This is a genomic window from Amycolatopsis sp. NBC_00438 (genome assembly GCF_036026695.1).
GTDB lineage: Bacteria > Actinomycetota > Actinomycetes > Mycobacteriales > Pseudonocardiaceae > Amycolatopsis.
On record NZ_CP107923.1, the window covers coordinates 3,241,618 to 3,356,960 of the forward strand.

Sequence of the window (115,343 nt, forward strand, 5' to 3'; positions counted from 1 at the left end):
CGGCGCCCCGGCCCAGCAGGCCGGCGAGGTCCACCGGTTCGGAGGCGGCCAGCTGGCCCACGGTGACGATGCCCCGGGCCCGCAGCTTCTCCTCGGTCACCTTCCCGACGCCCCACAGCGCGCCGACCGGGAGCGGGTGCAGGAACTCCATCTCCGCGTCGTGCGGCACGACGAGCAGGCCGTCCGGCTTCGCCACCCGGCTGGCGACCTTGGCGAGGAACTTCGTCCGCGCGACGCCGACGGTGATCGGCAGCCCGGCCCGCTCGGCGACCGCCTGCCGCAGCCGCTGGGCGACGGCGCTCGGCCGTCCGGCGATCCTGGCCAATCCGCCGACGTCGAGGAAGGCTTCGTCGATCGAAATCCCTTCCACCAGCGGCGTGGTGTCGCGGAAGACCTCGAACACCGCTTTGCTGGCGGCGGAGTAGGCGGACATCCGCGGCGGCACGACGACCGCGTGCGGGCACAGCCGCCGGGCCTGCGCGCCGCCCATCGCGGTACGCACGCCGTAGGCCTTGGCCTCGTAACTCGCGGCCAGCACCACCCCGCCGCCGACGATGACCGGGCGCCCCTTCAGCCCCGGGTCGTCGCGCTGCTCGACCGACGCGTAGAAGGAGTCGAGGTCGGCGTGGAGGATGGGGCCCTCGGCGGTCATAGAACATATGTTCGCATACCCGCGCGCCGAAATCCGCCCGTCCGTCCGCCGCCACCGTTGTGCCGCTGGCCGAAACCGGGCGTTTTCCCGGTTGTCCGCGGCGCGTGACCGCGCCCACACTCGAAGGCGTCGACCTACCGGAGCTTGGGAGCGAAATGACCGAGAAGTGCCGCTGCGGCGACCACCACGCGTGGGCCGGGCCGAGCCCGCAGGACCGGCCGGCCGCGCCGCGGCAGCCGCTGCTGGCGTCGACGCTGGCCCGCGAGGACCGGGTGGAGGACGCCGGCGGGCTCGACCCGACCGACCGGGTCACCTGCCGGACGCACCGCCGCTGGCTGCACGAATGCGTCTCGTCCCCGGTGCACGCCAACTCCGCGATCGGCTACCGCTGGTGCCGCCGGTGTGACCACCAGGCCCTGGTCGCGGTGGACGAGCTCACCGGCGAGGTCACCATCAGCTGCGGGCTCTGCGGCCACAGCCCGCGCAGCCGCGCGAACGACGAGCTGGTCGCGCTGTGCCGCCGCAGCCTCGCACTGGCCCGCGCGAGCCGGTTCCCGGAAAGCGCCGCGGCCTGACCGAGTCCCGTTCCGAGGTACCCCGCTGGTCCGCGCGCCTGTTCTGCCGCGGACGGCGGCCGGACCCGTCGCACTGCCATGATGCGAGGGTGCCCCGACCCGGAACCACCGCGCTGGTGATCCTGCTGCCCGCCGCCGAGCCCGTCCTGGCCGCGGCCCGGCGCACCGCCCCCGAACTGGTCCGCCCCGGCCTGCCCGCGCACGTCACGGCGCTGTATCCGTTCCTGCCCGCGGGCGAGGTGACCGACGAGGTCCTCGACGCCGTGCGCGACCTCGCCGCCGCCGTCGCGCCGATCGGCGTGCCGCTCACCGAACTGGTCACCGCACCGGGCTTCTCGGCGGTCCCGGTGCCCTCGCTGCAACCGATCGCCGACGCCGTCTGCGCGCGCTGGCCGGACGTCCGGCCCTACGGCGGCCGGTTCGGCCCGACACCCGCCGCTCACCTGACCGTCGCGATGGGCGGCGGCGACGCCGACCTCGAGCGGGTCGCGGCCGCGGTCCGGCCGCTGCTCCCGCTGGACGCCCGCGCGGAGGCCCTGCACCTGGTCGCCCTCGACGACGACGGCTGGGAAACGCGGCTCACCGCGCCGTTCGGCGCCTGACTCAGCCGGCGGTGCCGCTCCGGAAGGCCCGGGCGATCGCCCGCAACCGCGCGACGTCCGCGGCGAACGGTTCCGTTTCGGCGACCGGCGGCACGGTCTCCCCCGGCTCGTCCGGCAGGGCACGCACCAGCCGCGCCGCCGCCGGGGCCGCCAGCTCCGGCGTCACCCCGGCGAGGATCAGGCCGTCGTTGGTCTCGCTCATCGCCGTCAGCAGCCGCTCGCGGCGCGACGGGCCGCCCGGGTCGATGCGGACGATCTCCGGGAACCGGCGGGTGAGGTGCGCGCGCAGCGGCCGGAGCAGGCGCAGGGTCCGCGCGTCACGGCGGCCGGCCACCAGCCCCGGAACGGCCGGGATCGTCAGCCCCAGCACGATCAGCAGTACCGACACCGCCGGGAAACCGACGTCGAGCGCGCACGGCAGGGTCGAGAACGGCCCACCGCACAACGCCTTCGCCGGGTGGTCCGACTGCAGCGCCTTGATCGTCGCGACGACCTTCCCGCCGAGGTAGGCGACGGCGAACGCGGACGCCAGCAGCAGCAACGTGAGCCCGGCGCGCAGCGCGCCGCCGCTCGCGCGGATCGTCACGGCCGACACGATCCCGATGTCGATCACCGCGAACCCGAGGTAGACGGTGTAGGCGAAGACGTAGACGACCAGCGTCGGGTGGGTCCGGTACAACTCGTCGAACAGGCCGACGCCGCGCGGCAGGTCCGAGGTGCTGAAGAACGTCACCACCAGCACGGTCAGCGCCGCGGCCAGGGCGACGAGCCGGGTGCGCCGGCCGCGGTCCCGGGTGCCGCTGATCTCCGCGACGGTCAGCCCGATCCCGTACGCGGCCACCATCGTCGCGAGGTTCGAGAGCAGCCGCCCGAGGCTCGGGTACAGCTCGCTCTCCACCACCTGGGCGCGGTTGGACAGGAAGCAGAACGCCGCGCCGAGCGCGATGAGCGAAACGGCCAGCCCGGTGCCCGCGCCGGTCCGCCGCGCCCGCACGGCGCGCCAGATCCCGGCCACCAGTGCGAAGAACCCGACCCCGAGGAACAGAATGTCGATCACGGGACAGGACTATCCCAGCAACGCCGCCAGCCGCCGGGCCTGGTCCGCCGCACGGCCGGACGCACCCGGCTGCACGGCGGGTGGTTCGCTCGTCGCGGCGCTCATCAGCAGCACGGCGATCAGCTCGGCCTCGTACTCGTCCCGGCCGTTCGTCACGCGCGTGAGCAGGTGCGACAACGCCTGGGGCGCCAGATCCGGGGCGAGCTCGGCCGCCTCGGACTCCGCCAGCAGGCAGCTGCCGGTGTGCGCGCACAGCATGTGGGCGAGCTCGTGGGCGATGATGTGGTCCTGGTGCAGCGCCGAGGTGTGCTCGGAGTAGGCGATCAGGTCGTAGTCCGGGCGGGCCTGCCAGGCGCCGGACGGCTGGCCGGGGCGGTAGGCCACCGGTACGAGGTCGATCTCCCGGCCGCGCCACGCTTCGAGGCCGTCGACCCAGCGGTTCATCGACCACGGCCGCGGCAGCGGGACGGCGGTGAGCACCGCCCGCACCCGGGCGCGGGCCCCGGCTCGGAGCGGCGTCAGGCCGTGCGCGTCGATGGGCCCTCCCCGCTGAGCGGGCGCCAGCCGGGTGCACCGGGGCGCGATCACGGACGACGTCATCGTAGCCGACCGGTCACCGCGCGCACGTCACTCCGGCTTCCGGCGCCGGCCCTCGCGGCGGCGGGTCTCGTCGTAGCTGCCGAGCTGGTCGATCAGGGCGGTCACGGTCTCGCGGTCCCGCGGCGAAAGCTGCATCGCCCGCTGCGCCATCTTCCGGGCCTCGCCGTCGCGCCACGCCACGACGTCCTCGACCTGCCGGTCGACCTGGCCGGCGACCTCGTCGTCGAAGAAGTAGGTCACCGGCACGCCGAAGAACTGGGCCAGCGCCTGGATGTGGGACCGCTTGGGGTCCTTGCGCGCGCCGACGGCGAGCTGCTGCACGTGGGTCGCCGACATCGTGACGCCGGTCTGCTCCGCGACGCCGTGCGCGATCTCCCGGTAGGAGTACGGCTTGCGATCCGGCGGGTGCACGGTCGCGATCAAGTGCGCCAGCCGTTCGGCGAAACTGCGCTCCTCGCTCACCGCACACCACCCTCGACCATGAAACGTGACACCACCCAGCCTAGCTGTCCCGAAAACTTGACACAGCATGTACCGGGAAGACTACGATACCGACGGTAGGTGTTTCGGAAACGGAACACCAGCCCGGGCCGGTCCGGCGGCCGCGAGGTGACTCACGTGGCCGCTGGGGGTGGCCACGCGCCGAACCCGCGGCCCCGTACCGGCCCTTCTCCGTTCAGCACCCGGGCGAGGTTCGTGAGGTCTTCCCGCGGCCGCGGCAGCCCGTCGAGATCTCCACGTACAGCCCGCGATCCGCGGGGATGTCGCCGTCGTCCGGGCCGATCCGGGTGATGTGGTCGCAGGCGTCCGTCCCGGCCGCCTGACGCAGCCGCACTTCGACGGCGCCGGCCTCCCGCAGGTCCTCGCGGATCAGTTGCGGGCGAAGGTCGGTCGCGCCCGGATCCCCGGTGATGTTGGCGTGGGGCGGGCGGGTCCGGTCGAGACTGAGCACGTCCGGCTCGAACCGCGCTTCGGGCGGCCTGGCCCGGCCGAAGAACCAGGCGACGAAGCCAACGAGGCCGCCGATCCGGAAGAAGGGGCACGGCGGCGCGTGGGGACGGCGGCACAAGTGCCGCCGTCCCCACGGATCCGGGGCGGTGGTCCCCGCCGGATCGGAGGGACCACCGCAGGTCGTCAGCTCCGGTAGACGCCGAACTCGTACAGCGAATACCCGTACGCCGTGCCGCGCTGGGTGGCGTTCACCCGCACGTACCGGGCCGTGGCCGAGACCGCGAGGTCGTCGGCCCCGCCGTCCCCGGTCGTGGTGCCGTAGACCGAGCGCCAGTTCGCCGCGTCGTCACTGACCTGGATCTCGTACGCCTTGCCGAACGCCGACTCCCAGACCAGCTGGACGTGGTTGAACGCCTGCCGGCTGCCCAGGTCGACCTGCAGCCACTGCGGGTCCGCCCACGCGCTCGCCCAGCGCGTCGCCGAGTTGCCGTCCGTCGCGGCCTGCGGCGGGTAGGGCGCGCCGGGGCCGTCGGCCTGGTAGGTCGACGCCGTCGTCGCCGCGCCGCGGGCCAGGTTGGTGCCCGGCACCGGCGGCGCGACCACGCGCAGCGAGCGCGTCTCGATGCCGACGTTGCCGTGCCCGTCGCGGGCGTAGAGGTAGATCTTCCAGACGCCCAGGTCCTGCGGCGCGGTGACGGTGAACGTGCCGGTGCCGGTGAACTGCGCCGGGATCAGGCCCCCGGCGTTGTTGATGTACTTGCTGTTGTAGCCCATGGTGTAGGTGATCGGGTCACCGTCCGGATCGGACACGTTCGCCGTCACGGTGAAGGTGCCGCCGGCCGGGACGTCGGTGGTGCGGCTGAGGTTCATCGACGAGATCACCGGGGGCGTGTTGCCGCCGGTCTGTCCACTGTAGATCTTGCGGACGGCGTACCACGAAAGCCGTTTCTCGTTGCCCGTGGTGATGTTGAACCAGACGCCGCCGAAGTCGCCTTCGCTGCCGTAGTGGAACAGCGTCGCGCCGAGCGCCACGCCGCGGTGGGCCAGCACGCAGTTCCAGGCGTTGGTGTAACCGTCGCGCTTCTGCTGGTCGGTGGGCTCGGTGGGGACGCCGTTGACGTCGTTCGGGACCTCCCACTCGCCGGCCGGGCCGGTCTCGGTGATGATGTAGGGCTTCGTGTAACCGCCGTTGATCCAGTCCTGCTTGACCTGGCAGACCTGGGCGTAGGAGTTCACCGAGTACAGGTCGAGATTCGGGGTGTAGGCCTTGTAGTACGGCCACGCGCCGGTCCAGGCGTCGGTCGAGGTCACCGGGTGGTTGGTGTCGATCGCGTGGATCGCCTGCGCGGCCTGGTCGACGAACCGGGCGTAGGCGATGCGGTTCTGCTCCAGGAGCGTGCCGGAGTAGCAGTTCTGCATGCCGAGGATCGACTCGTTGCCGACGTTCCACATGAGCACGCCGGCGTTGCCCTTGTAGGCGTTGACCCACTTCTGGATTTCGCCGAGCATCGTGTTCTTGTAGGTCGTGTCGGTGGTGTAGTCCACGCAGCCGCCGCTGCCCGGACCGCCGCCCGGCTGCAGCCAGAAGCCGGCGACGACCTTGATGCCGTTGGCCGCGGCGGCGTCCAGCAGCGCCTGGCTGCTGCCGTCGGTGCCCCAGGTGCGGACGGTGTTGACGCCGATCGAGTGCAGCTCCGGCATCCGCGCCGATGCTTCGCTCACCGGTGGGCCCCAGGTGAGGCCCTTGACGGTCCACGGCTGGCCGTCGACGCTCAGCTGCCAGTTGCCCTGGCTGCCGGTCACCTTGGTGACGCCGGGGCCGCCCGGCGTCGTCGTGCCCGGGGTGCCGCTGACCTGGAACTCCCAGAGCGAGTAGCCGTAACCGCCGACGCGGTGGGTGCCGTAGAAGCGCACGTACCGGCCGTGGCCGGTGACGGCGAGGTTCTGGACGCCGCCGGTCGCGGTGGTCGTGCTGTACACGGTCTGCCAGGACGCGGCGTTGTCGGAAACCTGGATCTCGTACGCCGTCGCGTAGGCCGATTCCCAGTTCAGGGTCACCTGACTGATGTCGGCGGCGGTGCCGAGGTCGACCTGCAGCCACTGCGGGTCGCTCCAGGCGCTGGCCCAGCGGGTGCCCGCGTTGCCGTCGACCGCGGCGGACGCCGGCGTCGAGGCGCCCTCGCTGCTGGAGGCGGTCACGGGTCTGCCTTGGGATAGCAACGTCGCGGCGTGTGCCGGGGTCGGGCCGGCTAGCAGGCCCAGCACCAGCAGGACCACGAGTGCCGGGACGGCACGAAGGGGCAACGGTCGGTCCACGATGACTCCCGCGCGAAAGGGGACGGAGGTTGGAGAGCGCTCTCCGGCACGGCCGATGGTTCGTCACGGCGGCCCGCGTTGTCAAGCTTCTCGTCCCGAACCGGACAATCGCTTCCCGGCGTCGAATGCGGGGGTGCTCCTTGACAGGGTGGCAACGCGGTGCGCATGCTCTTGGAGAGCGCTCTCCCATTCCTCAGGCACCCTCACCGTGGAGGACCCTTGGTATCAAAAGCCGCGCTCCTCGCCTGCACCGCCGCCACCGTGCTGGCAGGCGCCTTCCTGACCGCGGCGACGTCGTCGCCGGCCGTAGCCGACAACCTGGTGACCCACCACGAGTTCCAGGTCAACTGCTCCCCCAGCCACCACCAGCCGGACGACCCGATCGTCTTCCCCGGGCTGCCCGGCGCGTCGCACGACCACACGTTCATCGGCAACAAGACCACCAACGCGAACACGACGCTGGCGTCGTTGCAGCAGTCGGGCGTGGGCAACACGACCTGCCTGGCGCCGGACGACCTGTCGGCGTACTGGTTCCCGACGGTCTACAACGGCAACCAGGTGATCCTGCCGAACTTCGCGCAGGTCGTGTACTACAAGTCCGGCATCCTCGACTACACCAGGGTCGTGCCGTTCCCGCCCGGCCTGCGTTACGTGGCCGGGACGGTCACGGCCACGCAGGACCAGTTCCAGAACGCGCCCGGCGCGATCGAGGGCTGGGAGTGCGGGGACAGCTTCCACAACTGGGACATCCCGGTGCAGTGCACGCCGGGCAGCCAGCTGAACATCCGGTACCAGGCCCCGAGCTGCTGGGACGGCGTCCACCTGGATTCCGCCGATCACAAGAGCCACATGGCGTACCCGGACAAGACGACGCTGACGTGCCCCGCCGACCACCCGGTCGCGGTGCCGATGCTGGAGTTCAAGATCGCGTTCCCGGTCAGCGGTGACATGTCCGGCGTCCACCTGGCCAGCGGGCGCGGGTATTCGTGGCACTACGACTTCTTCAACGCGTGGGACCCGCCCACCCTCGCCGCGCTGGTCACGCACTGCATCAACGGCGGGCTCCAGTGCGACCCGCGCGGGTTCGACGTCTACAAGCCGGACCGCGGGGGCGTCCTCGGTCCGAACTACCGGCTGCCCGGCCGGCCGTGAGGCGGACGGCGCCGGTGCTCGCGGCGGTGGTGGTGGCGATGTCCATGGGCGGGTGTGCCACCACCGCCGTGCCGGCGGCCCCGGCGCCGCCGCCCGGCCCCGGGTCGGGTTCCGGGTCCGGGGCGTTCAACCCGACCGACATCGCGTGGTTGCAGCTGACCGTGCCGATGACGGAGAACGCCGTCACCGCGGCCCACCTCGCGGTGGACCACGCGGCGAGCACCGCCGTGCGGTCCGCCGCGTCGGCCCTCGAGCCGTCCCAGGACGGGTTCCTCACCCGCCTGCGGGCGGCTCGCGACCGGGCGGGGTTGCCCGCCGGGAACGTCCACAGCGGACACCGGATGCCAGGGATGATCACCGACGCCGACCTGGTCGCGCTCCGGACCAGCCACGGCGGCGACTTCGACCAGCGGCTCGTCGCGTTGCTGCGGGCCCACTCGAAGCAGATCGTGGTGCTGGCGAAGGGCGAACAGACGTCCGGCACCGACCCGGCGACCCGGGCGCTGGCCGGGGAACTCGCCGCCGCCGCGACCCGGGAAGGGGAAGTCCTGGATCGGACGAGCTGACCGGAGACCACCGCCCGGCCCCACTGCCGGGCCCCGGCCGGCCACGGGAGCGGCCCGGCCGGGCGAGCGGATTCCGGTGCAGGTACTCGGCGACGAGTGGCGGCAACCCGCCACTCGTCGCCGAGTTGCCGCCACACCAAAGTTCCCCCGCCGACCCGACCGGCCGACCCGCGTACCCAGAGGGTCGGCTCGCGTACCCAGGGAGTCGGCTCGCGTACCTGGACGGTCGGTTCACGTGCCTGGAGAGTCGGCTCGCGTGTTCGGGGAGTCGACACCTGTGATTAGAGGGACGACACGGCAAGGCGAACTCGGGCAGCGTGTCGTCCGGCTGGGTACGCGAACCGACTCTCTGGGTACGTGAGCCGACTGGCTAGGTACGCGAGCCGACCCTCTGGGTACGTGTGTCGTCCGTCTGAGTACGCGTGTCGTCCGGCGGGGTGCGCGGGGCGACTGGCTGGGTACGGGTCGGCGGGTCAGGCGGAGTCTCGGACTACCAGTTCCGGGTCGAAGATCACCGATTCCGCGCGCAGCGCGGGGTTCGCCATGCGGTCCAGGACCATCCGCGCCATCGCCGCGCCCATGGCCTCGACCGGCTGGCGGATCGTGGTGAGGCGGGGGCGGCAGCTCAGGGCCACCTGGCTGTCGTCGAAGCCGATGACCGCGATGTCGTCCGGGACCCGGCGCCCCGCTTCGGCAAGCACCGACAACGCGCCGTACGCCATCAGATCATTGGCCACGAACACGCCGTCCAGGTCCGGCTCGGTCGCCAGCAGCCGCTCCATCGCGAGTTCGCCGCCGTGCTGGGTGAAGTCGCCCTCGGCGACCGCCACATACGCGTGGCCGTGGCGGGCCATCGCGTCGCGGAAGCCCGCCAGGCGGTCGTGGCCCGCCGGGGTGCCGCCCGGGCCGGCGATCGTCGCGACCCGGTGGCAGCCGCGGGAAACGAGCCGGTCCGCCGCGATCCGGGCGCCGTCCTGGTGGGCGACGTCGACGTAGCACACCGGTGCCGGGCGGGCGGGCCGCGCGAACAGCGCCGTCGGGACGCCCGCCTCGGTCAGCACCAGCGGCAACGGGTCCTGGTCGGGCGCCAGCGAAATCAGCAGCACCCCGCTCACCTGTTCCTGCCGCAGCTTCGCCACGAGCGAGGCGCGTTCGTCCTCGCTGTCGACGAGCATCAGCAGCGGGTGCCGGCCGTGCGGGCGCAGGTGCGCGACGACGCCCTCGACGACCCGGCCGAAGAACGGGTCGCCGAACACCCCGCCGGTGAAGGCCTCGGCGTCCACGTGCCGCTCGGGTTCGGACACCACCAGCGCGATCCCGCCGGTGTGCCGCGTGACCAGGGACCGCGCGGCCCGGTTCGGCACGTACCCGGTGTCGGCGATCGCGCGTTCGACGGTTTCGCGCAGCTTCGGGTCGACGTTGCGCACGCTGTTGACCACGCGCGACACCGTGGCGCGCGAGACACCGGCGACCCTCGCGACGTCTTCGAGGGTCGGTGGCGCCGGAGGCGGATGCGTCGTCACCCGTTCTTTGTAGCACGCTGTGAGAGCGCTCTCCCAGTCTTCGGCCGACAACACGATGACAAATGTCATGAGCGCCCGGTGCGGGACGGCACTGCCCTCCCGGAGCCCGCGCGACGAGCATTTCCGGGGCAAGCACTCCGATCCGCACCGGGGAGATCCCATGACCGTCCAGACCGCCGCGCCGGCCTTCCGCCGCGTGCTCGCCCTCATCGGCACCTACCTCGCCGTCAGCGTCCTCACGCTCGGCGTGATCGTCCTGTTCCGCGACAACCCCACGATGGTGACCGACGCCGTCTGGGTGCGCGCCACGATCGTCGTCGGCAGCGCGCTCCTGACCCTCTCGTTCGCCCGACGGGCGGCGCGCGGCTCGACGAAGGCGTTCCTGCGGCTGCGGATCGTCTCGGCCGTGATGCTGGTGGCGGTCGCCGTCATCGTCGCGCTGCCGGGCGCGTTCCCGGTGTGGCTGCGGATCGAGCAGGCGGTCTGCGGGCTGCTGCTGCTCGGCGTCGCCGTGCTGGTGAACGGCCGCGAGCTGCGGTCGCGGTTCGCGGCCCGGTGAGGCCGGGCGCGGTAGCGTGCCGCTGATGAACGACTCGACGGCGCCCGCCGACGCGCAGCGGTGGGTGCGCGGCTGGCGGCGGCTGGTCCTCGACGCGGGCCTGCTGGCCTTCCCGATCGTCACCGTTCCCGGCGTGCTGGAGCACTCGAGCGGCGCGGCCGCGGTGGCCGGCTGCGCGATCGTGGCCGCCTTCGCCGTCGCCTACGTCGTGGGCGCGGTCGCGGCCGCCCGCCGCACGTGGCGGCGGTACTGGATCTCCCTCGGGATCTGCACGGTGCTGTTCGCCGCGGCGCTCCCCTTCGCCCACGGAGAAGCCTTCTTCCTCGCCGCGGTCGTCGTTTCGCTGGTCGCGCCGCGCATCGGCCGCTACGCCCCGGCGCTGGGCGCCGTCGTCGCCCTGGCCGCCGTCCTGGTCCCGTGGGCCGTGCCGTCGTGGCGGGCCGAACCGGGCTGGCCGCAGGCGATCGCCCTCTTCTTCACCGTGCTCGTGGTCTACGCCTTCGCCGAAGCCATCCACGCCAACATCGCCCTCGTCGAGGCCCGCGCCGAGGTCGCGCGGCTGGCGTCGGAGGCCGAGCGCACCCGGATCGCGCGCGACCTGCACGACCTGCTGGGCCACTCGCTCACCGCGATCACCGTCAAGAGCACCCTGGCGCGCCGGCTCATCGCCACCGAGACCGAGCGCGCGAGCGAGGAGATGTCCGCCGTCGAGACGCTCGCCCGTCAGGCGCTGACCGACGTCCGGGCCGCCGTCTCGGGCTACCGGGACGTCACCCTCGCCGGGGAGCTGGCTCGCGGCCGCGAGCTGCTGCGCGCGTGCGGGGTCACCGCGGACCTGCCTACCGCCGTCGACGTCGTCGGCCCGGACCACCAGGTCCTGTTCGGCTGGGTCGTGCGCGAAGGCCTCACCAACGTGGCCCGCCACGCCCGCGCGACCCGCTGCACCGTCACGCTTTCCGCGTCGTCGGTCGAAGTGCTCGACGACGGCGTCGGCGGCCGGAGCACCGAAGGCAGCGGGCTCGCGGGGCTCCGCGAACGGGTCGCCGACGCAGGCGGGCGCGTCGAGGCGGGGCCGGCGAACCCACGGGGCTGGCGGCTGGCCGTGTCCCTGACCCCGGCGGAGGTGCCGTGACCGTCCGCTTGCTGCTCGCCGACGACCAGGAGATGGTCCGCCAGGCGCTCGGCACCCTCCTGGACCTGGAGGACGACTTCGAAGTCGTCGCGTCCGTCGGGCGGGGTGACGAGATCGTCGCGGCGGCGCGCGAACACCGGCCCGACGTCGCGCTGCTCGACATCGAGATGCCGGGCCTCGACGGGCTCGCCGCCGCGGCCGTGCTGGCCGCCCAGGTGCCGGACTGCCGCGTCGTCATGCTCACGACCTTCGGCCGCGCCGGCTACCTGCGCCGCGCGATGGAGGCGGGCGCCGTCGGGTTCGTGGTCAAGGACGCCCCGGCCGACGCCCTCGCCGACGCGATCCGCCGGGTGGTCAAGGGTGAGCGCGTGGTCGACCCGGCGCTCGCGGTGGCGACCCTCGCCGCGGGCGAATCCCCGTTGACCGCCAGGGAACGCGACGTCCTCATCACCGCCCGGACGGGCGCGACGATCGCCGAGATCGCGTCGCGGCTCTACCTGTCCGAAGGCACCGTCCGGAACTATGTGTCCGCGGCGATCACCAAGACCGGCGGGCGCAACCGTGTCGACGCCGTCCGGATCGCCGACGACCGCGGCTGGCTCTGATTGGCCCGGTCCGGCGGCCCCGAATTGGATCTTCTGCCGGGCCGGTGGCCGGGCCTAGCGTGCGGGGCGTGAATGAAGTGAAGACCGTCGACCTGTGGTTCGACCCCGTGTGCCCGTGGGCCTGGATCGGCTCGCGGTGGCTGCTGGAAGTGGAGCAGGTGCGCGAAGTCCGGACGCGGTTCCACGTGTTCAGCCTGGCCGTGCACAACGAAGGCCGCGAAGTGGACGCCTGGTACCGGACCTGGCTCGACGAGCGCTGGGGCCCGGCCCGCGTCGCGCTGGCCGCCGAGCGGGCGCACGGGAACGAGGTGCTGCGGGACTTCTACACCGCGTTCGGCACCCGCGTGCACCGCGACCAGGCGCCGGTCGACCGCACGACTCTCGAAGCCGCCCTCACCGAAGCCGGGCTGCCCGCCGCGCTCGCGGACGCGGCCGGCAGCACCGAGTTCGACGCGGATCTCCTGAAGAGCAACCGCGCGGCCCTCGACCCGATCGGCGAGGACCTCGGCGTTCCGGCCCTCCACCTGCCCGGCGAAGACGGCTCGGTGAACGCGTTCTTCGGCCCGGTCGTCAGCCCGGTCCCCCGCGGGGAAGCCGCCGGGCGGCTGTGGGACGGCGTCGTGCTCGTGACCGGCACGGAGGGCTTCTTCGAGCTGAAGCGCGGCCGCGGCCGGCCGGTCACGAGCTGAGCGTCAGGCGTTCTCGTCGAACGGGATGCCGGCCGGCTTCGCTTTGCCGAGGTTGCCGGTGAACTGGCCGTCCTTGATGCCGAAGGTCGCGCTGCCGAAGTTCGCCGCGACGAGCTTGTCGCGGATGCCTGCCGGGTAGCCGTCCCAGCCGACCAGGGCCGGGTACTGCCAGACGCCCTTGTGGTTCTCCGGCGGGTCGTCGTTGCCGTTGGCGGAGCGGAAGCAGTGCGTCGAGCCGCCGTCCTTGTGGTAGACGACCTTCGCGTGCGTGCCTTCGAAGCGCATGCTCGCGCGGTCGTGCACCGCGAAGCCGCCGTGCTGCGACGTCGCGACGTACTCGACCTGGTTGTCCTTGACCCACACGACGATGTGTTCCCAGTCGTGGCGGTGGCCGGCGCTGCCGGGGCCGAGGGACGCCTGGTCCTTCTCGAAGTAGAGCGTGTACATCACGGCGCACCAGCCGTTGTTGCACTTCTGGCGCGAGTAGGAGTTGGTGTTGTCGAGGTCCCAGGAGTCGCGGCAGTGGCCGTTGGTGTCGCCGCCGAGGGACAGGCCGGGCGCGATGGTCCCGTCCGGGCCGATCGCCGGGGTCGGGTAACAGCCGTCCTTGTCGTAGTCGAAGGCGGGCTGGAAGGTCTTCTCGAAGTCGCTCGCGGTGGCGGGCAGGGCGCCGGGCGGGTCGGCGAACGCCGTCGCCGGAAACGCCACCGCGAGCCCCACTACGGCGGCCGCCACGGTGGCCAGGGTGCGGGATCGGTGCGCCATAACGTACTCCCTCGGTCGCGGTCGGCACTGTTCCGACGTCAGCGTCACCAGGTCACCCGGGGTCCGCAACGGTACCCACGGGGAGTCTGCCCGCCCGGGACCGTCGCAAGGGACGAACGCGCAATCCTGCCCGGTCAGCGGCACGTCACGCCGGGGTCGTGAGTGTTTAGGGCGGTTAGAACCGCCCTAAACACTCACGACTCTCAGCCGAGCCGGGACTCTGCGGCGGCCCAGTCGGCGTGGCTCGTGGGGTCGTAGCGGCGGATCTCCTGGGTTTCGCGGACCAGGGCTCGCATTGACGGCAGGTCCGGGAGGTCCTCGCCGAGGGCGCGGGCCTGGACCAGGACGTTGCCCAGCGCGGCTGCTTCGACCGGGCCGGCGAGAACCGGGACGCCGCAGGCGTCCGCCGTCAGCTGGCAGAGGAGTTCGTTGCGCGCGCCGCCGCCGACGATGTGGACGACGTCGAACGAGCGGCCGGACACCTCGGCCGCCGTGCGGAGAGTGCGGCGGTGGGCCAGGGCCAGACTGTCCACAATGCACCTGACCACCTCGGCCGGCGTTGACGGCGGGCGCTGGCCGGTGGCGCGGCAGGCCGCCGCGATGCGGGCCGGCATGTCGCCCGGCGCGAGGAACTCCGGCGCGTCGATGTCGACCACAGCCGCCAGGGCCGGGGCCGAGGCGGCCGCCGCGAGCAGGTCCGGCAGGTCCGTGCGCGACCACGTCCGCAGGGTCTCCGACAGCACCCACAGGCCCATCACGTTGCGCAGGAACCGGATCGTGCCGTCGACGCCGCCCTCGTTGGTGAAGTTCGCGGCCAGCGCCGCGTCACCCAGCTCCGGCTCCGGCAGCTCCAGACCCGCAAGCGACCAGGTACCGCAGGAGATGTACGCGAAGGTGGTCCCGGGCGACGCCGGCACCGCGACCACCGCCGACGCCGTGTCGTGCGAGCCGACCGCGATCACCGGCACCCCGGACAGCTCGCGCGCCGAGCCCACCACCGTGCCGGGGTCGCGCAGCGGCGGCAGCAACCGCGGCGGGATGCCCACCCGCGTCGCCAGGTCCGTGGCCCAGGTCCGCGCGCGGACGTCGTAGAGCTGGGTCGTCGACGCGTTGGTGCGCTCGGCGCCGATCACGCCCGTAAGCCAGTAGTTCAGCAGGTCCGGCACGAGCAGCATGGTGCGGGCCGCGGTCAGCCGGTCCTGTTCGGCCACCAGCTGGTACAGCGTGTTGAACGGCAGCTGCTGCAGCCCGGTGACGTCGTACAGCTCCCGGGCGGAGATCGACGCGGCCACCTTCTCCGGCACCCCGTCGGTGCGGGAGTCGCGGTGGTGCACGGGGTTGCCGAGCAGCGCGCCCGACTCGTCGAGGAGCCCGTAGTCGACGGCCCAGGAGTCGATGCCGACGCCGTCCAAGGCGCCGGCGTCGCGGATCCCGGCGAGGGTCTCCCGGTACAGCCCGAGGACGTCCCAGTACAGGACCGGCCCCGCCTGGACGCCGCCGTTCGGGAACCGCCTGACCTCTTCCAGGCTCAGCTGCCCCGGTCCCACGGTCCCGGCCATCACGCGCCCGCTGGACGCGCCGAGGTCGACGGCCGCGACCCGCGTCACGCCCGCACCACGGTCAGTTCCAGCCCGAGCAGGTCCGCCACCGCCGTCAGCTCGGCGACGCGGTGGCCGGTGCCCAGCGCCCAGTGGTGCGCGATGCCGCTGGCCGACCACGCGTCGGTCCACTCCCCCGGGTCGCACCCGAAGTCGACGCGCGAGGTCGTGTTGCCGATCCGCAGCAGCGGCCCCGGCACGACCGTGCCCTCGGACGCGACGATCGAGAACGTGCCGTCGAGGCCCTGAGCCAGGCCGCACAACGTCACCGGGCCCTGTTTGACGTCGAACTCCACCGACACGCCCCAGCCGCGCTTGCCGTGGTAGACGCCGAGGCCGCGCAGCAGCGGCTTGCGGGCGCTGATGCCGAGGTGCGCCGGGCCGTCGTGGCCCATCTCGACCACGTTGTCGTGGAAGTTCAGCGCCTGCAGCTCGGTGAACGAGCCGCCCGCGCCGAGCCGGTCCATCAGCAGCATGGCCAGCGACGTCCGCAGCTCGTACTCGCCGACCGCCGGGATGCCGCGGGCGGTGAGCAGCGACGCGCCGAGGATGAACCCGGCGCCGACGCGTTCGTGGGTTTCGCCGTCGAGTCCGCGGTGGTAATAGGCCAGCGAGTCGAGTGAGAAGTCCTCGACGAGCCGATCCAGCGCGACCGACACGCGAGCACCCCAGGCGAAATCTTCGTCCACAACGGACTCGTCCACGGTGAACACATCGCAGGCCAGGGCGACCCGGTCGGCCGTCTCGCTGTCGGTCACCTTCTCGACGCGCACGCGCAGGTCGTCGATCTCCAGGATCTCGACGTGTCCGCCGAGCTGGGCGGACACGAGCGTCGGGTCGGTCGAGACGTCCATCATGCCCGGGTAGAGGTGCCCGAGCAGGCCGTGGCGGCCGGTCCGGAACGCCGCCCGCACGCCGGCCGCCTTGATCCAGCGCTCGATCCGCGTCCAGGCGCGCGCGTCCTCCAGGTACCCGGACACCGAGCGGAACTCGACGCCGAGGCGGCGGAACGTGTTGGCCATCTCGGGCAGCGGGCAGGCGCCGCAGTAGGCCAGCCACGCGCCGGTGTCGAAGGACTCGTGGTCCATCGCCTCGGTGGGCTGCAGGTTCAGCAGCAGCACCGGCGCCCCCGAGCGCTGGGCGACCGGCGCCAGCATGCTGGAGGTCAGGTACGTCGTGAGGAAGCCGATGATCAGGTCGCAGCCGGCGACCCGCAGCTTCTCCGCGGCGGCCGCGCCCTCCTGGGCGTCGGACACGAACCCGACGTCGACGACCTCGCAGTCCATTCCGGACAGTCGTTCGGCGACCCGCCGGGCCGACGCCTGCAGCTGCGGCAGCAGCTTCGGGAACTGCGGCCAGTACGCGCCGAGCCCGCCCGCGACGAGCCCGACGCGGGTCTTGCGCGGCGTGATGCGGTCGAGGGACATCGATTCTCCTTAACGCAGGAACGCCGCGGCCACCCCGGCGTCCACCGGCACGTGCAGGCCGGTGGTGTGGGTCAGGTCGCCGCCGGTGAGGGCGAACACCGCGGCCGCGACGTGCTCGGGCAGCACTTCGCGCTTGAGGATGGTGCGCTGGGCGTAGAACTCGCCGAGCTTCGCCTCCTCGACGCCGTACACCGCGGCGCGTTGGGCGCCCCAGCCGCCGGCGAAGATGCCGGAGCCCTGGACGACGCCGTCCGGGTTGACGCCGTTGACGCGGATGCCGTACGCGCCGAGTTCGGCGGCCAGCAGCCGGACCTGGTGGGCCTGGTCGGCCTTGGCCGCGCCGTAGGCGACGTTGTTGGGGCCCGCGAACACGGCGTTCTTCGACGAGATGTAGACGATGTCGCCGCCGTTGTCCTGGTCGATCATGGCCTTCGCCGCGGCCCGCGCGACCAGGAACGAGCCCTTGGCCATGACGTCGTGCTGCAGGTCCCAGTCGCGCTCGGTGGTCTCCAGCAGCGGCTTCGAGATGGACAGGCCGGCGTTGTTGACCACCAGGTCGATGCCGCCGAAGGCCAGCACGGTCGCGTCCACCGCGGCCTGCACGGCGTCGGCGTCGGTGACGTCGGCGGTGACCGCGAGACCGCCGATCTCCGACGCCACCTCTTCGGCCGCGGCAGTGTTCAGGTCGGCGATCGTGACACAGGCGCCTTCCGCGGCGAGCCGCAGCGCGATGGCCTTGCCGATGCCCGAACCCGCGCCGGTCACCAGGGCGATCCGCCCGGCAAGCGGCTTGGGCTTCGGCATCCGCTGCAGCTTGGCTTCTTCGAGAGCCCAGTACTCGATCCGGAACTTCTCGCTCTCGGCGATCGGGGCGTACGTCGAGACGGACTCGGCGCCACGCATGACGTTGATCGCGTTGACGTAGAACTCCCCCGCCACGCGCGCCGTCTGCTTGTCCTTGCCGAAGGAGAACATCCCGACACCGGGCACCAGCACGATGGCCGGGTCCGCGCCGCGCATCGCGGGCGAGTCCGGGGTCGCGTGCCGCTCGTAGTAGGCGCGGTATTCGTCGCGGTACTCGGCGTGCAGTTCCTTCAGCCGCGCGACGACGTCGTCCAGGGGCGCCGAGCTGGGCAGGTCGACGACGAGCGGCCGGACCTTGGTGCGCAGGAAGTGGTCCGGGCAGGACGTCCCGAGCGCGGCCAGCGGCGCGAGCTTCTCACGGGCCAGGAATTCGAGGACGACGTCGCTGTCGGTGTAGTGCCCGACGACGCGCTGGTCGGTCGACGCCAGCCCGCGGACCACCGGGGCCAACGCGGCAGCCCGAGCCCGGCGTTCGACCGACGGCAGCGCTTCGAAACCGGGGACGACGGGACCGAACGGCTCGGCGGAACCCCGTGAGGCCAGGAACTCCTCGGCCGTGCGGATGATCTCCAGGGAGTTGCGCTGGCACTCTTCCGAGGTCGCGCCCCACGCCGTGATGCCGTGGCCACCGAGGATGACGCCGATCGCCTGCGGGTTGGCTTCCTTGACCGCGGCGATGTCGAGCCCCAGCTGGAACCCGGGACGCCGCCAGTCGACCCACGCGACGCGGTCGCCGAAGCACTCCTTGGTCAGGGCGGCGCCGTCGGCCGCCGTGGCCAGGGCGATGCCGGAGTCCGGGTGCAGGTGGTCGACGTGCGGGGCTTCGACGAGCCCGTGCATCGCGGTGTCGATCGAGGGTGCGGCGCCGCCCCGGCCGTGCAGGCAGTAGTCGAACGCGGCGACCATCTCGTCCTCGCGCTCGACACCCGGGTAGACGTCCACCAGGGAACGCAGCCGGTCGAGCCGCAGGACCGCGAGCCCGGACTCCTTGAGCGTGCCGAGGTCGCCGCCGGAGCCCTTGACCCACAGCACCTCCGTCGGCGCGCCGGTCACCGGGTCGGTGACGTCGCCCTTGGCCGAGGTGTTGCCGCCGGCGTAGTTGGTGTTGCGCGGGTCGGCTCCGAGCGCGTTGCTGCGCGCGATGAGCTGTTCCGACACCGTCATGCTCATGCTCCCCATCCGGCCTGCGTGCCGCCGGCGCGCTCGGCCACGATCTTCTCCTGGTACCCGCTGCGGTGGTAGGCCGCGACGGGGTCCGGGTCGAGCCCGGCTTCCTCGCGGAGTTCGGCCAGCAGCGGCCGGACGTCGGTGTTGTAGGCGTCCATCAGGACGGCGTTGGCTTCGAGGACGTTGCCCGCCAGCTGGGCGACGCGCAGCTCGTCCCGGTCGACGAGCAGCGCCTTGGCCGTCGCCTCCTGGACGTTGAGCACCGAGCGGATGATCGCCGGGATCTTCGCCTCGATGTTGTGGCACTGGTCGAGCATGAACGCGATGCCGTAGGACGGGTCGAGCGCGTCGCCCCGGACGATCTCGTACATGATCCGGAACAGCTGGAACGGGTCGGCCGCGCCGGCCATCAGGTCGTCGTCGGCGTAGAAGCGCGAATTGAAGTCGAACGCGCCGAGCTTCCCCGCCCGCAGCAGGAACGCCACGATGAACTCGATGTTCGTGCCGGGCGCGTGGTGGCCGGTGTCGATGCAGACCGTGGCCTTCTCGCCCAGCTCCATGCAGTGCGCGTACGACGTGCCCCAGTCGGGGACATCCGTGGCGTAGAAGGCGGGCTCGAACAGCTTGTACTCCAGCAGGATCCGCTGGTCGTCGCCAAGCCGGTCGTAGGTCTCCTTCAGCGCCGCGGCGAGCCGGTCCTGGCGGTCGCGGATGTCGTCCTGGCCCGGGTAGTTGATGCCGTCGGAGAACCACAGCTTCAGGTCGCGGGAGCCCGTGGCGTCCATGATGGAGATCGCCTCGAGCAGGTGGTCGGTCGCCTTGCGGCGGATCCCGGCCTCGGGGTTGGTCACCGAGCCGAGCTTGTAGTCCTCGTCCTGGAAGACGTTGGTGTTGATGGCGCCGATCCCGACGCCGAGGTCGCGCGCGTACGCGGTGAGGGCGCCGTAGTCCTCGACGCGGTCCCACGGGATGTGCAGCGCCACGGTCGGCGCGATCCCGGTGAAGCGGTGCACGGTCGCGGCGTCGGCGATCTTCTCCTCGGCCGTGCGCGGGACGCCGGGCTGCGGGAACACCTTGAAGCGGGTGCCCGAGTTGGCGTACGCCCACGACGGCGTCTCGATGCGCTGCGCCCGCAGGGCCTGTTTCACGGCCGTCATGTCGCGCAAGACGATCACTGTCCTTCCCGGACGGAGGTGGTTTCGAGGTGGAAGACCTCTTGCAGCAGCCGGAACCCTTCGTCGGGTGGGCCGCCGTCGAGGCCGGTGAAGAACTCCGCCATCTCCGCCTGCCAGCGGGTGTTGACCTCGGTGCGGGCCATCGCGGCCTGCGCGGCGGCGAGGTCGTCGGCTTCGACGTAGCCGATGAGCAGGCCGTCCTCGCGCAGGAAGAGCGAGTAGTTGTGCCAGCCGCTGTCGCGCAGGGCCTGCCGCATCTCCGGCCACACCGCGCGGTGCCGCTCGGCGTACTCGGCGGCACGCTCGGGCTTCACCTGGAGGCAGAAGCAGTATCGGGGCATCTTCCTTAGTCCTTTGTGGACCCCGCGGCCGGACCGGGGCGGCGATCCGGTCCGGCCGCGGGAGCTGATCAGAAGTTGAACTTGTCGATGTTGTTCGCGTCGAAGGTCGTCGGCGGGCCGAGGACGATCTCACCGCTCGCGCCGATGGTGTACTCACCGAGCTTGCCGGCCTTGAACTTCTCGCCTTCCTTGCCGCTGATCTGGCCGGAGCTGAGCGCGACGCCGGCGTAGGCGGCGAGGTAGCCGATGTCGGCCGGGTTCCAGAGCGCGAACTGCTTCACGGTGCCGTCCTTGACGAACGCGCGCATCTGGTTCGGCGTGCCGAGCCCGGTCACCGCGACCTTGCCCTTGTAGCTCGACGAGCTGACGTAGCGCGCGGCGGCCGCGATGCCCACGGTGGTCGGCGAGACGATCACCTTGAGGTTCGGGAACGACTGCAGCAGGCCCTGGGCCTCCTGGAACGACTTCTGGTCGTCGTCGTTGCCGTAGGCGATCTTGTCCAGCTTCAGGCCCGCGTAATCCGGCTTGGCGAGCTCCTTCTTGAGGACCTCGATCCAGGCGTTCTGGTTGGTGGCGTTCGGCGTCGCGGACAGGACCGCGATCTCGCCGGAGCCGCCGGAGAGGTCCTTGGCCTGCTTGGCCAGCGCCTCGCCGATGCCCTGGGTGGTGGCCTGGTTGATGAAGACGTCGCGGCAGTCCTTGGCGGCGTCGGAGTCGAAGGCGACGACCTTGATGCCCGCGGTGCGGGCTTGATTCAGCGACGGGCAGACCGCGTTCGGGTCGTTCGCGGCGATGCCGATCACGTTCTGCTGCTGCTGGATCAGCGTGTTGATGTAGCTGACCTGCGACGACGCGCTCGCGTCGTTCGGGCCGACCAGCTTGTACTCGCCCTTCAGCTCGTCGAGCGCGGTCTTGCCGCCGCTGACCTCGATGTCGCTGTAAGGGTTGTTGAGCTGCTTGGGGAGGAACGCCATCTTGACGCCCTCCTTGGCCGCGGCGTTCGGGTTCGCCGCCGCCGTGGACTGCTGGGCACCGGCGTCGGTGCTGTCGTTCTTCGTGGTGCCGCTGCAGGCGGCCAGCACGAGCACCAGCCCGGCCGACACTGCGCCGGTGATGAACCGTCGGGACATCTTCGTCACCTTTCTGGGGATACCGCGCCGGAAGCTGTGACCCGGTTCCGCCGCCGGAGCGCCGTTCGGGCCGAGGACACGATGTTGGGGAGCAGGACCGACACGATCAGGAGCACGCCGGTCACGATGTTGAGCGCCTCGTTCGAGACGTCCTGCAGGCGCAGGGCGTTCTGCAGGGAGGCCAGCAGCACCACGCCGGCGAGGACGCCGGGCAGGGTGCCCTTGCCGCCGAAGATGGACACGCCGCCCAGCAGGACAGCGGCCACGACGGCGAGTTCGAGGCCGAAGCCGTTGTCGGCGCGGGCACTGGAGTAGCGCAGCGTCCACAGCACCCCGGCGACCCCGGCGACCGCGCCGCTCACGACGTAGAGCCAGAACTTCAGCCGCCCGGTGCGGATCCCGGCGAACCGCGCGGCCTGCTCGCCGGCACCGGCCGCGAAGACGCTGCGGCCGATCGGCGTCGCGTGCAGCACGAGACCGAACAGGGCCGCCACCACGATCAGCGGGATCAGGACGTTCGGGATCGGGCCGTCGCCGATGGTCCCGGTGACCCAGCTCGTGTAGTCCCGCGGGAAGTCGGCGACCGCGCCGTCGCCGAGGACGACAAACGCCAGGCCGCGGTACAGCGCGAGCGTGCCGATCGTGACGGCGAGGGCGGGCAGTTTCAGGACGGTGACGAAGAAGCCGTTCACGGCGCCGAGGATCGCGCCGAGCACGACGCACAGCGGGATGATCATCTCGATCGACAGGCCCGCGTCCCAGAGCGAGCCCATCACCGCGGACGTCAGCCCGAGCGTGCTCGCCACCGAGAGGTCGATCTCGCCGGTGACGATGATGAACGTCATCGGCAACGCGATCAGCGCGATCGGCAGCAGGTCGAGCAGCAGGAAGGTGAAGTTGCGGCTGGTGCCGAAGTTCTCGACGGCGCCGGAGGCGACGAGCACGACCACGACCGTCACGAGCACGACCGCGGCGTCCCAGCTGAGCAGCCTGCCGAACCGGTTCCCGTTGTCAGACATGGGAATCCCTCTTCTTCAGTGCTTTCGCGACCCGGACGGCGACCAGCCGGTCGGCCCCGATGGCCAGCAGGATCAGCGCGCCGACGATCGCCTGCTGCCAGAACTGGTTGATGTCGAGCACGGCCAGGGCGCTGCCGATGACCGTGAGCAGCAAGGCGCCGAGGCCGGCGCCCCAGACCGAGCCGCTGCCGCCGAACACCGCGACGCCACCGACCACGGCCGCGGCGACGACGTTCAGCTCGTAGCCGGTGCCCGCGGCGGCGTCGACCGTGCCGAAGCGCGCCGCGAACAGGACCCCGGCCAGTCCGGCGAGCGCGCCGCTGACCAGGAACGCGGCGCTGGTGTTGCGGCCGACCTTGATGCCGGCCAGCTTCGCCGCCTGCGGGCTGGAGCCCATCGCGTAGAGCTCGCGGCCGGCGCGGTAGCTGCGCAGCACGATCCCGGCGATCACCAGTACGACCACCGCGATCAGCACCAGCCACGGGATCCCGAGGATCGACGCCGTGCCGAAGTCCAGGAAGGACGACGGCAGCTTGTCGGCGTTGATCTGCTGGCCGCCGGCCCAGAAGAAGCTGACCCCGCGGAACGCGTAGAGCGTGCCGAGGGTGACGACCAGCGCCGGCACCTGGCCGAACCGGACGAGCACGCCGTTGAGCAGGCCGCAGACCGCGCCGACGGCGATCCCGGCGAGCACCGCCACGAGCACCGGCAGGCCCGGGTTGTCGCGCATCAGCGAGCCGACGGCGAACGCCGAGAGCCCGAGCACGGACCCGACCGACAGGTCGATGTTGCGGGTGATGATCACGACCGCCTGCCCGACGGCCAGCACCGCGAGGATCGCCGTGCCGAGCAGGATGTCGCGGATGCTCTGGCCCGAGAGGAACCGGGAGTTCTGCGTCGCGGTGAACGCCACCAGGACGATCAGCGCGAGCACGATGCCGGATTCGCGGGCCTTGAACACGTTCGCCGTCCAAGACGATCGGTCGCTCGAAGACTCCCGCGGCGGTGCGGCCACCTTGGTCGCGTTCACGCGGCGGCCCCCTGTCCCATCGCGGCGAACATGACCGAGTCTTCGGTGGCTTCGGCGCGCGGGAGCTCGGCGACGATCCGCCCCTCCCGCATCACCAGCACGCGGTCGGCCATGCCCAGCACCTCCGGCAGTTCGGACGACACCATGACGACGGCGACGCCTTCGGCCGCGAGCGACGACATCAGCCGGTGCACCTCGGCCTTCGTGCCGACGTCGATGCCGCGGGTCGGTTCGTCCACGATCAGCACCTTCGGCGCCATCGCGAGCCACTTGGCCAGCACGACCTTCTGCTGGTTGCCGCCGGACAGCGTGCCGACGGGGTCGCCGAGGCGGCGGTACTTGGTGCGCAGCCGCTCGGTCCAGTGCCGCGCCTCCTGCCGTTCGCTCCCGCCGCTCAGGAACCCGAAGTTCGCGAGCGCGCCGGAGCGCGGCAGCGTCACGTTGCGCTCGATCGAGAGGTCCATGATCAGGCCCTGCTGCCGCCGGTCCTCGGGGACCAGCGCCATCCCGGCGTTCATCGCGGCCCGCGACGAGTGCGCCTTGAGCTTCTTCCCGTTGACCCGCACCACTCCGGCGTCGCGTTCGTCCACTCCGAACACGGCCTGGACGACCTCGGAGCGCCCGGACCCGACGAGCCCGGCGAACGCGACGATCTCGCCGGCGCGCACCGAGAACGAGATGTCGCGGAAGACGCCTTCCCGGGCCAGGCCTTCGACTTCGAGGACCGCGGCGCCGGGTTCGACGTCCTGCTTGGGGAACAGCGCGTCGAGGTCACGCCCGACCATGCGGTGGACCATTTCGTCGACCGTGACGTCGGCGACGAGGTCCGTGGAGACGTGCTTGCCGTCGCGCATGATCGTCACGCGCTGGCAGAGCTCGGTGATCTCCTCGAAGCGGTGCGAGATGAACATGATCGCCGCGCCTTCTTCGCGCAGCGTCCGGGCGACCGTGAACAGGCGCTCGACCTCGACGCGGCTCAGCGCGGCGGTCGGCTCGTCCATGATCAGCACGCGGGCGTCCGCGCTGAGCGCCTTGGCGATCTCCACGATCTGCTGGTCCGCGATCGACAGGCCGCGAGCCGGGCGCGCCGGGTCGATCCGGACGCCGAGCCGGGTGAACAGCCGGTCGGCTTCGGCGCGGATCGCGGCCCGGTCGATGCGGCCGAGACTCTTGCGCGGGTGGCGGCCCATCACGATGTTCTCCGCGACCGAAAGATCGGGGAACAGCGTGGGTTCCTGGTAGATCACCGCGATGCCGGCGGCCTTCGCGTCGGCCGGGGAGCCGAACGAAACCGGTTCGCCGTCGAGCAGCAAGGTGCCGTCGTCGGGCTTGTGCACCCCGGCGAGCATCTTGACGATCGTGGACTTGCCGGCGCCGTTCTCCCCGACCAGCGCGTGGGCCTCCCCGGCGTGCAGGGGGAACGACACTCCGGCGACCGCCGCGACGGCGCCGAACGACTTGCTCACGCCGCGCACCTCCAGCAGAGGGGCTCGGCCCGGGTCCTGCCGCGTCATCGCGACCTCCGGTTCGAAGGGGCATTGAAAGGTTTCACAAACCTGGCGCGGTGACGCTACTATGCAGCCGAAGAACAAGTCAATGCATCGGCTGAACCGTGGCCAAACGGCTTCAAGACCGCGCAGTTGGTGGCGATGTTACGTTTCAACGGTGCGTGCTCAGGAGGGGGTCAGATGACGGTCCAGGAGTCCGGCGCCGAGTCGAGGGCGGCGGGCATGAAGGACGTCGCCGCGGCCGCGGGCGTCTCCCTCGGCACGGTGTCCAACGTGCTGAACCGGCCCGACCGGGTCAGTCCCGCCACGCGCGCGAAGGTCGAGGCCGCGATGGCCGAACTCCGCTTCGTGCGCAACGAGTCCGCGCGCCAGCTCCGCGCCGGACGCAGCCGCGTGCTGGCCTACGTGATGCTCGACGGCAGCAACCCCTTCTTCACCGACGTCGCGGCCGGCATGGAAGACGCCGCCGACGAGAGCGACCTTTCCCTGTTCCTCTGCAACAGCGCGCACCAGCCGTCCCGGGAGGAGGCCTACCTCGGCCGACTCGAACAGCAGCGCGTGCAGGGCATCCTCATCACGCCGGTCGACCCGGACGCGCCGCTGCTGCGCGAGATCGCCCGCCGCGGCACACCGGTGGTCGTCGTGGACCGCACGCCGGATGGCACCGAGCACTGTTCCGTCGCCGTCGACGACGTCTACGGCGGCGAGATCGCCGTGCGGCACCTGATCGAGCAGGGCCACGAGCGGATCGCGTTCATCGGCAACCACACGACGGTCGGCCAGGTGCGCGACCGGCGTCAGGGCGCGTTGCGCGCGCTGGCCGCGGCCGGTCTGGCCCCGGATCGCCTGGTCGACCTCACGACGACGGCGCTGACCGTCGCCGACGGCCGCGGCGCCGGCGAGCGCCTGGCCGGCCTGCCCGCGGCGATCCGCCCGACCGCCGCGTTCTGCGCCAACGACCTGGTCGCCCTCGGCCTGCTGCAGACCTGCGCCACCCTGCGCATGCGCGTCCCGGAGGACCTGGCGATAGTCGGCTACGACGACATCGAGTTCGCCGCGGCGGCCGCGGTCCCGCTCACCTCGGTCCGCCAGCCCCGCCATCGCCTCGGCCGCACCGCCGCGGAGCTGCTGCTGGCCGAAACCACCGAAACCGCCCACGAGCACCGGCAAGTCGTTTTCACCCCGGAACTGGTGGTGCGCACCTCGACCCTGCGCTGACCTGGCCCCCGTAATGGCGTGTTGATCAGGTGCGATGCCACAGTGGGTCCGTTGGGGACACACTGGAGCTCATCGAGCCACGGTGCTCGCCCGAGCTCGGAGGTCGGCATGGCGGACGGAAGGCGGCTTTCGCGGCGCGGGTTCCTCGCCGCGAGCGGGGCCGCGCTCGGCGCCGCCGTCGTGGGGGCCACCGTCGCCGGGTCCGCCGGGATGGGGGAACCGGACCCGGATGCCGTGCGGCTGGGCGATTTCTGGCTGTTCGGGCGGTACGAGGACGGCTGTGCCGACGCCGACTTCGACGAAGAAGACCTTTCGCCCGTCCAGCTCCCCCACTGCGTGACGCCGTTGTCGTGGACCGGCTGGGACCCGGCGTCGTGGCAGGACCGGTGGATCTACCGCAAGCACTTCACGGTCTCCCCGGCGATGGCGTCCGAGCGCGTGCGGGCCCGGTTCGACGGCGTCATGACCAACGCGACCGTCTACCTCAACGGCACGCTCGTCACCTCCCACAACGGCGGTTACCTGCCGTTCGAAGTGGAGCTGCCGCAGGTCACGGCAGGCGACAACATCCTCGCCGTGGTGGTCGACGGGCGGTGGCAGCTCGACGTCCCGCCCAACCTGCCGCGGCTGGCCGGCCCGTCGGTGATCGACTTCTACCAGCCGGCCGGGATCTACCGCCCGGCCACGATCGGCACGGTGCCGCGCACCCGCCTCACCGACGTCTTCGCGTGCCCCACCGACGTCCTGGGCCCGGCCCGGTCGCTGCGCCTGACCTGCGAGCTGGACACGACCGCCGCGATCGGCGAGCCGCTGCAGCTCACCGCGTCGGTGAGCCAGGCGGGCCGGGAACTGGCCCAGGGCGCCACGACCCTCGGGCCGATGCCCGTCGGGACGAAGACCGTCACCTTCGACGTCGGCGGGCTCGGCGCCGTCCGGCTGTGGGACGTCGAGGATCCCGCGCTGTGCGACGTCACGGTGAGCGTGCGCTCCGGGCCGCGGCGGCTCGACCGGCGCGTGGTGCGCGTCGGGTTCCGCGAAGCCAGGTTCACCCCGGACGGCTTCTTCCTCAACGGCAGCCGGCTCAAGCTGCTCGGGCTCAACCGCCACCAGTGGTACCCGTTCGCCGGCGGCGCGATGCCCGACCGGGTCCAGCGGCGCGACGCCGAGATCCTGCGCCGCGAGCTGAACTGCACGATGGTCCGCTGCTCGCACTACCCGCAGTCGAGCGCGTTCCTCGACGCGTGCGACGAGCTGGGCCTGCTGGTGTGGGAGGAGATCCCCGGCTGGGGCCGCGTCGGCGACGCCGCGTGGCAGCAGCAGAACCTGCGGGACGTCTCGGCGATGGTCGTGCGGGACCGCAACCACCCGAGCATCGTCGTGTGGGGCACCCGCGTCAACGAGGCGACCGGGACCACGGAGATGTACCTGAAGACCGGGAAACTCGCGAAGCAGCTCGACCCGTCGCGACCGACCAGCGGCGCGCTGGCCAGCACCACCGGCGCGCGGCTGGCGTTGCCGCCGGGCACCGACGAGCAGGTGCTCGCCTACAACGACTACACCGCGCACCGCGGCGCGCCGTTCCAGCTGAAGCCGCCGCGGCCGGGCGTGCCGTACCTGGTGACGGAGTCGATCGGCACGCTCGCCGGCGCCCGCGCGTACCGGCGCACCGACCCGAACGCGAACCAGCAGCTGCAGGCCGAGCTGCACGCGAAGGCCCACGACCTGGCCGCGGCCGACGACCGCTACAGCGGCCTGCTCGCGTGGTGCGCGTTCGACTACCCGTCGGGCTGGCAGCGCTCGATGGGCGGCTCGAAGTTCGCCGGGGTGTCCGACATCTTCCGGATCCCGAAGCCGGCGGCGGCCTTCTACGCCTCGCAGGGCGATCCGCGGGTGCGCGCGGTCGTCGAGGCCGGGTTCGCGTGGGACTTCGTGGCCGGGCTGCCGGGGCCGGGCGCGACGATCTGGTCGAACTGCGACCGCCTGGAGGTGTTCCTGGCCGACCGGCACGCGGGCACGGCCCGCAGCCGCCGGGCGGACTTCCCGCACCTGCGGTACCCGCCGTTCGCGGTGGACTTCCCGCTGTCCCGGGCCGAACTGCGCGTCGACGGTTACGTGGGCGACCGCGTGCTGGTGACCCGGCGCTACAGCGGCGACCGGAGCCGGGACGTGCTGAGCTGCGTCCCGGACGACACGGACCTGCTATCCGACGGCGCCGACGCCACCCGCGTCGTCGTGGCGGCCACGGACCGCTACGGCACCCTGCGCGCGTCGGCGGGCGGGAAGGTGTCCCTCACCCTGACGGGCCCGGGCGAGCTGGTCGGGGACGCCACACTGGACCTCGCGGCCACCGGCGGCGCGGCCGCGGTCTGGCTGCGCCCGTTCGCGGGCCCCGCGGGCACCCTGACCCTGACGGCCCGCCACGACACCCTGGGCACCACCACGACCACGGTGACCACCCACGCCGCCCCCACCTCCGCAACCCGCCCATGACCACCTGCCCACGGTCCGTGAAGGACTCCTTGAGGGACTCTGAGTCCCTCAAGGAGTCCTTCACGGACCGGCGAGGTCGTGGGTCAGGGGGCGGCGGTGAGGACGGCGGCCAGGACCGCCGCCTGGCTGAGGGGCAGCGTCGTGCTTGCCGTCAGCAGGGTGAGCGGGCCGCCCGCCGCCAGTTCGCGGAGCCTCGCCAGGGCCGCGAGGCGGTCCGGCTCGCGCAGCTCCGCGCGGTAGCGGTCCGCGAACTCGGCGAAGCGGTCCGGGTCGTGGCCGTACCAGGTGCGCAGCTCGTCCGACGGTGCCAGCTGGCGGTACCAGCCGTCCAGCTCGACCGATCGGGACGCGCCCCGCGGCCAGAGCCGTTCCACGAGCACGCGGGTACCGTCGGCGGGCCCGGCCGGGTCGGTCAGGCGCGCCACGCGGACCGGCGTGGGGTGCATGCGCGCATTCTGCGTCGCGCCCGCGTCCGCCGCCACTCCGGACGCCACCGTCCGGGACCTGGGGGAACACCGTGCGCAACCGCGTGACGCCGACCGGCGGGATCGTCGACGTCCCGCTGCGCGGCACGTGGACCGGCAACCGCGGGGTGCTGCACGAGCGCCACGAGATCGTCCGCTTCCACGCCGGCGACCTGTGGATCACCTGCGTGCTCGAGTTCCGCGGCCGGTGGCGCGAGCAGTGGCTGCCGGGCCGCTACACGCACCTGTACTTCCACGACGAAGCCGTCTCGTTCGCCGCCGGGCACCGGCCCTGCGGCGAGTGCCGCCGGCCCGCGTACACCGCCTACCGCGATGCCTGGGGCGGCGGGCCGTCGGCGACGGCGATGAACCGGCAGCTGCACCGCGAACGCCTCCACCGCGGCACCCACCGCCGCCGGCTGCACGAGCTGACTTGGGCCGGCCTCCCGGACGGCGTCTTCGTCCTCCGCGACGACCACCCGGAACTCCTCCTGGGCGACCACCTCACGGAGTGGACGACGGCGGGCTACGGCACCCGGCGGCCGCGTCCCACCACCGGCACGGCCCAAGTCCTCACTCCCCCGGCGACGATCGCCGTGCTGCGTGCCGGTTACCCCGTGCAGATCGACGACACCGCGCGCTGAACCGAGGCTTGCGGGCCGGACCGTCCCGACCGAGACTGCCGGGATGGACCAGGTCACCGCCACCCTCGTCGGCCGCGCCCGGCAGCACGCCCTGGGCGATCTCCTCCGCCGCACCGCGCTGCGGCTGCCGGACAAGCTCGCCGTCGTCTCCGGGGACACCCGGCTCACCTTCGCCGATTTCGAAGCCGCCGCCAACCGCTGCGCCCACGCCCTCACCGCGCGCGGCCTCCGCAAGGGCGACCGGCTCGCGCTGCTGAGCCACAACTGCTGGCAGTACGGCGTGCTGGCCTTCGCCACCGCGAAACTCGGCGTGCTCCTGGTCCCGGTCAACTTCATGCTCGGTGCCGACGAGGTCGCCTACATCCTCCGCCACGCCGAGGCCGCCGCCTTCGTCACCGAGGACGCGCTCGAAGCGACCGCCGCCGAAGCCCTCGAACTGTCCGGACTGGACGACGTCGTCCGCGGCCGGATCGGCCCCGACGGCAGCTGGGACGACATTGGCGCCTGGCTGTCCGAAGGAGACGATCAGGCCCCGGACGTCTTCGTCGCCGACGACGACCCGCTGCGGCTGATGTACACCTCCGGCACGGAGTCGCGGCCGAAAGGCGTGCTGCTGTCGAGCCGGTCCCTGATCGCGCAGTACGTCTCGTGCGTGATCGACGGCGGGATGAGCGCCGACGACGTCGAGGTGCACTCGCTCCCGCTCTACCACTGCGCCCAGCTGGACTGCTTCTTCTCCGTCGACGTCTACCTCGGCGCCACCAGCGTCATCCTGCCCGGGCCGGACCCGGCGGCGCTGCTCGCGGCCGTCGAGCGGGAGCGGGCGACGAAGCTGTTCGCGCCGCCGACCGTGTGGATCTCCTTGCTGCGCCACGAAAACTTCGACCGCACCGACCTGTCGAGCCTGCGCAAGGGTTACTACGGCGCGTCGGCGATGCCGGTCGAGGTCCTGCGCGAACTGCGCCGCCGGCTGCCGGAGGTCGACCTGTGGAACTTCTACGGCCAGACGGAAATGGCGCCGCTGGCCACGATCCTGCGTCCCGACGAGCAGCTCCCCCGGGCCGGCTCGGCCGGGCGGGCGTCGCTCAACGTCGAGACGCGCATCGTCGACGACGAGGACAACCCGGTGGCGCCGGGCGTCGTCGGCGAGATCGTGCACCGCAGCCCGCACGCCACCCTCGGCTACTACCGGGACGAGGAGAAGACGGCGGAGGCGTTCCGCGCGGGCTGGTTCCACTCCGGCGATCTGGGCGTCGTCGACGAGGACGGCTACCTGTCCGTCGTGGACCGCAAGAAGGACATGATCAAGACCGGCGGCGAGAACGTCGCGAGCCGCGAGGTCGAAGAAGCCCTGTACCTGCTGGACGGCGTCGCCGAAGTCGCCGTGTTCGGGATCGGCCATCCACACTGGATCGAAGCCGTCACCGCCGTGGTCGTGCCCCGCGAAGATGTCGAATTGACCGCGGCGCAGGTGATCGACCACGCCCGCGCGCGGCTGGCCGGTTACAAATGTCCCAAGTACGTCGTGTTCGCGGACCGGCTTCCCAAGAACCCCAGCGGAAAGATCGTCAAGCGTGAACTGCGGGAGCGACACGCCGGACTGGCCACACGGGACTGAACCACCGAAACCCTCCTGCCCGGCAAGGAAAACGACGAATAACGCTGTACGAGAGGGTCTGCTCTCGCGGGAACGCCGCCGCCGGAGGGCACCAGGGCCGACCGGCCCGGGGACCGGAAGTCCTAAAGCCGTGGCGCGGCTCGTCCGTCGGGTCTAGTAATGAGGCCGTCGTCGTTCTTCGACGGCGGAACCCGAGGGGAAGAGGTACAGATCGTGTCCGTTTTCATCGCCGTCCTGCTCGCGCTGGGCGCCGGGCTGCTCGTCGGCGGCCGGGTCCACCACGCCAGGGAGGCCCGCTCCAACTACTCCGCCTACCGCGCCCGGACCGCCAAGGGCTTCGGGGAGATGATCCGGAGCATCGTCGGCGCCGGCATCGCGGTGGTCGGCGCCATCGCGCTGCTCGTCATCCTGCTCAACGTGCTCCAGCAGGCGTAACCGCACGAACCCGACTCATGGCGGGTTGTTGCCACCGGACCCGCAGAGGACGCTTTCCAAGGCTCCGAGGTGCGGGGCCGCGAAAGGACGACCTCATGAGATCGAGGGTGCTTTCCGCTGCGCTCGGTGTGGCCGTGGGCCTGCTGGGCACAGTCGCCGTCGCCGCGCCGGCGCAAGCCGCCGCCGCGGTCTGCGGTGACCAGCTCGTCGGCAACGGCGGGTTCGAGAGCGGCACCACGCCGTGGACCCAGACCAGTGGTGTCATCTCCGCGGCGACCACCGCGGAACCGGCGCACGGCGGCACGATGGACGCCTGGCTGGACGGCTACGGCACCACCCACACCGACACCCTGTCCCAGTCCCTGACGCTCCCGGCCGGCTGCGCCACGGCGAGCCTGACCTGGTGGTCACACGTCGACACCAAGGAGACGTCGACGACGACCGCCTACGACAAGCTCGTGGTGCAGGCCGGGACCGACACCCTCGCGAGCTATTCGAACCTCGACAAGAACACCGGCTACGTCCAGCGCACCGTGGACGTCTCGCGCTACCTCGGGCAGACCGTGACCCTCAAGGTCACCGGCACCGAGGACTCGAGCCTGGCCACCAACTTCCTCCTCGACGACTTCGCCCTGACCACGACCGGGACGTCCAACCCGCAGTCGCCGGTCGTCACCTCGCCCGGCAGCCAGAGCACCGCCGTCGGCCAGGCGGTGTCGCTGCAGGTCCAGGCCACCGACCCGCAGAACGACGCGCTGACCTGGACCGCGACCGGCCTGCCCGCCGGGCTGGCCGTCGGCGCGAGCACCGGGAAGATCACCGGCACGCCGACCACCGCCGGCACGTCGTCGGTCACCGTCACGGCGAAGGATCCCGGCGGCAACAGCGGCAGCGCCACGTTCTCGTGGACGATCGGCTCGGCCCCCGCCGACTCGACGCGCACGCCGATCAACCCGGCCTACACGGTGAACCTGACGTCGAACACCGCCGGCGACACCTGGAACGGGCACCAGTCCGTCAGCTTCACCAACGGCTCGCCGACCGCGCTGCCCGAGGTCTACCTGCGGCTCTGGGACAACTACCACGGCACCTGCCCGACCACGCCGATCACGGTCACGAACGTCACCGGCGGCACGGCGTCGGCCCTGAGCGTCAACTGCACCGCGCTGAAGATCACGCTGCCCTCGCCGCTGGCGCAGGGGCAGTCGGCGTCGATCGGGTTCGACCTGAAGATCGTCGTGCCCAGCGGCGCCGACCGGTTCGGCCACGACGGCGCGTTCAACATGATCGGCAACGCGCTGCCGATCCTGGCGGTCCGCGACGGCGCGGGCTGGCACCTCGACCCGTACACCAACAACGGCGAGGCGTTCTACAGCCTGATCAGCGACTTCGACGTCACCCTCGTGCACCCGAGCACGGTGCTGACCCCGGCCACCGGCACGTCGACCGAGACGACCAGCGGCAGCACGACGACCACGCACGCCGTCGCGAACAAGGTGCGTGACTTCGCGTGGGGCGCCGGGCCGTTCGCGAAGATCAGCACGACGTCCGGCAAGGGCGTGCGGGTCAACGTCTACTCGGTCAGCGGGATCTCCACGAGCAGCGCGAACCAGATGCTGACGCTCGCCGCCGACTCCATCGACGTCCACTCGGGCCGCTTCGGCGACTACCCGTACGGCGAGGTGGACGTGGTGCTGGACAACAACTTCTGGTTCGGCGGCATGGAGTACCCGGGCTTCGTGATGGACCTCGTGTCGACCACGGCGCTCCCGCACGAGCTGGCGCACCAGTGGTTCTACGGGATCGTCGGTGACGACGAGTACAACTCGCCGTGGCTCGACGAGAGCTTCACCGACTACGCCACCGACCTCTACCGGGGTGTCACCGGCAGCGGCTGCGGCATCACGTGGCAGTCGAGCGCGGAGAAGCTGACCAACTCGATGGCGTACTGGGACGCGCATTCGTCGCGGTACTCCACCGTGGTCTACAACTACGGCAAGTGCACCCTGCACGACCTGCGGCGGCTCATCGGCGACACGCCGATGGCGAACCTGCTGAAGTCGTACGCGCAGTCGCACTGGTACGGGGTGTCGACCACGGCCGAGTTCAAGGCCGCGGCGCAGGCGGCGGCCGGGTCGACGGACCTGACGTCGTTCTGGGCATCGCACCGCGTCGAAGGATAAATCGGTTGGTCCCCGCCCGTGCGTCCGGCAGGCTGGACGCATGGGCGGGGACCGGCTTTTCTGCGACACGGCGCTGGCGGCGCGGATCGAACGCGCCGAGGCGCGGCTGATCTCGTCGTGCACCGAGGCCGGGCGAGTCCGACGCGGTGCCGGGTTCGCGCGCCCGCTCGCCGGCGGGGTCGCGAGCCTCGCCGAGGCGGACTCGCCGTTCACCAAGATCGCCGCGCTCGGTTTCGACGGCCTGCCGTCCGACGCCGAGCTGGCGGAGGTCGAGCAGGCCTTCGCGGAGCTGGGCGCCCCGGTCCAGGTCGAGCTGTGCCAGCTGGCCGATTCCGCGGTCGGCGCGTTCCTCACCGAACGCGGCTACCGGCTGGAGTCGTTCGAGAACGTCCTCGGGCGGCGGCTCGGCGACCCGGACTTCCCCGAAGACGTCCGGCTGTGCCGCGACGACGAACTGGAGCAGTGGCTGGCCATGGTCGCGGACGCGAGCGCCGTCGCCGACACCGAGGGGCTGCCCTCGCACGAGGACTTCCCGCGGGAGACGCTGGTCCGCGCGTTGCGGGACATGGCCGGGGTCAGGCGGTACGTCGCGGTGCGCGGCGGCGAGTTCGCCGGGGGTGCCAGTTTCCGCGCCACGGACGGGATCGCGCAGTTCACCGGTGCGGCCACCCTCCCCGCGCACCGGCGGCGGGGTGTGCAGACGGCGTTGCTGCGGGCCCGGCTCGCCGCGGCGGCCGAAGCCGGGTGCGACGTCGCCGTCGTCACCACGCAGCCGGGGTCGAAGTCGCACCAGAACGTGCAGCGGCAGGGGTTCGACCTGCTCTACACCCGGGCGATCCTGGTGAAGGGCACCTCGGCGACCAGCTCGTCCGGTGCCGACAACCGCCAGGCCTCGTAAATCAGTTCGGCCAGCTCGTCGGCCTCGATGCCGTCCAGGTACACGACGACCCAGCCGAAACCGCCGGTGGTGAACTGGATCTCGAAGACGTCCGGGCGTTCGGAGACGAGCGCGAGCTGCTCGGAGATCGTCTGCTTGAGGCCGACCGTGCGCGTGCGCGGCCAGTAGTAGCCGAACCGCTTGCCGCGCACGCTGAACGACGAGTAGTCGCGCGCCTCGGACCGTTCCACGTCCGCCAGTGCGCCGAGCACCCGTTCGAAGTCCTGCACGCGACCACCGTAGCGCGCCGGTACCGTGCGGGTCATGAGCGACCTGACCGAGGCCGTACTGGACGACGGCCGCGCCGTCGTGGTCAAGCGCGGTGCCGGGCCGCGCGCGACGGCGGCCGAGGTGGCGGGCCTGCGCTGGCTGGCCGCGGCGGGTGCGGTGCCGGTGCCGGCGGTGCACAGCCACGACGACGACCAGCTCGTCCTCGACCGCGTCCCCGCCGGACGGCCCGATCCGGCCGCCGCGGAACGGTTCGGCCGCGGCCTCGCCCGCCTGCACGCGGCCGGCGCGCCCGCGTTCGGGGCCGCTCCCCCGGGCGGCCCCGCCGACGCGTGGATCGGCCTGGCGCCGATGGCGAACGTCCCGGGCGACGACTGGGCGTCGTGGTACGCGGCGCACCGCGTCCTGCCTTACGTGCGGCAGGCCGTCGACGCCGGGCTGCTCGAGGCCGCGCCGTTCGAGCGCGCGTGCGCCCGGCTCGCGGCTCCGGACGAACCGCCCGCACGGCTGCACGGCGACCTGTGGAACGGCAACGTCCTGTGGGACGGCCGGGAGGCGTGGCTGATCGACCCGGCCGCGCACGGCGGGCACCGCGAGACGGACCTGGCGATGCTGCACCTGTTCGGCTGCCCGCACCTGGACCGGATCGTGGCCGCGTACGACGAGACCGCGCCCCTGGCCGACGGCCGGCGCGACCGGATCGGCATGCACCAGCTGTTCCCGCTGCTGGTGCACACCGTCCTGTTCGGACAGTCCTACGCCGCGCAGGCCCTCGCCGCGGCGCGGTCACTGGGCTAGCACTTGGCGAGCATGGTCTCCAGGGCGGTCTTTTCCGGGACGGTGATCGTCAGGCCGTAGTTGCGCTTGACGACGATCCAGTCGGTCGCGTAGGTGCACCAGTACGACACGAGCGGCGGCTTCCAGGCGTCGGGGGCCTTGTCGCTCTTCTGCTCGTTGAGGTTGTCGGTCACCGCGTGCAGCTGCGGGCGGACCAGGTCGTTCGCGAACTGCTCCCGGCGTTCCTTCGTCCACTTCTTGGCGCCGCTGATCCAGGCCTGCCCGAGCGGCACCATGTGGTCGATGTCCACATCGGACGCCTTCGTCCAGGTCTGGCCGTCGTAGGCGCTGACCCAGGTGCCCGACTTGGCGGCGCACTGGGCGTCGACGGAGACGTTCTTGCCGTCGCGCTTGAGCACCTGTTCGCGGGTGTCGCAGGCGCCGTCGACCTTGTCCCAGTGCGGGAACTCGTCCCGCGAGTAGCCGTCCATGGTCCCGCGGACGGCGACCTGCAGCGCGTTCAGCTCGGTGCGGGCCTCGGCGGGCGCGACCGGCGCCGCGGCGGCCGTCCCGCCCGGTTGGCTGCCTTGCCCCCCGGCGGCGAGGTCTTCGGGCTTGCACCCGGCCAGCGCGGTGCCCGCCACGGCGGTCAGCAGGACCAGGGTGAGCGCTTTGGTGCGCGACATCGTGAGCCCCTTTCACGTCTCCCGCATGATGCCCAGGAGACGCGCCGGGGAAACGGTGCAATCGGCCCAGTTGACGCGAACGAAACGCGTCAACCGCCGTGGAAGACCTCCGCGACGAACACGGCGGCGATGATCCCGACCGTCACGAGCAGGCTCAGCACCACGACCAGCCCCCACGGCACCTGCCGGATCGGCCGGGGCCGCGGGAAGACCGCGGAGGCCGGCCCCCGCGACCGGGGCGGACCGGGTTCGTCGACCTCCGGCGGGGCCGCCACCACCACTTCGGCGGCCACCTCCCGCGGTTCGGGCATCGGCGGCAGAACCCGGTCCGCGGCCGGAAGACGCAGCGGAAACCCTTCGGCGAGCAACGCGGACCGCGGCGGCGCGAGGTGGGCGAGGGACAGGGCGTAGCAGGCCTCGAGGACGTCGTCGGCGGTCCAGACGGTCCGCCACCGGTTGTGCTGCGCGATGATCCGCCGCAGCCCACGCGGATCGGCGAGCACGGTGGCGACGCCGGCCTCGGGTTCGCGCAGAGGCAACAAGGGCCACGCGTGCCGGACGCTCAACGAGCCCGCGATCGGCTCGGCGGACGGCACGCCCGCCGGCGCGAGCCTGGTTGCCGCCTCGGGGGGTGAGAGGGTTGGCGCCGGCCCCGCAGCCGGTCCAGCTCCGGCGAATCCGGCCGACGGGAGTTGCTCCGCCTCGGGCGGGGAACCCGGCGACCCCGCAACCACAGCCGGCCCCGAACCGGCGAACCCGGCCGAAGGGAGTTGCGCCGCCTCAGGCGGGAAACCGGGCGACCCTGCCGTCACAGCCGGTCCCGAACCGGCGAACCCGGCCGGAGCGAGCCGCGCCGCCTCAGGCGACAAACCCGGCGACCCCGCCACCCCAGACGGCCCCGAACCGGCGAACCCGGCCGGAGCGAGCCGCGCCGCCTCAGGCGGCAAACCCGGCGACCCCGCAACCACAGCCGGCCCCGAACCGGCGAACCCGGCCGAAGCGAGCCGCGCCGCCTCAGGCGGCAAACCCGGCGACCCCGCAACCACAGCCGGCCCCGGAGCCGATCCGGGCCCGGGGAGCCTTGCAGACGCGAGCCGCGCCGGCCCAGGCGGGAAACCGGCCGACCCCGATCCGGCAGAACCCGCCGGTGCGAGTCTCGTCGGCACCTCGGCCGGCAGAGCAGCCGGTCCCGATCCGGCGAAGCCCGCCGCCGCCAACCGTGCATCAGGCGGCAGAGGCGTCTGTCCGGGTCCAGGCTCGGCGAATCCCACCGAAGCGAGCCCCGGAGCCATTCCGACCGGCGAAACACCGGCCTCCGGCCCGGGCGGCACCGCCGGCGGACGCGGATCGGCCACCACCGATCCTCGACCAGGCACCATCAGCTCAGGAACCCTTGCGCCCCAAGGCGAATCCGGCTGACGCGCCGGCGGCACCACCACGACAAGCCCGGTCACGTACCGGCCCCCACCGAGAGCGGCCAAGGCGACCTTCGCCGCCGCCACCGCCGCTCCCACCCTCGGCCCCGGTTCGGCGCCGGTGACCGCGCCCGGCTCGTGCGCCGCGATCACCACCACGCCGGACCGGGTGAACACCAGCGCGTCCACGAAACACGGGCCGGTGCGGCTCGGGACGCTGATCCCCGCCAACGCCAGACCGCGCAGCTGGTCCGGGCCCCAGGAACGCAACAACCCCACAAGATGCTCCGCGGCGACGGGCAAGCCCTGGTCGCCGGTGCGCTGCTGCGCGACGAGCACGCCGGTCACACCTCCATGACGAGAACGGCGAACGGTCCCTCGACGGTAGGAGGCGGACCGCTTTCCTCCCAGGCGCCGAACGAGTGGTCGATTGCGACGAACCGGGCACCGTCCGTAGCGAGGCATGCTGGACGGGCACCCCGAAGCCGACCCAGGGAGACGCCGATGGGTTCCCCGCCACCCGCCTACCAGCCCACCGCCGGCGGCGCGCTCGACGTCGACCGGCCCTTCTACCAGCGGCTCGCCGGCGAAACCGGCCGGGAACTCGTCGAGAGCTTCGAGGTCCCGATCCGCTCGGGACGCGCGTGGCGGGTGCCGCGCGGGCACCTGTGCCGCCTGCGAACCGTCGACGGCCCTCAGGTCGGCGACCTCAACCTGTGGAACGCCGACGACCCGCGCGAGCGCTTCTGGGCCGCGCGCACCCGGCAGCTGCAGCGCGCGCACGTCAGCACGTTCGACCGGCTCTGGTCCACCCTGCCGTTCCTGCGCCCGCTGGCCACCATCACCGCGGACACGCTCGAGAACTACGGCGTCGACGGCGAAGGCGGCCGGGTGCACGACCTGCTCGGCACCCGCTGCGACCCGTACGTGAACCGGATGCTCACCGGCGAGGACTTCGACTTCCACTGCCACTCGAACCTGGTCCGCGCGGTGGCGCCGTTCGGGCTGACCGAGTTCGACGTGCACGACGTGCTGAACGTCTTCCAGTGCACCGGGCTCACCGACGACGACCGCTACTTCATGAAGGCCTGCCCGGCCCGCCCGGGCGACCACTTCGAGTTCTTCGCCGAGATCGACCTGCTGTGCGCGCTCTCGACGTGCCCGGGCGGCGACCTGTCGATCCCGCTGTGGGGGCCGGACGCCCGCGACCCGATCGGCGTCTGCCGGCCCATCGGCGTCGAGGTCTTCGCACCGCCTTCGCACCTGCTCGAGGGCTGGTCGTCGCCACCCCGGGCGGCCTACCGCTGCCTGCACGGCGTCCGGCAGCCGGAGTGGGGTGAACCGGGTTAGGTTGCCTGGGTGGAACTGCTGCCCTTCGACGAGTACGTCCGGTCCCTCGACCGCAAGCGGACGGCCGCCGGTGTGCTCCTGCGCGACACCGCGGACCGGGTGCTGTTCGTCCGGCCGTCGTACCAGCCGTTCTGGGAGATCCCGGGCGGCGCCGGCGAGGCGGGTGAGGCGCCGTGGCACACAGCGGTGCGCGAACTCCGCGAAGAACTCGGGCTCGACCGGCCACCGGGGCGCCTGCTCGTGCTCGACCACCAGCCGGCGGGCCGGCTGCCCGAAGGCCTCAACTTCGTCTTCGACGGCGGCCTCGTGACCGAAGACGACGTCGCCCGCATGAGGTTCACCGACGACGAGATCGTCGCGGCAAGCCTCCTCCCGCTCGCCGACGCGACACCCGGGCTCCAGCCGGTCCTCGCCCGCCGGGTGGCGGCGGCGCTGGCCTCCGTCCGGTCGGGCGATTTACTCCTGTGCGAAGACGGCCGTCCGGTTTCATGATCGCCGAACTCCTTGAACGGGAAGGGTTTGCTCGGGTTCACCCCGCGCGCGGTCCGTGTGATGATGGGCAGCGGGTACCCGATCGGCTCGACGAGGAGTGCGAAAGTGGACCTGCGGAACGAGATCGCGCAGTCGTGGCGGCGGGCCGAGCTGTCCGGGCTCTCCCCCGGGTCGGCCGTCGACCGTCTCGACGTCACCGACGTCGACAGCCGCAGCCGGCTGCTGCGCGCCGCGTCGCCGGTGCTCGACGAGCTGGCCCGGCAGCTGGCCGGCACCCGGTTCTGCGTCGTGCTGGCCGACCACGAGTGCCGGATCGTCGCGCGGCGGTTCACCGAACGGTCGGTGGAGCTGGCCCTGGAGGACATCAGCGCGGTGCCCGGCTGCCAGTTCCTGGAGGAGCGGACCGGGACGAACGCCCTCGCCACGCCGTTCGAGACCCGCCGCGGCGTCGCGGTCGACGGCGGTGAGCACTTCCTCGAGGCGATGAAGCAGTTCACCTGTTACGGCCACCCCCTGACGCACCCGGCGACCCGGCGCCTGGTCGGCGTCCTCGACATCACCGGGCCGGCGGGTGACGCGAACCCCCTGCTCGGGCCGTTTCTGCGCCGCGCGGTGTCGGACATCGAACGGCGGCTGCTCGACGGCGCGAAACTCGCCGAACAGCAGCTGCTGGCGGCGTTCCAGTCGGTGCAGCACCGGGCGTGCGCGGTGCTGGCGCTCGGCCAGAACGTGGTGCTGGCCAACACCGCGGCGACCGAGCTGGTCGACACGGCCGACCACCGGCTGCTGCAGGAGCTGGGCCGCACCCGGCGCGGCGTCCGGCGGATCCGGCTGACCTCGGGAACGCCGGTCGAGGTCCGGGTCGAGGCGGTGTCGGCGAACGCCGGGCTGCTGTTCGAGCTGGCCCCGGTCCGCCCGGCGAGCCCGGTGGTGTCCCGCCCGCCGGGCCCGCGCGAGCTGTTCCCGACGGCGGTGGAGGACCGCCTCCGCCACGCCGGCCGCGCTCGACGTCGAGTGCTCATCTGCGGCGAGCCGGGGGCGGGCCGGAGCACGGCGGCGCGGGTCGTCGCGGGAGAGTCGCCGGTGCTCGAGTTCGACGCGTCGGACGTCGTCTCCGGAGCGGCGTCCTGGTGCGCGTCGGTCGAGGCCGCCGCCGGGGTGGACGGCTTGGTGGTGATCGACGGCATCCAGCTGCTGCCGCCGTTGGCCGCGGTCCGCCTGGCCCGGCTCCTGGATACGACCACCGCATGGTTCGCCCTGGTCAGCGGGCCGGCGTCGGAGCTGCACGGCGAGCAGGCGACCCTGGCGTCGCGCGCGCACCGCCGCATCGAGCTGCCGCCGCTGCGGGAGCGCCGCGACGAGATCCCGTCGATCGCGCGCTCCCTGCTGCGCGACTTCGGCGCGTCGTTGCGGCTGACACCGGGTGCGCTGGAACTGCTGGGTTCCCAGCAGTGGCCGGGCAACCTGCGCGAGCTGGCCGGAGTCCTGTCGGCGGCCGTCGACCGCCGGTCGGCGGGCGACCTGACCGCGGAGGACGTCGCGCCGGGCTGCGTGTCGACCGCACCGGGCGCGGCGCTGAGCGGCTGGGAACAGGCGGAGTACGACGTGATCGTCCGGACGCTGCGGGCGTGCGGCGGCAACAAGGTCCACGCGGCGAAGCAGCTGGGCATCAGCCGCTCGACGCTCTACAACCGGATGCGTGCATTGCGGGTCCGCTGAACCCCCGAACGGCGCCCCTGAACAGGCAACTGTCCGGGATTCGGACACTTCACCGCCCGCCCCGCTGCACACAATCGGCTGCGAAGGGGTGCACCGCCGCACGTTGAGGAGATGGCCGTGAAGACCAAGGCAGCCGTACTGTTCGATGCCGGGAAGCCGTTCGAGCTGATGGAACTCGACCTCGACGGACCCGGGCCGGGCGAGGTGCTGATCAAGTACACCGCCGCCGGGTTGTGCCACTCGGATCTGCACCTGATCGACAACGACCTCGTGCCGCGGTTCCCGATCATCGGCGGGCACGAGGGCGCCGGGATCATCGAGGACGTCGGCCCCGGCGTCACCAAGGTGGCACCCGGCGACCACGTCGTGTGCAGCTTCATCCCGAACTGCGGCACCTGCCGCTACTGCTCCACCGGCCGGCAGAACCTGTGCGACATGGGCGCCACCATCCTCGACGGCCACATGCCCGACGGCACCTTCCGCTTCCACGGCGGCGGCCAGGACTTCGGCGCGATGTGCATGCTCGGCACGTTCTCCGAGCGCGCCACCATCTCGCAGCACTCGGTCGTCAAGGTCGACGACTGGCTGCCGCTGGAGACCGCCGTGCTCGTCGGCTGCGGCGTCCCGACCGGGTGGGCCACCGCCAACTACGCCGGCGGCGTCCGGGCCGGCGACACCACCGTCGTCTACGGCATCGGCGGCATCGGCATCAACGCCGTGCAGGGCGCCGCGCACGCCGGCGCGAAGTACGTCGTCGCCGTCGACCCCGTCGAGTTCAAGCGCGAGGCCGCGCTCAAGTTCGGCGCGACCCACGCGTTCGCCACCGCCGCCGAGGCCGCGGAGAAGGTCAACGAACTCACCTGGGGCCAGCTGGCCGACCAGGCGCTGATCACCGTCGGCACCGTCGAAGAGGACGTCGTCAGCCAGGCGTTCGACGTCGTCGGCAAGGGCGGCACCGTCGTCATCACCGGGCTCGCCAACCCCGAGAAACTCACCGTGCACGTCTCCGGCGGCGTGATGACGCTGTTCGAGAAGACGATCAAGGGCACGCTGTTCGGCTCGGCGAACCCGCAGTACGACATCGTCCGGCTGCTGCGGCTCTACGACGCCGGCCAGCTCAAGCTCGACGAGCTCGTGACCCGCAAGTACACCCTCGACCAGGTCAACGAGGGCTACCAGGACCTGCGCGACGGCAAGAACATCCGCGGCGTCATCGTCCACGCCCAGTGAGCCGCTACCGCGAAAGACCTGTCACCACACCTGCCCGACCGGCCGGGATCACAGCACCCGGCCGCACGGTGGCCGCGGCCACCGTGGCGGTTAGCGTCGGAGCAGGCCCACCCGAGGAGGACAGCATGGCCGAACAAACCCCGGAAATCGAGGAAGCTCCGGTCGAGGAGCTGCTCGTCGAAGAAGTGTCGATCGACGGTATGTGCGGTGTCTACTGAGACGTCCACAGAGGACACCCAGGTGAACCTCGACGCCGCGTACCGGCTCAACCCGCAGGTGGCGCTGCGCCCCGAACCGTTCGGGGCGCTCGCCTACCACTTCGGGAACCGCAAGCTGTCGTTCCTCAAGTCCCCGGACCTCGTGGCGTTCGTCCGCGAGCTGGCGACCCACGCCAGCCTGCGCGACGCGCTCGACGCGGCCGAGCTCGGGGAGACCCGCCGCGCGAGCTTCCTGAAAGCACTGGAATCCCTCGTCGCCACCGACATGATCGTGGAGGACCCGTGAGCGTTCCCGCTCTGGTCGACCAGTTCAAGTACGGCCTCACCGCGCCGATCTGCCTGACCTGGGAGTGGACCTACGCCTGCAACCTGGCGTGCGAGCACTGCCTGTCGTCCTCGGGCCGGCGCGACCCGCGCGAGCTGTCGACCGCCGAGATCAAGGCGGTGATCGACGAGCTGGAGCGCATGCAGGTCTTCTACGTCAACGTCGGCGGCGGCGAGCCGACCGTCCGGAGCGACTTCTGGGAGCTCCTCGACTACGCGATCGCCCACCACGTGGGGATCAAGTTCTCCACCAACGGCGTCAAGATCACCCCGGAGCGCGCGAAGCAGCTGGCGAGCACGGACTACGTCGACGTCCAGATCTCGCTCGACGGCGCCACCCGCGAGGTCAACGACGCCGTGCGCGGCCCGGGCTCCTACGACCTGGCGATGCGGGCCCTGAAGAACCTCGCCGACGCCGGGATGAAGGACTTCAAGATCTCCGTCGTGATGACCCGGCACAACGTCTCGCAGCTCGACGGGTTCAAGCGCATCGCCGACGGCTTCGGCGCGCAGCTGCGGATCACCCGGCTGCGCCCGTCCGGCCGCGGCGCCGACGTCTGGGACGACCTGCACCCGACCGCGGAGCAGCAGTTCGAGCTGTACGACTGGCTGGTGGCCCACGGCGAAGGTGTGCTGACAGGCGACTCGTTCTTCCACCTCAACGCGCTCGGCTCGACGCCCCTGCCCGGGCTGAACCTGTGCGGCGCGGGCCGGGTGGTCTGCCTGATCGACCCGGTCGGCGACGTCTACGCCTGCCCGTTCGCCATCCACGACGCGTTCAAGGCGGGCAACGTCCGCGGTGCCGGCTTCGGCCCGGTGTGGCGCGACTCGGCGTTGTTCGCCGACCTGCGCCGGCCGCAGACCGGCGGCGCGTGCTCGTCGTGCGCGGCCTACGACAGCTGCCAGGGCGGCTGCATGGCGGCGAAGTTCTTCACCGGCCTGCCCCTGGACGGCCCGGACCCCGAGTGCGTCAAGGGCCACGGCGAGCACGCACTGTCCACACGCGACACAGTCGGGCTGCCGAAGGCGAGCCAGGACCACTCCCGCACCGGGAGGCGCACGAGTGTCCTGCTGGGCCTGCCGGCGGTGCGCGTCCCCGACCGGGCGTGCGACACCAGCCCGCTCGCCGAGCTGCGCTGACCGTCCACAAGGGACCGTTTCGACGGCCCCGCCGGAAATGTGAGAATCGCCTTACGACCACGCAAAGTGACCGGCGGTGTGACAGGGTGGAGGCATGGCCGCCCTGAGATCCTTCCTGACGTCCTGGACCTCCGTCACCCCGGTGCTGGGGGTGGTCGTGCTGGCGGTGGCCTGGGGCCGCGACCTCGGGCCGGTTTTCGTGGCCGTCGTCGCGATCGCGCTCGGGGCGACCGTGCTCTCGGCGGTGCACCACGCGGAGGTCGTCGCCCACCGGGTGGGTGAACCGTTCGGGTCGCTGGTGCTCGCGGTCGCCGTGACGGTCATCGAGGTCGCGCTGATCGTCACGATGATGGTCTCCGGCGGCCCGGAAGCGACGTCGCTGGCGCGCGACACCGTGTTCGCCGCGGTGATGATCACGACCAACGGCATCGTCGGCATCTCACTGCTCGTCGGCGCGCGGCGCTACGGCTCGACGCTGTTCAACCCGGAGGGCAGCGGCGCGGCGATGGCCACGGTCGCGACCCTGGCCACGCTGAGCCTGGTGCTGCCGTCGTTCACCTCCAGCACGCCCGGCCCGGCGTTCTCCCCGGCCCAGCTGACCTTCGCCGCGCTCGCGTCGCTGGTGCTCTACGGGATGTTCGTGCTGAACCAGACCGTCCGCCACCGCGACTTCTTCCTCCCGGTGGCCGCCGACGGCGAAGTCAAGGAGGACGACCACGCCGAGCCGCCGACGAACAAGGCCGCGCTCGGCAGTCTCGCGCTGCTGCTGGTGGCGCTGGTCGCGGTGGTCGGCCTGGCCAAGGTGGAGTCCCCGGCGATCGAGGCCGGGGTCAGCGCCGCCGGGTTCCCGCAGTCGTTCGTCGGCGTCGTGATCGCGTTGCTGGTGCTGCTCCCGGAGACCCTCGCCGCGACCCGCGCGGCCCGGCGCGACCGGATGCAGATCAGCCTCAACCTGGCCTACGGCTCGGCGATCGCGAGCATCGGCCTGACGATCCCGGCGATCGCCCTCGCGTCGATCTGGCTGCCGGGCCAGCTGCTGCTCGGCCTGGGCTCGACGCAGATCGTGCTGCTCGCGCTGACCGTGGTGGTCAGCGTCCTGACGGTGGTCCCGGGCCGCGCGACCCGCCTCCAGGGCGGCGTCCACCTGGTCCTGCTGGCCGGCTTCCTGGTCCTGGCCGTGAACCCCTGATGCGGATCGTCTCGCTGCTGCCCGCCGCGACCGACATCGTCGCGACACTCGGCCTGCTGCCCGACCTCGTCGGCCGGACCCACGAATGCGACTGGCCGCAGGGCGAGGTCGAGCACATCCCCGTGGTGACGCGGGCGGAGTTCGACCCGGACGCGCTGTCCAGCAGGGAGATCTCCGAAGCCGTCGGCGGCGCGCGGCACAGTGGGTCCGCGCTCTACACCCTCGACAGTACGCAGCTGGCCGCGGCGCGCCCCGACGTCGTCCTCACCCAGGACCTCTGCGACGTCTGCGCGGTCTCCTACCAGCGGGTGTCCGAGGCGGTGCGGACGCTGGACACCGGGCCGCTGGTCGTCAGCCTCGAGCCCGCGACGATCGACGGTGTCCTCGACTGCCTCCGCCGGGTCGGCGACGTCCTCGATGTCCCGGAGCGGGCCGAGGCCGAGATCGCGAAGCTGCGCAAGCGCCTGGACGCCGTCCAGCCAGTCTCCGAAGCACCCCGTGTCGTCGCCTTGGAATGGCTCGATCCGATCTGGCCCGCCGGGCACTGGGTGCCCGAGCAGATCGCCCTCGCCGGAGGCGAGCCGCTGCTGGCGAAGGCCGGGGAGCACACCCGGCCGATCGAGTGGGACGCCGTCGTCGACGCCCAGCCCGACGTGCTGCTCCTGCTCCCCTGCGGCTTCCCGCCGGAACGCACCCGCGCGGAACTCCCGGCGCTGGCGAAACGGCCGGGCTGGGCCGGGCTGCCCGCCGTCCGCAACGGCCGGGTCCACGTCCTCGACGGGCCTGCCTACTTCAACCGCCCCGGGCCGAGAGTGGTCGACGGCGCCGAAATCCTCGCCGAGGTGTTCCGGGGAGTCAGGCGGTGACCTCGATGCCGACCACGCACGTGTCGTCGTCGGTGTCGGCCGTGCTGTAGGTCAGCAGCGTGTCGAGCTGGTGCTCCAGCCCGCCTTCGTGCCCCTCCACCAGCGTGACCAGCCGCGCCACCGACTCCTGCACGGGTGCGTCGCGGCGCTCGATCAGGCCGTCGGTGTAGATCAGCAGGATGTCGCCGTCGGCGAGCTGGACGGTCTCCTCCTGGTAGACGACGTCGCGGACCGCGCCGAGCAGCGAGCCGCGGATCAGCGGCAACGTCGTCGCCGAGCCGTCGCGGTGCCGGACGATCGGCGGCAGGTGCCCGGCCCGCGCCCAGCGCAGCTTCCGGGTCGCCGGGTCGAACACGGCCGCGACCGCGGTCGCCGTGACGTGGTCGGTGAGGTGGTAGGCCACCAGGTTGAGCCAGGTCAGCAGCTGCGCCGGCCCGGCGCCGGTGGCCGCGAGGCCGCGCAGGGCGTTGCGCAGGCTCACCATGCCGGTGGCCGCGTCGATGCCGTGCCCGGCGACATCGCCCACGCACAGCAGGATCTCGCCGGTCGGCAGCGCGACGGCGTCGTACCAGTCGCCGCCGACCAGGTGCTCCTTCTCCGCGGGCCGGTAGCGGACGGCGGCCCGCAGGCCCAGCATGTCGAGCGGGCCCTTGGCCGGCGGCATGATCGCGTGCTGCAGCTGCAGGGTGAGCCGGTTGCGCTCGATCGCCTCCTGCTCGGTCTCGGCCAGCCTGTCGCGGGTCGCGGCCAGCGCGACCTCGGTCCAGTGCTGCGAGGAGACGTCCTGGTAGGCGCCGCGCACGGCGACCAGCTCGCCGCGGCCGTCGACCACCGGTTCGGCCACCACCCGGATGTAGCGGGCGACGCCGTCGGAGCGCTGCAGCCGGAACGCCGTCGACCCCGGGCGCTTGTGGTGCAGCACCGTGCGCAGGAACCGGCCGATCGCCGGGGCGTCGTCGGCGTGTGCGTGCGTGGTCAGCTGGTGCAGCGACAGCGGCGCGGCGTGGGGCGGCAGGCCGTAGAGCGCGAACAGCTCGGTGTTCCAGGTGATCGCGCCGGTGACGACGTTCTCTTCGAAGCCGCCGATGCGGCCGAGCCGCTGGGCGTGCTGCAGCAGCACCGCGAGCTTCGCGGCGTCGTCCTGGATGCGCAGGATGAGCAGCACGTTGCCGGCGAAGCGGGTGATGCTGACGTCGGTCAGCACCGTGAGCGGCACCTGGTCGACCAGCGTCGTGACGGCCATGTTGTCGGCGCGGAACGGCTCACCGGTGGTGTACACGCGCTGGATCTTGTCCAGCAGCCCGCTTTCCTCGGCGGCGAGCGGGTACGCCTCCAGCAGCCGGGACCCGACGAGCAGGCTGCGGGGCCGCCCGCCCGGGTCGGTGAACCGGACGTTCGCGTGGTGGATGCGGAAGTCGCTGAGCCGGTCGCCGCCGTCGAGGCACGGCGAGAGCAGCACGGCCGGGTCGTGCAGGCCGTCGACGAAGTCCACCAGCTCGCCCAGGAAGTCCCCGGCGCCGCCGGGAGCCAGCGGCGCGACCACGCCGTCCCAGGTGTCGAGGGTGTGCGCGCAGAGCTCGGCGAGGGCTTCCAGCTGACGCCGTTCGCGCCCGGGCTCGGCGGGCAGCGGCTCCGGCCAGCACATCTCGACGACGCCGATGATCCGCCCGCCGGTGCCGGTGGGCACCGCGACCCGGCCGCCGCCGGCGAGGGTGTGCTGCCCGATCGACGGCAGCCCGGACGCCGCGAGCGTCGTGAACCACTCCGTGTCGCGCTCGATCAGCGCGCTGCGCGCCGGCGTCGCGACGCCGGGCGGGACGTACCGCCAGCGGGCGGCTTCCTCGGCCGAGAACCCGGCCGAACCGGCGAGGGTCAGCGAGCCGTCCGGCCCGGCGAGCCAGACCGCGACGGCGGTGGCGCCGAGCGGGCGCAGCGCGTGTTCCAGGATCGACTCCGCGACGCGCTGGGTGTCCCCCGCCGCCAGCACGCCGCTTTCCGCGGTGCGCAGGCGAACCGCGACGGAATCCTCTTCCGTACGGGCGAGAAATTCCTGCGCCACGTCGGTGATGCGGTCTTCGGCGGCCTCGCCGACGACCTCGGCGGCGAACTCCAGCGGCGTCACCCCGGCCCGCTCGGCCAGGGATTCCAGCTGCTTCGCGGCGTCGGAAGGCGTGCAGTGCAGGCGTTCCATCAGCACGCCCTTGGCGAGCTCGATCAGCGCGCGGCCGTCGGCGACGGCGTGCGCGTGGTCGACCTCGCTGCGCAGGCGGGCGACGGTGTCGGCGAGCCGGGCGAGGTTCGCCGACACCTCGGCGGGCGGCGCCAGCACGGGCACGCCCGGTTCTTCGGAAGGCAAGCGGGGTCCCCGATCAGGCCGTCAGGTGCCGTTTGATGCGGGCGACCAGGTCGTCCGCGTCCACGGGTTTGGTCACGTAGTCGGTGGCGCCCGACGCGAGGCTCTTCTCGCGGTCGCCGGGCATCGCCTTCGCCGTCACGGCCACGATCGGGATCGTGGCGTGCTCCGGCATCGCGCGGATCTTCGCGGTCGCGGTGTAGCCGTCCATCTCCGGCATCATCACGTCCATCAGGATCAGGTCGATGCCGGCGTGCGCCGCGACCGTCTCGACGCCCTTGCGGCCGTCCTCGGCGTGCAGCACCTGCATCCCGTGCAGCTCCAGGATCCCGGTCAGCGCGTAGACGTTGCGCGGGTCGTCGTCGACGATCAGCACCGTCCGCCCGGCCAGCGTGGTGTCCACCTCGCGCGCCTTCACCGGCGCGGCCGGCTCGTCCGCGCGGACCAGCGGCAGCACCGCGCCGGGCTTCTCCGCCGACAGGTGCAGCGCGATCCGCTCACGCAGTTCGTCGAGACCGGAGAGCACCTCCAGCGACTGGACGTCCGCGCGGGACTGCAGCAGCTGTTCCAGCTCGACGTCGAGGCGGCGGCTGTTGTGCGCCAGCACCGGGACCAGCCGCAGCGCGGCGTCCCCCTGCATCGCGTCGAGGAAGCCGAACGCGGCCCGCTCCGGCAGGTCCAGGTCCAGCACGACGCAGTGGTAGGCGTCGGTGGCCAGCGCGGCCGCGGCCTCCTGGGTGCCGACGGCGGTGACGACCTCGACCTCCGCGGGCGAGATGCCGATGTCCCGGCTGTCGGCCAGGTCCGCGGCGGCGCTCTCGGCGACGAGCGTCAGCAGGCCGTGCTGGCGGTCCTCGACCACCAGCAGCCGCCGGTGGGTGCGGGCGGCCGGCTCCACGAGCCCGGCTCCGGCGTCGCCGGTCGTGATGGCCGTGCGGCCTTCGTCGGACGCGGGGCGCGTCTCGAAGTCCGGCCGCGCGACGGGCAGCGAGAAGGTGAACGTGCTGCCCTCGCCGGGCGTGCTCTCCGCCGTGATGAACCCGCCCAGCAGCTGGGCGATCTCGCGGCTGATCGACAGGCCCAGCCCGGTGCCGCCGTACTTGCGGCTGGTCGTGCCGTCCGCCTGCTGGAACGCGCCGAAGATCGACTCCAGCTGGTGCTCGGCGATCCCGATCCCGGAGTCGGCGACGCGGAAGGCGACCGCGGGCCCGTGCGCGCGCAGCGGCCGCGGCAGCCGGTCGGGCTCCACCGGCTCGATGTGCAGCTCGATCACGCCGACCTCGGTGAACTTCACCGCGTTCGACAGCAGGTTGCGCAGCACCTGCCGCAGGCGCGAGTCGTCGGTCAGCAGTTCGGCGGGCGAGCCGGGCGCGACGGTGATCCGGAAGTCCAGGTTGCGCTGCGAGGTCATCGGCCGGAACGTCGCCTCGACGTAGTCCAGCAGCCCGCGCAGTGACACTTGTTCCGGGCTGACGTCCATCTTCCCGGCCTCGACCTTGGACAGGTCGAGGATGTCGTTGATCAGCTGCAGCAGGTCCGAGCCGGCGGAGTGGATGATGCCGGCGTACTCGACCTGCTTCGCGGTGAGGTTGCGGGTCGGGTTCTGCGCGAGCAGCTGGGCGAGGATGAGCAGGCTGTTGAGCGGGGTGCGCAGCTCATGGCTCATGTTGGCCAGGAACTCCGACTTGTACTTCGACGCCAGCGTCAGCTGCTGGGCACGGGCCTCCAGCTCCTGGCGGGCCTGCTCGATCTCCAGGTTCTTCGTCTCGATGTCGCGGTTCTGCGTGACGAGCAGCGCCGCCTTCTCCTCCAGCTCGGCGTTGGACGACTGGAGCTCTTCCTGCCGGGCCTGCAGCTCCTCCGACCGCGCCTGCAGCTCCGCGGTCAGCCGCTGGGACTCGCCGAGCAGCTCGTCGGTCCGGGCGTTGGCGACGATGCTGTTGACGTTGACGCCGATCTGCTCCATGAGCAGTTCGAGGAACGCCCGGTGCACCGCGGTGAAGCCGTGCATCGAGGCCAGTTCGAGGACGCCGAGCACCTGGTCCTCGACCACGATCGGCAGCACGATCAGGCTGGCCGGCGCGGTGCGGCCGAGACCCGACGAGATGGTGGCGTAACCGGGCGGGACGTCGTCGACCGCGATCGGGCGGCGGCTGCGCGCGGCCTGCCCGACCAGCGACTGGCCGACCCGGAACCGCACCACCGGGCCCGCGTTGTCGTCCGGGTGGCCGTACGCGCCCACGAGCCGCAGCTCCGGGATCTCGGCCGTGTCGTCGGCCAGGTAGAACGCGCCGTACTGGGCGTTGACCAGCGGGACCAGCTCGTCCATCACCGCGGCCGCGACGACGGCGAGGTCGCGGCGGCCCTGCATCAGCCCGGTGATCGTGGCCAGGTTGGACTTGAGCCAGTCCTGCTCCTGGTTCGCCCGCGTCGTCTCGCGCAGCGACTCCACCATCGAGTTGATGTTGTCCTTCAGTTCGGCGACCTCGCCGGAGGCGTCGACGGTGATCGAGCGGGTCAGGTCGCCCTCGGCGACCGCGCTGGTCACCTCGGCGATCGCGCGGACCTGGCGGGTGAGGTTCCCGGCCAGCTCGTTGACGTTCTCGGTCAGCCGCTTCCAGGTGCCGGACACGCCCTCGACCTCGGCCTGCCCGCCGAGGCGGCCTTCACTGCCGACCTCGCGCGCGACGCGCGTGACCTCCGCGGCGAACGCCGAGAGCTGGTCGACCATCGTGTTGATCGTGGTCTTGAGCTCGAGGATCTCGCCGCGGGCGTCGACGTCGATCTTGCGGGTCAGGTCGCCCTGCGCGACGGCGGTGGTCACCTGGGCGATGTTGCGGACCTGCCCGGTGAGGTTGTTCGCCATCGAGTTGACGTTGTCGGTGAGGTCCTTCCAGGTGCCCGCGACGTTCGGCACGCGCGCCTGGCCGCCGAGCATCCCCTCGGTACCCACTTCGCGGGCGACGCGGGTGACCTCGTCCGCGAACGCGGACAGCGTGTCGACCATCGTGTTGATGACGTCGGCGAGCGCCGCGACCTCGCCCTTGGCCTCGACGGTGATCTTGCGGGACAGGTCACCACGGGCGACCGCAGTCGCGACCTGGGCGATCGAGCGGACCTGGCCGGTCAGGTTGGACGCCATCACGTTGACGTTGTCGGTGAGGTTCTTCCAGGTCCCCGAGACGCCGCGGACCGTGGCCTGGCCGCCGAGGTTGCCCTCGGTGCCGACCTCGCGCGCGACCCGCGTGACCTCGTCCGCGAACGCGGACAGCTGGTCCACCATCGTGTTGATGGTGTCCTTCAGCTCGAGGATCTCACCGCGGGCGTCGACCCGGATCTTCTGGGACAGGTCACCGCGGGCGACCGCGGTGGTGACCTGGGCGATCGAGCGGACCTGCGCGGTCAGGTTGTCGCCCATGACGTTGACCGACTCGGTGAGGTCCTTCCAGGTGCCGGAGACGCCCTTGACGTCCGCCTGGCCCCCCAGCCTGCCCTCGGTACCCACTTCGCGGGCCACTCTCGTGACCTCGTCCGCGAACGCGGACAGCTGATCCACCATCGTGTTGATGGTGTCCTTCAGCTCCAGGACCTCGCCGCGGGCGTCGACCCGGATCTTCTGCGACAGGTCGCCCTTCGCGACCGCCGTCGCGACCTGGGCGATGTTGCGGACCTGGTCGGTCAGGTTGCCCGCCATGAAGTTCACCGAGTCGGTGAGGTCGCGCCAGGTGCCGGAGACGCCCTTGACGTCCGCCTGACCGCCGAGGCGGCCTTCCGTGCCGACCTCGCGCGCGACGCGCGTGACCTCGTCCGCGAACGAGGACAGCTGGTCGACCATCGTGTTGATCGTGCTCTTGAGCTCGAGGATCTCGCCCCGGGCGTCGACCGTGATCTTCTGCGACAGGTCGCCCTTGGCGACCGCCGTCGTCACCTGGGCGACGTTGCGGACCTGGTCGGTCAGGTTCCCGGCCATGAAGTTCACCGAGTCGGTGAGGTCACGCCAGACGCCGCCGACGCCGGGGACCTGCGCCTGGCCGCCGAGGCGGCCTTCGCTGCCGACCTCGCGCGCCACGCGTGTGACCTCGTCCGCGAACGACGACAGCTGGTCCACCATCGTGTTGACGGTGTCCTTCAGCTCCAGGATCTCGCCGCGCGCGTCGACGTCGATCTTCTGCGACAGGTCGCCCTTGGCGACGGCGGTCGCGACCTGGGCGATGTCGCGGACCTGGGTGGTGAGGTTGCCGGCCATGGCGTTGACCGAGTCGGTGAGGTCCTTCCAGGTGCCGGACACGCCGGGCACCTTCGCCTGGCCGCCGAGCTGGCCCTCGCTGCCGACCTCCCGCGCGACGCGGGTGACCTCGGAGGTGAACAGGGACAGCTGGTCGGCCATGCCGTTGAAGACCGTGGCGATCTCGCCGAGCAGGCCGTCGGTCTCGCCGGGAAGCCGGATGCCGAAGTCGCCGTCGCGGACCGCGGTCAGGCCGGCCAGCAGCCGGCGCAGCTCCTGCTCGCCCGCCTCGCCCACGCCCGAAGCGTCCGCCCCCGCACCCGGGCGCACGCCTTCGACCATTGCCCCACCCATCCGCCACCCGTTTCTCCGGTTGCCGGCGCCCCGCGCGCCGGGCCCGGCCCAGCGCCGGATGGTCCAGCATAGTGCAGGTGCACTAAGCTGAGCGGCAACGGTTGAGCAACCAGCCGCGCCCGGACCCGGATGCGCAGTCGAGGCGGTGCTCGCGAACCTTTCCGTTCCCCCACAGGCCTTCCGGCCCGATTGACCCGTTCGGCTGAACGCCGCGACGACGTCCTCCCGGACGCCTCGCGGCCGTTGTCGCGCGCGCGCACCGAAGTCCATTGTGGACAGTTCGAAGCTCCACTGTGGATGATCGCAGGCACCCGGCCGCTCCCAGCGAGGCCCGCGCGGGCGGCTTCGGCGGGAAAACCACAGTTGTAGAGGTGATTCGTAGAGGTTGTCTCTGTCACGTCCGGCGGCCCGCCGCGAAGATCGGCGGTACCGCAGTCCCGGACGAGGAAGGCATCGGTGACGACCGCCTGGAGGCTCTTTTCGGCCGCGCTGCTCGCGGCGACCGCGCTCGCCGGTGTCCCGGGGACCGCGGGCGCCACCGCACCCCGGGAGACGCGGCTGCTCTCCGTGCAGCGCGTCCGCGACACCGTCCGGCTGGCCTGCGCCATTGAGGGCACGGACGTCGTCATCTGCCACGTCCTGCACCGGCCGCGGCCGTTCCTGACCCCCGTGCTCGTCGCCGGCCCCGGCGCTACAACCGTTCCAGGTCCGCTCGGACCGCTGCGGCGCGCTCCTCGCCCCCGTACTCCCGCATCATCGCCAGCGCCTCCGTGAGCACTTCCCGCGCCTGCTCGCGGTCCCCCGCCTCCAGGTGCGCGCGGCCCAGCTCGGCGAGCGCCATCGCCTCGTACAGCCGGACACCCGCGACGCGCCAGAGCCCGGCGCTGCGGCGGAGTTCCCCGAGGGCTTCGGCGGGCCGGCCCGCCTCGCGGTGCACGATGCCGGCCCGCATGCAGCCGTAGGCCATGCCCCGCACGTCACCGGTGTCGCCGGCGACGGCCACCGCGTCGGTCGCGTAGACCAGCTCGCGCTCCCGGTCGCCCCGGCGCCCGTACAGGATGCCGAGGTTGACCAGGTTCAGCGTCTCGATGTGCCGCAGGCCCAGCGACCGGTTGAGCTTCAGGCCGCGCTCCCCGAACTCGATGGCCGAGTCCAGGTCGTCGCCGAGGCCGAACACGAAGCAGAGGTTGTTGAGGCTGCTCGCGAGCTGGCGCGGGTCCCCGATCGCCTCCCAGTCCGCGAGGCTGCGGCGCATGTGCGCGTGGGACCGCCGGAAGTCCGGCGCCTCACCGCCGTGGACCAGCTCGGCCTCGGCGACGCCGAGGTCGTTGCGCAGCGTCGCGGCGGCCACCCGGTCGACGCCGTCGACCAGCTCCAGGGCCAGCTCGTCGACGCGGACGGTGTCGCGCCACCGCGCCCGCGCCCGGTGGTACTCGAACAGGCCGAGCCCGATCGCGGCGATCGACTCGGCGGGCACCCCCGGCGTCGCGGCGGCCTGCCGCACGACGGTGACCAGGTGCGGCTGGTGGGCGTCGAGCCAGCCGAACACCTCTTCCGTGGACGCCGGCGCCGGCTCGACCGACCAGCGGCCCGCGGCCCAGTCATGTCGCTGCGAGGCCGCCGAGACCAGCGCCATGCTCCGCCAGGCCATCGCCGCGCACAGCTCGACGACCCGGGTGATCGCGCCGGCCCGCTCGGCCGTGGTCAGCCGCTCGGCGTGTTCGCGGGCGTAGAGCCGGAGCAGGTCGTGCAGCCGGTACCAGCCGGGCGCGGGCGTGGTCAGCAGGTGCTCGTCGGTGAGGCGTTCCAGCAGTTCCCCGGTCTCGCGTTCGGGCGCGTCGAGCAGCCGGCTCGCGACGGCCACCGACAGCTCCGGGACGTCGAGCAGCGACAGCAGCGGGTACGCGCGGGCGGCGGCCGGGTCACCGGCTTCCAGCCGGCCGAACGCGAGCTCGAAGCTCGTCCGGACCCCGGTTTCGTCGAGGCGGCGGCGCTCGTCGTCGAGCCGGTGCGCGAGGTGGGCGACCGGCCAGTTCGGGCGGGTCGCCAGCCGCGCGCCGGCCAGGTGCAGCGCGAGCGGCAGGTACCCGCACAGCCGGGCGACCGCCCGCGCCGCCGCGGGTTCGGCGGCGACCCGCTCGGCGCCGATCTCCGCGGCCAGCAGCCGCAGCGCGTCGGCCTCCGGCAGCACGTCGAGCAGGACCTGGTGCGCCTGCGGCAGGTCGGGCAGCGCGGCGCGGCTGGTGACGATCGCCCCCGAGCCGCCGCCCCCGGGCAGCAGCGGGGCGACGTGCGCGGCGTCGCGGGCGTTGTCGAGCAGGAGCAGCACGCGTTTCGCGGCGAGCAGCGACCGCAGCCGCGCCGACGCGGTGTCGAGCGAAAGCGGCGTCGGCGGCTCGCCGCCGAGCTCCCGGATCAGCCGGTCGAGCAGGTCGAGGGGATCCGGCGGGTCGGCCGCGTGCCCGCGCAGGTCGAGGTGCAGGGAGCCGTCGGGAAATTGCCGCGCGAGCCGGTGCCCGGCGTGCACGGCGAGCGCCGTCTTCCCGATGCCGGCCATCCCGGCGACGGCGACCACGACGCCTTCCCGCGCCTCGCCGAAGCAGGCCAGCACGCGCTCGATCTCGGCTTCGCGCCCGGTGAACGCGGCGATCCCGCCGGGCAGCTCCCGCGGCACGGTCCCCGGTTCCGGCTTCGGCGTCCCGGGCCGTGCGGCGGCCGCGGCGAAGTCCTCCCGGTCGTCGCCGTCGAGGTCGAGGGCGTCGGCGAGCCGGGCGAGCGTCTCGCGGTGCGGGTACCGCCGGTCCCCGCGTTCGAGCGCGCCGACGGCCTGCCCGCTGAGCCCCGATTTCTCGGCGAGCGCCTCCTGGGTCAGCCCCGCGGCGCGCCGAAGACGGCGCAACCGCACCCCGAACGAGTCCATCTCCCCTCCCCCTCCGGTACCGAGCATCACACGCGGGGTTCGTGCGGCGCTACCCGTCGAAATCGTCGGTGCCGCCCGCTACGGTGCCCGCGACCGATCCGGAGGGGAACCGATGACCGCACTGCACGACGCCGCCGAGCGAGGAACGCCCGAAGCCGTGGCGGAACTGGCTCGTCAGACCGCTGACGTAGACGCCGTGGACGCCGCCGACACCGAGGCCGGCGGGGCCACGCCGCTGTGGCACGCGGTGCACGCGCGCCGCCCGGAGAACGCCCGGGTGCTCGTGGCGGCGGGCGCGGACCCGTGGCGGCCGATGATGGCGGGCTGGGCCCCGGGGCGGCTCGCGCTGGCCGGTCCGACACCCGACCTGTTCGGGCCGCCGCCGGACGGCGTCGCGCTCACGGACGCGGAAGCCGCCACGGTGGCGGCCGCCCCCGGGCTGGCCGCGGCGTTCCCCGACTTCTGGCTCGAAGGCACCGGCTTCGCGTGTGTCGCGGCGATCGACGCGGCCGAGGCGGCGCGCCGGCTCGGCGCCCGGCCGGCCGCGCCGGAGGTCGCCCGGGCGCTGCTCGACGACCCGTGGGCGGCCGGGGGAACCGATGAGGTCGTCGGCGTCACGGACGTTCCCGGCGGCTGCGTGCTCACCCAGCCCTGGGGCTACTTGCCGCAGACCCCGGTCGTCACCGGGCTCCTGTCGGCCGGCACGGTCTGCTACGGCGTTTACGCGAACCCCAAGAGCGGCAACCAGGGTTGCCTCGTCCGCGACGGCGTCACCGAGGGGTCGGACCTCCACCCCGGCGGCTGGCCCTACGCCGATTCGTCCTCCGCGGAGGTCCTGCTTTCCTATCTGCACGAGGGAAACGCGGCGGCCTACGCCTGCGCGTACGCGGGGTTGCGGCCGGTCGACGCGCGCTCGATCGCCGGCCCGCCCGACACCTGGCTGGTGCTCCCGGAGGGGGACTACTTCGCGTCCACAGTGGACTGATCGCGCGGGGTGAGCCACCGGGTGAACCACTCGCGAGTGCGGTGCAGGAAATCGAGCTGGTGCTCGCGGCCGCGCAGCGAGTGGTTCTCCCCGGGGTAGACGGCGAACTCGTGCTCGACGCCGAAATGGCGCAGCGCGCGGTGGAGGAACTCGGCCTGCGCGAGCGGGACGTTGGTGTCGTCCGCGCCGTGCAGCAGCAGGATCGGCGTCCGGATGTCGGCGGCGTAGGAGATCGGGCTGTTCCGGTCGTGCCGGTGCGGGCCCGGGCCCTCCCAGCCGGTGCTCCCGCCGAGCGCCCCCTCGAAGAGAGCGCCCTGCTCGCCGGTGGCGGCCATCATGCCCCAGTCGCTGATGCCCGCGTTGACGTACGCCGCGGCGAAGCGGTCGCTGCGCGCGGCCGCCCAGGCGGCGAGGAACCCGCCGTGGCTGCCACCGCCGATGCCGAGCCGGTCCGGATCGGCGACACCGGCGTCGATCAGCAGGTCGATGCCGGTGAGGATGTCCGTCCACTCCGCGCCGCCGACTTCACCGGCGACGGAGACGGCGAACGCGTGGCCGTGGCCCTGGCTGCCGCGCGGGTTGGGCAGGAAGGCGGCGAACCCGTCGTCGGCCAGCCACCGCGCGACCCGGAACCAGCCGACCATGAAGCGGTCGGCGTAGCGGTCGTACGGGCCGCCGTGCGCCAGCGTGACCAGCGGGAACGGGCCGTCACGGCGGGTGGTGCCGGGCGGGAGGACGAGCAGGCCGTCCAGCTCCAGGCCGTCGGCGGCGCGGTAGGAGAGGCGCTCCTGCGGGCCCCAGGTCATGGCGCGCAGCTCCGGGCTGCTGTCGGTGAGCCGGGTGAGCGGGCCCGCCGGGGGGCCGACGTGGACGTCGTCGGGCTCGGTCGCGGTGCTCGCGACCACGGCGACGACACCGCCGCCGTGGCTCAGGAAGTCGAGGGAGCCCGGCGCGTGGGCGAGCTCCACGAACCTGCGCGTGGCCGGGTCGAGCCGCCGGATCGTGGTGTCGAGGCCTTCGGCGAACAGGGCGAGCGGCGGGCCGTCGTCGACCTGGACCAGGTCGACCGGGCAGACGTCCATCCCCTCGGTCAGGTTGGCGCCGTCCTCGGCGTCGAGGATCGCGTAGCCGCCGACGAGTCCGGGCGGGGTCACGCCGCGGTAGAGGAGGCGGTCGCCCCACAAGGTGAGCGCGGCCGCCTCGACGGCCGGGGCGGGGAGGTCGCGGCCGCCGACCAGGTGGAGCCGCGGTTCGAGCATGCCGGGATCGGGGTCGGCGACCGGCCAGGTCAGGACGGCGAGCGGGCCGCCGCCGGGGTGGGCCGCGACCTCGACGACGTGCCGGTCACCGAGGTCGCCGTGCGGCCGGACGTCGCCGGTGGCCAGGTCGAGCAGCCACAACCGGTCGGGCGGTTCCGGCGCGCGCAGGTACGGGTCCCTCGGTGGCTCTTCGCCGGGCCCGACCAGGACGACGAGGTCGCCGGGCAGCGGGACGCAGGCCGTGACGTCCCGGTCGGTCACGCGTTCGGTGGCACCGGTGAGGCCGATCCGGTGGAGCCGCCGGGCGGCCAGGTAGAAGACCGAGCCGGAGTCCGGGGCCCAGCGCGGCGCTTCGGCGGACGCGGCCAGCTTGCGCGGTGGTGCACCGCCGTCGGCGGGGACGAGCCACAGGTCACCGGCCGTCCGCCCCCGGGTCGTCGTGAGGTACCCGACCCAGCGGCCGTCCGGGGAAACCCGCGGCTCCCGCGGCAGGATCCGGTCGACGACGTCTTCGGCGCTCAGTTTCCCCATGACGCCAGTCTGTCAGCCATCCGCGCGGCCGGTGGCGCCGAACTCCTGGTGGGCGTGTCCGGGTGCGAGGGAGCGATGGATGAACGGCGAAGCGCTGCCCCCGGGCTGGGACCTGGTCGTCGAACGGCTCAGCCAGCGGGTCGCCCGGGCCGCGGAACTGACCGTCGACCTCACGACGCGGCCGGCGCTGCGCCGGATCCGCTCGACCGTCGCCGGCTGCCTCGGTTTCGGGCGGACGAAGGAAGAGCCGCTCGGCGCGTTGCTGCTCGTGGTCGACGAACTCGTGGGCAACGCCTACGACCACACACCGCGGCCCTCCTCGTTGCGGGTGACGCGCGAGCTGCGCGGCCTGCTGGTCGAGGTCGTCGACGACGACCCGTCGGTCGAACGCGTCGCGACCGGCGGCGGCCACGGCCTGAAACTGGTCGAGCAGCTGTCCCTGGGGTGGGGCGTGCGGGCGACCGAGCCGGGGAAGACCGTGTGGGCGCTGGTCCCGGCTCAGCTGTTCCGCGAACACTGAGCGCTCACGGCCCGTTCCCCGGCGTGAGATCGCGGACAGCCCGGAAGCCGCGCTGCGACCCGGCCGGCGCGGCCGCGCTGGTGGACTTGACGGGCCGCAGCAGGTGCGCGACGTGATCGCCGGTGCGTTCGCGGCCGAGGATTCCGCCGGGGGCAGCCGTCGAGCACCGGGGCGGTGCCCGGCCTGGGGCTCCTCCGCCGGCGGGTGGGCTTGTCGGCGCCGAACCCGGTCGTCCCTTGGGACAGCCGGGCCGGGTCGCGGTGCGCCGTGGTCAGCCGGCGTCCGGGGCACTTCGCAGGCGTGGTTCTCGTCCGCCAGCCGGCCGTCGGCGCAGGTCACGACGTATGTCGGGTATTCGAGGACGTCGGCCGGGGCGGTGAAGCCCTGCTCCCCCGCGGTCAGTCGGCTGGGAGGGCGCCGAGCAGTTCCTCGTGGTGGCCCGCCTCGCGCAGCACCGGCGCTTCGAGCAGTCCGGCGGCGGGGTCGCCGGCGCGCACCGCGGCGAGGAACCGCACGACGGCCCGCGGTTCGGGGAGCACTTCGCCGCCGAGGTAGGTCAGGACGGCGGCGTCCCCGCCGGTGTCCTCCAGGGCCGCGGCCCAGCCGCGCACCTCGTCCCAGACGAGGGCGAGGTCGTGCCCGGGGAACCGGCGCAGCCGCCAGTCCAGGGCGACGTAGGCCGACACCGGGGTGTCGAGGTCGATGGTCCCGGACTCGGGCCCGACCCCCACCGCCCGGGCGACCGCCCCCAGGTAGTCGCGCAACCGCCGCTCGAACGAGAACTCCGTGTCGCGCCCGAAATCGATCAGAATGCTCAACGCCGCCTCGCTTTCCCCGTCGGCCGCGGGATCTTCCGCCGCCCGCTCGCGGATACCCCGCGCCCCCGTCGATCAACCACGGGATCGGCACCAGGATCGGCGACGATCGGGCACGGGATCGGCGCCGGTACCGGCCACCGGGACAACGAGCACGACGGCACGGTGCGCCGCCTTCCCCCGTGAGGCAGGATCGGGGTGTGACGATCGATCAGGCCGGTGCGCCCCAGGCCCGCCCGGGCCCGGCCTTCCCCGAACACGAATCCCGCGTCGACGACCTCAGGCGGCAGCTGGCGGCGGTCGCCGGCGAAGCCACCGTCCGGCTGGCGAAGCGGACGTCGAACCTCTTCCGCTCCCGGGCGTCGGCCGAGCACCCCGGCCTGGACGTCTCCGGATTCACCCACGTGCTGCGCGTCGACCCGGAGACGCGGACCGCCGACGTCGAAGGCATGGTCACCTATGAACAGCTGGTGGACGCGACGCTGCCGTACGGCCTGATGCCCCTGGTGGTGCCGCAGCTCAAGACGATCACCCTCGGCGGCGCGGTCACCGGCCTCGGCATCGAGTCGAGCTCGTTCCGCAGCGGCATGCCGCACGAGTCGGTGCGGGAGCTGGAGATCATGACCGGCGACGGCGGCATCGTCGTCGCCACGGCGGACAACGAGCACCGCGACCTGTTCCACGGCTTCCCGAACTCCTACGGCACGCTCGGTTACGCGCTGCGGCTGCGGATCGAGCTCGAGCCGGTGAAGCCGTTCGTGAAGCTGCGCCACGTCCGCCACCACGACCGGGAGACGTACTTCACGGCGCTCGGTGAGGTCTGTACCACCCGGACGTACGAGGGCGAAGCGGTCGACTTCGTCGACGGGACCGTGTTCGGCCCGGACGAGCTCTACATCACGTTGGGCACCTTCGCCGACACCGCGCCGGAAACCAGCGACTACACCTGGCTCGACATCTACTACCGCTCGATCCAGCGGCGCGAGACCGACCACCTCACCGTCCGCGACTACCTGTGGCGCTGGGACACCGACTGGTTCTGGTGCTCGCGCGCGTTCGGCGTCCAGTCCCGGCTGCCCCGGCTGCTGATGGGCCGCCGGTTCCTGCGCTCCTCGGTGTACTGGAAGCTCGTCGCGCTCGACCGCCGCTTCGGGATCGCCGCCAAGCTCCTCAAGCTCAAGCGGCTGCCGCCCGAGGAGACGATCGTGCAGGACATCGAGGTGCCGCTGGCCCACGCCGCGGACTTCCTCGAGTTCTTCGAGCGGGAGATCCCGATCAGCCCGGTCTGGATCTGCCCGCTGCGCCAGCGGCCCGGCGGGGTGCGCTGGCCGCTCTACGAACTGGATCCCGAAGAGCTCTACGTCAACTTCGGCTTCTGGTCGGCGGTACCCCTGGATCCGGGCGAACGCGACGGCGTCCACAATCGGATGATCGAAGCCGAGGTCACCCGCCTCGGCGGGCACAAATCCCTCTACTCGGACAGCTTCTACTCCGAGGACGAGTTCTGGCGCCTCTACAACGGCGACGCCTACCGGGAGCTCAAGCGGGCCTACGACCCGGACGGCCGGTTGCTCGGCCTCTATGAGAAATGCGTCCGGCGCCGATGAACGCCCTGAAAGGAACGAATGTGACCAAGGTAACCATCCCGGTCGGCGAAGTCTTCGAGCGCCTGCTCGGCGCCAGTTCCACCGTGTCGATCACCGCCTACGACGGCAGCGCCACCGGCCCGGCCGACGCGCCGGTCGCCATCGAGGTGCGCTCCCCGCTCGCGCTGGACTACCTGATCTCCTCCCCCGGCGACCTCGGCCTGGCCCGCGCCTACGTGGCCGGCGCCATCGACGTCAAGGGCGACCTCTACACGGCCCTGCACGCGCTGGCGGCCCAGGTCGACCAGCTGACCCCGGCCGACCGCGTCTGGCTGCTGCGCAAGCTCGGGCCCGCGCACCTGCGCCGCGTCGAGCCGCCCGTCGAGGAGCTGCCCGGCCGGTTCCGGCGGAGCCTGTCGGGCCTGCGGCACTCGAAGGAGCGCGACAGCAACGCGATCTCGAACCACTACGACGTCTCCAACCGGTTCTACGAGCTGGTCCTGGGGCCGTCGATGGCCTACACCTGCGCCGTGTTCCCCGAGGACGGCGCCACGCTGGAGCAGGCCCAGGAGCACAAGTTCGACCTGGTCTGCCGCAAGCTCGGCCTCAAGCCCGGCATGAAGCTGCTCGACGTCGGCTGCGGCTGGGGCGGCATGGTCGCCCACGCCGTCCGCCACTACGGCGTCGAGGCGCTCGGGGTCACACTTTCGCGTGAACAAGCGCAGTGGGCGCAGAAGCACATCGTCGCCCTCGGCCTGGCCGACCGCGCCGAGATCCGGCACCTCGACTACCGGGACGTCACCGAAACCGGGTTCGACGCGATCTCGTCGATCGGCCTGACCGAGCACATCGGCGCCCGCAACGTGCCCGGCTACTTCCGCTTCCTGGCCGCCAAGCTCAAGCCGCACGGGCGGCTGCTGAACCACTGCATCACCAACCCGGATTCGAGCGTCGCCCACCGCTCCCGCGGCTTCATCGACCGCTACGTGTTCCCGGACGGCGAGCTGGAAGCCCCTGGTGAGCTGGTCACGGCCATGCACGACGCCGGGCTGGAGGTCCGGCACTCGGAGAACATCCGGGAGCACTACGCGACCACCCTGGCCGGCTGGTGCGCCAACCTCGACGAGCACTGGGACGAGGCCGTCGCCGAGGCCGGGGCGGGCCGGAGCCGGGTGTGGGCGCTCTACCTCGCGGCCTGCCGGCTGGCCTTCGAACGGCGGGAGATCGAGCTGCACCAGATCCTCGGCGTACGCACCGACAACCAGGGCGGAATGGGGATGCCGCTGCGGCCCGACTGGGGTGTTTGAGACCGGGCGTGCCTCTCGCGCGCACTTCTGCGAGGATAGTCACGAGACCGGGCGTCCGAACGGGGCGGCCAGGCTCACTGATGAGAAGTAGGTATGGGTATGGCTCAGGGCAGTGTCAAGTGGTTCAACGGTGAAAAGGGCTTCGGCTTCATCGCTCAGGATGGCGGGGGTCCGGACGTGTTCGTCCACTACTCCGAGATCCAGGGCACCGGCTTCAAGTCGCTCGACGAGGGCCAGCGGGTGGAGTTCGAGATCGGGCAGGGCCAGAAGGGCCCCCAGGCCCAGCGGGTCAGCGTCATCTGAACCACGCGACATGGAATGCCCTCGCCCCTCGGGGCGGGGGCATTCCCCTTTTCCGGGGTCCGGCGAGGCCGGACGCGGTCAGCGGTTGGACGTGGGGAACCGGCGGCCGGGGGTGCCGAGGGCGACGAGCTCGGTGTACTGGGCCTGCCAGGACTGCTCGGTGGCCAGCAGGTCGGCCAGCCGCTGGGTCCAGCCGGCGTCCACGCTGGCCTCGGAGGCCTCGGAGGCCTCGGTGGCCTTCGCGGTGCCGAGGTGCCGGTGGGTCTCGTCGCGGGCCTTGAGCCATTCGGAGAGGGTCGGGTCCAGGGCGGGGCCACCTGCTCGTTCTGCCATCGACCCACCGTACTGCGCCGTGGCCGCCCAGGGTCTCCCTCGTTCGCCACACTGCGGGTTCACCCGCGGCTCGGGTAGCCTCGGAAACACGGGAGCACCTCGTACGCCGGCGCAGTGCCGGGCACACTCCCGTCCCCTCGGCCCTTGACGGCCGGGCGCCGGCAGGAGCGGCGACCGTGCGGCGGGCCGCGCGTACACAGCTGAACGAGCCGGGTGTCCCGCGTCCCCGGCCTCCCGCGCAGGACCCCCTCCGCGCGTGGCGAAGACCTCGAAACGAGTGGTGCATGACCTCACCCACCCCGGTGAAACCCCGACCTGCCCCGAAGCCGGTCCTCTCCGGCAAGCAGACCATCCCCGAACTGCTCACCATCCGCGCCTTCCTCCTCATCCCGTTCCTCGCGCTCGCCGCGGCGGTCCCGGTGTTCTGGGGCTGGGGCGTCAGCTGGCTGGACCTGGCGATCGGCGGCGGCTTCTTCGTCGTCTCGACGCTCGGGATCACCATCGGCTACCACCGCTACTTCACGCACGGCGCGTTCCGGGCGAAGCGGGCGCTGCGCATCGCGCTCGCCATCGCCGGCGGCCTCGCCGCCCAGGGCCCGGTGATCACCTGGGTCGCCGACCACCGCCGCCACCACGCCTTCTCCGACCGCGAGGGCGACCCGCACTCGCCGTGGCTGTTCGGCACCTCCCCGGTCGCCCTGGCCCGCGGCTTCTGGCACGCGCACATGGGCTGGCTCTTCGGCCGCGACAAGACCAACATCGAGCGGTTCGCCCCCGACCTGGCCGCCGACCGCGACATCCGCATCGTCGACCGCCTGTTCCCCGTGTGGGTGGTCACGAGCCTGCTGCTCCCGGCGCTGCTCGGCGGCCTGATCACGCTGTCGTGGTGGGGCGCGCTGACCGCGTTCCTGTGGGCCGGGCTGGCCCGGATCTCGTTCCAGCACCACGTGACGTGGTCGGTGAACTCGATCTGCCACATGATCGGCGAACGGCCGTTCGCGAGCCGCGACCGCTCGGCGAACTTCTGGCCGCTGGCCATCCTGTCGATGGGCGAGTCCTGGCACAACTCCCACCACGCGGACCCGACGTCGGCCCGCCACGGCGTCCAGCGCGGCCAGATCGACATCTCCGCCCGGGTGATCTGGGCGTTCGAGAAGCTCGGCTGGGCCTGGCAGGTCCGCTGGCCGACGGCCAGGCGCCTCGCCGCCATGGCGCGCTGAAACCCCGCCGAAACTCCTTGCCCGTCGTCGTGGGCGGGGTGACCGTGGACGGATGGACCCGGTTGCCCTGACCTTCGACGACGGCCCCCACCCGGAGACGACGCCGGCGCTGCTCGCCGCACTGGGCGACGCGCCGGCGACGTTCTTCCTGCAGGGCTCCCACGCCGCCGCCCATCCGGACCTGGTCCGGGCGATCGCCGCGGCCGGGCACCCGATCGGCAACCACAGCTGGTCGCACCCGAGGCTGCCCGCGCTCCCTCCCGCGGCCCGGGAGCTCGAGGTGGCCCGGACGCAGGACCTGCTGGCCGGGATCACCGGCACCCGGCCCGCGCTGTTCCGCCCGCCCTACGGCGACACGGACGCCGCGGTGGCGGCCACGCTCGCCGGGCACGGGCTCACCGAGGTCCTGTGGACCGTAGACACCCGCGACTGGGCGGGCGCGGCCGCCGACGAGATCACGGCGGCCGCTTCCGCGGTCCAGCCGGGCGGGATCATCCTGATGCACGACGGCGGCTACGCGTCGACCGTCGCCGCCGTCCCCCGCATCCTGGCCGCGCTCTCCGCCCGCGGCCTGCGCGCGGGACGCCTTGGTCTCCCCGCACGTCCGTGAAGGCCTCCTTGAGGGACTCTGAGTCCCTCAAGGAGGCCTTCACGGACAGCGGACCGCAGTGGTCACGGGTTGATGCGGGTGTAGGCCGGCTTGGGCTTCAGGTCGGCGTCGAACAGGCAGGCCGCGCCCTCGCCCGGGAAGACGTCCGGGACCCACGAGTGCCGGTCGGTGAACCCCCACGTCGTGAACTCGACGCACCGGCGCACCGCCTGGCAGTCGTCCCACAGCCGGTCGAAGTAGCTCGCCTGCGTGTCCAGCTTCGCCGCGTCGGGCGGGGTCGGGATGCGGACGTCCGCCTCCGTGACCGCGACGTCGACCCCGAGCGCCGTGAGGCGGGTGAGGTTGGCGCGGTAGCCGTCCGGGAAGCCGTACTGGATCGACAGGTGCGCCTGGACGCCGACGCCGCCGATCGGGACGCCCTGCCGCCGGAGCGTCTTCACGAGGTCGTAGACGGCGTCGCTCTTCGGGTTGCGGCCCTCGATGTTGTAGTCGTTGATGTAGAGCGTCGCCGCCGGGTCGGCCGCGTGCGCCCAGCGGAAGACGTCCGCGACGAAGCCGTCCCCGAGCTTCTGCCGGAACACCGTGTCCCGGCGTGTCCCGTCTTCGTTGAAGATCTCGTTGACGACGTCCCAGGCGCGGATCTTTCCCTTGTACCGCTTCACTTCCGTCGTGACGTGGTCGCGCAGCACGCGGCGCAGCTCGTCGGCGGGCAGGGCCGCGACCCAGTCCGGGAGCTGCGAGTGCCACACGAGCGTGTGGCCGCGGACGGTCTTGTGGTGTGCTCGCGCGTACTGCACGATCGCGTCCGCGCCGGACCAGTCGTACTGCCCGCGCACCGCCTCGACCGTGCCCCATTTCATCTCGTTCTCCGGGGTCACGTTGTCGAATTCCCGGGTGAGCACGGCGCGGTAATCGGGCTCCGAAGCGAGATACGACGCGGCCACCGCACTACCGACGTAGCGGTGCGTGATGTCCTTCAGCGGAACCGACGCGGAAGCCGCCGGCGCCTGCCAGACGGCGACGCCCGCGAGCGCCACCATCGCGACCAGCGCGCGTTTGACCGGAATTGCGTGCACCATCTCGTGACTCCTCGGGGAAATAGGGCCGGTTTTCGACGATAGAAGCCGCCGCCGACGGCGGTCAAGGTACCTGTCGGAGCAATGATCGAAAGTTTCGAAGCGTGTCAATTCCGGGTCGGATGACCTAGAATCCGCTTCATGCCAGTAAAATCCGACGATCTCGAACCCGCAGCGACGCGGGTCACCATCGCCCGGATCGCCGCCGAGACCGGCGTTTCCGTGCCGACCGTTTCGAAGGTGCTGAACGGGCGTCCGGACGTCGCCGAAAGCACGCGCGCCCGCGTCGAAGCCGTCATCGGGAAATACGGCTACCGGCGTCGCGCCGACGAACGGTCCCGCCGTTCCCGGCTGCTGGAACTGATGTTCCACGAACTCGAAAGCACGTGGGCGCTCGAAATCATCCGCGGGGTCGAGCACGTCGCCCGCGAAAACGGAATGGCGGTCGTGCTGGCGGAATCGTCGGGCCGGCACACCCCGGGACAGAGCTGGCTGGAAAGCGTGCTCGCCCGGCGCCCGGTCGGCATCGTTTCGGTGTGTTCCGACTTCACCGGCGGGCAGCTGGCGAAACTGCGCGCGCGGGACATCCCGCTGGTGATCGTCGACCCGGCCGGCGCGCCCGGCCCGGAGACGCCCTCGATCGGGGCCACGAACTGGCAGGGCGGGCTGACGGCCACCCGGCACCTGGTGGAGCTGGGCCACCGGCGGATCGCGATGATCGGCGGCCCGGACGGCGTGCTGTGCAGCCGGGCCCGCATCGACGGCTACCGCACGGCCCTGGAGACGGCGGGGCTGGCCTTCGACCCGGCCCTGGTCCGCAAGGGCGACTTCCACGTCCGCTCGGGCTACCGCGAGCTGGCATCACTGCTCACCCTCCCCGACCGCCCGACGGCGGTGTTCGCCGGCAGCGACCTGCAGGCACTGGGCGTGTACGAGGCCGCCCGCGACGCCGGGTTGCGCATCCCGGCCGACCTGAGCGTGGTCGGTTTCGACGACCTGCCGGTGGCCCGCTGGCTGACGCCGGAGCTGACGACGATCCGCCAGCCGTTGCAGGAGATGGCGGCGGCCGGGGCCCGGCTGGCGATCGCGCTGGCCCGGGGGTTGACGCCGGACGCCCGGCGGCTGGAGCTGGCGACCAGCCTGGTCGTGCGCCACAGCACCGCGCCCGCCAGCCGCGAGTGACAACCGCAGTGAGAACACCGGTTCCCACTCACGGCTTCCCCAGCCGCTTGCTCTCCGGCGGCCCCAGGTAGCTCGGCCGCAACCCGCCCGTGTCGACCACCAGCTTCTGCACCACCACCGCCGGGTCGATCATCCAGATCTTCAGCACGTGCGGACCCGGTGCGGCGACCACGTGCCGCGTCGAGGTCAGGTTCACGTTGTCCGACGTCGTCCGTTCCCACTGCCGGTTCATGGTCGTGTCGTCCGCGCCGGTCGCCTTGGTGATGTTGACGACCTGCGGAACCGCGTCGTCCACCGAGACCGCGTACCGCAGTCCGGCACCCTGCAGCACGTTGCCGCGCGGCGAAAGGTACGCCCACACCGTCACCGGCCCGGCCGTGACCAGCGTCATCCGGTACTCCAGCCGCGGGCCCGCCCCCACCTCCCGGCTCGCCGCCGTCACCGGGAACGGCGTCATGCCGGCGCCCGTCCGGCCGAGGTCCGGGATCCGCCGCCACGACACGCCGGCCGCCGCGATCGCGTCGCCGTGGTCGGCTTCCATCGAAACGTGCCCGCCGGCTTCGACGAACCCGTGCCGCCACGACAACGGCAGGTCGGCCGAACGCACCACCGCGTCCACGACGACCGAACGGCCCGCACCCGACACCGTGATCGGCACGGTCGTGGTGCCTTTCGGTGCCCGCGCCCAGTCGATCCGCACCGTCATCCGCAGCTCCTCGTCCACCCGGCCGCCGCGCGGCTCGACCCGCACCCACGGCGCGCCCGCCGTCACCGTGCAGCGGAACGGCGTCCGCCCGCGGTTGAACACGTCGACGTACTGCGCCGGGGTGCTCTGGAACGGGCTGAACTCCGGCAGCACCGGACGTCCCGGCGCCGCGGGCCACCACTGCTCCGAGCCGTCGACGGCGACCCCCATTTCGGCGCCGGAGGGAACCGGAACCCGCCGCACCGCCGGGAAGAGGACGTCCGGCAGCGCGACGTTGTCCTTCTCCGGCTGCTGCCACGGCGCGTTCGGGCCGTAGCGGGCGACGTCGCCGTAGTCGATGTGCGGCTGGGTCTGGAATCCGTTCCACTTGCCGCCCGCGACGCCCGTGTTGTACTTCGCAGCCAAGGCGAGGTCGTCGGCGAACCGGGCCTCGGCGACGGCGGCGAGCCCGTTGGCCGAGGCGCGGCCTTGCGCCGCGTACAACAGGTTCGTGAACTCGGCCCGCCGCAGCGCGTACAGGTACGCCGACGCCTCGACCTCGTACAGCACGAGCTCGAAGTAGGCGTCGCGGCAGGCCGCCGGCAGCCGGGCGGAGATCTTCGACGCGCGGGCGGCCAGCGCCTGCCACTCGTCGGTGACGGTGTCCAGCTCGCGGTAGTTGACCAGGCTGAACGGCGTCGCCTGGTCGTCGTACTCGATCGTGCCGTCGGCCTGCAGCGTGATCTTCCGGTTCAGCAGCTCCGGCTTCCGGCGGGACTGCAACCGCCCGTAGTCGTGCAGCACCGAAGCGATGTCCGACGCCAGTGCGGCGCCGAAGTTCGCCGAAGCGAATTCTCGCTCCCATGTGGACAATCGCGAAACGGGCAGTGCCGACGGATCCCAGGCGTAGTCGAGGAAGAACTGCAGCGGCAGCTCGTTGCCCTTCATGTCCCCGACGTTGACGACCCACAGCCGGTCGTTGCCGTAGGAGACGGCCTGGTTCAGCTGCTCCCAGGTGTTGGCGATCAGGGTGGTGTCGACCCACTTGTAGTTGCGGCCGCCGCCGACGTAGTCGAAGTGGTAGTACAGCCCGTACCCGCCCGGGTGCGGTGGCAAGGAGAGATCCGGGTGCTTGCGGATGTTGCCCCAGTTGTCGTCGGTGAACACGACGATGACGTCGTCGGCCGGGCGGAGCCCCTGCGCCCAGTAGCGCTGGACTTCCTTGTACAGCGTCCACACCTGCGGGACGTCCGTGCTCAGCTCGCGGGCGAGGATTTCCCGTTCGGTGGCGAGGATCTCGCGCATCAGCTCGATGCCGTCGCCGTCGGGCAGGCCGACGTCGCCGTTGCCGCGCATGCCGAGCGTGACGACGCCTTCGAAGTCCTCGCGGGCCATCCGGCGGATGCCGTCGGCCCAGTACGCCTTGATCGCCTCGCCGTTGCGGCGGAAGCTCCACTCCCCCGTGCCGCCGTACGGGTCGTGGCCGGGCGTGACGATGTTTCCCGCCGCGTCGCGGACCGCGGCGACCGCGTGCCGGTTCCACTCCTCGATCCCCCGCATCATGGGCGCCTCGTGCGAGGTGCCCATGACGACGCCGTACTCCTTGGCCGTCGCGTGGTTGAGCGGGTCGTCCTCGGCGAACGCGCGTCCCCAGACCGCGGGCCACAGGTAGTTCGCGCGCAGCCGCAGCAGGGTCTCGAAGACCTTCGCGAAGAACTCGTGGGTGAAGCCACCCGGGTAGCCCGGCGCCTTGCCGGGCCCGAAGTACGCCGGCGCCCAGGTGCCGAGCGCCGGGTTCTCGTCGTTGATGAAGAACCCGCGGTACTTGACGCGGGGGGTGCCCAGGCTGAACCGCTCCCCCGGCAGGTGCAGCTCCGCGCTGCGCCGCGGCGGGACGTCGGCCCACCAGTACCACGGCGAGACGCCGATGCGCCGCGAGATCTCGTAGACGCCGTAGATCACGCCACGCTGGTCGCTGCCGGTGAGCACCAGCGTCCCGTCGACGACCTGGCTCAGCGACGTCTCCCACTTCCCGGCGACGCCGGTGACGTCGAGCCGGCCCGCGCGGACCAGGTCGTCGACCAGCGGGCTGTGGCCCAGCGTCCCGACGAGTACCACCGGCCCGTGCGCGGGGACGACGTCGATCGAGACGGCCGGCCGCACGCCCGTGACGCGCTCGACGTCGGCCGCGAGGTCGCCGACGACCCGGCGCACCCCCGGCCGATCACCGGCGCTCACCACGATGGTCGCAGCTTTGCCCCGCGTCACCAGGGGAAAGCCCGTGCCGGCTTCGGCGGTTCCCGGCAGGACGGCGGTTCCGGCGCCGGCGAGGGCCAGCAGCTGGAGGAAGGCACGGCGGTGTACCTCGGACGTCACGGGAGACCTCCTGTGTCAGCCCTTCACGGATCCGGTGAGCCCGCCGACGATGCGCCGTTCGGCGAGCACGAAGAACGCGAGCGCGGGGATCATCGACAACGCGGTGAACGCGAGCACGCGGGCGGTGTCCTGGGAGTACTGGGACTGGAACGTGGCGACGCCGAGCGGGAGCGTGAAGTGCGCGGAGTCGTTGAACACGAGCAGGGGCAGCAGGTAGGCGTTCCAGCTGGTGACGAAGGCGAGCACGCCGACCGTCGTCAGCGCTGGCGCCGAGAGCGGCAGCAGGATCCGCCAGAAGAACCCCAGCCGGCTCGCGCCGTCGAGCACCGCGGCGTCCTCCAGCTCGCCGGGGATGGCGTGCATGAACGGGCGGAGGATCACGATCGTCACGGGCAGCGAGAACGCCGCCTCGGGGATCGCGACGCCCCAGAAGCTCTCCAGCATCCCGAGCTGGCGCAGCCACAGGTACAACGGCAGCGTCGCGACGGTGAGCGGGAACAGCAGGCCGAGCGTGAACAGCGTGTACAGCGCTTCACGGCCCTTGAAGTGGTACCGCGACAGCGCGAACCCGGCCATCGAGCCCAGGCCGACGGCCACGGCGGTCGCGATCACGGCGATCAGCGCGCTGTTGCCGAGGAACGTCCAGAACGCGCTCGAGCCGAGGACCGAGGCGTAGTTCTCGGTGATCCACGGGCCGGGCAGCCCCGCCGGGTCGGAGTTGATCTGCGCGTTGCTGCGGAACCCGCCGAGCACCACGAACAGCAGCGGCACAAGAGTCACGCCGACCACGACGATCGCCGCGAGATACCCCATCGACAGGCCGAACCGGCGCGAGCGCATCAGCCCACCATCCTGGTCAGGGCGCCCTGGGTGTCCCGGCGCAGCGCGAACCGCTGGTACAGCAGGGCGAACACGAAGCAGATGACGAAGAGGATCACCGCGACGGCGGAGCCGAACCCGAACTCGTAGCGCTTGAAGCCGTGGTCGACCAGGTAGGTCGCCATCGTCGTCGACGCGTTCGCGGGCCCGCCGAGCGTCATGATCCACACGATGTCGAACAGCTGCAGCGAGCCGATCACCGACAGGAAGATCCAGATCCGGATGGTCGGCCCGAGCAGCGGCAGCACGACGTGGCGAGTGGTCTGCCACGCCGACGCGCCGTCGAGCGCGGCGGCCTCGCGCAGCTCGGCCGGCACGCCCTGGAGGCCGGCGAGCAGCAGGATGATGCCGAAGCCGATGAACTTCCAGGTGATCACCGCGAACAGCGTGTAGAGCACGATGCCCGGGTCGGCCAGCCACTGCCGGACCAGGCCGCCGAGCCCGGCGCCTTGGAGCACCTGGTCGGCGAACCCGCTCGGCTGCAGCATGAGCACCCAGATCACCGCGGTGATCGCCTCGGACAGGACGTACGGCGCGAACACCAGGGACCGCAGCACCGCCCGGCCGCGCAGCTTCCGGTTGAGCAGCAGCGCCAGGCCGATCGACAGCGGCAGCTGCACCACGATCGACAGCCCGGCGATGATCAGGTTGTGCACGATCGCGCTCTGGAACACATCGCCGCCGAAGGCGTCGACGTAGTTGTCGAGGCCCACGAAGTCGTCGAGCGCGCCGAAGCCGTTCCAGTTGAACAGGCTGTAGAACGCCGCGATCCCGATCGGCACCAGGACGAACCCGGCGAACAGCAGCAGCGCCGGGCCGAGCAGCAGCGCCAGCTCGAGCCGCTTGCGCAGGCTCGAGCGCCGCTTCCGGACCGGCACCGCCGGTGCGGGCGGTCGCGCCGCCCGCACCGGACTGGTGGTCGTGGTCACTTGTTGCCTGCCGCGGCCTGGTTGACGGCCGCCACGATGCCTTCGGGGGTGCCCTGGCCGGCGAACATGTTGGCCACGGCGTCGTTCAGCGCGGCGCCGACCGCCGTCGGGAACGCCCGGTCGAAGTACATCTGCAGGTACGGCGACTTCGTGCCGTAGTCGTAGACGGCCTTCAGGGTGTCGGTCTTCAGCGCCTTGGCGGCAACGGTGTTGACGGGCAGGCCGGCGCCCTGCGCGGCGAGCTGCGTCTGCACCGGCTCGCTGCCCAGGTACTGCAGGAAGTCCGCGCACGCCTTCGACGCGCGGGTGGTGCAGGCGAAACCGTCACCGCCGCCGAGCACGGCGGCGGGGTCGCCCGCGCCGCCGGGCACGGACGGGAACGGGAACCAGCCGACCTTCGAGTCCAGCTGCTTGTCCTCGGTCAGCGCCGACATCGTGCCGGGCTCCCAGTCGCCCTGCAGCTCCATCGCCGCCTTGCCGTTGGCGACCAGGCCGGCCGAGCTGCCCGCGCCCTGCTGGGCGGCGGTGCCGGCGAACCCGGTCTGGAACGGCTGCGTGGCCAGGAAGTTCTTCAGGTCCTGCCCCGCCTTCGTCCAGCACGGGTCCTCGAGCTTGATCGCCTTCACCGACTGCTTGAGCACGTCGACCGAGCATTCGCGGACGGCGAAGTAGTTGAAGTAGAAGGCGTCCGGCCAGCGGTCCTTGCCACCGACCGAGATCGGCGCGACACCCTTGGCCTTGAGCTTGGTGACAGCGGAGTTCAGGTCGTCGATGGTCTTCGGCGGCGCGGTGATCCCGGCGTCGGCGAACAGGTCCTTGCGGTACCAGAAACCGACGAAGTGCTGCTCGAACGGCACGCCGTACTGCTTGCCGTCGACCTGCCAGTTTTCACCGAACTTGCCGGTGGTCGCGGAGATCCACGACTTCGTGACGTCGGTGATGTCGGCGACCTTGCCCGAGGTGATCTGCGAAGCCAGGTCGCCGGCGCCCCAGGACTGGTAGACGTCCGGTGGCTCGGCTCCCTGCAGGGCGAGGGGCACCTTGGTGGGGAAGTCCTCGTTCTGCAGCGGCTGGGCCTTGATCGTGACGTCCGGGTGCGCCTGGTGGTAGTCGGTGACCACCTTCTCCCAGATCGCCTTGATCGGGTCGGTGGTGCCGTTGTGCCACCACGTGAGGGTGACCGGGCCGCTCGGCTGCGCGGGCGTGTCACTCCCCCCGCTGCACGCCGCGAGGGCGAGCGGCACGACGGCCGCGAGCGCGGCGACTACGGGGATTCTGCGTTTCGCAAACATTTTGGGTCCACTCCTGACGACTTCGGCCGAGTTGGACGGGGCGTGACAACGCCCGGGTTGGCGAAGAGTCTGCGCCAGCGAAAAACGGATGTCAATCGTTGTCGATAACGTTTTACATGGCTAGTCTGAGGCGATGCAGCCCAGTTCCAGGGTGACCATCCGTGACGTCGCGGCCCACGCCGGCGTCTCGGTGGCCACGGTTTCCAAAGTCATCAACGACCGCTACGGCGTCTCCGCCGCAACGCTCGCGAAGGTCCGGGCCGTGATCGAAGAGCTCGGTTACGAGGCGAGCCTCGTCGCCCAGAGCCTGCGCAACCACCGGACCAACGTGATCGGCATCCTGGTCGCCGACCTGGAACCGTTCTCCACGGAGCTACTCAAGGGGGCCGCCGACGCGATCCGCGGCAGTGGCTTCGAACTCGTCGTCTACTCCGCGGGCGGGCGCACCGGTGACCCGAAGGGCTGGGAGAAGCGCTACCTCTCCCGGTTGAGCGGCACCCTCGTCGACGGCGCCGTGCTGGTCACGCCCGCCGTCTCGCTGGAGGCCGTGCCCGGCACCCCGGTGGTCGCGGTCGACCCGCACACCGGGCCGTCGCACCTGCCGACCATCGACTCCGACAACCTGCGGGGCGCGCAGCTGGCCACCGAGCACCTCCTCGAACTCGGCCACCGGCGGATCGGCTTCCTCGCCGGCCGGCCCGACCTGCAGTCCGCCGAGCTGCGCAAGACCGGCTACCTGCGGGCGCTCCACGCGGCCGGCGTCGCGGTGGACGAGGCCCTGATCCGGGACGGCGCCTACGATCCGGAGATCTCCGCGGCCTCGGCGCACGAGCTGCTGACCGGGCCCGACCGGCCGACCGCGGTGTTCGCCGCGAACGACATCTCGGCCATCGCGACCGTCGGCGCGGCCCGCGAACTGGGGCTTTCGGTGCCCGACGACCTTTCCGTGGTGGGCTTCGACAACGTGCCCGAGTCGGCCCTCTGCAGCCCGCCACTGACCACAGTGGACCAGCCGATCCGCGAGATGGGCCACCGCGCGATCAGCATGCTCATCGCGCTGATCAACGGCGACGCCGTCGAGCGCACCCACCTCACCCTGGACACCGGCCTGGTGGTGCGGCACTCGACCCGCGCCCTCTCCTGATCCTCTCCCCTACGAAGGGCGGACAGCTTTGACCACGCAGCCGACCGAGGCCCCAGAGGCCCCCAAGGCCACCGGTTCTCCGGAGCCGTGGCGTGATCCCGAAGCCGACCCGGCCGAGCGCGTCCGCGCCCTGATGGCGCGGATGACACCGCGGGAGAAGATCGCCCAGCTCTACGGCGTCTGGGTCGGCATCGACGCCGGCGGCGAGATGGCCCCGCACCAGCACGACTTCGTCGACGCCGAGATCGACCTCGACGACCTGGCCCGCCACGGGATCGGCCAGCTGACCAGGGCGTTCGGCACCCGCCCGGTCGACCCGGCGATCGGCGCCCGCAGCCTCGCGCGCACCCAGCGGCAGATCACCACGAGCAGCCGGTTCGGGATTCCCGCGGTGGTGCACGAGGAGTGCCTGACCGGGCTCGCGGCGTGGCAGGCCACGGTCTACCCGGCGCCGCTGTCCTGGGGCGCGAGCTTCGACCCGGACCTGGTGCGCCGCATGGGCGAACGGATCGGGATCACCATGCGCCGCCTGGGCGTGCACCAGGGGCTCGCGCCGGTCCTCGACGTCGCCCGCGACCTGCGGTGGGGCCGCGTCGAGGAGACCATCGGCGAGGACCCGTACCTGGTCGGCACCATCGGCGCCGCCTACGTCGCCGGCCTGGAGTCGGCGGGGATCATCGCCACGCTGAAGCACTTCGTCGGCTACTCGGCATCACGCGCGGGCCGCAACCTCGCGCCGATGTCGGCGGGCCCGCGCGAGATCGCGGACGTCCTGCTCCCGCCGTTCGAGCTGGCCCTGCGCGCGGGCGCGCGGTCGGTGATGAACGCCTACAACGACATCGACGGTGTCCCGGCCGCGGCCGACGCGACGTTGCTGACGGACCTGCTGCGCGGCACCTACGGGTTCACCGGCACCGTCGTCGCCGACTACTTCTCCGTGGCGTTCCTGCACCGGCTGCACGGCGTCGCGAGCGGTCGCGGTGACGCCGCCGGTCAGGCGCTGGCCGCGGGCATCGACGTCGAACTGCCGACCATGGACTGCTACGGCGAGCCGCTGCTCGCCGCGGTGGAAGGGGGCTCGGTCGATGCCGCCGTCGTCGACCGGGCCCTCGAACGCGTGCTGCGGCAGAAGTGCGAGCTGGGCCTGCTCGACGCGGACTGGGCGCCGGAGGTGCCCGAAGAGATCGACCTCGACGACGCCGAGTCCCGCGCGCTGGCCCGTGAAGTGGCCGAACGCTCGATCGTGCTGCTGCACAACGACGGCACGCTCCCCTTGGCCCCCGGCCGCAAGGTCGCGGTCGTCGGGCCGCGCGCGGACGCGGCCGGCGCGATGCTCGGCTGCTACTCGTTCCCGCTGCACGTCGGCGTCCACCACCCGGACGTCCCGTTCGGCGTCGACGTGCCGACGGTCGCCGAGGCCCTGCGCGCCGACCACGACGTCACGTACGCCCTGGGCTGCCCGGTGGTCGGTGGCGACGACGCCGGGATCGCCGAGGCCGTCTCGGCCGTGGCGGCCGCGGACGTCTGCGTGGCCGTGCTGGGCGACCGGGCCGGGCTGTTCGGCGGCGGGACGTCCGGCGAAGGCTGCGACGCCCCCGACCTGCGGCTGCCCGGCCGGCAGGAGGAACTCCTCGAAGCCCTGCTCGCGACGGGCAAACCGGTGATCTTGATCCTGCTGTCCGGGCGGCCGTACGAGCTGTCGCGGCAGGCGGACCGGCTGGCCGCGATCGTCTGCGGCTTCTACCCCGGCGAAGAGGGCGCGCCCGCGCTCGCGAGTGTCCTCAATGGACGGATCGATCCCTCGGGCCGGCTCCCCGTCAGCTTCCCGGCGGCCGGGGCGAACCAGCCGTCGACGTACCTGGCGGCCCCGCTGGGCCGGCGCAGCGAGGTCAGCACGGTCGACCCGACACCGCTGTTCCCCTTCGGGCACGGGCTTTCCTACGCGCCGGCGACCTGGCAGGACGTCAGCGCGACGGGTTCGCTGTGGCCGACCGACGGCACCTGCCGGGTCCGCGTGACCCTGCGCAACGACCACGACCGGCCGACGTCCGAAGTCGTCCAGGTGTACCTGCACGACCCGGTCGCCGAGGTGGCCCGCCCGGAGCGGCAGCTGATCGCCGCGCGCCGGGTCGACCTCGCACCCGGCGAGGCGAAAGTCCTGGACATCGACCTGCACGCGGACCTGACCTCCTACACCGGCCGCGCGGGCCGGCGTCTCGTCGAGCCCGGCGACGTCGAGCTGCGGGTCGGCACGTCGAGCGAGCGGATCGTCACGACGTTGCACTGCACGCTGTCCGGTCCCCGCCGGGAGGTCGGCTTCGATCGGGTGCTCGCGCCGGAGTTCTCCTTGTGAGGCGCCCGTTCGTGATCGCCGTGCTGGTCGTGCTCACGGCGTTGTCCGTGGGCGCGTCCGGCCGGCCGCCGGCGTCGCGGTGGGTGGCGACGTGGACGTCGATGCCGCAGCTGACCGAACCGGGCAACCTGCCGCCGGCGCCGTTCACCGGGCCGGATCGTGTGCTCGACAACGCGTCCCTGCGCCAGACCGCCCACGTTTCCGCGGGCGGCCCGCGCATCCGGCTGCGGTTCTCGAACGCCTTCGGCGGCGCGCCCCTGCCGCTCACGGCGGTCTCGGTGGCCCGGCCGGTCTCCGGTGGTGCCGGGGTCTCCGCGATCGTCCCGGGCACTTCGCTGCCGGTGACGTTCCACGGCAAGCCGTCGACGACGGTCCCGGCGGGTGCGCAAGCGGTGTCGGACCCCCTGCCGTTCCCGGTGCGGGCGGCGGAGAACATCACCGTGACGGCGTACCTGGCCCACGGCCAGGCCTCGACGGCGATCACCTCCCACCCGGGCTCGCGCACGACGTCGTACCTGCTGGCGGGCGACCAGGTGACCGCGCCGGACCTGCCCGGCGCGACCCCGGTCGACCACTGGTACTTCCTGAGCGGCGTCGAGGTCCTGTCCCCCGCCTCGGCGGTGGCCGTGATCGGCGACTCCCTGTCCGACGGCCGGGGCTCGACGACGAACGGCAACGACCGCTGGCCGGACGTGCTGGCCTCGCGCGTGCCGGCCGCCGTGGTCAACCAGGCGGCGGGCGGCAACCGGGTGCTGCAGGACGGCCTCGGCCCCAACGTCCTGGCCCGGCTCGACCGCGATCTGCTGGCCCAAAGCGGTGTCGGGTGGGCGATCGTGTTCGAGGGCGTCAACGACATCGGCACCGCCGCCCCCGAAGCCGCCGCGCAGACCGCGGACGACTTGATCGACGCCTACGACCAGATCATCACCCGCGCCCACGCCCAGGACATCCGCGTCTACGGCGCGACGCTGACGCCGTTCGGCGGCAACTCGCCTTACGACACCCCCGAGCGCGAAGCGGCGCGTCAGCGGGTCAACACCTGGATCCGCGGCCACTTCGACGCGGTCCTCGACTTCGACCGCGTGGCCGGTGATCCGGCCGCGCCCGGCCGGTTGCGGCCCGCCTACGACGCCGGCGACCACCTGCACCTCAACCCCGCCGGGTACCGGGCACTCGCGTCGAGTGTCCCCTTTGGACTGTTCGACGCTCCCCCACGGGGGTGAAGACGCGCTTGTGAAGCCGACCACAATCCTCTGTGGAGCGTGGGCGGCTTGATCTTCTCTCCGTCGCCCTACGAGAGACACCGCCACTCCTTCGAGTGATGCCGGCGTTCGATCTTCATCATTCGTGGTCTACGTGTGTGACACACTGTCAATTCTCTTGAAAGTAAAGGATTTCCCGGCTGGGCCGTGCGGGAAGATCACCGCGGCGCACCGCCGGGCCGGGCCGTCCGCCCGCTGCTAGTGTCCCGGCTGCCCTGGTCCGGACCACGCTCGCCGCGGCCGGACAGGTCCCCCGGAACTCCTTGAGAAAAGGCGGAACTTGACCCACCTGAACCACCCCGGCCCACGCGAATCGTGGTCCCCGCAGCCCGGATCGCCGGACTGGCACGTCACGGCGTTCCTCGGGCCGCAGCCGGGCTCCGGCGACCACACCCTGATCGACGCGGTCCGCGAACTGCGCGCCCGGATCCTCTTCGACCACGGCCGCCGCCCGGCTTTCCTCCGCGCGGACGGCTCCCACACCGACGACCAGGACCTCGACTTCGGCGCGTGGCACTTCATCGCCCGCCGCAGTCCCGGCGGCGAGCCGCTGGGCTACATCCGGCTGTCCACACCGGACGCCGGCGAGCGCTTCCAGTCCCGGGCCTACCTCGGCGACGCGGCCTACGAACAACTCCTTGCCACCCAAGGTTTCCCGGCGTCGGAGGTGTTCGAGCACAGCCGGCTCGTCGTCGAGCACCGGGCCCGCAAGCTCGGGCTCGGGCAGTACCTGAACGCGCTGGCGATCGGCGCGGCCCACCACCTCGGCGCGCGGGCGATGATCGGCACGTCCGGCACGAAGGACGGCCAGGACCGGTTCCACGAGCGGTTCGGTTTCCGGCCCGTGGCCGGCACCCGCCGCTACGTCCCGCAGTACACCGAGGACGTCGTGATCATGGTCCACCGCGTCCTCGACGGCGCCGGCCGGCAGCACGACCTCGTGACGCGGCTGCGCGACGAGTTCCCGCTCATCGCCGCCGGCGGCCCGTCGCCGCTGCTCCCCGCACCGCGGGCGCCCCGCGCAGCGCCGCTCACGCTCACCGAAGCCGCCGGTCCCGACCGCGACGTCTGGCAGCCGGTGCTGTTCACCGCCGCCGACCACGACGCCCTCAACCGCCTGCTGGCGTCCGGCGAAGTCCGCGAAGTCCACGACACGCTCGACGAGCAGCTCACCGAACTGGTCCGCAGCCGCGAACCGGCCTGCACGGACGCCGCCGAGATCGAGCGCAAGAAGCGCGAGCAGCTGGCGGGCGTCGCGGCGTGGGAGTACGGCACCTGGGTGTGGTTCCCGTGGTCGGGGCGGCTGGTGCACGTGCTGCCGCGCGAGGAGTTCCGGCTGGTGCGCACCGACCGCAACCGCGGCCGGATCGAACGCCCGGAACAGCGTGGCCTGTTCGGCAAGCGGATCGGGATCATCGGCCTGTCCGTCGGCAACAGCGCGGCGCTGACGTTCGCGCTCGAGGGCATCGGCGGCGCGTACCGGCTGGCCGACTTCGACGACTTCGGGCTGTCCAACCTGAACCGGCTGCGCGCCGGTGTGCACCACCTCGGCGTCAACAAGGCGGTGCTGTCCGCGCGGCAGATGTTCGAGATCGACCCGTACCTCGACATCGAGATCCAGCGCGACGGGCTGACCGAGGACACCATCGAGGACTTCTTCGCCGGCGGGATCGACCTGCTCGTCGAGGAATGCGACACGCCGTGGGTCAAGATCGCGGCCCGCGAGTACGCGCGTGACCTCGGCATCCCGGTGGTGATGGACTGCAACGACCGCGGCATGCTCGACGTCGAGCGGTTCGACCGCGAGCCCGACCGGCCGCTGCTGCACGGACTGCTCGGCGACGTGAAGTCCGTCGACCTGGCGGACCTCGGGTACCAGGAGAAGGTCGACCTGATCCTGGCGATGGTGGACGCCGACCGGATCGGCCCGGAGCTGGCCGCGTCGTTCGGGCAGCTCGGGCGCACCCTGAGCAGCTGGCCGCAGCTGGCGTCCGGCGTCGCGCTGGGCGGTGCGCTGTGCGGCGAGGCGGCGCGCCGCATCCTGCTCGGCCGGCCCTGCGAGTCGGGCCGGTTCTACACCGATCTGTCCCAGCAGCTCAGTGCCTCGCGCAGCGTTTTCGCGGGCGGTGCGGTGTGACCGCGCTGACCGTCCCCGTCATGATCGCGGGCACCGGTGTGCACCTGCCGCCGGAAGTCGTGACGAACGCCGAGCTCGCGGCGACGCTCGACACCTCCGACGAGTGGATCGTCAGCCGCACGGGCATCCGCGTCCGCCGGCGCCTGGCCCCGGACCGCGCGACATCGGACATGTGCGTGGCGGCGGCCCACCCGGCCCTGGCCGCGGCGGGCATCACCCCGCGCGACGTCGACGCGATCATCGTCGGGACGTACACCTACGACCAGCCGCTCCCGTCGACCGCGCTGATCGTGAAGGAACTGCTCGGCGCGGACCGCGCGCTGACGCTCGACATCACGCAAGCGGCGTGCGCGAACGGCGTCCAGGCGTTGTTCCTGGCCGCGCACCTGCTCCAGACGTCGGCGGCTTCGACGGTGCTGGTCATCGCGGCGGACTGCGCGTCCCGCGTCACCGACCCGCAAGACCGGACGACCCGGGTGTTCTTCGGCGACGCGGCGGGCGCGGCGGTCCTGACCCGCGCGTCGTCCGCGGGCGCCGGTCTGCTGGGCTGGGACTTCGGCACGGAGCTGTCGTACGACGTGGAGATCCCGGCGGGCGGTTCCCGCCTCCCGCCGGCCGCCGCGTCGGCGTCGGACCACTACCTGAAGATGGACGGCCGCGCGGTCTGGAACACCGCGACCCGCTGCCTGCCGGACAGCATCCTCCGGGCGGTCGACGAGGCCGGGCTGTCGGTGGAGGACGTCACGCACTTCTTCCTCCACCAGGCCAACTTGAACATCATCACGGCGGCACTGGACAAGCTGGGCGTGTCCCGCTCGCGGGCACCGATCACGGTCGACCGCCTCGGCAACACGGGCTCGGCGGGCGTGTTCACGGCGCTGCACGCGGCGTTCACGGCCGGCTCGGTCCGCCACGGCGACACGTACGTGGTCTCGTCCATCGGGGCGGGCTTCCAGTGGGGGACGCTCTGCTTGCGGCACGGGTGAGCTGACCGGACGGCGTCCCTCGCGCGCCCCTTCGCGCGCCGCCTCGCGCGTCACGGAGCGACCACCGCGAGTGACACCGTCCGGTTACTGGACATCTTTGGGACACAAGGGAAAACCCGACGGCGGGGTACGTGATCGAGGTCACGGTCATGCCCTATAGTGGCGCCGTCTTGTTCGTCCCCACCCGAAGTCGTCGCTCCCGAAAAGGGGAACCCATGTCCGACGTCATCAACAGCATCTTCGGCCGCCCGAACTCCGGCACCCCGGCCTCCGGCGGGTACGGCGGAGTCGCGCCTGCCGCTCCGGCCGACACCGCCGCTCCCGAAATCGTTGACACCGAAGAGATCCAGGACGAAACCACCGAGCCCACCGAGGACGCCGGCACGGACGTCGTGACCGAGGAGCCCGAAGCCGCCACCGACTCCGCCGACGCCGAAGTCGTGGACACGGACACCGACACCGACGACACCGACATCGACGAGACGGACGAGGAAGCCGTCGAGGACGAAGGCGCCGAGGCCGAAGCCGTCACCGAGGAGTCCGACGAGGCGGCCGCGGACGAAGACAGCTCCGACTCCGCCGCGGACACCGTCGAGACCGAAGAAGCCGAGGTCACGGAAGAAGCCGCGCCGGTCGTCGCCGAAGCCGAGGCGGAGGTCGTCGACGAGGCCGAGCGCGTCGTCGCGGCCGCGGCCCGCCCCGCCGCCGGCACCCGCGGCGCCACCACCATCGGCGACGACGTCGTCGTGAAGATCGTGTACCGGGTCGCCCGCAAGGCCGAAGGCGTCCACGAACTCACCAGCGACGACGTCGAGGTAGCGGTCGACGGCGACGTCGCCACCATCACCATCTCCGTGGTGATCGACTTCGGCCACGCCGTCAAGGTCCTGGCCGAGAAGATCCGCACCGACGTGATCGAAGCGGTCGAACAGTTCCTCGGCCTCGACGTCGAGGGCGTCGACGTGCACATCGCCGACATCCACTTCCCGGACGCCGACTGAGCTCAGCCGAGGCTCGGTCCCGGGCGCAATCCCGGGACCGAGCCGGCGCCCGCGCCGCTAGCGGGAAACCTCGTAGCGCAGGTGCGTCACGTCGCGGCCGTCCAGCCGCCGGGTCTGGCGAAGTTCGACCCGCTCCGATTCCGCGAACAGGCGCCGACCGCCGCCGAGCAGGACCGGGACCAGGTGGATCTCCAGCTCGTCCAGCAAACCCGCTCGTAGCAACGATTGTGCCGCGCCCGCGCCGTGCACCAGTACCGGCCGGTCGCCGGCCGCCGCCACCGCTTCGGCCACGCACGCGGCGACGTCCGTGTAGAACCGGGCGCTTCCCGGCGGTTCGTCGCCGGGGTCCACGTGGTGGGTCAGGACGTGGATCGGGACGCCGTCGTGGTGGTCCCCCTGCCAGCGACCGGCCAGCTCGAACGTCCGGCGGCCCGAGATCACCGCGCCGGTGGCCATGGCCTCGCGGTACACCCGGCCGTTCACGCCCTCGCCCAGCCGGTCGTCCAGCCAGTTGAACAGGCGCCCGCCACCACGGCCGAGCTCCTGGCCCGCGCGGTCGTCCGGGCCCGCGATGAACCCGTCCAGCGACATCGACATGTACAAGATCACCTGGGACATGGGAACCTCCTTCACCCAGGCGTCGAACGGGCGGCGCCCGGATCGACAGGTTCAGGCGTCCCGGGCCCGGCTGATCACCTCTTCCAGCCGCAACGGGCTCGCCGGGTGGTGGGTCAGGCACAGCGGTGTCGCGATCTGGCGGAAGCCGAACGCCTCCCCCGCCACGTAGAACTGCGCGCGCTCCAACCTCGAAATGTCGGCGACCGGGCTGCCCTTCGCGCGGGCCAATTCGTTGGCCGCCGCGATCTGCGCCGGGCTGTTGAGCCGGCCGAAGAACTGCGTCATCGCGTTGCCGACCACCTGGTTGTGCAGGCCCTTCGGCGCCTGCGTCGCGAACAGCAACCCCAGCCCGTACTTCCGGGCCTGGGACGCGAGGACGATCGTGCTGCGCGTGCTCGCCGTGAGCGTGCCCGAGGCCGCGAGCATCTGGGCCTCGTCCATCACGAACAGCGCCCCCAGCGGACGGTCGCCCGCCGGGTTGCGTTTGATCCACGCGAAAAGTTCCATCTGGAGCTTGCAGCTCAGTGCGGCCGCGCGATAAATGGTTCCGCAACACCGGTCATTCGGATCGGTGAATCACCGACTTGCCCTTCAGGAGGAGTGTCGATGGCCGACCGCGACGCGCCACGGGTGTTCGTCACCTACTCGCACGACACCCCCGAACACAAGGAACTCGTGGAGAAGTTCGCGAGGTTCCTGCGCGCCGCCATCGGCTTGGACGTGCACCTCGACGCCTGGTACGACAACCGGCGCCGGGACTGGTCCCTGTGGGCCGTCGAGCACCTCACCAAAGCGGACTTCATCCTGGTCATCGCCTCGCCCGAGTACAAACGCCGGGCCGACGGCACGGCCGCGTCCGACGAGGGGCGGGGCGCGCAGTTCGAGGCGGGGATCATCCGGGACAACCTGACCCGGGACCTGCGCCGGGAAACGGAACGCGTGCTGCCCGTGATCCTGCCGGGGCGCTCGGTTGACGAGATCCCGGTGTTCCTCAACGGCCATTCGACGACGAGGTACCACATCGACGAGTTCACCGATGCCGGGATCGCCGACCTGCTCACCGCGATCACCGGGCACGGCCAGTACTCGATGCCCCAGCGCGGCGAGTGGCGCGGCGGCGGTTCCCGGGAGCCCCGGCCGACGCCGGCCAACGAGCTGCCGTGGGTCGTGGCCAGCAGCGGGATCCGCCGCGACAGCGCCTTGATCGACGGGATCCGCTACGACAACAGCATCGTGCTGCGGCCCACCAAACGCCCGACCGGCTCGGGTGGGTACGTCGAGATGGACCTCGGCGGCCACTACCAACGGCTGACCGCCGTCGTCGGGGTGCTCGACGACGCCGCCGATCCGTTCCAGGTCGGGCACTTCCAGGTCTTCCTCGACGGCGCCCCGCAGTCCGCCCACCAGGTGGCGCTCGGGAAGCCGGCCACGATCGACCTCGACGTCACCGGGGCGCTCCGGCTGCGGCTGGAGATGTCCCGCCCCGGGGTCACCGCCTCACCCTTCGGCGGCGCCGCGGTCCCGGTGCGGCCCCGGATGGGCCGGCCGCCCGAGCTGGCCTGGGGCGACCCGACGATGACCTGACGCCGGGCCGTCCCCGTCGCCGGCTGTCAGGGGGTGATGATCACCTTCAGCGCCGAGTTGGCCGCCGCGTTGGCGAAGACCTCGTACGCCTCCTCCATCTCGGCGAAGGTGAACGTGTGGGTGCCCATCTTCTCCGCCGGGATGCGGCCCGAGGACACCATCTTCAGCAGCGTCGGGATCGAGACCGTGTCCACCAGGCCCATCGTCAGGGTGATGTTCTGGATCCACATCTCCTGCATCGGCAGCTCGACCGGGACGCCGTGGACGCCGATGTTCGCGATGCGGCCGCCGGGGCGGACCAGGGACGCCGCGGTCTGCAGGGTCTGGGGGTAGCCGACCGCCTCGATCGAGACGTCGACGCCGAGGCCGTCGGTCAGGCCCAGTACGTCGGCGCGAGTGTCCGGGCCGGCCTCGATCGCGTCCGTCGCGCCGAAGTCGAGGGCCTTCTCGAGGCGGAACTTGTTGGAGTCCACCGCGATCACCTTCGACGCGCCCCACAGGCCCGTCGTGAGGATCGCCGACAGGCCGACCGCGCCCGCGCCGACGACCGCCACCGTGTCGCCCGGGCGGACGCGGCCGGCCAGGACGCCGACCTCGTAACCCGTCGGCAGCGAGTCGGCCAGGAAGATCGCCTGTTCGTTGGTGACGTCGTCCGGGACCGCGTACAGCGACGTGTCCGCGAACGGGACGCGCACCAGCTCGGCCTGGGTGCCGTCGATGAGGTGGCCGAAGATCCAGCCGATGCCGCCGACCGTCCGGCAGTGCGACGGCATCCCGCGGCCGCAGTACTCGCACCGCCCGCACTGCGTGATCGCCGGGACGAGCACCCGGTCGCCGACGGCGAACGCGCGGACCGCGTCGCCGATCGCCGTCACCGTGCCGACCGCTTCGTGGCCGAGGATCCGGCCGTCGGTCACCGCGGCGACGTCGCCCTGCAGGATGTGCAGGTCGGTGCCGCAGATGGTGGTCGTGTCGACGCGCACGACCACGTCGGTGGGCTCCTGGACGGCCGCGTCCGGGACGTCTTCCCAGGCCTTCGCGCCCGGACCGTGGTAGACCAGCGCCTTCATCGTCGCCTCCGGCGACCGCCCGGCACCCGCGTCCGGGCACGGCCGCCCACCGAACCTAGGACGGTGGCGGCCGCGCGGCTGTCGCAATATGAGACTGCGGCTCAGGTGTACCAGGTCGGCTCGGGCACCTCGCCGCGCAGCGCGTACACCCCGACTTCACGCCGCTTGTAGGCCACCGGGTCGTGCAGCGAGTGCGTGCGGAGGTTCCGCCAGAACCGGTCCAGGCCGTACTTGGCCGCGCTCGCCCGGGCGCCGGTCAGCTCGAAGATCTTCGTCCCGATCTCCAGCCCGGTTTCGATCACGCGCTGCTTGGCCGCGGCGATCAGTACGGCCAGCTCGCCGCGGGCCTCCGGCGTCAGCTCCTCCCGCGGCGCGTGCAGCACCTTGGAGATCACCGCGCCCGCTTTGTCCGTGAGCGCCTCGGCCGCCCACAGCTTCGCCTGCAGGTCGCCGTAGCCGTCGAGGATGTACCACTCCTCGGTGGCGTCGTCCTTGTCGTCGCCGCCGTACGGCCACGCCCGCGTGCGCTCGCGGGTGTAGGCCAGCCCGGCCTCGAGCGCGCCCTGGGCGATGCCGAGGTAGAAGTTGGTGAACACGAGCTGGATCGCCGGCACGTTGAGCGTGTTGTACGTCAACGGCCGGAAAGTCCGGTCGACGTACCCGGCCGCGCTCGCCCACGGCACCCGGACGTCGGTGATCGTGACGCTGCCGGACTCGGTGAGCCGCTGGCCGAGGTTGTCCCAGTCGTCGTGGAAGACGATCCCGTCCTGTGCGGAGGGCACGATCGCGAAGACGTGGTCCTCGGTCCCCTCGAGGATGCCTTCGAGCACGGTCAGGTCGGACACCTTACTGCCGGTCGAGAACGACTTGTGTCCGTTGTAGACGATGTCGTCGCCGTCCTGCGTGATGGTCAGGTCGGAGTCGCGCGGGTTGACCGCGCCGCCGAAGAAGAAGTTGTTGGTGGTGTAAAGCTCTTCTACAGCGACGATCTGTTCGTCGGTCGCGACCAGCCGCGCCGCCCACGCCCACAGGTAGTGGTAACCGAGCAGCTGCCCGATCGAGCCGTCCGCGCGGGCGATCTCGCGGATGACGCGGTAGGCGGTGTCCCAGGTCTGCCCGCCACCGCCGTGTTCGGCGGGGCCGAGCAGGGTCACCAGGCCGGTGTCCTTGAGCAGCTGGACTTCCTGGTACGGCGTGGCGTTGCCGCGGTCGCGCTCGACGGCGTCGACCGCGAGCTTCGCGGCGACGTCCCGGGCCGCCCTGATCCATTCTTCCGTTGTGGTCATGAGGTTTCCTTCGTTCGGGCACGACAAGGAGCCCGCGTACGCGGGGTGCTCGGGATGGGCTGGGTCAGGCGGTACAGCGGGTGAAGCGGCTGCCGTCCATGATCCCGAGTACACCGGGACGCTCCGTGGCTGTCAACGGACGTCCGCGCGCTGGGAACCCGGTCAGCCGCCCTCGGCGTTGCGGGCCATGAAGGTCTTCGCGTCGCCGGCCGACGGGTCGACGAACACGATGTCGTCCGGGCGCCGGCGGGGCACGTCGATCGCCAGGACGACGAGAGGTTCCTCGGAGACGCGAGGGAACCCGTGGACCTTGAGCCGCTCGAAGGCCAGGAACATTCCGGGCCGGGCCTCGAATTCTTCGCCGTCGAGGTGGAACGTGCCGCGGCCGCTGAGGAGGTACAGGTGCTCGTCGCACTCCTCGTGGTAGTGCAACGGTACTTCGCGGTAGATCCGGAAGATCCGGGCGCTGGCCGAAGCCTTGTCGACGAAGTACTTGTCCACCAGCATGGTCTCGGCGGTCTCGGGCAGCGCCGCGGCCTCCGCGAGGACGTCGAACACGCTCTGGGTGTTGTCGCTCTCCATGGCTTCCGAACCTAGCCGACCAGCGGCAGGAGCACCTCGTCGACGATCGCCGCGATCTCCGTCCCGGGCACCGGGCCGGATTCGAGGTGCGCGACCAGGACCAGGCGTGGCCCGACCGCGGCGAGCCGGGCGGTGCCGGTCTCCCCCAGCAGCTCCAGGATCAGGTCCTGCCGCGGCCGCAGCACGAGGTCCCGCACCCGCTCGAACAGCTCGGGGTGACGCCGGCGCTGCGTGATCAGCTGGACCAGCGCGCGGCCGTGCGGTTCGCCGAGCACGCGGGCGAGACCGCCGAGGAGCACCAGCAGGTCGCCGCGCAGGCTGCCGGTGCGCGGCGGCGGGGTCTCGGCGAAACCGGCCACCGGGTCGGCCAGCGCGGCCAGCACCAGGTCCGCCGGTGCCGACCAGCGCCGGTAGAGGGCGGCCTTGCCCGTGTGGGCGCGAAGGGCGATCTTCTCGAAACTCAGCTCCTCGAAACTCCCTTCCGCCAGCTCGGCCAGCGTCGACGAGTAGATCGCCCGCAGCAGGTCGTCGCCCCGCCGCCGCGTGTCGGGCATCGGCCTCCTCTCCGTGTACCGTAATTAGTGAACGATATCGTTCCTTATCGGAGAGGGCCACCCATGAGCAGGACAGCCGTCACGAACGTCCGGGTCTTCGACGGCACCGGGCTCACCGAGCCGCGCACCGTCGTGCTCGACGGCGCCGTCATCGGGGACGACCCGGCGGGCGCCGAGACCGTCGACGGCAGCGGGCGCGTCCTGCTGCCCGGGCTCATCGACACCCACATCCACCTGCACGGCCGCGAGAGCCTCGAACAGCTGGCGCGGTACGGCGTCACGACCGGCCTCGACATGGCCACCTTCTCGGCCGACCTGCTGGCATCCCTGCGGCACCAGCCGGGGCTGACCGACATCCGCAGCGCCGGCGTCCCGGCGATCGGCCCGGCCGGGATGCACGCCCGGATCCCCGGCATGCCCGCCGAGGCCGTCGTCACCGATCCCGGCCAGGCCGGGGCGTTCGTCGCCGCCCGGGTCGCGGCGGGGTCCGACTATCTGAAGATCGTCCTGGAGGCGCCCGGCGGTGGCGGCCCGGAGCTGCCGGCCGCCCGCGCGCTCACCGACGCCGCGCACGACGCCGGGCTGCTGGTCGTCGCGCACGCGACCTCCGCCGGCGCGTACACGATGGCCCTCGACGCCGGCGTCGACGTCGTCACGCACGCACCGCTGGGCGCCCCGATCAACGCGGACGACGTCGCCCGCGCCCGGATCGTCGCGCCGACCCTGATCATGATGAAGGGTGTATCCACGACGGTCGGACAACCGCAGCTCTACGACGGTGCGAAGGCGTCGGTGACCGCGTTGTACCGCGCGGGTGTGCCGATCCTGGCCGGGACGGACGCCAACAACGAGCCGGGCGTGCCGGCCGAAGTCGCGCACGGAGAGAGCCTGCACGACGAACTCGCACTGCTCGTCGCGGCCGGCCTGTCCACTGTGGACGCCCTTCGCGCGGCCACGGTGTTGCCCGCCGGGCACTTCGGGCTTGACGACCGCGGCGCCATCCGCTCCGGCCTGCGTGCCGACCTCGTCCTGCTCGACGCCGACCCGCTCGCCGACATCACCGCCACCCGCGCGATCGCCCGCGTCTGGTGCGCCGGTGTCGAGGTCAAGGACCCAGCAGGGCGATGGACGCGCGCACCGCGAGCTCGGTGACGTCGCCGGCCCGGCCGCCGTCCTCGACGGTCGTGGCGATCAGCTCGCGCAACCCGCCCAGGAGCATGATCGCCAGCTGCCGGGACGGCGGGCTGATCCCCGCCGCGCGCATCTCGGCCGTGTCGGTCAGCCGCTGCGTCATCGCGATGAACCCTTCCATCGCCTCGCGCTGCAGCTCACGCGACGTGACGCCGAGCGCGGGGACGTCGCGGATCCAGCTGAGGGTGATCGCGGGTTCGGACTCCGCGCAGGCGATCCACGCTTCGATCGCCTGCCGGACCTGGTCCGCCCAGGGCGCGGCGGGGTCGACGGCCTCCGAGATCTGCCGGATCATGTCCCGGTTCGCGTCGGCGAGCAGCGCGATGAAGCACGCTTCCTTGCCGGAGAAGTGTTCGTAGAAGGTCCGGCGGGACGTGCGGGCGCGGCGGACGACGTCGGCGACCGTGGTTTCGCGGAACCCGGTTTCGGTGATCGAAGCGGCCAGGCCGTCGAGCAGCCGCTGCCGGAATTGGCGGGTCTCGACCGTCGTCACCGTGGTCACGCTATACCCCTTCTTCCATTACGAAAACCTCTTGAAACCGGATGGTACTCCGGCGTACCGTACCGACGGTACGCCTGCGTACCACCAGTCGGGAGAGTCGATGACGACCGTGACACGCCCACCGGGCCCGGTGACGCTGCCCCCGGGGCCGACCGCGCCCCGCGCCGTCCAGGGCGCCTACGCGCTGACCAGCCCGCTGCGCGGCCTGCACCGCCTGCGGGCGAAGTACGGCGACGCCTTCACGGTGAACGTGCCGATCTTCGGCCGCGCCGTCGTGATCAGCGGCGCCGCCGAGATCAAGCAGCTGTTCATGTCCGGGCCGGACCTGGTCGACAACCAGGAGGTCAACCTCGGGCGGGTGCTCGGCCCGCGGTCGCTGTTCGCCCTCTCCGGCGAGGACCACCGCCGGCAGCGCAAGCTCCTGGTCCCGCCGTTCCACGGCCGCCGGCTCGCCGCGTACGAGAAGATCGTCGAGGAAGAGACCGTCCGGGAGCTGGCGACCTGGCCGGAGGACCGCGCGTTCGCGACGCTGCCGTCGATGATGCGGATCACCCTCAACGCCATCCTGCGCGCGGTGTTCGGCGCGGAAGGGGCCGAGTTCGCCGAACTGCGCGCCCTGCTCCCGCCGTTCGTCACGCTCGGTTCACGCCTGGCCGTGCTGCCGATCTCCAAGAAGGGCCGCCTGAACCCGTGGCGCCGCTTCGAGAGGCTGCGCCGCGAGTACGACGCGATCGTCGACCGGCTGATCGCCAAGGCCCGCGCGGACGACCGGCTCGACGACCGCGACGACGTCCTCGCGCTGATGCTGCAGAGCCGGTACGACGACGGTTCCGAGCTGAGCCGGGAGGAGATCGCCGACCAGCTGCTCACCCTGCTCACCGCCGGGCACGAGACCACGGCGACCACCCTCGCCTGGGCGGTCGAACGGCTCCGGCGGCACCCCGGCGTGCTGCGCGAACTCACCGGATCCGGTGACAGCAAGCTCCTCAACGCCACGATCCTCGAGGTGCAGCGCACCCGGCCGGTCATCGACCTCACCGCCCGGCAGGTCAAGCAGGACGGCTTCCGGCTCGGCCGGTGGACGCTGCCGAAGGGGTACGTCGTGCTCGTCAGCATCGCCTTGATCCACGACGACGACGCGCTCTTCCCGCACGCCGCGACGTTCGACCCGCACCGGTTCGCCGGCGCGCGCCCGGACCTGTACCAGTGGATCCCGTTCGGCGGTGGCACCCGCCGCTGCATCGGCGCCGCGTTCGCGACCATGGAGATGACCGTCGTGCTGCGGACCCTGCTGCGCGAGTTCACCCTCGTGCCGACGGACGAAGCCGGCGAACGCTGGCACTCCCGGGGCGTCGCCTACGCCCCGGCGAAAGGCGGGCGCGCGATCGTGCGCCGCCGGGAAGGAACCGCGTGAACGAGGAAATCGCCGACGCCGGCCGGGGGATTTCCCTGGCGTACGAACGCATCGGGGACGCCGGGGCCGAGCCGCTCGTGCTCGTCGCCGGGCTGGGCCAGCAGCTGCACAGCTGGCCCGACGCCTTCTGCGCCGAGCTGGCCGGGCGCGGGTTCCAGGTCGTCCGGTTCGACAACCGCGACGCCGGGCGCTCGACGCACCCGCGGTTCCGGCCGGCGAGCCTGCCCGCGATGTTCGCCGGCCGGTTCCCGCCGGAGCAGTACGACCTGAGGGACATGGCCGCCGACACCGTGGGCCTGCTCGACGCGCTGGGCCTGGACCGCGTGCACCTCGCGGGGGTGTCGATGGGCGGCATGATCTCCCAGTCGGTGGCCGCGCTGCACCCCACGCGGGTCCGGACCCTGACGTCGATCATGTCGACGACCGGGTCCCGCCTGATCGGCCGCCCGGCGTTCTCGACGTTGCGGCTGATGGGCGGGAAGCCGCCGAAGTCGCGCGAAGAGGCCGTCGAAAGCGCCGTGAAGATGTTCCGGCACATCGGCTCGCACGGCTTCCCCTTCGACGAGGCCTGGGTGCGCGAAACGGCCGGGACGGGCTGGGACCGCGACCCGACGGCGGGCGGGGTGGGCCGCCAGCTCGGCGCGATCCTCAAGTCCGGCAACCGGACGGCGTGGCTGAAGAAGATCACCGCGCCGACGCTGGTGGTGCACGGCGACCGCGACCGGATGGTGCACCCGACCGGCGGCACCGCCACGGCGCGGGCGATCCCCGGGGCCCGCCTCGAAACCGTCCGCGGCATGGGGCACAACCTGCCCGAAGGCGCGTGGCCCACCCTGCTCGACCTGATCGCCGGCCACGCGAGGAGCAGCGATGTCCCGACCAGCTAGCCTCACCGGCCGGCCGGTGGTGATCACCGGCGCGGCGTCCGGCATCGGCCGGGCGCTCGCGACGAGGCTCGCCGCGCTCGGCTCCCCCGTCGCCCTCGCCGACGTCGACGAAGCCGGGCTGAAGGCGACCGCGGCCGGGCTCCGAGGACGTGTCCTCACCCGGGTCCTCGACGTCCGTGACGCCGCCGACCAGCTCCGCTTCGCCGGTGAAGTGCGCGAATGGCTCCCGGCGCCGCTCGCCGCCGTGTTCAACAACGCCGGCGTCGCGGTGACGTCGACCGTGCTCGACGCGGTGCCCGAGGACGACGACTGGCTGCACGACATCAACTTCCGCGGGGTCGTGCACGGGACGCGGGCGTTCCTGCCGATCCTCGCCGAGCAGGGTTCGGGCGCGATCGTGAACACGTCCAGCGTGTTCGGCCTGGCCGGGATGCCGCACCAGAGCGCCTACTGCGCGGCGAAGTTCGCCGTCCGCGGCTTCACCGAGTCGCTGCGCCACGAGCTGCGCGGCACCGGCGTCCGCGCGATCACCGTGCACCCGGGCGGGATCACCACGAACATCGCGCGCAACGCCCGGGTGCGGCGTGACCCCGAAGGCCGCGGCCGTACGAAAGACGAGATGGCCGCGCAGTTCGAGGCGATGACGATGACCTCGCCCGAACGGGCCGCGGAGATCATCCACACGGGCGTCGACCGCGGGAAGGCCCGTATCCTGGTCGGGCCGGACGCTTACCTGTTCGACGCGCTCACCCGCGTCACCCCGACCCACTACTACGCCGTGCTCTCCCGCCTGCGGAACCGCATGCGTGCCCGGCAGACGGAGGCCGTGAAATGACCGAGCACGTCGACGTGCTGATCGTCGGGGCCGGGCTGTCCGGCATCGGCGCCGCCCACCACCTCCGCTCCGCGTTCCCGCGCAAGACGTACACGATCCTCGAGGCGCGCGAAGCCATCGGCGGCACGTGGGACCTGTTCCGCTACCCCGGCGTGCGGTCCGACTCGGACATGCAGACGCTCGGCTACCGGTTCCGGCCGTGGACGAGCGAGAAGGCCATCGCGGACGGGCCGTCGATCCTGCAGTACGTCCGCGACACCGCGACCGAGGCGGGCATCGACCGGCACATCCGCTTCGGGCACAAGGTGATCCGCGCGGAATGGTCCACGGAGGACGCGTTGTGGACGGTCGAGGCGACGCACGGCGGCGAGCCCGTCCGGTTCACCGCGCGGTTCTTGTACCTGTGCAGTGGTTACTACGACTACGAAGGCGGCCACACGCCGCAGTTCCCCGGGATCGAGGACTTCGGCGGCACCGTCGTGCACCCCCAGCACTGGCCCGAGGACCTGGACTACACCGGCAAGAAGGTCGTCGTGATCGGCAGCGGCGCGACCGCCGTGACCCTCGTGCCGGCGATGACCGACCGCGCCGAGCACGTCACCATGCTGCAGCGCTCCCCCACCTACATCCTTTCGCTGCCGTCGGAGGACGCGCTGGCCAACCGGCTGCGCGGCCTGCTCGGCCCGAAGCTGGCGTACCCGATCGCGCGGTGGAAGAACGTCGCCGTGAGCACGCTGATCTACCAGCTCAGCCGTCGTCGTCCCGGCGTCGTGAAGGCGATGATCCGCAAGGCCGCGATGAAGCAGCTGCCGCCCGGCTACGCCGTCGACACGCACTTCAAGCCGAAGTACCAGCCGTGGGACCAGCGGCTGTGCCTGGTGCCCGACGGCGACCTGTTCCGCTCGATCAAGCACGGTGACGCCTCGATCGTCACCGACCGGATCGCGTCGTTCACCAAGAACGGGATCCGGCTGGAGTCCGGTGCCGAGCTCGAAGCGGACGTCGTCGTGTCGGCCACCGGGCTGCGGCTGCTGGCCTTCGGCGGCATCGAGCTGGCCGTCGACGGGCACGTCGTCAAGCTGCCGGAAACCATGGCGTACAAGGGGATGATGCTCAGCGGGGTGCCGAACTTCGTCTTCACGATCGGCTACACGAACGCGTCGTGGACGCTGAAAGCCGACCTCGTCGGCGAGTACGTCGTCCGGCTGCTGCGCCACCTCGACCGGACCGGGCACGACCAGGCCGTCCCGGTGAACGACGACCCGGCGGTCACCGAACGGCCGCTGCTCGACTTCGACGCCGGGTACGTGCTGCGGTCGATCGAGGAGTTCCCGAAGGCCGGCTCGCGGGCGCCGTGGACGCTCGGCATGAGCTACGCCCACGACGTCGTCAAGCTGCGCCACGGCAAGATCGACGACGGCGCGCTGCGGTTCTCGCGGCGGCCCGCCTGAACGTGCAGACTGGGCGCATGACGCCTTCGCCCCTCCGGGCCCGCTGATGCACAGCGCGGGCCTGGTCCTGCACCCCCGCCGCGACTCGGCCGCCGCCGTCGAGGCGGTGCTCGGCTGGGCCGGGAACCGCGGCATCGAGATCCTCGGCATCGCCGACGAGATCGTCCGGCTGAAGTGCGCCGCGATCGGCGTGACGTCGGAGGAGCTGGGCCGCCGCTCGGACCTGCTGGTCAGCCTGGGCGGCGACGGCACGATGCTGCGCGCCATGCGGCTGGCCGACGGCCAGCGCGCGCCGGTGCTCGGGGTGAACCTCGGCAAGCTCGGGTTCCTCGCCGAGGTCGACGTACCCGACCTGCCGAGCGCGCTGTCGGCGATCGACGGCAACGAGTTCACGGTGGAACCGCGCCTCGCCGTCGACGCCGTGTTCGACGGGCAGCGGATCACCGCGTTCAACGACATCGCGGTGGTGCGCGTGCCGGGCGACGGCAGCGCGGTCGTCGCGGTCCGGGTCAACGGCCAGCAGTTCGTGAGCTACTCGGCGGACGCGGTGATCGTCGCGACGCCGACCGGCTCGACGGCGTACAGCTTCTCCGCGGGCGGCCCGATCACGAGCCCGTCGGTGGAGGCCCTGCTGGTGACGCCGGCGGCGCCGCACTCGGCGTACAGCCGGGGTGTGGTGCTGTCGGTGCACGACACGGTGGCGCTGGAGGTCCTGCCGACGAGCGGGCGCCTCGCGGTGGAGGTCGACGGCCAGGTCGCGGGCTACGTCTCCCCCGGCGACCGCCTGGACCTGCGCGGCCGCCCGAGCGCGGCCCGGGTGGTCCGCCTCGGCATGACGACGTTCTACCAGCGCGCGAGGCGCAAGCTGCGCTTGACGGACTCGGCGGAAATCCCCCAGGACGGCTACCACTGACCCACCTCGGGCTCGAGGCCGTCAGGGCGTCCTGCAGCGGTGTCGCGGGTTGAGCCCGCGGTGCGTCCGGCGGGAATCCGACCACGGCATCGGCGGCGCACTTCCGATGGTGAGCGCGGGTGACCACGGTCACGCCGCCCATCGCACCCAGCGAGAGCGCGGCCTCGAACCCGGTCACGCCTGCGGCGGCCAGGACGCCCACGGGTTGCGCACACCGCGAGCGCGGCTGCGGCCATCGATGGCGCCCGAGGAGAACGTTCGGCGATGGCCGCGCCCGGCTGCCGGACGGGTGCGGCCGGGTTCGCGCCCGGCGGAAGTGCGGCTACAGCCCACCCCGACCCGCCAGTGGCGGAACCCCACTGCCGTGGGCGGTGTGCTCGGCGGCGGGAATCGACCGCCGGGAGTGGGGTCGGTCACAGCGCGGGCGCGTCGGCCATGGTCACGGAATGGTCACGAGTAGCGTCGCCGACTTCGCCTGAACCCGCAGAGCGCCCCCGGAGTGAACCTAGGCATGCTGGCCCCCGCACCCACCCGACTGTCCCTTCCCGCCCGGCTGCTCGTGCCCGGCGCGCAGGCCGCGTTCGCCGCGGCCGTCGTCCTGCTCGCCGTGCTGCACCTCGACCGGAGTCTCGCGCCGCTCGATCCGGTCACGGCGATGCTCAGCGACTACGCGCTGGTCCCCGGCCGCTGGATGTGGGACGGCGCGCTGATCCTCACCAGCACCGGCTCGGCGTTGCTGCTCGTCGCGCTCTACCGCCGCGGCCTGCTGGCCAACCCGCCGCTCGTCGCGGCGAAGGCGCTCTGGTGCGTCAGCCTGCTGACGGTGGCGATCTTCGCGAAGGATCCGCAGGGCGGGGCCATCACGACCACCGGCAAGATCCACCTCTACGCCTCCGCGGTGACGTGCCTGAGCCTGCCGGTCGTCGGCTGGGCGCTGGGCCGGCGCCACCGCGACGACCCGCGCTGGCGGCGGTTCGCCACCTGGTCGCGCCGGCTGGCGCTGGCCGCGATCCCGTTCTACCTGCCGTTCATCGTCCCGTTCGCGGTGAACGTCGTGCTCGGCGGCCACCTGCCGACCGTGGCCACCGGCCTGGTGGAACGCCTGATGATGGTCCTGGAGATCGCCCTGCTCGCCGTCCTCGGCCACTGGGCGCACCGCGCGGCGGCCACGCCCCGCACGGTCGCCGCCTGAGCACGCAGTCGTCCGGCCACTTCACCGACGCGTTCTCCCTGCTCGACCGGATCGAGCGAGCGCCGGCCCACCGCCCGGCGGGCCCTCGCCCTCATCGAAAGGGCCTGCCGGGTTAGCCCGGCTGCTCCTTGGTCCGGTGCAGCAGCCAGTCCCGGCCGGTGTCGATCAGCGCGTACCGGACATCGCTTTCCCGGCCGTGCAACGTGAACAGCATTCGCTTGGCCGTGCGGTCGTGCTCCTCCCACCAGCCGGTGTCGGCGACCTTCTTGTGCTCGTCCTCGTAATCCAGGTGGTCGAGGGCGTGATCGGGCACGGCGACCGCGAGCCGGTTGCCGCCCGCGTCCGGCGGGAGGCCACGCGGCACCGCCCACGACCGCAGCACGCCGTTCTCCTCCAGGCGCAGGTCGAAGTGGTGCTGGGGCCGCCAGTGCTCGTGCAGCACGAACGCCGGTCGCGGGTCGTCCACCATCCCGCCCACGATGCCAGAAGTTCCTGGCGGTTACCCGTTTTCACCCCTTCGAAACCGTCCGTCCGTGGACTTGACCCGGTCCAGAAACAGGCGCACGGTGGGGAGTCATGAGCGATGCGGCCGGCATGTTACGAGCGGCGGGTCTGCGGGTAACCGCGCCCCGACGGGCGGTGCTGACGTGGCTGGCGCAGCACCCTCATTCCACTGTGGACGCCATCGGCACCGGCGTCCGCACGATGCTGGATTCCGTGTCCACCCAGGCGATCTACGACGTCCTGGGCGCGTGCACGGAAGCCGGCCTGATCCGGCGGATCGAACTGCCGGGTCACCCCGCCCGGTTCGAGCGGCGAGCCGGGGACAACCACCACCACGTCGTGTGCCGCGGGTGCGGGCGGACCGAGGACGTCGACTGCGCGGTCGGCGCCACGCCCTGCCTCACCCCCGGCACCGGGCACAGCTTCACCATCGACGAGGCGGAAGTGGTGTTCTGGGGCTTCTGCCCCGGGTGCGCCGCGAACCACCACGCAGAAAGAGGACCGCAGTGACGCAGATCCATCCCGAACCGACCACCACCGACGCCGGTATCCCCGTCGAAAGCGACGAGCACTCGCTCACCGTCGGCGCGGACGGCCCGATCCTGCTGCACGACAACTACCTCATCGAGCAGATGGCGCAGTTCAACCGCGAGCGCGTCCCCGAGCGGCAGCCGCACGCCAAGGGCAGCGGCGCCTTCGGGAAGTTCGAGGTGACCGGCGACGTCAGCGCGTACACCAAGGCCGCGGTGTTCCAGCCGGGCACGAAGACCGACCTGCTGATCCGGTTCTCCACCGTCGCCGGCGAGCGGGGCAGCCCCGACACCTGGCGCGACCCGCGCGGCTTCGCGATCAAGTTCTACACCAGCGAAGGCAACTACGACATGGTCGGGAACAACACCCCGGTGTTCTTCCTGCGCGACCCGTTGAAGTTCCAGCACTTCATCCGCTCGCAGAAGCGCCGGGCCGACAACAACCTGCGCGACCACGACATGCAGTGGGACTTCTGGACGCTGTCGCCGGAGTCCGCGCACCAGGTGACGTGGCTGATGGGCGACCGCGGCATCCCGCGGACCTGGCGCCACATGAACGGCTACAGCTCGCACACCTACATGTGGGTCAACGCCGGCGGGGAACGCTTCTGGGTGAAGTACCACTTCAAGACCGACCAGGGCGTCGAGACCTTCACCCAGGACGAGGGCGACCAGATGGCCGCCGCCGACACCGACTACCACACGCGCGACCTGTACGAGTCGATCGAGGCCGGCGACCACCCCAGCTGGACGCTCAAGGTCCAGGTCATGCCGTTCGAGGACGCGAAGACCTACCGCTTCAACCCGTTCGACCTGACGAAGGTGTGGCCGCACGCGGACTACCCGCTCATCGACGTCGGCCGGATGACGCTGGACCGGAACCCGACCGATCACCACACCGAGATCGAGCAGGCCGCGTTCGAGCCGAGCAACCTGGTGCCGGGGATCGGCGCGAGCCCGGACAAGATGCTGCTGGGCCGGCTGTTCTCCTACCCGGACGCGCACCGCTACCGGATCGGCGCGAACTACAAGCAGCTGCCGGTCAACGCGCCCGTGTCGCCGGTGCACAGCTACAGCAAGGACGGCGCGATGCGCTACACCAAGGTCGCCGACCCGGTGTACGCACCGAACTCGAAGGGCGGCCCGCACGCCGACGTCGCGAAGTACGGCCAGCCGGCGGGCTGGCACACCGACGGCGACATGGTCCGCACGGCGTACACGCTGCGCGAAGAGGACGACGACTGGGGCCAGGCGGGCACGATGATCCGTGAGGTCTTCGACGACGCCGGCCGCGAGCGGTTCGTCGACAACGTCGTGGGTCACCTGCTCAACGGCGTCACCGAGCCGGTGCTGCAGCGCGCGTTCGAGTACTGGCGCAACGTGGACAAGGACATCGGCGACCGGATCGAGTCGGGCGTCCGCGCCAAGGCCGGCGAGAAGGACCCGAAGGCGGCCGACCAGGCGAACCCGGCCCGGTCGAGCATGCAGAAAAAGGCCTGACGAACGGGGCGAGTCACTCTTCCAGGTGACTCGCCCCGGTTCTTTCCCGGCCTGCCCCGGTTCGCGGCCCCGATGTCCCTCGGCTACGTTGGCGTCGTCGCACGGGATCAGTCAGGGAGGCCGGGTGAACTTCACCGGAGCCGCGCTGCCCTTGGCCGCCGGCGCCGCACTGCTCGTCTTCCTGATCCGGCTCGCCCGCGAACCGCGGCGGCTCGGGAACGCCGTCTGGTTCGGGATCGCGTTGCTGCTCGGCGGCGCCTGGTTGCTGCGTGAGGCCCTGCACCTCGACTGGCTGACCCCGGTGGTGGCGGTCCTGCTGGCCGCGGTCGCGGTGATCGTCGCGCTGGTGCTGCCCGCCGCGCTGATCTTCAACGGCGTGCAGATGTGGCGGAAGGAAGGCCGCAGCACCGGGAACCTGCTTTCCCTCGCCCTCGGCGCCGGCCTGATCACGCTCGAAGTGCTGTTCTTCGTCCCGCTCGGCCGGTGGGGCACCGCGCTCGTGGCGATCGTCATCGTGCTCACCGGCTACTTCGGGTTCCTGTTCGTGTCGCTGCTGGCCTATTCGGTGCTGTACAGCAGGGTCGGACGCCACCGGGACGTCGAAGCGATCATCGTCCTCGGCTGCGGGCTCTCGGACGACCGCGTGCCGCCGCTGCTCGCCGGCCGGCTCGAGCGCGCGATCCGGCTCTACGAAAGGGAACCCGAGCACCCGCCGCTGCTGGTCGTCTCCGGTGGGAAGGGGCCGGGCGAGAGCGTCACCGAGGCCGAGGCGATGCACGGCTACCTCCGCGAGCGCGGTGTCCCGGAGGACCGGATCCGCCGCGAGGACCAGGCGACGACGACCGAGGAGAACCTGCGGCTGTCGGCGGCGCTGCTCCCCCAGTCCGACCGCCCCGGCCGTGTCCTGGCGGTCACCAGCAACTACCACGTCTTCCGCACGGCCGTGGAGTGCCGCCGCCTCGGGCTGCCGATCCACGCGACCGGCTCCCCCACCGCGCACTACTTCCTGCCGAGCGCCCTGCTGCGCGAGTTCGCGGCGCTGATCCTGCACTACCGCCGCACGACGATCGCGGCGTGCGTCGTGATCACCGGGGCGGGCGTCGCGCTCGCCGTCGTCTAGTCCCCCGCCGGGACGGCCGCGACCGCTTCCACCTCCGCCGTGTAGTCCGGCCCCGCCAGTGCGGCCACCACGGCCAGCGACTGGGCCGGGAAGTCGCCGTCCGGGAACCACTTCGCGAACGCCTCGGCCTGCGCGGCCCGGTACCCCGCCAGGTGCTCCGTACCGGCAACCAGCGTCAGCAGCTTCACCAGGTGCTCCGGCCCGGCGCCCTGCGCGGCGAGGAGAGTCTCGAGGTTGACGAAGATCCGCCGCGCCTGGGTTTCGGCGTCCGGCCCGGCGAGGGAGCCGTCCGGCAGGACACCGAGCTGACCCGAGACGAACACCAGCCGGTGCCCGGGCGGCACCTCGGCCAGGTGGCTGTAGCGCCCCAGCGGCGGCGCGACGGTCTCCGGATTCCAGCGTCGTGGCTTCATGCGGCCATGATCGCATGGTAGGTTCACCGCCGGATCTGGTTTGCCAAATAAACTAGTTACGAACCCGGGGCCTTCATGACCGACCTGCCACCCGCTCTCCTGCTCCACGAGATGGCCCGGCTCAAGACGCGGACCCGGGCGGATCGGCACGCGTACGTGCCACCCGTGCTGCTGTTCGGCGCGCTCGTGCTGCTCGCCCCGCTGTGGTCGTCCGGCGGCCCGGCGCGGTTCGACGTCGCCGGCGTCTGGTTCGGCACACCGATGCAGCTGTACTGGCTGATCGCGGTGGTCGGCGGATTCCTCGCCACGGCGTGCTGGTACCTCTGCCGCGGCTCCCGCTACGGGGTGCGGACGCCGATCCGCGCCTACCTCGCGGTCGGCTTCATCGGGGTCGTCGCGATCTCCTTCGGCATGCCGGTGGTCGAGTCCTTCGCCTACCGGGTCGGGCGGTCGCCGTACGCCCAGCCGTCCTTCGCGGTGCCGGTCGTCCTCATCGCGACGGCGGTGCTCGGCGGGCTCCTGTGGGTGCGGTCCACCCTCACCGGCCGCGTCGCGCGCGGCGCCGCCACCGTCGCCGCGATGCTGTCCGGCCTGGTCGCCCTGGGTGCGCTCGACCTGCTGTTCGCGCCGGTCCGGCCGTACGCGCCGCTCGTCACCATCGCGCTCGGCCTGGTCGGGCTCGCGTGGCTGGAGCGGAGCAGACTACTGGGCGTGATCAGTGGCCTCTTCGCCGCCGCGACCCTGCTGGCGAACCTGTACAACATGCAGAACGTGTTCTTCCACCTCGGCGTCTTCGCGCGCTACGAAGGCGAAGCGACCCACGCGTTCACGAACACGCTGTTGCCGGGACTCATCCTGGTCGTGGGCGGCGTCGTGGCGTGGTTCCACGAGCGAGGGGCCCGCGCGTGAGCGAGCACCCCGCGGCGGGCCTCGACGAGACCGTGCACCAGCGGCACCGGCTCGGCATCCTGACCATCACCGCCGAGGCGGGCCAGGTCGACTTCGGTTACCTGCGCCGGACCTTGGACATGACGGCGGGGAACCTGTCCCGGCACGTCACGATCCTCGACGAGGCGGGCCTGATCGACGTCGAGAAGGGGTACGAGGGCAAGCGCCCCCGGACGTGGATCTCGATCAGCCCGGCCGGTCGCAAGGCCCTCGCCGCGGAGCTGGTCGCACTGCGGGCCCTGGTGGCCGCGGTCGAAGGGGCCGTCCCGGCGATCCGGCCGCGGACCACCTAGACCTCCCGCAGCACCGAACACGCCCGGGCCACGCCGTCCTCGGCTCGGAGCCTCGCTCCGACGTACTGCGCGCCGCGGCGGAACAGCGGATTGCCGGTCAGCTCTCGCAAGCGGGCCGTCAGGGTGTCCGCCGTCAAGTCGCGCCGCGGCAGTGGCCGGGGGCCCGCGCCGAGGCGGGACACCCGGTCGCCCCAGTAGGGCTGGTCCGAGAACACCGGGCAGACCAGCGACGGGACGCCCGCGCGCAGGGCCGCCGCCGTCGTGCCCGCGCCGCCGTGGTGGACCACCGCGGCCGTGCGGGGGAACAGCCAGGCGTGCGGGACGTCGTGGATCGGCAGCACGTCGTCGGCCGGCTCGACGGGGACGTCCGTGCCGAGCAGGCCGCGCACACCCGCGCGGCGCAACGCCGTGACCGCCTGCTCGGCCTCCACCGGGCGCATACTGCCGAAGCCGACGTACACCGGCGGCGGGCCGGCCGCGAGGAAGTCGCGCAGCCGCGGGTCCGGGCGCCACCCGGCGGGCGGGTCGAGGAACCAGTAGCCGGTGACGTGCACCCGCGCCGGCCAGTCCGGCGGGCGGGGCACAACGGCGTCGGAAAACCCGCACAGCACCGGGGATGCCCGCCGCGGGCCGCGCATCCCGGCCGCGGGCAGGTCCAGCGAGCCGACGCGCCAGCCGTCCACAGTGGACCGCAGGAGCTGCCAGGCGAGGGCGTCGACCGCGCCGAAGCTCAGCTGACGGCCCCACGGCCCGAGCCGGTCCGCCCACGGCAGCAGCGGGTGCGGGAACGCCCGCGTCGGCACACTCGGCTGGTAGTGCAGTTCGACGTCCGGGACGCCCAGGTGCGCGGCTACGTGGGCGCCGAGGAAGCCGAGCGTCGGGGCGAGCACCAGGTCGGCGCCCGACGAGCCGGCGTGGACGTCGGCCAGCAGCCGGGCCAGCACCGGCCGCAGGACTTCACGCAGCCGGACCACGAACGTCAAGGGACCGCCCGCGGTCCACGCCTGGCCGGCGGCCGAGCCGAGGATCTCGCCGGGATCCGCCGACAGCGGCGCGAACGCCAGGCCGTGCGCCTGCACCAGCGCGCGGAAACCGGGCGCGGCGAGGACACGCACCCGGTCGCCGTCCGCGGCGAGGCCCCGGCCGAGGGCGACGCACGGCTGGACGTCACCGCGCGAGCCGGGCGCGATCACGACCACCTGACGGCTCATCGTTTCGCCGCGGTCACGCGGTAGCGCAGCCGGAACGGCAGGCTCGCCAGCACCGCCGCCACCCGCGCGTCCGCGCCCACCAGGTACCGCGGGGCCGGGCGCCGGGCGGTGAGCGCGCGGACGACGACCTGCGCCGCCCGCCGCGGCGGCACTCCCGAGCGGGCGGAGCGCGCGGCGCTGCGTTCGGCCGCCGCCAGCTGGGCCGCGTAGCGCACGAGACCCGCGTCGGGCAGCGCCGCCCGCACCTCCTCGGCCGCCGCACGGGCTCGCGGCCAGATCGCCGTGGCGACCGCGCCCGGCTCGACGAGCACGACGTCGATGCCTTCCGGCGCGAGCTCGGCGCGCAGGGTGTCGGTCAAGCCGACCAGGGCGAACTTCGACGTGTGGTACGGCCCGATCATCGGCCCGGCGATCCGCCCGCCGATCGAGCCGACCGTCACCACCCGCGGCGTCTCGGCGACGCGCAGGGCGGGCAGCATCACCTGGGTGACCGCGAGCTGCCCGACGACGTTCACGTCGAGCTGCTCCCGGAACACCTCCAGGGGCACGTATTCGAGCGGGCCCGGCCGCGCGAGGCCGGCGTTGTTCACCAGGCCGTGCAGCGGTCCGCCGGCCACGACCCGCGCACCGCACGCGGCGATCGACTCCGCGTCCCGCAGGTCCATCCGCAGCACCGTTACCGCGTCGCCGTACGCGCTCTCGAGCTCCTTCTCGTCGACGTCGGTGCGCACGCTCGCCCACACGTGGGCGCCGCGCCGGACCAGCTCGGCCACACACGCCCGGCCGATCCCGGAGGACGCGCCGGTGACCACATAGGACAGTCGCGTCACGACGCCGCCCCCGCGGCCAGGACCTGCAGCATCCGGGGCCACGTCCGGTGCAGCTGCTCCTGCCAGTAGGCCCACTGGTGCGTGCCGGGCCCGTAGAGGTCGATCGTCGCCGGGACGCCGAGGGCGCGCAGGCGGGCGGCCATCGCGGTGGTCTGGCCGCCGCACAGGTACTCCAGGAGCATCGCGCCGGGCAGGACGTCGATCGGGAGCTTGCCGTCCAACGGCCCGGGCAGCCCGTTGCCCGCCGAGAGGTACAGCTCGGTGCCGCGCAGGCGGTCCGCGTTGACCAGCGGATCGTGCGCCTCCCAGCGCGCCGGCTCCCGGCGCCGGTCGCCCCACAGCGCCTCGGGATCGAGCTTCGCGGACGTCACGATGGCGTCGGTCAGCAGCTCCCCGGTGGGGCCCGTCGGGTTCAGGTTGCCGCTGTAGGACGCGGCGTAGCGGAACACGCCGGGCCGGCGCGCGGCGAGCTCGATCGCGCCGTACCCGCCGAGGGAGAGCCCCGCCGCCGCACGCCGGCCGTCCCCCCGGTAACCCCGGTCGATCAGCTGCGGCAGTTCGACCGCGGTGAACGTCTCCCACTGGTTGAGGGCGAGGTCCTTGCCGTAGTTCCACCAGTCGGTGAAGAAGCCCGCCGGGCCGGCGCCGGGCATCACGACCAGGGCATCGGCGTCGTCGGCGAGCTGCCGGACGTCGGTGTTGGCGCTCCAGCCGCGGTAGTCCTGCAGCCGGGTCTCCCCCGCCAGGAGGTAGACCGCCGGCCACCGGCGATCGGGGTGTGCGGCCCAGTCCTCCGGCAGGATCAGCCGGACCATGGCGTAGGCGCCGACGCCGGTCGAGCGCACGGTCAGGTCCAGCGTCCGCGGGTCGCCGCCGACGGTGGCTTCGGCGACGACGTGCGTCCCGTCGTCGGCGCGCGCGGCCGGCGGTTCGGCGGCCTGGGCCGGTGTGGCGGCGACGCTCGGCAGCAGGCAGCTCAGGGTGGTCAGCAGCGCGACGGCGGGTCGGTGTTTCATGCGCATACGTATTCCTTTCTCCGGTCGGTCGATCAAATCCGGAAAAGTGACGGCGATCACCCGGAAAACGTTCGGGATGTGCGCACAAGTTAGAGGAACACGGACCCGTCCGGCAATTGTCTTGTCCGCCACACGGCCGGACAATGTGAATGGGAGAAGAACAGAAACGCGCCAACCTCCCCCACGAGGGTGAGCCCGCAATCACCCTCGGTGACCTACCTCGGCCTACCCATGGGTAACCCCGCACCTCACCGGCCGAATCTCGGCGATTTAGCAGCTCACGCCCTGTACATGAACGACGTTTACGATTTCTTGAGCCTCTTCCGGTAACCGATTACCTGTCGTAGCCTTCCCCCTGAACCGCCCGGGCCGGCGTCCACCGCACGCCCCGGCGAAGCCGTCCCACCGCGGGGACCGCGCACCTTCGAACCCCACCGGAAAGGGCTTTTCCATGGCTGCCCGAATTCGTCGACCGTCCCGTTTTCCGCCGGTCCGCGCCGCTGCCCTTCTGGTCATCGCCGCGGCGGCCGGCACCATTTCCGGCTCGGCGGGAAAACCGGAAACGACACCTCCGGTTTCCCGCCCGCCCGCCGTTCCCCAGGGAGTCCTGCTGCCGCCCGAGGTGGTTCCGGCGGCCGCGCGCGACACCTTCGACGTCGCCACCGCGCTGTCCACTTCGGACCGGGCAGACGACGGCGGCGGGTGCGCCGACGTGGTCCACGGCCGGCTGTTGCGGCCCGGGGACGCCGTCGGACAGGGTTTCCAGTCGGCCGTGGCCGGCGGGCAGGTCGCCGAACTCGTCGCCCGCACCACCCTCCCCGCCGACCTGGCGACGTGGGCCGGCCAGGCCCGCCGGTGCGCGCGAGTCACCGTCGACGACCCGCAGGGCACCGCCGTCTCGACACTCACCGTGCGCCCCGGACCCGCCGTCCCCGGTGCCGAAACCCTGTCCTACCAGCAGGTCCTGACCTTGCCCGGCCAGCCGGCCGAGCTGCCGGGCCTGCGGCTGCGCACCGTCGCCATCGCCGCCGGCGACGTGCTCGTCCTGCTCCGCGACGCCGGAGCCACCGACCTCGACCTCGACACCCTGGCCGTCACCGCGTGGCAGCACGCGGCGCCGCGGCTGGGCCGATAGACCGGAGGAGCACCCCATGAACCTGGCCCCGGAAAGCCCGGCGAACGACACCTTGACCGCGTGCCTGCGGCACTGGGCGACGGTCAAGCCCGAGGACCCTGCCCTGACCTTCGCCGACTACAGCGTCGATCGCGACGGGCGGCGGCGGACCCTCACCTGGCGGGAGCTGGCCGCGCGCGTCGACGCCGCCGCGAGCGCGCTGCCGGTCCGGCCCGGCGACCGGGTGGCCGTGCTCTGCCCGCAGGGCGTGGACTACGTCGTCGGCTTCCTCGCCGCGCTCACCGCGGGCGCGATCGCCGTGCCGCTGTTCGACCCCGGCCTGCCCGGGCACGCCGGGCGGCTCACGGCGGTGCTCGCCGACTGCGCGCCCACGGCCGTCGTCACGACGTCCGCCGCGCGCCCCGCCGTGGCGGAGTTCCTCGGCGGGAGCGTGGAGATCGTGGTGGTCGACCGTGCCGCCGCCACCCGGACCCGGCCCGCTCCGGAGGCGCAGGCCGGCGACGTCGCGTACCTGCAGTACACGTCGGGCTCGACCCGCTCCCCCGCCGGCGTGGTGCTGACCCACGCGAACGCGCTCGCCAACGTGCGGCAGGCCGTGCGGGGGCTCGGCCTCGACCCGCGCGAGGCCAGCACCGTCTCGTGGCTGCCGCTGTTCCACGACATGGGCCTGATCCTCGGCCTGATCACGCCGCTGGTGCTGGGCCTGCGTTCGGTGCTGATGGACCCGCTGGCCTTCATCGAACGGCCGGTCCGCTGGCTGGAGCTGCTGGGCGACCGGCCCGGCGCGTGGAGCGCCGCGCCGAACTTCGCCTTCCACTACTGCGCGAGCCGCGTGCGCGACGCCGATCGCGCCCGGCTGCGCCTCGGCGGTGTCGCCGCGATCGTCAACGGGGCCGAGCCGATCAATCCGGACGTCCTCGACCGCTTCCACACCGCCTTCGCCGCGGCCGGCTACCGGCCGCGGATGACGCGCCCGTCGTACGGCCTGGCCGAGGCGACCGTCTTCGTGACCACCGCCGCCGACGCCGCCCCGCGCGTCACGACGTTCGACCGCGACGCGCTCGGCGAGGGCACCGCGCGGGAGGCGGGTGCCGGCGTCCGGCTGGTCGCCTGCGGTGCCCCGGCAGGCCAGCACGTGGCGCTCGTCGCCCCGGACACCGCCGTCGCGCTGCCGGACGGGTCGGTCGGCGAAATCTGGGTCCACGGCCCCAACGTCGGCGACGGGTACTGGCAGAACCCCCTCGACAGCACGGAAACCTTCGGCGCCCGGCTCACCGGCGACCACAGCGGACTGCCGGAAGGGCCGTGGCTGCGCACCGGCGACCTCGGCGTCCGGCACGGCGGCGAGCTCTACATCGCCGGCCGGCTCAAGGACCTGCTCATCGTCGACGGCCGCAACCACTACCCGCAGGACGTCGAGGCGACCGTGGCCGCCGCGGACCAGGCGATCCGCCCGGGCAGCGTGGCCGCGTTCGCGATCGAGGGCGCCGACACCGAGGACGCGGTCGTCGTCGCGGAGCACCGCGGGCACGCCGAGCTGACCGAACAGTCCGAACGGGACCTGGCCGCGACGGTCCGGCGGCTCGTGGCCGACGCGCACGGCCTGGCGCTGCGGGACGTCGTCCTCGTGCCGCCGGGCCACGTGCCGCGGACCTCCAGCGGCAAGATCGCCCGGAGCGCCTGTCGCGACCGCTACCTCGCCCACGAGTACGGAAAGGCCTTGGTGCGATGAGAAACCCGATGAGGGACCCGACGCCCGAAACCCTGCGCCGCTGGCTGCTCGACACCGTCGCCGAGCACACCGGCGTCGACGCCGCCCGGCTCGAACCCGACCGCCCGCTCGGCGACTACGGCCTGTCCTCCCGCCAGGCCGTCGGCATCGCCGCGGACCTCGAAGACCTGCTCGGCACCCGGCTGCCGTCGACCCTGCTGTGGGAAAGCCCGACCATCGACCACCTCGCGCGCAGCCTCACCGGCGGCGCGGAACCCGACGTCGCCCCGGCCACCGACCGGCGCCGCACCGACCCGGTCGCCGTCGTCGGCCTGGGCTGCCGCTGGCCCGGCGCCGACGGCCTCGGGGAGTTCTGGGACCTGCTGCGGACCGGGCGGGACGCCGTCCGGACCGCGCCGCCGGGCCGCTGGAGCGCCGACGCCGCGCCGGTCGTCGGCGGCTTCCTCGACGACGTCGCCGGGTTCGACGCCGAGCACTTCGGCATCACGCCCCGCGAAGCCGCGACGATGGACCCGCAGCAGCGGATGCTCCTGGAGGTGACCTGGGCGGCCCTCGAACACGCGGGGATCGCGCCGGCGTCGCTGCGCGGCAGCCGCACCGGCGTGTTCACCGGGATCGCCACCCACGACTACGGGCACCTCACCATGGGCGGTGACGGCGTCGACCTGTGGACGGCCACCGGCGCCGCGGGCAGCATCGCGGCCAACCGGCTGTCCTACGTGTACGACCTGCGCGGGCCGAGCATGGCCGTGGACACCGCCTGCTCGTCGTCGCTGGTCGCGGTGCACCACGCGGTGCGGGCGCTGCGCGACGGCGAGGCGGACCTGGCGCTGGCCGCCGGCGTCAACCTGATGCTGCTGCCCGGGCCGACCGCCGCGTTCGCCGCGGCCGGGCTGCTCGCCGGCGACGGCCGGTGCAAGACGTTCGCGGCCGCCGCCGACGGCATCGCGCGCGCCGAGGGCTGCGGCGTCGTCGTGCTCAAGCGGCTGGCCGACGCCGAGGTCGACGGCGACCGCGTGCTGGCGGTGATCCGCTCCTCGGCGGTGAACTCCGACGGCCGGTCCAACGGCATGGCGGCGCCGAACCCCTTGGCCCAGCAGGCGATGCTGCGGGACGCCTACCGCGCCGCCGGACTCGATCCGTCCACTGTGGACTATGTCGAGGCCCACGGCACGGGCACCCTTCTCGGCGACCCGATCGAGGCCCGCTCGCTCGGCGCGGTGCTGGGTGCGGGCCGGCTTCCCGAGCGGCCGCTGCTGATCGGCTCGGTCAAGACGAACATCGCGCACGCGGAGGCCGCCGCCGGGATCGCCGGGCTGATCAAGGTCGTGCTGGCCATGACCCACGACGTGCTGCCGCCGCAGCTGCACTTCGACGCGCCCAGCCCGCACATCGCGTTCGACGAGTTGCGGCTGCGGGTCGTCACCGACGCGACGCCGTGGCCGCGGCACGCCGGGCGCGCCACCGCCGGGGTGTCGGCCTTCGGGTTCGGCGGGACGAACGCGCACGTGGTGCTGGAAGAGGCCGCGCCGAACCCGGCTTCGCACCGCGCGGGCGTCCGGATCGCGCTCGTGTCGGCCCGGACCCGCGATCGGCTCACCGAGCGGGCCGCGCAGCTCGCGAGCTGGCTGGAGACGTCGTCCGATCCGCTCGCCGACGTCACGCACACGTTGTCCCGGCGGGACAACGGCGCCCGGCACCGGGCCGCGTTCGTCGCCGGCGACACCGCCGAGCTGGCGTCGCTGCTGCGCGCCGTCGAGGCCGACCCGCTGCCCGCCGGTGCGGCGATCGGCACCGCGCGGGACGTCGAGGGCCCGGTGTTCGTCTTCTCCGGCCACGGTTCGCAGTGGCCCGGGATGGGCCGCGGGCTGCTGGACGCCGAACCGGCGTTCACAGCCCAGGTCGACAAGCTCGGCGACCGGTTCACCGAGCACACCGGGCAGTCGCTGCGCGCGCTGCTCACGACGTCCGAGCCGCTGCCGCTACCGCAGACCCAGGCGGCGATCTTCGGGACGCAGATCGCGCTGGCCGCGCGGTGGGAGGCCCTCGGCGTCCGGCCCGCGGCCGTCATCGGGCACTCCCTCGGGTCGGCGGCGGCCGCCGTGGTGAGCGGTGCTCTCGACGTCGACGAAGGCGTCCACCTGGTGGCCACGCGGGCGCGGCTGCTGGGTCGTGTCCCCGCCGGCGGGATGGCCGCGGTCGAGCTGTCGCCGACCGAGCTGGCGGCGTACGCGGGTGTCGAGCTGGCCGTCGACTCCGCGCCGCGGCAGCTGACGGTGGCCGGGTCGGCGGCGGTCCTGGATCGGCTGGTCGCCGAACTGACGGCCGCCGGTCGCACCGCGCGCCGGCTGCCGGTGGAGGTGCCGGGGCATTCGGCGGGCGTCGTCCCGGTGGTGGCCGCGCTGCGAGAGGTCTTGGCCGAGCTGGGCGGTCGCCGGCCGGCGGTGCCCTGGTACGACACGGTGCTGGCCGACCCGCGCGAGCTGCCGGACTTCGACGCCGGGTACTGGGCCGCGCACCTGCGCCGGCCGGTCCGGTTCCGGCAGGCGGTGACGGCGGCCGCCGAAGACGGGCACCGCACGTTCGTCGAGGTGTCGCCGCACCCGATCCTGCGGGGCTCGGTGGCGCGGACACTCGCGGCCGCCGGCGTCGACGACGTCGTGGTCACCGGGACTCTGCGCCGGGGCCAGGACGAGGTGCGCGCGTTCGGGGCGGCGGCCGCGGCCCTGTACTGCGCGGGGGTGCGGGTCACGCCGGCCGATCCGGGCGACGGGGCGCGGCTGGTGGACGTCCCGCCGATGCCGTGGCGCCACGAGCGGCACTGGTTCACCTCGACGGCCGGGGGGCCTGCCGAGCCGGACCGTGTTCCCGCCGCCGTGGCGCCACCCGGTCCCGCACCCCGCGCGGAGACCGATCGGCTCACCGAAATCGTCGCCGCCGTCATGGGGCTGCGGCCGGATCGGCTCGACGCCGACGTGCCGCTCGTCGAACTCGGGCTGGATTCCCTGATGGCGAACCGGATCCGGGAGACCCTCCGGCGCGAGCTCGGTACCGAGCCCGACGCCGCGGCGGTCCTGCGCGGGGCCACCCTCGCCGACCTCAACCGCGATCTCGCGCTCCGGCGAGGCGAGTCCCCGCGGCCGGCACGCGGACGCGCCTGGGACGCCGCCGACCGCCTGGTCCTGCGGCTGTGGACCCGGCACACCGGGGCCGAGCCGAGCGGCACGCACGTCCGGCTGTCCGGCGCGGGCCGGCCGGCGCACCTCGCGCAGCTGCTCGCCGACGGGCTCACGACCGAGCTGGCGACCCCGGTCGACGCCGCCGACCTGCTGCGGCACGACTCCCTGGCCGCCATCGCCGACGTCGCGCGGGCCGTCCTCGACACCCGCGAGGAACGCGGGCCGGTCCACGTCCTCACGGCCGGGGACGCCGGTGTCACACCGCTGCTGTTGTTCCACCCCGGCGGGAGCACCTGCACCGTCTACCGGCCGCTGCTCGACCGGCTGCCCGGCGAACTGCCGTGTGTCGGCTTCGAACGCGTCCCCGGCGGCAATGTCGAGGAGCGTGTCGAGCGGCTGCTGCCGCTGGTGCGCGAGACCCAGCGGACCGGGCCGTACCGGCTGGCCGGCTGGTCGTTCGGCGGGGCGCTGGCTTACGGCGTCGCCGCGAAGCTCGCCGAGGAGGGCGAAGACGTCGAACTCGTGGCGCTCATCGACACGATGCTGCCGCTGCCGGAACCGGAACTCGACCCGCGGGCGTCCTCGGCGCGGCGCTTCCTGCGGTTCACCGGGTACGTCGAAGGCACCTACGGCCGGGCCGTCCGTCTCGGTCACGGTGAGCTGGCGCCGCTGCCCGAAGAGGAGCAGATCGAGCTGACCATGCGGCGGGTCGCCGAGGCCGGCCTGCTCAGCCCCGGTGTGCTGCGGCACCAGCACCAGTCCTTTTTGGACACGCTCGCCGCGGAACGCGCGGTGCCGCCGCCCTACGACGGCCGGGTCGTGCTCTACCGGGCGACCGAACCGTACGCCGCCGGGCTGGCCTTGGAGCCGCGCTACTCCCGCACCGACGCCGCGGCGGGCTGGGCGGACTTGTGCCCGCGGCTGGAGATCGTGCCGGTGGCGGCGCACCACCTGTCGGTCGTCGACCCGCCGCACGTCGACCTCGTCGCGCGGCACCTGACGGGCCTGCTGTGGTCGTGACCCGGGCGCCGGCTCGCGCGTGGCCGTCGCTCGCGGTGCTCGGCGCCGGGCTGTTCCTGGTCGCGGTGGACGCCACCGTGCTGCACGTCGCGCTGCCCGATCTGGTCCGGCAGCTGCGGCCCGGCGCGTCGGCCCAGGTCTGGATCGTGGCGATCTACCCGCTCACCGCGGCGCCGCTGCTGCTGCCGTTCGGCACTCTCGGCGACCGCTACGGCCGGCGCCGGGTGCTCGTGGCCGGGTACGCGGTGTTCGGCGTCGCGTCGCTGGCCTGCGCGTTCGCTCCCGGCGTCCCGGCGCTGCTCGCGGCCCGCGCGGTGCTCGGCTGCGGCGGCGCGATGATCATGCCGACGACGATGTCGCTGCTGCGGGAGCTGTTCCCGGAGCAGCGGCGAAGGCGGACGGCCATCGCGGTGTGCAGCGGCATCGCCGGCACGGGTTCGGTGTTCGGGCCGGTGCTGGGCGCGGTGCTCGTCGAGACGTGGGGCTGGCGCGCGACGTTCCTGGTCAACCCGCCGGTGATCCTGGCCGCGATCGTCCTCGCGCTGCGGTGGCTGCCGCGGACCCCGCCCGCGCGGCGGCACTGGGACGGCGTCAGCGCGCTGTTCGCGGCCGGCGGCGTGCTCGGGATCGCCTACGGCGGCCTGCTGCCGTCGCTGGCCGGGTGTGTCCTCGTCGGGCTGTTCGTGCGGCGCCAGCGCCGGGCGGACGCGCCGTTGCTGGACCTGAAGCTGTTCCGGCAACCGGGTGTGCCGGGCGCGGTCGGCGGGGTGCTGCTGGTGATGAGCACGCTCGTCGGGCTCGGCTTGCTGTTCGCGCAGTACCTGCAGCTGGTGCTGGGCCTGTCCCCCATGGCCGCGGCGACCCGCCTGCTGCTGGTGCTCGGCGCGTCGGCCGCGGGCAGCGTGGTGGCGCCGGCGTTGCTGCAGCGGTTCGGCAACGCCCGGGTGCGGACGGCCGGCTTCGCGGTGACGGCGGTGTCGCTGCTGGTGCCCGCTCTCGACGTGGTCGCCTTACTGGGTTTCGCGTTGGCGGGCTTGGGTTTCGGGATGGCGCTGGCGTTGACGTCGAGCACGGACACGCTGCTGTCGGCCACCCCCGCCGCCTCGGCCGGCGGGGCGGCGGCGGTGGAGAAGACGGGCTATGAGCTGGGCGCGGGCTTCGGCACAACGCTGTTCGGCTCCCTGGCCGCGGCGGTATACGCGGCGCACCTGTCCGTGCCCCCCGGTCTCCCGCCGGCGGCGCGGCACTTGGCCGCGGCGGGCCCGGCCCAGGCGGAAGTCGCGGCGGCGGCCTTACCGGGGCCGATGGCTTCGGACCTGCTCACGGCGGCCCGCGCGGCTTGCGCGGCGGGGTTGCAGGTGTCGGCGGGTATCGCGTGCGGCGTGTTCACGCTGGCCGCTTTGGCGGCCGCGTTCCGCCGGTACCGCAGTCGCGAGGCCGAAGCCCCGCCGTGAGCGCGAGGCGGCCGGCCCGGCGCCAGGTCCGTGAATGGCACATCGAGGGACGCCGACCCGGACTCACCGGTCGTGGCTCGCGTAGGCAGGTGATCGGCGTGACGGCAGGGGGTTCTTGAGGTTGCCGGGCCGAGAGTTCGGCGGCGCACGGGCTCCGGCGCGCGATCGAGATCATCGGTGGAACCAGGTCCGAGTCCTCGATGTGCCATTCACGGACGTGGGAGCTGCGGGAGGCGGGGTTGCCGTGCCGGAGCGGTCGTGAGCGGGAAACCGGCTCAGACCCGGTTTCCCGCTCACGACCCCGCGCCGCCGGTCGGTTGTGGGGCTCAGCGGAACCAGCCGCCGCCGCGCAGGGCCGGGCCGCGGGGCTCTATCGGCAACGAGCCCTGGCTCGGGGGCCACAGCGTCGTCGCCGGGACGTGGCGTAGCCGCCTTCGCAGGGTGTTCAGGGGGAGCGGACGGCGGCGGGTCAGCATCGTCGTCGTGCGGGGGTGGAGGTCGACGAACGGGTACGTCGCGTGCAGCGCCGCCAGGCGGCGTTCCAGGCGGAGGCTGCGGTCGGTCAGCTCGTCCGGGCCCACCACCGGCTGCACCACCAGGAACTCGCCCGGGCCGAGGCGCACCGCGCGGTCCAGCGGACGCAGGCCGTCGCGCAGGAGGTCCGCGATGTTCTGCTCGGTGTGCATCCGGATCCGGTTGCCGTGGCGGCGTTCGACCGCGGTGAGGTCGTCGACCGTCACCAGGACCAGCCCGAGCGGCACCGTGTCCGTCGCGTCGCCGAGCCACGGCGTGATGCCCGCCAGCGTCGCCAGCCCCGTCTCCGCGTCGACCGGTCCGGCGGCCGGCGGCGAAAGCGCCTCCAGCCGCGCCGCCACGTGCCGCAACGCGGCCTCCGCCCGGCTTTCGACGTCGACTGCCGCCGGCGCGTCCACCGAGGCGAGGATCTCGCTCACCTTGTGCCGCACCGCGGGCGGCAGGCGGTCGCCCAGCGCGTCGCGCAGCCGGACGACCTCGGCGTACGCCTCGTCGCGCCGCAGGCCCCAGCGGCCGCGGAACAGCCGCGCCGACTCGATCGACATCGCCTGCGGGTCGACGTCGTCGAGGTCCTGGGCCACCACGGACGCGCCGAA

The 115,343-nt window shown here is 72.4% G+C and carries 100 protein-coding genes and 1 pseudogene (2 of these 101 only partly in view); 56 read left to right on the top strand and 45 right to left on the bottom strand.

All coding sequences use genetic code 11. The annotated features are described in order from the left end of the window. Nucleotides 1–652: the 5' portion of a DNA polymerase IV gene (gene dinB / locus OG494_RS14235; protein ID WP_328455770.1), read on the bottom strand. 539 nt of this gene lie to the left of the window's left edge; 652 of the gene's 1,191 nt are visible here — the first part of the coding sequence; it begins with the start codon at nucleotides 650–652; its stop codon lies off the left edge, out of view. A gap of 155 nt (nucleotides 653–807) precedes the next feature. On the opposite strand from dinB, the gene OG494_RS14240 reads away from it, so the two are divergent. Both OG494_RS14240 and OG494_RS14245 read left to right on the top strand, forming a co-directional pair. Next, nucleotides 808–1,227, top strand: a complete 420-nt coding sequence (locus OG494_RS14240) for a hypothetical protein (RefSeq protein WP_328455772.1) — start codon at nucleotides 808–810, stop codon at nucleotides 1,225–1,227. A gap of 89 nt (nucleotides 1,228–1,316) precedes the next feature. Continuing rightward, nucleotides 1,317–1,829: a 2'-5' RNA ligase family protein gene (locus OG494_RS14245; RefSeq protein WP_328455774.1), complete on the top strand. Its 513-nt coding sequence runs from the start codon at nucleotides 1,317–1,319 to the stop codon at nucleotides 1,827–1,829. A 1-nt stretch (nucleotide 1,830) separates the two neighbouring features. Here OG494_RS14245 and OG494_RS14250 read toward each other — a convergent pair whose 3' ends face one another. From OG494_RS14250 to OG494_RS14270, 5 genes are all read right to left on the bottom strand, one after another. Then, the gene (locus tag OG494_RS14250) at nucleotides 1,831–2,886 is read right to left on the bottom strand and encodes a hypothetical protein (protein WP_328455776.1); all 1,056 of its coding nucleotides are present in this window, start codon (nucleotides 2,884–2,886) and stop codon (nucleotides 1,831–1,833) included. A gap of 9 nt (nucleotides 2,887–2,895) precedes the next feature. Next, a complete protein-coding gene (locus OG494_RS14255; protein ID WP_328455778.1) occupies nucleotides 2,896–3,474 on the bottom strand; it encodes a hypothetical protein in 579 nt (192 codons plus the stop codon). Between the two features lie 39 nt (nucleotides 3,475–3,513). Beyond that, entirely contained in the window at nucleotides 3,514–3,948 is a 435-nt protein-coding gene (locus OG494_RS14260; protein WP_328455780.1) for an XRE family transcriptional regulator, read from the bottom strand. A gap of 214 nt (nucleotides 3,949–4,162) precedes the next feature. After that, entirely contained in the window at nucleotides 4,163–4,555 is a 393-nt protein-coding gene (locus OG494_RS14265) for a hypothetical protein (protein ID WP_328455782.1), read from the bottom strand. Nucleotides 4,556–4,620: 65 nt separating this feature from the next. Further along, nucleotides 4,621–6,753 carry a discoidin domain-containing protein gene (locus tag OG494_RS14270; protein ID WP_328455784.1) on the bottom strand — a complete coding sequence of 711 codons (2,133 nt, stop codon included), beginning with the start codon at nucleotides 6,751–6,753 and terminating at the stop codon, nucleotides 4,621–4,623. A 219-nt stretch (nucleotides 6,754–6,972) separates the two neighbouring features. Between OG494_RS14270 and OG494_RS14275 the strand changes: the two genes are divergently transcribed. Both OG494_RS14275 and OG494_RS14280 read left to right on the top strand, forming a co-directional pair. After that, nucleotides 6,973–7,905, top strand: coding sequence for a DUF1996 domain-containing protein (locus tag OG494_RS14275; protein WP_328455786.1), 933 nt, complete (start codon nucleotides 6,973–6,975; stop codon nucleotides 7,903–7,905). Further along, nucleotides 7,902–8,471, top strand: coding sequence for a DUF305 domain-containing protein (locus OG494_RS14280; RefSeq protein ID WP_328455788.1), 570 nt, complete (start codon nucleotides 7,902–7,904; stop codon nucleotides 8,469–8,471). Before OG494_RS14275 ends, OG494_RS14280 begins: the two co-directional genes overlap by 4 nt. 473 nt (nucleotides 8,472–8,944) lie before the next feature. Here the strand turns inward: OG494_RS14280 and OG494_RS14285 are convergent, their stop codons facing one another. Continuing rightward, entirely contained in the window at nucleotides 8,945–9,994 is a 1,050-nt protein-coding gene (locus tag OG494_RS14285; protein WP_328455790.1) for a LacI family DNA-binding transcriptional regulator, read from the bottom strand. A gap of 160 nt (nucleotides 9,995–10,154) precedes the next feature. Between OG494_RS14285 and OG494_RS14290 the strand changes: the two genes are divergently transcribed. The 4 genes from OG494_RS14290 to OG494_RS14305 all read left to right on the top strand — a co-directional run bounded on the left by OG494_RS14290 (nucleotide 10,155) and on the right by OG494_RS14305 (nucleotide 12,979). After that, on the top strand, nucleotides 10,155–10,553 hold the full coding sequence (locus OG494_RS14290; protein ID WP_328455792.1) for a hypothetical protein: 399 nt from the start codon (nucleotides 10,155–10,157) through the stop codon (nucleotides 10,551–10,553). A 25-nt stretch (nucleotides 10,554–10,578) separates the two neighbouring features. Continuing rightward, on the top strand, nucleotides 10,579–11,685 hold the full coding sequence (locus tag OG494_RS14295; protein ID WP_328455794.1) for a sensor histidine kinase: 1,107 nt from the start codon (nucleotides 10,579–10,581) through the stop codon (nucleotides 11,683–11,685). Then, nucleotides 11,682–12,290: a response regulator transcription factor gene (locus OG494_RS14300; RefSeq protein WP_328455796.1), complete on the top strand. Its 609-nt coding sequence runs from the start codon at nucleotides 11,682–11,684 to the stop codon at nucleotides 12,288–12,290. The genes OG494_RS14295 and OG494_RS14300 overlap by 4 nt, the downstream gene beginning before the upstream one ends. Nucleotides 12,291–12,358: 68 nt before the next feature. Then, on the top strand, nucleotides 12,359–12,979 hold the full coding sequence (locus OG494_RS14305) for a mycothiol-dependent nitroreductase Rv2466c family protein (protein ID WP_328455798.1): 621 nt from the start codon (nucleotides 12,359–12,361) through the stop codon (nucleotides 12,977–12,979). A gap of 3 nt (nucleotides 12,980–12,982) precedes the next feature. Here OG494_RS14305 and OG494_RS14310 read toward each other — a convergent pair whose 3' ends face one another. From OG494_RS14310 to OG494_RS14355, 10 genes are all read right to left on the bottom strand, one after another. Continuing rightward, nucleotides 12,983–13,744 carry an NPP1 family protein gene (locus OG494_RS14310; RefSeq protein ID WP_328455800.1) on the bottom strand — a complete coding sequence of 254 codons (762 nt, stop codon included), beginning with the start codon at nucleotides 13,742–13,744 and terminating at the stop codon, nucleotides 12,983–12,985. 203 nt (nucleotides 13,745–13,947) lie between these two features. Next, on the bottom strand, nucleotides 13,948–15,303 hold the full coding sequence (locus OG494_RS14315) for a rhamnulokinase (RefSeq protein ID WP_328458940.1): 1,356 nt from the start codon (nucleotides 15,301–15,303) through the stop codon (nucleotides 13,948–13,950). 44 nt (nucleotides 15,304–15,347) lie between these two features. Then, on the bottom strand, nucleotides 15,348–16,769 hold the full coding sequence (locus OG494_RS14320) for an L-fucose/L-arabinose isomerase family protein (protein WP_328455802.1): 1,422 nt from the start codon (nucleotides 16,767–16,769) through the stop codon (nucleotides 15,348–15,350). Nucleotides 16,770–16,778: 9 nt separating this feature from the next. Beyond that, on the bottom strand, nucleotides 16,779–18,797 hold the full coding sequence (locus OG494_RS14325; RefSeq protein ID WP_328455804.1) for a bifunctional aldolase/short-chain dehydrogenase: 2,019 nt from the start codon (nucleotides 18,795–18,797) through the stop codon (nucleotides 16,779–16,781). Between the two features lie 2 nt (nucleotides 18,798–18,799). Beyond that, complete coding sequence (gene rhaI / locus OG494_RS14330; protein WP_328616034.1) at nucleotides 18,800–19,957, bottom strand: L-rhamnose isomerase; 1,158 nt, start codon at nucleotides 19,955–19,957, stop codon at nucleotides 18,800–18,802. A gap of 14 nt (nucleotides 19,958–19,971) precedes the next feature. Continuing rightward, nucleotides 19,972–20,316, bottom strand: a complete 345-nt coding sequence (locus tag OG494_RS14335; RefSeq protein WP_328455808.1) for an L-rhamnose mutarotase — start codon at nucleotides 20,314–20,316, stop codon at nucleotides 19,972–19,974. Nucleotides 20,317–20,384: 68 nt separating this feature from the next. After that, complete coding sequence (rhaS, locus tag OG494_RS14340; protein WP_326949429.1) at nucleotides 20,385–21,446, bottom strand: rhamnose ABC transporter substrate-binding protein; 1,062 nt, start codon at nucleotides 21,444–21,446, stop codon at nucleotides 20,385–20,387. Between the two features lie 5 nt (nucleotides 21,447–21,451). Then, on the bottom strand, nucleotides 21,452–22,465 hold the full coding sequence (locus OG494_RS14345) for an ABC transporter permease (protein ID WP_328455812.1): 1,014 nt from the start codon (nucleotides 22,463–22,465) through the stop codon (nucleotides 21,452–21,454). Continuing rightward, a complete protein-coding gene (locus OG494_RS14350; protein WP_328455814.1) occupies nucleotides 22,458–23,495 on the bottom strand; it encodes an ABC transporter permease in 1,038 nt (345 codons plus the stop codon). Before OG494_RS14350 ends, OG494_RS14345 begins: the two co-directional genes overlap by 8 nt. Then, the gene (locus tag OG494_RS14355) at nucleotides 23,492–25,009 is read right to left on the bottom strand and encodes a sugar ABC transporter ATP-binding protein (protein ID WP_328455816.1); all 1,518 of its coding nucleotides are present in this window, start codon (nucleotides 25,007–25,009) and stop codon (nucleotides 23,492–23,494) included. Before OG494_RS14355 ends, OG494_RS14350 begins: the two co-directional genes overlap by 4 nt. Nucleotides 25,010–25,183: 174 nt before the next feature. Between OG494_RS14355 and OG494_RS14360 the strand changes: the two genes are divergently transcribed. Together OG494_RS14360 and OG494_RS14365 are read left to right on the top strand one after the other, a co-directional pair. After that, nucleotides 25,184–26,221, top strand: a complete 1,038-nt coding sequence (locus tag OG494_RS14360) for a LacI family DNA-binding transcriptional regulator (protein WP_328455818.1) — start codon at nucleotides 25,184–25,186, stop codon at nucleotides 26,219–26,221. Between the two features lie 108 nt (nucleotides 26,222–26,329). Further along, nucleotides 26,330–28,711, top strand: coding sequence for a glycoside hydrolase family 2 protein (locus OG494_RS14365; protein WP_328455820.1), 2,382 nt, complete (start codon nucleotides 26,330–26,332; stop codon nucleotides 28,709–28,711). An 83-nt stretch (nucleotides 28,712–28,794) separates the two neighbouring features. On the opposite strand, the gene OG494_RS14370 is transcribed toward OG494_RS14365, so the two are convergent. Further along, entirely contained in the window at nucleotides 28,795–29,157 is a 363-nt protein-coding gene (locus OG494_RS14370) for a DUF488 domain-containing protein (protein ID WP_328455822.1), read from the bottom strand. A gap of 71 nt (nucleotides 29,158–29,228) precedes the next feature. Between OG494_RS14370 and OG494_RS14375 the strand changes: the two genes are divergently transcribed. The 5 genes from OG494_RS14375 to OG494_RS14395 all read left to right on the top strand — a co-directional run bounded on the left by OG494_RS14375 (nucleotide 29,229) and on the right by OG494_RS14395 (nucleotide 34,953). Beyond that, the gene (locus OG494_RS14375; protein ID WP_328455824.1) at nucleotides 29,229–29,819 is read left to right on the top strand and encodes a hypothetical protein; all 591 of its coding nucleotides are present in this window, start codon (nucleotides 29,229–29,231) and stop codon (nucleotides 29,817–29,819) included. Nucleotides 29,820–29,862: 43 nt separating this feature from the next. Continuing rightward, the gene (locus OG494_RS14380; protein ID WP_328455826.1) at nucleotides 29,863–31,437 is read left to right on the top strand and encodes an acyl-CoA synthetase; all 1,575 of its coding nucleotides are present in this window, start codon (nucleotides 29,863–29,865) and stop codon (nucleotides 31,435–31,437) included. 213 nt (nucleotides 31,438–31,650) lie between these two features. Next, a complete protein-coding gene (locus tag OG494_RS14385) occupies nucleotides 31,651–31,872 on the top strand; it encodes a hypothetical protein (protein WP_328455828.1) in 222 nt (73 codons plus the stop codon). A gap of 107 nt (nucleotides 31,873–31,979) precedes the next feature. Then, a complete protein-coding gene (locus OG494_RS14390; protein ID WP_328458941.1) occupies nucleotides 31,980–34,055 on the top strand; it encodes a putative Ig domain-containing protein in 2,076 nt (691 codons plus the stop codon). 40 nt (nucleotides 34,056–34,095) lie between these two features. After that, complete coding sequence (locus tag OG494_RS14395) at nucleotides 34,096–34,953, top strand: GNAT family N-acetyltransferase (RefSeq protein ID WP_328455830.1); 858 nt, start codon at nucleotides 34,096–34,098, stop codon at nucleotides 34,951–34,953. Here OG494_RS14395 and OG494_RS14400 read toward each other — a convergent pair. Continuing rightward, nucleotides 34,878–35,222: an MmcQ/YjbR family DNA-binding protein gene (locus OG494_RS14400; RefSeq protein WP_442874405.1), complete on the bottom strand. Its 345-nt coding sequence runs from the start codon at nucleotides 35,220–35,222 to the stop codon at nucleotides 34,878–34,880. The genes OG494_RS14395 and OG494_RS14400 overlap by 76 nt on opposite strands. A gap of 34 nt (nucleotides 35,223–35,256) precedes the next feature. Here OG494_RS14400 and OG494_RS14405 point away from each other — a divergent pair, with 34 nt between their 5' ends. Continuing rightward, entirely contained in the window at nucleotides 35,257–36,018 is a 762-nt protein-coding gene (locus OG494_RS14405) for a fructosamine kinase family protein (RefSeq protein WP_328455834.1), read from the top strand. Here OG494_RS14405 and OG494_RS14410 read toward each other — a convergent pair. Both OG494_RS14410 and OG494_RS14415 read right to left on the bottom strand, forming a co-directional pair. Continuing rightward, nucleotides 36,015–36,683: an HNH endonuclease family protein gene (locus OG494_RS14410; RefSeq protein WP_328455836.1), complete on the bottom strand. Its 669-nt coding sequence runs from the start codon at nucleotides 36,681–36,683 to the stop codon at nucleotides 36,015–36,017. The two genes, OG494_RS14405 and OG494_RS14410, sit on opposite strands and share 4 nt — an antisense overlap. A gap of 89 nt (nucleotides 36,684–36,772) precedes the next feature. Beyond that, nucleotides 36,773–37,279: a hypothetical protein gene (locus OG494_RS14415; protein ID WP_328455838.1), complete on the bottom strand. Its 507-nt coding sequence runs from the start codon at nucleotides 37,277–37,279 to the stop codon at nucleotides 36,773–36,775. 1,323 nt (nucleotides 37,280–38,602) lie between these two features. On the opposite strand from OG494_RS14415, the gene OG494_RS14420 reads away from it, so the two are divergent. The 9 genes from OG494_RS14420 (at nucleotide 38,603) to OG494_RS14460 (ending at nucleotide 46,626) form a co-directional block, all read left to right on the top strand. Next, nucleotides 38,603–39,448, top strand: coding sequence for an urea carboxylase-associated family protein (locus OG494_RS14420; RefSeq protein ID WP_328455840.1), 846 nt, complete (start codon nucleotides 38,603–38,605; stop codon nucleotides 39,446–39,448). A 9-nt stretch (nucleotides 39,449–39,457) separates the two neighbouring features. Continuing rightward, the gene (locus tag OG494_RS14425; protein WP_328455842.1) at nucleotides 39,458–39,940 is read left to right on the top strand and encodes an NUDIX hydrolase; all 483 of its coding nucleotides are present in this window, start codon (nucleotides 39,458–39,460) and stop codon (nucleotides 39,938–39,940) included. Nucleotides 39,941–40,045: 105 nt separating this feature from the next. Further along, nucleotides 40,046–41,659, top strand: a complete 1,614-nt coding sequence (locus tag OG494_RS14430) for a sigma-54-dependent Fis family transcriptional regulator (protein ID WP_328455844.1) — start codon at nucleotides 40,046–40,048, stop codon at nucleotides 41,657–41,659. Nucleotides 41,660–41,776: 117 nt separating this feature from the next. Next, nucleotides 41,777–42,889 carry an NDMA-dependent alcohol dehydrogenase gene (locus OG494_RS14435; protein ID WP_328455846.1) on the top strand — a complete coding sequence of 371 codons (1,113 nt, stop codon included), beginning with the start codon at nucleotides 41,777–41,779 and terminating at the stop codon, nucleotides 42,887–42,889. A gap of 125 nt (nucleotides 42,890–43,014) precedes the next feature. Further along, nucleotides 43,015–43,107: a mycofactocin precursor MftA gene (gene mftA, locus OG494_RS14440; protein ID WP_328455848.1), complete on the top strand. Its 93-nt coding sequence runs from the start codon at nucleotides 43,015–43,017 to the stop codon at nucleotides 43,105–43,107. Beyond that, complete coding sequence (gene mftB, locus OG494_RS14445) at nucleotides 43,097–43,393, top strand: mycofactocin biosynthesis chaperone MftB (protein ID WP_328455850.1); 297 nt, start codon at nucleotides 43,097–43,099, stop codon at nucleotides 43,391–43,393. Before mftA ends, mftB begins: the two co-directional genes overlap by 11 nt. Then, on the top strand, nucleotides 43,390–44,571 hold the full coding sequence (gene mftC / locus OG494_RS14450; protein WP_328455852.1) for a mycofactocin radical SAM maturase: 1,182 nt from the start codon (nucleotides 43,390–43,392) through the stop codon (nucleotides 44,569–44,571). The genes mftB and mftC overlap by 4 nt, the downstream gene beginning before the upstream one ends. Before the next feature lie 94 nt (nucleotides 44,572–44,665). Further along, nucleotides 44,666–45,760, top strand: a complete 1,095-nt coding sequence (locus OG494_RS14455; protein WP_328455854.1) for a calcium:proton antiporter — start codon at nucleotides 44,666–44,668, stop codon at nucleotides 45,758–45,760. Continuing rightward, nucleotides 45,760–46,626, top strand: a complete 867-nt coding sequence (locus tag OG494_RS14460; RefSeq protein WP_328455856.1) for a cobalamin-binding protein — start codon at nucleotides 45,760–45,762, stop codon at nucleotides 46,624–46,626. The genes OG494_RS14455 and OG494_RS14460 overlap by 1 nt, the downstream gene beginning before the upstream one ends. Here OG494_RS14460 and OG494_RS14465 read toward each other — a convergent pair. The 3 genes from OG494_RS14465 to OG494_RS14475 all read right to left on the bottom strand — a co-directional run bounded on the left by OG494_RS14465 (nucleotide 46,616) and on the right by OG494_RS14475 (nucleotide 56,478). Continuing rightward, the gene (locus OG494_RS14465) at nucleotides 46,616–48,982 is read right to left on the bottom strand and encodes a SpoIIE family protein phosphatase (protein WP_328455858.1); all 2,367 of its coding nucleotides are present in this window, start codon (nucleotides 48,980–48,982) and stop codon (nucleotides 46,616–46,618) included. The genes OG494_RS14460 and OG494_RS14465 overlap by 11 nt on opposite strands. A 13-nt stretch (nucleotides 48,983–48,995) precedes the next feature. Beyond that, nucleotides 48,996–53,546: a HAMP domain-containing protein gene (locus OG494_RS14470; RefSeq protein WP_328455860.1), complete on the bottom strand. Its 4,551-nt coding sequence runs from the start codon at nucleotides 53,544–53,546 to the stop codon at nucleotides 48,996–48,998. 703 nt (nucleotides 53,547–54,249) lie between these two features. Then, nucleotides 54,250–56,478 carry a helix-turn-helix domain-containing protein gene (locus OG494_RS14475; protein ID WP_328455862.1) on the bottom strand — a complete coding sequence of 743 codons (2,229 nt, stop codon included), beginning with the start codon at nucleotides 56,476–56,478 and terminating at the stop codon, nucleotides 54,250–54,252. 112 nt (nucleotides 56,479–56,590) lie between these two features. Between OG494_RS14475 and OG494_RS14480 the strand changes: the two genes are divergently transcribed. After that, nucleotides 56,591–57,463 (top strand): ankyrin repeat domain-containing protein, encoded by an 873-nt coding sequence (locus tag OG494_RS14480; protein WP_328455864.1) that lies wholly within the window; start codon nucleotides 56,591–56,593, stop codon nucleotides 57,461–57,463. Here OG494_RS14480 and OG494_RS14485 read toward each other — a convergent pair. Next, nucleotides 57,439–59,253, bottom strand: coding sequence for a S9 family peptidase (locus OG494_RS14485; protein WP_328455867.1), 1,815 nt, complete (start codon nucleotides 59,251–59,253; stop codon nucleotides 57,439–57,441). The two genes, OG494_RS14480 and OG494_RS14485, sit on opposite strands and share 25 nt — an antisense overlap. 79 nt (nucleotides 59,254–59,332) lie before the next feature. On the opposite strand from OG494_RS14485, the gene OG494_RS14490 reads away from it, so the two are divergent. Further along, nucleotides 59,333–59,773 (top strand): ATP-binding protein, encoded by a 441-nt coding sequence (locus OG494_RS14490; protein WP_328455869.1) that lies wholly within the window; start codon nucleotides 59,333–59,335, stop codon nucleotides 59,771–59,773. Nucleotides 59,774–60,171: 398 nt separating this feature from the next. Here the strand turns inward: OG494_RS14490 and OG494_RS14495 are convergent, their stop codons facing one another. Beyond that, nucleotides 60,172–60,591 carry a DUF6292 family protein gene (locus OG494_RS14495; protein ID WP_328455871.1) on the bottom strand — a complete coding sequence of 140 codons (420 nt, stop codon included), beginning with the start codon at nucleotides 60,589–60,591 and terminating at the stop codon, nucleotides 60,172–60,174. Nucleotides 60,592–60,788: 197 nt separating this feature from the next. Here OG494_RS14495 and OG494_RS14500 point away from each other — a divergent pair, with 197 nt between their 5' ends. From OG494_RS14500 to OG494_RS14510, 3 genes are all read left to right on the top strand, one after another. Beyond that, the gene (locus tag OG494_RS14500) at nucleotides 60,789–62,195 is read left to right on the top strand and encodes an FAD-binding oxidoreductase (RefSeq protein WP_328455873.1); all 1,407 of its coding nucleotides are present in this window, start codon (nucleotides 60,789–60,791) and stop codon (nucleotides 62,193–62,195) included. Beyond that, the gene (locus tag OG494_RS14505; protein WP_442874406.1) at nucleotides 62,177–63,481 is read left to right on the top strand and encodes a class I SAM-dependent methyltransferase; all 1,305 of its coding nucleotides are present in this window, start codon (nucleotides 62,177–62,179) and stop codon (nucleotides 63,479–63,481) included. Before OG494_RS14500 ends, OG494_RS14505 begins: the two co-directional genes overlap by 19 nt. A 99-nt stretch (nucleotides 63,482–63,580) precedes the next feature. Continuing rightward, a complete protein-coding gene (locus tag OG494_RS14510) occupies nucleotides 63,581–63,784 on the top strand; it encodes a cold-shock protein (protein WP_086680104.1) in 204 nt (67 codons plus the stop codon). A 78-nt stretch (nucleotides 63,785–63,862) separates the two neighbouring features. Here OG494_RS14510 and OG494_RS14515 read toward each other — a convergent pair whose 3' ends face one another. Beyond that, a complete protein-coding gene (locus OG494_RS14515) occupies nucleotides 63,863–64,117 on the bottom strand; it encodes a hypothetical protein (RefSeq protein ID WP_328455883.1) in 255 nt (84 codons plus the stop codon). Between the two features lie 284 nt (nucleotides 64,118–64,401). On the opposite strand from OG494_RS14515, the gene OG494_RS14520 reads away from it, so the two are divergent. Beyond that, nucleotides 64,402–65,337 carry an acyl-CoA desaturase gene (locus OG494_RS14520; protein ID WP_328455885.1) on the top strand — a complete coding sequence of 312 codons (936 nt, stop codon included), beginning with the start codon at nucleotides 64,402–64,404 and terminating at the stop codon, nucleotides 65,335–65,337. A 52-nt stretch (nucleotides 65,338–65,389) separates the two neighbouring features. Then, a complete protein-coding gene (locus OG494_RS14525) occupies nucleotides 65,390–65,947 on the top strand; it encodes a polysaccharide deacetylase family protein (RefSeq protein WP_328455887.1) in 558 nt (185 codons plus the stop codon). 62 nt (nucleotides 65,948–66,009) lie between these two features. On the opposite strand, the gene OG494_RS14530 is transcribed toward OG494_RS14525, so the two are convergent. After that, nucleotides 66,010–67,026 (bottom strand): endo-1,4-beta-xylanase, encoded by a 1,017-nt coding sequence (locus tag OG494_RS14530; RefSeq protein ID WP_328455889.1) that lies wholly within the window; start codon nucleotides 67,024–67,026, stop codon nucleotides 66,010–66,012. A 138-nt stretch (nucleotides 67,027–67,164) separates the two neighbouring features. Here OG494_RS14530 and OG494_RS14535 point away from each other — a divergent pair, with 138 nt between their 5' ends. Then, on the top strand, nucleotides 67,165–68,205 hold the full coding sequence (locus OG494_RS14535; protein WP_328455891.1) for a LacI family DNA-binding transcriptional regulator: 1,041 nt from the start codon (nucleotides 67,165–67,167) through the stop codon (nucleotides 68,203–68,205). Between the two features lie 28 nt (nucleotides 68,206–68,233). On the opposite strand, the gene OG494_RS14540 is transcribed toward OG494_RS14535, so the two are convergent. Genes OG494_RS14540 through OG494_RS14555 form a run of 4 tightly spaced genes read right to left on the bottom strand, consistent with a single transcriptional unit; the run spans nucleotide 68,234 to nucleotide 74,366 of the window. Next, the gene (locus OG494_RS14540; protein ID WP_328455893.1) at nucleotides 68,234–71,266 is read right to left on the bottom strand and encodes a glycosyl hydrolase 115 family protein; all 3,033 of its coding nucleotides are present in this window, start codon (nucleotides 71,264–71,266) and stop codon (nucleotides 68,234–68,236) included. Nucleotides 71,267–71,281: 15 nt separating this feature from the next. Then, entirely contained in the window at nucleotides 71,282–72,106 is an 825-nt protein-coding gene (locus tag OG494_RS14545; RefSeq protein WP_247051542.1) for a carbohydrate ABC transporter permease, read from the bottom strand. Further along, nucleotides 72,106–73,074, bottom strand: coding sequence for a carbohydrate ABC transporter permease (locus OG494_RS14550; RefSeq protein WP_328455896.1), 969 nt, complete (start codon nucleotides 73,072–73,074; stop codon nucleotides 72,106–72,108). The genes OG494_RS14545 and OG494_RS14550 overlap by 1 nt, the downstream gene beginning before the upstream one ends. Next, entirely contained in the window at nucleotides 73,071–74,366 is a 1,296-nt protein-coding gene (locus tag OG494_RS14555; protein ID WP_328455898.1) for an extracellular solute-binding protein, read from the bottom strand. Before OG494_RS14555 ends, OG494_RS14550 begins: the two co-directional genes overlap by 4 nt. A gap of 133 nt (nucleotides 74,367–74,499) precedes the next feature. On the opposite strand from OG494_RS14555, the gene OG494_RS14560 reads away from it, so the two are divergent. The 6 genes from OG494_RS14560 (at nucleotide 74,500) to OG494_RS14585 (ending at nucleotide 83,249) form a co-directional block, all read left to right on the top strand. Then, nucleotides 74,500–75,510 carry a LacI family DNA-binding transcriptional regulator gene (locus OG494_RS14560; protein ID WP_328455900.1) on the top strand — a complete coding sequence of 337 codons (1,011 nt, stop codon included), beginning with the start codon at nucleotides 74,500–74,502 and terminating at the stop codon, nucleotides 75,508–75,510. 28 nt (nucleotides 75,511–75,538) lie between these two features. Beyond that, entirely contained in the window at nucleotides 75,539–77,863 is a 2,325-nt protein-coding gene (locus OG494_RS14565) for a beta-glucosidase (protein WP_442874407.1), read from the top strand. Beyond that, entirely contained in the window at nucleotides 77,860–79,086 is a 1,227-nt protein-coding gene (locus OG494_RS14570; RefSeq protein WP_328455902.1) for an SGNH/GDSL hydrolase family protein, read from the top strand. The genes OG494_RS14565 and OG494_RS14570 overlap by 4 nt, the downstream gene beginning before the upstream one ends. Before the next feature lie 319 nt (nucleotides 79,087–79,405). Continuing rightward, entirely contained in the window at nucleotides 79,406–81,262 is a 1,857-nt protein-coding gene (locus OG494_RS14575; protein WP_328455904.1) for a ThiF family adenylyltransferase, read from the top strand. Next, complete coding sequence (locus OG494_RS14580) at nucleotides 81,259–82,248, top strand: 3-oxoacyl-ACP synthase III family protein (RefSeq protein ID WP_328455906.1); 990 nt, start codon at nucleotides 81,259–81,261, stop codon at nucleotides 82,246–82,248. Before OG494_RS14575 ends, OG494_RS14580 begins: the two co-directional genes overlap by 4 nt. 215 nt (nucleotides 82,249–82,463) lie before the next feature. Continuing rightward, nucleotides 82,464–83,249 (top strand): Asp23/Gls24 family envelope stress response protein, encoded by a 786-nt coding sequence (locus OG494_RS14585; protein WP_328455908.1) that lies wholly within the window; start codon nucleotides 82,464–82,466, stop codon nucleotides 83,247–83,249. Nucleotides 83,250–83,306: 57 nt separating this feature from the next. Here OG494_RS14585 and OG494_RS14590 read toward each other — a convergent pair whose 3' ends face one another. Beyond that, nucleotides 83,307–83,867, bottom strand: a complete 561-nt coding sequence (locus tag OG494_RS14590) for a dihydrofolate reductase family protein (RefSeq protein ID WP_328455910.1) — start codon at nucleotides 83,865–83,867, stop codon at nucleotides 83,307–83,309. A gap of 51 nt (nucleotides 83,868–83,918) precedes the next feature. Beyond that, nucleotides 83,919–84,383: pseudogene (locus OG494_RS14595) on the bottom strand (AAA family ATPase); the annotation flags it as partial. A 90-nt stretch (nucleotides 84,384–84,473) separates the two neighbouring features. Here OG494_RS14595 and OG494_RS14600 point away from each other — a divergent pair. Next, the gene (locus OG494_RS14600) at nucleotides 84,474–85,451 is read left to right on the top strand and encodes an SEFIR domain-containing protein (RefSeq protein WP_328455912.1); all 978 of its coding nucleotides are present in this window, start codon (nucleotides 84,474–84,476) and stop codon (nucleotides 85,449–85,451) included. 26 nt (nucleotides 85,452–85,477) lie between these two features. Here the strand turns inward: OG494_RS14600 and OG494_RS14605 are convergent, their stop codons facing one another. From OG494_RS14605 to OG494_RS14620, 4 genes are all read right to left on the bottom strand, one after another. Further along, nucleotides 85,478–86,521, bottom strand: a complete 1,044-nt coding sequence (locus OG494_RS14605; RefSeq protein ID WP_328455914.1) for an alcohol dehydrogenase catalytic domain-containing protein — start codon at nucleotides 86,519–86,521, stop codon at nucleotides 85,478–85,480. Between the two features lie 101 nt (nucleotides 86,522–86,622). Further along, nucleotides 86,623–87,807, bottom strand: coding sequence for an acyl-CoA dehydrogenase family protein (locus tag OG494_RS14610; RefSeq protein ID WP_328455916.1), 1,185 nt, complete (start codon nucleotides 87,805–87,807; stop codon nucleotides 86,623–86,625). A 162-nt stretch (nucleotides 87,808–87,969) separates the two neighbouring features. Continuing rightward, entirely contained in the window at nucleotides 87,970–88,389 is a 420-nt protein-coding gene (locus OG494_RS14615) for a cupin domain-containing protein (protein WP_328455918.1), read from the bottom strand. An 11-nt stretch (nucleotides 88,390–88,400) separates the two neighbouring features. Further along, nucleotides 88,401–88,943, bottom strand: coding sequence for a helix-turn-helix domain-containing protein (locus OG494_RS14620; RefSeq protein WP_328455920.1), 543 nt, complete (start codon nucleotides 88,941–88,943; stop codon nucleotides 88,401–88,403). A 63-nt stretch (nucleotides 88,944–89,006) separates the two neighbouring features. Here OG494_RS14620 and OG494_RS14625 point away from each other — a divergent pair, with 63 nt between their 5' ends. Continuing rightward, on the top strand, nucleotides 89,007–90,095 hold the full coding sequence (locus OG494_RS14625; protein WP_328455922.1) for an amidohydrolase family protein: 1,089 nt from the start codon (nucleotides 89,007–89,009) through the stop codon (nucleotides 90,093–90,095). Here the strand turns inward: OG494_RS14625 and OG494_RS14630 are convergent. Continuing rightward, nucleotides 90,049–90,636, bottom strand: coding sequence for a TetR/AcrR family transcriptional regulator (locus OG494_RS14630; protein ID WP_328455924.1), 588 nt, complete (start codon nucleotides 90,634–90,636; stop codon nucleotides 90,049–90,051). The genes OG494_RS14625 and OG494_RS14630 overlap by 47 nt on opposite strands. A 100-nt stretch (nucleotides 90,637–90,736) precedes the next feature. Between OG494_RS14630 and OG494_RS14635 the strand changes: the two genes are divergently transcribed. From OG494_RS14635 to OG494_RS14660, 6 genes are all read left to right on the top strand, one after another. Continuing rightward, nucleotides 90,737–92,050, top strand: coding sequence for a cytochrome P450 (locus OG494_RS14635; protein WP_328455926.1), 1,314 nt, complete (start codon nucleotides 90,737–90,739; stop codon nucleotides 92,048–92,050). After that, nucleotides 92,047–92,937, top strand: coding sequence for an alpha/beta fold hydrolase (locus tag OG494_RS14640; RefSeq protein ID WP_328455928.1), 891 nt, complete (start codon nucleotides 92,047–92,049; stop codon nucleotides 92,935–92,937). Before OG494_RS14635 ends, OG494_RS14640 begins: the two co-directional genes overlap by 4 nt. Beyond that, on the top strand, nucleotides 92,921–93,772 hold the full coding sequence (locus OG494_RS14645; RefSeq protein ID WP_328455930.1) for an SDR family NAD(P)-dependent oxidoreductase: 852 nt from the start codon (nucleotides 92,921–92,923) through the stop codon (nucleotides 93,770–93,772). Before OG494_RS14640 ends, OG494_RS14645 begins: the two co-directional genes overlap by 17 nt. After that, complete coding sequence (locus OG494_RS14650) at nucleotides 93,769–95,223, top strand: flavin-containing monooxygenase (RefSeq protein ID WP_328455932.1); 1,455 nt, start codon at nucleotides 93,769–93,771, stop codon at nucleotides 95,221–95,223. Before OG494_RS14645 ends, OG494_RS14650 begins: the two co-directional genes overlap by 4 nt. 46 nt (nucleotides 95,224–95,269) lie before the next feature. Next, complete coding sequence (locus tag OG494_RS14655; RefSeq protein WP_328455933.1) at nucleotides 95,270–96,136, top strand: NAD(+)/NADH kinase; 867 nt, start codon at nucleotides 95,270–95,272, stop codon at nucleotides 96,134–96,136. A 511-nt stretch (nucleotides 96,137–96,647) separates the two neighbouring features. Next, entirely contained in the window at nucleotides 96,648–97,328 is a 681-nt protein-coding gene (locus OG494_RS14660; protein ID WP_328455935.1) for a DUF998 domain-containing protein, read from the top strand. A gap of 112 nt (nucleotides 97,329–97,440) precedes the next feature. On the opposite strand, the gene OG494_RS14665 is transcribed toward OG494_RS14660, so the two are convergent. Next, nucleotides 97,441–97,797 (bottom strand): DNA polymerase ligase N-terminal domain-containing protein, encoded by a 357-nt coding sequence (locus tag OG494_RS14665; protein WP_328455937.1) that lies wholly within the window; start codon nucleotides 97,795–97,797, stop codon nucleotides 97,441–97,443. 107 nt (nucleotides 97,798–97,904) lie between these two features. On the opposite strand from OG494_RS14665, the gene OG494_RS14670 reads away from it, so the two are divergent. The 3 genes from OG494_RS14670 to OG494_RS14680 all read left to right on the top strand — a co-directional run bounded on the left by OG494_RS14670 (nucleotide 97,905) and on the right by OG494_RS14680 (nucleotide 100,982). Next, nucleotides 97,905–98,342, top strand: coding sequence for a Fur family transcriptional regulator (locus OG494_RS14670; RefSeq protein WP_328455938.1), 438 nt, complete (start codon nucleotides 97,905–97,907; stop codon nucleotides 98,340–98,342). Beyond that, nucleotides 98,339–99,862, top strand: coding sequence for a catalase (locus OG494_RS14675; RefSeq protein ID WP_328455939.1), 1,524 nt, complete (start codon nucleotides 98,339–98,341; stop codon nucleotides 99,860–99,862). The genes OG494_RS14670 and OG494_RS14675 overlap by 4 nt, the downstream gene beginning before the upstream one ends. A gap of 124 nt (nucleotides 99,863–99,986) precedes the next feature. Beyond that, entirely contained in the window at nucleotides 99,987–100,982 is a 996-nt protein-coding gene (locus OG494_RS14680; RefSeq protein ID WP_328455940.1) for a YdcF family protein, read from the top strand. Here OG494_RS14680 and OG494_RS14685 read toward each other — a convergent pair. Beyond that, on the bottom strand, nucleotides 100,979–101,395 hold the full coding sequence (locus tag OG494_RS14685; RefSeq protein WP_328455941.1) for a RidA family protein: 417 nt from the start codon (nucleotides 101,393–101,395) through the stop codon (nucleotides 100,979–100,981). The two genes, OG494_RS14680 and OG494_RS14685, sit on opposite strands and share 4 nt — an antisense overlap. Nucleotides 101,396–101,470: 75 nt before the next feature. Here OG494_RS14685 and OG494_RS14690 point away from each other — a divergent pair, with 75 nt between their 5' ends. Together OG494_RS14690 and OG494_RS14695 are read left to right on the top strand one after the other, a co-directional pair. Beyond that, nucleotides 101,471–102,304, top strand: coding sequence for a hypothetical protein (locus OG494_RS14690; RefSeq protein ID WP_328455942.1), 834 nt, complete (start codon nucleotides 101,471–101,473; stop codon nucleotides 102,302–102,304). Beyond that, nucleotides 102,301–102,636, top strand: a complete 336-nt coding sequence (locus OG494_RS14695; protein WP_328455944.1) for a transcriptional regulator — start codon at nucleotides 102,301–102,303, stop codon at nucleotides 102,634–102,636. The genes OG494_RS14690 and OG494_RS14695 overlap by 4 nt, the downstream gene beginning before the upstream one ends. Here OG494_RS14695 and OG494_RS14700 read toward each other — a convergent pair. The 3 genes from OG494_RS14700 to OG494_RS14710 are packed head-to-tail and all read right to left on the bottom strand — an operon-like array spanning nucleotide 102,633 to nucleotide 105,693. Continuing rightward, nucleotides 102,633–103,847, bottom strand: a complete 1,215-nt coding sequence (locus OG494_RS14700) for a glycosyltransferase (protein ID WP_328455945.1) — start codon at nucleotides 103,845–103,847, stop codon at nucleotides 102,633–102,635. The two genes, OG494_RS14695 and OG494_RS14700, sit on opposite strands and share 4 nt — an antisense overlap. Next, a complete protein-coding gene (locus OG494_RS14705; RefSeq protein ID WP_328455947.1) occupies nucleotides 103,844–104,677 on the bottom strand; it encodes an SDR family NAD(P)-dependent oxidoreductase in 834 nt (277 codons plus the stop codon). The genes OG494_RS14700 and OG494_RS14705 overlap by 4 nt, the downstream gene beginning before the upstream one ends. Next, complete coding sequence (locus tag OG494_RS14710) at nucleotides 104,674–105,693, bottom strand: alpha/beta hydrolase (protein ID WP_328455949.1); 1,020 nt, start codon at nucleotides 105,691–105,693, stop codon at nucleotides 104,674–104,676. The genes OG494_RS14705 and OG494_RS14710 overlap by 4 nt, the downstream gene beginning before the upstream one ends. A 451-nt stretch (nucleotides 105,694–106,144) precedes the next feature. Between OG494_RS14710 and OG494_RS14715 the strand changes: the two genes are divergently transcribed. Genes OG494_RS14715 through OG494_RS14730 form a run of 4 tightly spaced genes read left to right on the top strand, consistent with a single transcriptional unit; the run spans nucleotide 106,145 to nucleotide 114,213 of the window. Further along, the gene (locus tag OG494_RS14715; protein WP_328455951.1) at nucleotides 106,145–106,828 is read left to right on the top strand and encodes a hypothetical protein; all 684 of its coding nucleotides are present in this window, start codon (nucleotides 106,145–106,147) and stop codon (nucleotides 106,826–106,828) included. A 16-nt stretch (nucleotides 106,829–106,844) separates the two neighbouring features. After that, entirely contained in the window at nucleotides 106,845–108,560 is a 1,716-nt protein-coding gene (locus OG494_RS14720) for a fatty acyl-AMP ligase (protein ID WP_328455952.1), read from the top strand. Nucleotides 108,561–108,568: 8 nt separating this feature from the next. Then, nucleotides 108,569–112,759, top strand: coding sequence for a type I polyketide synthase (locus OG494_RS14725; RefSeq protein ID WP_328455953.1), 4,191 nt, complete (start codon nucleotides 108,569–108,571; stop codon nucleotides 112,757–112,759). Next, nucleotides 112,756–114,213 carry an MFS transporter gene (locus OG494_RS14730; RefSeq protein WP_328455955.1) on the top strand — a complete coding sequence of 486 codons (1,458 nt, stop codon included), beginning with the start codon at nucleotides 112,756–112,758 and terminating at the stop codon, nucleotides 114,211–114,213. Before OG494_RS14725 ends, OG494_RS14730 begins: the two co-directional genes overlap by 4 nt. 326 nt (nucleotides 114,214–114,539) lie before the next feature. Here the strand turns inward: OG494_RS14730 and OG494_RS14735 are convergent, their stop codons facing one another. Further along, nucleotides 114,540–115,343, bottom strand: partial view of a DICT sensory domain-containing protein gene (locus OG494_RS14735; RefSeq protein ID WP_328455957.1) — the 3' portion only. Its footprint extends 315 nt past the window's final position; only the last 804 of its 1,119 coding nucleotides appear in the window; its start codon lies beyond the right edge, outside the window; it ends in the stop codon at nucleotides 114,540–114,542.

Coding starts and splice junctions, on each gene's coding strand:
- OG494_RS14240 (WP_328455772.1), top strand. CDS start 808: ATGACCGAGAAGTGCCGCTGCGGCGACCACCACGCGTGGGCCGGGCCG.
- OG494_RS14290 (WP_328455792.1), top strand. CDS start 10,155: ATGACCGTCCAGACCGCCGCGCCGGCCTTCCGCCGCGTGCTCGCCCTC.
- OG494_RS14295 (WP_328455794.1), top strand. CDS start 10,579: ATGAACGACTCGACGGCGCCCGCCGACGCGCAGCGGTGGGTGCGCGGC.
- OG494_RS14310 (WP_328455800.1), bottom strand. CDS start 13,744: ATGGCGCACCGATCCCGCACCCTGGCCACCGTGGCGGCCGCCGTAGTG.
- OG494_RS14315 (WP_328458940.1), bottom strand. CDS start 15,303: ATGGCCGGGACCGTGGGACCGGGGCAGCTGAGCCTGGAAGAGGTCAGG.
- OG494_RS14320 (WP_328455802.1), bottom strand. CDS start 16,769: ATGTCCCTCGACCGCATCACGCCGCGCAAGACCCGCGTCGGGCTCGTC.
- OG494_RS14325 (WP_328455804.1), bottom strand. CDS start 18,797: ATGACGGTGTCGGAACAGCTCATCGCGCGCAGCAACGCGCTCGGAGCC.
- rhaI (WP_328616034.1), bottom strand. CDS start 19,957: ATGACGGCCGTGAAACAGGCCCTGCGGGCGCAGCGCATCGAGACGCCG.
- OG494_RS14335 (WP_328455808.1), bottom strand. CDS start 20,316: ATGCCCCGATACTGCTTCTGCCTCCAGGTGAAGCCCGAGCGTGCCGCC.
- rhaS (WP_326949429.1), bottom strand. CDS start 21,446: ATGTCCCGACGGTTCATCACCGGCGCAGTGTCGGCCGGGCTGGTGCTC.
- OG494_RS14345 (WP_328455812.1), bottom strand. CDS start 22,465: ATGTCTGACAACGGGAACCGGTTCGGCAGGCTGCTCAGCTGGGACGCC.
- OG494_RS14355 (WP_328455816.1), bottom strand. CDS start 25,009: ATGACGCGGCAGGACCCGGGCCGAGCCCCTCTGCTGGAGGTGCGCGGC.
- OG494_RS14360 (WP_328455818.1), top strand. CDS start 25,184: ATGACGGTCCAGGAGTCCGGCGCCGAGTCGAGGGCGGCGGGCATGAAG.
- OG494_RS14365 (WP_328455820.1), top strand. CDS start 26,330: ATGGCGGACGGAAGGCGGCTTTCGCGGCGCGGGTTCCTCGCCGCGAGC.
- OG494_RS14370 (WP_328455822.1), bottom strand. CDS start 29,157: ATGCACCCCACGCCGGTCCGCGTGGCGCGCCTGACCGACCCGGCCGGG.
- OG494_RS14380 (WP_328455826.1), top strand. CDS start 29,863: ATGGACCAGGTCACCGCCACCCTCGTCGGCCGCGCCCGGCAGCACGCC.
- OG494_RS14395 (WP_328455830.1), top strand. CDS start 34,096: ATGGGCGGGGACCGGCTTTTCTGCGACACGGCGCTGGCGGCGCGGATC.
- OG494_RS14405 (WP_328455834.1), top strand. CDS start 35,257: ATGAGCGACCTGACCGAGGCCGTACTGGACGACGGCCGCGCCGTCGTG.
- OG494_RS14410 (WP_328455836.1), bottom strand. CDS start 36,683: ATGTCGCGCACCAAAGCGCTCACCCTGGTCCTGCTGACCGCCGTGGCG.
- OG494_RS14420 (WP_328455840.1), top strand. CDS start 38,603: ATGGGTTCCCCGCCACCCGCCTACCAGCCCACCGCCGGCGGCGCGCTC.
- mftA (WP_328455848.1), top strand. CDS start 43,015: ATGGCCGAACAAACCCCGGAAATCGAGGAAGCTCCGGTCGAGGAGCTG.
- OG494_RS14455 (WP_328455854.1), top strand. CDS start 44,666: ATGGCCGCCCTGAGATCCTTCCTGACGTCCTGGACCTCCGTCACCCCG.
- OG494_RS14460 (WP_328455856.1), top strand. CDS start 45,760: ATGCGGATCGTCTCGCTGCTGCCCGCCGCGACCGACATCGTCGCGACA.
- OG494_RS14470 (WP_328455860.1), bottom strand. CDS start 53,546: ATGGTCGAAGGCGTGCGCCCGGGTGCGGGGGCGGACGCTTCGGGCGTG.
- OG494_RS14475 (WP_328455862.1), bottom strand. CDS start 56,478: ATGGACTCGTTCGGGGTGCGGTTGCGCCGTCTTCGGCGCGCCGCGGGG.
- OG494_RS14480 (WP_328455864.1), top strand. CDS start 56,591: ATGACCGCACTGCACGACGCCGCCGAGCGAGGAACGCCCGAAGCCGTG.
- OG494_RS14485 (WP_328455867.1), bottom strand. CDS start 59,253: ATGGGGAAACTGAGCGCCGAAGACGTCGTCGACCGGATCCTGCCGCGG.
- OG494_RS14490 (WP_328455869.1), top strand. CDS start 59,333: ATGAACGGCGAAGCGCTGCCCCCGGGCTGGGACCTGGTCGTCGAACGG.
- OG494_RS14505 (WP_442874406.1), top strand. CDS start 62,177: ATGCGTCCGGCGCCGATGAACGCCCTGAAAGGAACGAATGTGACCAAG.
- OG494_RS14510 (WP_086680104.1), top strand. CDS start 63,581: ATGGCTCAGGGCAGTGTCAAGTGGTTCAACGGTGAAAAGGGCTTCGGC.
- OG494_RS14515 (WP_328455883.1), bottom strand. CDS start 64,117: ATGGCAGAACGAGCAGGTGGCCCCGCCCTGGACCCGACCCTCTCCGAA.
- OG494_RS14520 (WP_328455885.1), top strand. CDS start 64,402: ATGACCTCACCCACCCCGGTGAAACCCCGACCTGCCCCGAAGCCGGTC.
- OG494_RS14525 (WP_328455887.1), top strand. CDS start 65,390: ATGGACCCGGTTGCCCTGACCTTCGACGACGGCCCCCACCCGGAGACG.
- OG494_RS14530 (WP_328455889.1), bottom strand. CDS start 67,026: ATGGTGCACGCAATTCCGGTCAAACGCGCGCTGGTCGCGATGGTGGCG.
- OG494_RS14535 (WP_328455891.1), top strand. CDS start 67,165: ATGCCAGTAAAATCCGACGATCTCGAACCCGCAGCGACGCGGGTCACC.
- OG494_RS14545 (WP_247051542.1), bottom strand. CDS start 72,106: ATGCGCTCGCGCCGGTTCGGCCTGTCGATGGGGTATCTCGCGGCGATC.
- OG494_RS14555 (WP_328455898.1), bottom strand. CDS start 74,366: ATGTTTGCGAAACGCAGAATCCCCGTAGTCGCCGCGCTCGCGGCCGTC.
- OG494_RS14560 (WP_328455900.1), top strand. CDS start 74,500: ATGCAGCCCAGTTCCAGGGTGACCATCCGTGACGTCGCGGCCCACGCC.
- OG494_RS14585 (WP_328455908.1), top strand. CDS start 82,464: ATGTCCGACGTCATCAACAGCATCTTCGGCCGCCCGAACTCCGGCACC.
- OG494_RS14590 (WP_328455910.1), bottom strand. CDS start 83,867: ATGTCCCAGGTGATCTTGTACATGTCGATGTCGCTGGACGGGTTCATC.
- OG494_RS14600 (WP_328455912.1), top strand. CDS start 84,474: ATGGCCGACCGCGACGCGCCACGGGTGTTCGTCACCTACTCGCACGAC.
- OG494_RS14605 (WP_328455914.1), bottom strand. CDS start 86,521: ATGAAGGCGCTGGTCTACCACGGTCCGGGCGCGAAGGCCTGGGAAGAC.
- OG494_RS14610 (WP_328455916.1), bottom strand. CDS start 87,807: ATGACCACAACGGAAGAATGGATCAGGGCGGCCCGGGACGTCGCCGCG.
- OG494_RS14615 (WP_328455918.1), bottom strand. CDS start 88,389: ATGGAGAGCGACAACACCCAGAGCGTGTTCGACGTCCTCGCGGAGGCC.
- OG494_RS14620 (WP_328455920.1), bottom strand. CDS start 88,943: ATGCCCGACACGCGGCGGCGGGGCGACGACCTGCTGCGGGCGATCTAC.
- OG494_RS14625 (WP_328455922.1), top strand. CDS start 89,007: ATGAGCAGGACAGCCGTCACGAACGTCCGGGTCTTCGACGGCACCGGG.
- OG494_RS14635 (WP_328455926.1), top strand. CDS start 90,737: ATGACGACCGTGACACGCCCACCGGGCCCGGTGACGCTGCCCCCGGGG.
- OG494_RS14645 (WP_328455930.1), top strand. CDS start 92,921: ATGTCCCGACCAGCTAGCCTCACCGGCCGGCCGGTGGTGATCACCGGC.
- OG494_RS14650 (WP_328455932.1), top strand. CDS start 93,769: ATGACCGAGCACGTCGACGTGCTGATCGTCGGGGCCGGGCTGTCCGGC.
- OG494_RS14655 (WP_328455933.1), top strand. CDS start 95,270: ATGCACAGCGCGGGCCTGGTCCTGCACCCCCGCCGCGACTCGGCCGCC.
- OG494_RS14660 (WP_328455935.1), top strand. CDS start 96,648: ATGCTGGCCCCCGCACCCACCCGACTGTCCCTTCCCGCCCGGCTGCTC.
- OG494_RS14665 (WP_328455937.1), bottom strand. CDS start 97,797: ATGGTGGACGACCCGCGACCGGCGTTCGTGCTGCACGAGCACTGGCGG.
- OG494_RS14670 (WP_328455938.1), top strand. CDS start 97,905: ATGAGCGATGCGGCCGGCATGTTACGAGCGGCGGGTCTGCGGGTAACC.
- OG494_RS14685 (WP_328455941.1), bottom strand. CDS start 101,395: ATGAAGCCACGACGCTGGAATCCGGAGACCGTCGCGCCGCCGCTGGGG.
- OG494_RS14690 (WP_328455942.1), top strand. CDS start 101,471: ATGACCGACCTGCCACCCGCTCTCCTGCTCCACGAGATGGCCCGGCTC.
- OG494_RS14700 (WP_328455945.1), bottom strand. CDS start 103,847: ATGAGCCGTCAGGTGGTCGTGATCGCGCCCGGCTCGCGCGGTGACGTC.
- OG494_RS14710 (WP_328455949.1), bottom strand. CDS start 105,693: ATGAAACACCGACCCGCCGTCGCGCTGCTGACCACCCTGAGCTGCCTG.
- OG494_RS14715 (WP_328455951.1), top strand. CDS start 106,145: ATGGCTGCCCGAATTCGTCGACCGTCCCGTTTTCCGCCGGTCCGCGCC.
- OG494_RS14720 (WP_328455952.1), top strand. CDS start 106,845: ATGAACCTGGCCCCGGAAAGCCCGGCGAACGACACCTTGACCGCGTGC.
- OG494_RS14725 (WP_328455953.1), top strand. CDS start 108,569: ATGAGGGACCCGACGCCCGAAACCCTGCGCCGCTGGCTGCTCGACACC.